Below are 115343 nucleotides of genomic sequence, written 5' to 3' on the forward strand. Positions count from 1 at the left end.
CGCACCGGCAGGCGCCGTAACGGCAGACTCCGCACCGGCTGATGCAGCCGCGTCGTCTCGGGGCTTGCCCGCTGCGGTGCCGCTCTTCTCCGCCTGGGCCCTGCTCGCGGCCGCGGCAGCTGTGGACCCGGCCCGTGTCGACTCGGTACGGCCGGACGCCGCGCCGGCTGACTCCGCGTCGGCTGATGCGGCCACGTCGTCTCGGGGCTTCCCTGCTGCGGTGCCGCTCTTCTCCGCCTCGGCCCTGCTCGCGGCCGCGGCAGCCGTGGGCTCGGCCTCCTCGGTACCGGGCGCCTCGGCCCGCGGCGTACCGCCCGCATTCGCTTCGGCCCGCGCCGCCCGGGTGGGCTTCGGCTCGGCCTCCGCGGTCTTCGCCGTACCGGCGGCCCCCGCCAGGGCGGCGGGAACGACCTCCGTCGCCCCGTCCTCCGGATCCTTGACCGCGGTCCCCTCTGCGGAGCCGCTGGGTTCCACGGCCGTACTGCCTGACTGGCGCGTGCTCGTGTGCTGAGGCACCCGGAGGTCCTTCCGTGCGAGGCCCGTGACGGAGCGGCGGGCCACGCTGGGGAGGCTGGGCAGGGCCGGGAACTCCCCGGCCCGCCTGGCCCGCCGCCTTCCCGTACGGTTCGCCCCCGGTGCCTGTTCAGGGCCCCGGGCAAACACCCGGCAAACGGCTCGTCAACACTCGTGCTAGGCGCCTCCGACGGCCGTGAGCAGCGCCAACGGTGCCGCTGCGGAACGGGACTCCCGGACGCACGCGTGCGGGTAGGGGACCGGCTCCGCATGGGTGTCGCGGCCGTAGCCGGCGAGGACCTCGGGGAGCCGGTGGCCGGTCGCGGTGGCCGCGTCGACCAGGGCGTGGGCGACCGTGCGGGCCTCGTCGTGCAGGCCGTAGCGGGCCAGGCCCAGGGTGATCAGCGCGTTGTCGTGAGGCCAGACCGAACCCCGGTGGTACGAGAGGGGGTGGTACGCCGGCTGACCGGACGCCAGGGTGCGTACCCCCCAGCCCGAGAAGAAGTCCGGTTCCACGAGCCGTCGGCCCACCACCTCGCCGTACTCCTTGTCCAGGAGGCCGGACCACAGCAGATGCCCCGCGTCGGACGCCAGCGCGTCGACCTGGCGGCCCTCCCCGTCCAGCGCGAGCGCCGGGAAGGAGTGCTCCGGCATCCAGAAGTCCCGCTGGAAGCGGTCGCGCAGGTCGGCGGCGGCCTGTTCGAGCAGGGCCGCGTAGGTCTCGTCCTCCCACACGGCGCGCGCCACCGACGCCGTGCGGCGCAGCGCGTCGTACGCGTACCCCTGGGCCCCCGCCGCCATCACCGGGCCGGTTGCGCGGGTGCCGTCGGCCGAGCAGATGGCGCCGGGGGAGTCCTTCCAGTTCTGGTTGGCGAGACCGCCCCGGTCGGCCCGGTAGACCAGATAGCCGCGCGAGGTCAGCCCGCCGTGGTCCAGCATCCAGCCGACCGCCGCGCGGGCGTGCGGCTCCAGCCGGCGGGCCAGGGCCGAGTCACCGGTCCGCTCGACGTACGCGCCGAGCAGGATCAGGAAGAGCGGCGTCGCGTCGACCGAGCCGTAGTAGCGCCGGAACGGCACCTGCCCGAAGTGCGCCAGCTCCCCGTGCCGCACCTCGTGCACGATCTTGCCGGGCTGGGCCACCGAGGACGTCCCCGTCTCCGTCGCCTGGGTGGCGGCGAGCGCGGGGAGCGTGGCGGCGGCCAGCCGGGGTCGGTAGGGGAGGGCGAAGAGGGAGGTGAGCAGGGCGTCCCGGCCGAGGAGGGTCAGGAACCAGGGCGCCCCGGCCGCCGGCACGCGCAGTTCCTCGCCGTCGGGGCCGGTCGCCGGGACCTGGAGCGCGGCCAGGTCGGCGAGGCCGCGGGCACAGGCCGCCGCCAGCTCCGGCCAGCCCGTCGGGAAGGCCACGCCCTCCACGAACTCGCCCTCCAGTGCCAGGAGTTGTTCGTTCACGGCGGCCGGGGAGCGCGGCACGCGCAGCGCGCGCTTCTCGCCGTGCGGGCGGGCGATGACGCGCAGCACCAGCTCCGTCGTGCCGTGCGGTTCGAGGTCCAGGGTCCAGACGAGGCGCCGGGCGCCGGTGCCGGTCTCCTCGACGCCGTCCGGGGCCGGGTCGGACGTGATGGTCGTACAGGAGCGCCACTCACCGCGCCGGTAGGTGAACTCCACGCCGTCGTCGAGGACCTGGCGGGAGCGTACGACCCCGGTCTTGGTGTAGGTGCGGTGGTCGGAGCGGAGCTCGAACTGGTCGGCGAAGTCGGCGTCGGCGGTGATGGCCAGGCGCACCGTGGTCGGCACCGGGCGGTTGCTGGTCACCCGCAGCGACTCGACGAACGACGCGTCGCCGACGGCCTGTTCACGGAAGAGGGTGTGCGCGGGGGGCTCCGTGCGGCCACCGCGCGGTACGAGTACACAGCGCGCCCCGTCCCCGTCCGCGACCGGTGTGAGCGCCTCGGGCACCGCGCCGTCGATCGTCAGCTGCCAGCGGCTGAGGTGCCGGGCGTCGCGCACGAATAACCCGTCCGGGGAGCTGTTGCCCCGTACGCCGCTGATGTCACCGCGGTCGCCGACGGCGGCGAAGGTCTCGCCGTGCACGAGCAGGTGATGCCGGTCCGTCATCCCCGGTCCCCTCCCTTGTCACTCCTGTGGAACGTTCCGGTGCCCGCCCCGGACACGTCGTGCGCCGGGGTTTTGCCAAGTCCTGGTGGCTCCTGCAGCAGATCCAGCGCGAGGGCGGCGGTCCAGCCGAAGCCGGTCGCGCCGCACGCCTCGCCGGTGTACGGGTCGACGTACTCGGCGAAACCGGTCGCGTCGGCCGTCTCCACGACCGCCTCCCGCAGCGCGTCCGCCCGCTCCCGTTCGCCGTGCGTGCGCAGCCCGCGCTCCAGCAGCCAGCCGGTGTTGAACCAGGCCGGACCGCGCCAGTAGCGGTGCGGGTCGAAGGCCTCGCCGAGGAGGTCGTAGCTGGGCACCAGGCGGGTGCTGTCCCCGAGCCCGAAGTGCGGGCCGCCGAGGGTGGCGAGGAGGGCGGTGACGATCTCGCGCGGCAGCTCGGGCAGGAGCAGCGGGACGAGACCGGACACGCCGCGCTCCGGGATCAGAGCGCCGTCACGCACGTCCCGGCACAGGAAGATGCCGGCCGCCGGGTCCCACAGCCGCTCCACCAGCGCCGCCGTCAGCCGCTCCGCGCGCGCGTGCCGGGCGGTGCCGGGCGCCCCCAGTTCCTGCGCGATCCGCGCCAGCGCGTGTTCGGAGGCGATGAGCAGCGCGTTGAACGCCGGGTCCTCGACGGCGAACTCGCCCTTCCCGTCGGCGTATTCGACGTCCCGGTAGTCCGCCGCCAGCCGCACGTACCGCCCGTAGTCCAGATCCGTCGGCCGGTCCTCCGGCGCGCCGTGGTCGAGGTCGGCGCGGCGGAAGGAGCGGGCCGGGGCGGGGGTGACGCGGGACAGCGGGGCGTCCCAGCAGGGGCTGTTGTCCATACCCTGTTCCCAGGGGTGCACGACGGACGCGAGCCCGCCGCCGCCCAGGTCCCGCCGGTGCAGCAGATAGCGGTGCCAGGCGGCCAGCCGCGGGTAGCTGCGGGCCAGGAAGCCGCGGGCCCGCGACAGCCCCGGGTCGGCGCAGTGCACCAGCCAGGCCGCCAGCGCGTGCACCGGTGGCTGCACGATGCCCGAGGTCTGTACGGTGCGCGGGGCGCCCGCAGCGCGCCCCGCGGTCGAGGAGCGCCAGAAGTCGGGGCTCGGGAAGTAGGCGTCGAGCGGTACGGAGGGGTTGAACACGATGTGCGGGACGCGCCCGTCGGCCCACTGGGCGGCCAGCAGCGTCTCCAGCTCCGTCTGGGCCCGCAGGGGCGACAGATGCCGCAGCCCGATCGCGATGAACGCGGAGTCCCACGACCACTGGTGCGGATACAGACCGAGCGAGGGCACTGTGGAGGTGCCGGTCCAGTTGTCCGCCAGCACCCGGGCGGCCCTGACGTGCGGCGCATCCGCCGAAAGTGGCGGATCGTATGCAATGGCACGCTCCGTGGGGCGGGCGGTGAGCTGGGCAGTGCGATCCACTCGGGGCTCCCCGAAAAGACGTCCGGCCGATGAGGTTCGGCTGTGGCTACCGTAGGGTTACGTCTATTTAACACGCAAAACTCAATATGTAATGCAAACTTGAGAAACACAAGGGGGTGCGCATGACCGGACAGCCCGGCAGGACCGGCAGAAGTGGCAGTCAGGCCAGCGCCGGCGATCTGCTCGAACTGGTGCGCAGCGGGCGGGCGATCACACGCGGTGCCCTGCAGCAGGCCACCGGGCTGTCCCGGGCCACCGTCGGACACCGCCTCGACCGGCTGTTCCGGGCCGGTTGGCTGCGCGAGGGAGCCGGCGGTCCGGTCGACTCGCCGCTCGGCGGACGCCCCTCCATCACCCTGGAGTTCGACGACTCCCACGCCGTCGTCCTCGCCGCCGACCTCGACACCCGGCACGCCCGCGCGGCCGTCCTGTCCCTGACCGGCGAGATCCTCGCCGAGCACTCCGGCACGCTGGTCATCGAGGACGGCCCCGAGGTCGTACTGGGCGAACTCGGCCACTGGTTCGCCGAGTTGCTGGAGAAGGCGGGGCACCGGGCCGACGAGGTGTGCGGGATCGGGCTCGCGGTGCCGGGCCCGGTCGACAGCGAGACCGGCCGGGTCGTACAGCCGCCGATCATGCCGGGCTGGGACGGCTACGACATACGCGGCCGCCTCTCCCGCGCCTTCACCGAACACACCGGCGCCGCCGCCGTGCCGGTGCTCGTGGACAACGACGCGAACCTCATGGCGTACGGCGAGCAGCGCACCGGACACCCCGGCTGCTCGGCCTTCGTGCTCATCAAGGTGTCGACCGGTATCGGTGCCGGCGTCGTGGTGGACGGCTCGATCTTCCGGGGCGTCGACGGCGGCGCCGGGGACATCGGGCACATACGGGTGGGTGCGGAGGCGCTGTGCCGGTGCGGTTCGTACGGCTGTCTCGCCGCCGTCGCCAGCGGTGGCGCCGTGGCCCGGCGGCTCGCGGAGGCCGGTGTCCCGGCCGCCTCGGGCTCGGACGTACGGGATCTGCTGGCCTCCGGGCACCCGGAGGCGGCCGCGCTCGCCCGGGAGGCCGGGCGCCGGGTCGGGGACGTCCTGGCGACGGTCGTGACCCTGCTCAACCCCGGCGTGCTGATGATCGCCGGAGATCTGGCCGGAACTCCCTTCCTCACCGGTGTCCGGGAACTGCTGTACCAGCGGGCGCTGCCCCGCTCGACGGCCCATCTGGACGTCGTCACCTCGCGGCTCGGGGAGCGGGCCGGGCTGGTCGGCGCGGGTGCGCTGGTCGTGGAGCACCTGTACGCACCTGAGCGGGTGGAGCAGCGGCTGACGGCACTCGGGGTGTGAGCGCCGTGCTCCGTCCCGCACCCCTGTGACGTCCGCGTTTCCGTCCCGCGTCACGTCCGCATGGTGAAATCCGGCGCGCTGTGACAGCGTGATTCTCGCCACCCTTGATAAGGGTTGCGCTCAGATGAGCGAATCTTGGGCGACTGCACTTCTCCAAGGTGTGGCACTCGGTGCCACCCCTTGATCGTTCATCGATCGAAAACAGACGTGTCAGGAGGCGCTCACCTGAGCGGAAAACCGCGCCTATGGGCATGGATGCGTTCAAGAAGTGAAAACATCAGCGTGTCTTCGCTTGCCAAGCTTTGACTTTCGATCCACTGGCGGACGACTGGTTACAGGCGCATGACGCACAAGTAGACGTACCCAGGCGCCTTCGATCTGGGTATGTTCCTCGCCGTCAGGGCAGCCACCGCGGCCTCAAGGAGTCGAGACCCGTGTCGGAAAACAAAGAACCCCACGTAGCGAAGTTCGTTTACGACTTCACCGAGGGAAACAAGGACCTCAAGGACCTCCTGGGCGGCAAGGGTGCCAACCTCGCCGAGATGACCAACCTGGGTCTCCCGGTCCCTCCCGGCTTCACGATCACCACCGAGGCCTGCAAGGTCTACCTGGACAGTGGCTCGGAGCCGGTGGCACTGCGTGACGAGGTGAGTGCGCACCTCGACGCGCTGGAGCAGCGGATGGGCAAGAAGCTCGGCCAGGCCGACGACCCGCTGCTCGTGTCGGTCCGCTCGGGTGCGAAGTTCTCCATGCCCGGCATGATGGACACCGTCCTGAACATCGGCCTCTCCGACAAGTCGGTGCAGGGCCTGACCAAGCAGGCCGGCGACGACCGCTTCGCCTGGGACTCCTACCGCCGCCTCATCCAGATGTTCGGCAAGACGGTTCTCGGCGTCGACGGCGAGCTCTTCGAGGAGGCCCTCGACGCGGCCAAGGCGGCCAAGAAGGTCACGGTCGACACGGACCTGGAGGCGGCCGACCTCAAGAAGCTCGTCACCAAGTTCAAGAAGATCGTCAAGACCGAGGCCGGCCGGGACTTCCCGCAGGACCCGCGCGAGCAGATGGACCTCGCCATCGAGGCGGTCTTCAACTCGTGGAACACCGACCGCGCCAAGCTGTACCGCCGCCAGGAGCGCATCCCGCACGACCTCGGCACGGCCGTCAACGTCTGCTCGATGGTCTTCGGCAACCTGGGTCCCGACTCCGGCACGGGCGTCGCCTTCACCCGTGACCCCGCCTCCGGCCACCAGGGCGTCTACGGCGACTACCTGCAGAACGCGCAGGGCGAGGACGTGGTCGCGGGCATCCGCAACACGGTCCCGCTCGCGGAGCTGGAGCAGATCGACAAGAAGTCGTACGACCAGCTGATGCAGATCATGGAGACCCTGGAGAACCACTACAAGGATCTCTGCGACATCGAGTTCACCATCGAGCGCGGCCAGCTCTGGATGCTCCAGACCCGCGTCGGCAAGCGCACCGCCGGTGCCGCCTTCCGTATCGCGACCCAGCTGGTGGACCAGGGCCTGATCGACGAGACCGAGGCGCTCCAGCGCGTCACCGGTGCCCAGCTGGCCCAGCTGATGTTCCCGCGCTTCGACGACACCGCCAAGACCGAGCAGGTCGGCCGGGGCATCGCGGCCTCGCCGGGCGCGGCGGTCGGCAAGGCGGTCTTCGACTCGTACACCGCCGTCAAGTGGTCCCGCTCGGGCGAGAAGGTCATCCTGGTCCGCCGCGAGACCAACCCCGACGACCTGGACGGCATGATCGCGGCCGAGGGCATCCTCACCTCCCGCGGCGGCAAGACCTCCCACGCGGCCGTCGTCGCGCGCGGCATGGGCAAGACCTGTGTCTGCGGCGCCGAGGAGCTGGAGGTCGACACCAAGCGCCGTCGGATGACCGTGCCGGGCGGGCATGTGGTGGAGGAAGGCGACATCATCTCGATCGACGGGTCGAGCGGCAAGGTCTACCTGGGCGAGGTCCCGGTGGTCCCCTCCCCGGTCGTCGAGTACTTCGAGGGCCGGATGCACGCGGGCGCCCACGACGCCGACGAACTGGTCGAGGCCGTGCACCGCATCATGGCCTTCGCCGACCGCAAGCGCCGGCTGCGGGTGCGGGCCAACGCGGACAACGCCGAGGACGCGCTGCGTGCCCGTCGCTTCGGCGCGCAGGGCATCGGCCTGTGCCGTACGGAGCACATGTTCCTGGGCGACCGGCGTGAGCTGGTGGAGCGGCTGATCCTGGCCGACACGGAGGAGGAGCGCGAGGAGTCCCTCAAGCAGCTGCTCCCGCTCCAGAAGCAGGACTTCATCGAGCTGTTCTCGGCGATGGACGGGCTGCCGGTGACGGTCCGTCTCCTCGACCCGCCGCTGCACGAGTTCCTGCCCGACATCACGGAGCTGTCGGTCCGCGTCGCCCTCGCCGAGTCCCGCAAGGACTCCAACGAGAACGACCTGCGACTGCTCCAGGCCGTCCACCGCCTGCACGAGCAGAACCCGATGCTGGGCCTGCGCGGCGTACGCCTCGGCCTGGTCATCCCCGGTCTGTTCACCATGCAGGTCCGGGCCATCGCCGAGGCCGCGGCCGAGCGCAAGAACGCCAAGGGCGACCCGCGCGCCGAGATCATGATTCCGCTCGTCGGCACGGTCCAGGAGCTGGAGATCGTCCGCGAGGAGGCCGACCAGGTCATCGCCGAGGTGGAGGCGGCGACGGGCACACAGCTCAAGCTCGCCATCGGCACGATGATCGAACTCCCGCGCGCCGCCCTCACGGCCGGCCAGATCGCGGAGGCGGCCGAGTTCTTCTCCTTCGGCACCAACGACCTGACCCAGACGGTGTGGGGCTTCTCCCGCGACGACGTCGAGGCCTCCTTCTTCACGGCCTACCTGGAGAAGGGCATCTTCGGAGTCTCCCCGTTCGAGACGATCGACAAGGACGGCGTCGGCTCTCTGGTGAAGTCGGCGGCCAAGGCGGGCCGCGAGACCCGCCCCGACCTGAAGCTCGGCGTCTGCGGCGAGCACGGCGGCGACCCCGAGTCGGTCCACTTCTTCCACGAGGTGGGTCTGGACTACGTCTCCTGCTCCCCGTTCCGCATCCCGGTCGCCCGCCTGGAGGCCGGCCGCGCGGCAACCCAGTCGGCGGGCAGCGACCACCGCTAGGGCCCAGGTCCTACGGGGTCTTCGAAGTTGGGCGGTGCGGGGGCCGACGGCCAGCCGGCCGTAGCCGTCACGCCGGTCGTCGATTGGCGGATTCGGGCCAGAACCGACGGCGGCTGCCAGGCCGCACCGGGGCCGCCGGTGGCCTGGAACTGCCACTTGCCGACCATGGACCACCGCCCAAACTTCGAAGACCCGCCCTACGGCCACCAGACCCCGGAGCCGTCGTCGGTCCCCGACCCTCAAGACCGATCGACGACGGCTCCGGCGCACGAAAAAGGAGGGGCGGCACCCTGTGCGGGGGTGCCGCCCCTTCGGGCATCATCTGCGGGGACTGTCAAGCTATGTCGCTGACCAGGCTAAATGGCGTTTGCTGAAGTCGCCCCTGTCTCAGAGGAGGCCCTTGCTCAGAAGGTGCCCTCCCTCAGAAGGTGCCCTCCGTGTTGATCGGGCCGACCTGGAAGAGGTGGGAGCACGTGGTCCAGCGTGTGGGGACGAGGGTGGAGGTGTACGAGCCCGGCGGGTAGATCCGCAGATAGGTGCCGGTGCGCAGGCAGGGTCCGCCGATGGGGCCGTTGGTGGTGCGGACGATTGCCGACGCGGAGTGGCCCGGGGCGAGCGTGACCGTGCCGTAGGGCGAGCCGGAACGGGTGGCGGCAGGGCCGATCTGCCGGTGCGCGGTGTCGAGGACGCTGACGCCCGGGTAGCCGCGCAGGGCGCACTTGCTCGTACTGGTGTTGGTGAACCGGATGGGCTGGTAGAGCGAGCCGGCCGCGCCTTCCGCGCGGCCCATGGACAGGTACAGGTCCTTCACGGCACAGGTGCGCGGACCGGCCGACGCCTGAGCCGTCGTCGTCGCCGTCGCGCTCCCTGCGACACCCGCGGTCGCGAGCGCCGCCGCGACGGCGGTCAGGGCGGCCGTCAGGCCGCGCCGGGAGAGGAGTTGAGTATGCAGAGACATGGCCAATCCGCCTCCATCGGGCGAATGGGTGGATGCAGTCGTCATGTTGGATGCACCTTCGACGGGAAAAGTTGTAGCGCGCGGCCGGGGGGTTCCACCTGGGCACACGGACCGTCCCGAGTGCGGCCGAGCCGTGGCCGCCCCTAGGCTGAAGCCGTACGGCCAGGGGCGAGCCGGTCCCGAGCGGTCGAGGAGGAGCCCCATGACAGGCTGGAACGCGCACGACATCCCCGGCCTCGCCGGCCGCACCGCCGTCGTCACCGGTGCCAACAGCGGGCTCGGGTACGTCACCGCGCGGGAGCTCGCCCGTGAGGGGGCCCGGGTGGTGCTCGCGTGCCGGAGCGAGGCGCGGGGGCGGGCGGCGGTGGACCGGGTCCTGGCGGAGGTGCCCGGGGCCGAGGCCCGGTTCGGGCGACTGGATCTGGGGGACCTGGCGTCGGTGCGGGACTTCGCGGGCGGGCTGCCGTACGACCGTCTCGATCTGCTCGTCAACAACGCCGGGGTGATGGCGCCGCCGTACGGGACGACGGCGGACGGGTTCGAGACGCAGTTCGGGGTCAACCACCTCGGGCACTTCGCCCTCACCGGACTGCTGATGCCCGCGCTGCTCGCCGCGCCCGGCGCCCGCGTGGTGACCCTGTCGAGCGCGATGCACGCGCTCGCCAACATCGACATCCGTGATCTCAACAGCGAGCGCCGGTACCGGCGTTGGATCGCCTACGCCCGCTCCAAGACCGCCAACCTGCTCTTCACGCACGAGCTGGCGCGCAGGCTGGCGGCCACCGGTGCGGACATGGTCGCGGCCGCCGCCCATCCCGGTTACGCCGCCACCAATCTGCAGACCGCCGGGCCGCGCTCCGAGGGGCGGCGGGGTGCCGAGCGGCTCATGGAGCTCGGCAACCGCCTCTTCGCCCAGCCGGCGGAGGCGGGCGCCCTGCCCACGCTGTACGCGGCGACCGCCCCCGACGTCCGGCCCGACTCCTTCTTCGGCCCCTCGTTCGCGATGTGGCGCGGCGCCCCGGAGCCGTCCTGGCGGGCGCCGTGGACGCGCAACGACGAAGCGGGGACGCGGCTCTGGGACGCCTCGGAGCGGCTGACGGGCGTGCACTACGACGCACTCAAGGGGTGACCCCCCCCCGTTGCGTCAGGCCGCGCGCACCTCGTACGTCTCCACCCGCACCGCCTCGTCGTCCAGACACTGCCCGGAGGTCAGGTCGAAGCGCTGCTTGAGCAGCGGTGAGGCGACGAACGGGCGGCCCTGGTGGGTGCCGGTCAGGCCGCGGGAGAGGACCGCCGCGCCGCCGAACGGATCGCGGTTGTCGATCGCGTAGACCCGGCCCTCGCGGTCCAGGAAGATCGCGGCCTGGCGCCCGTCGGGCAGCAGCGCCGCAACCCCGCGGCCCGGCGTCAGCGCGGTCAGATCACAGATGGTCAACCAGTCCTCGTCCAGCCGCAGCCGGATCTTCAGGGCGGTCGTCTCGGGTGCCAGGGTCATCGCTGGGCGCTTCCTTCCAGGGGACGGTGGCCGATGGTCAGCAGGGGGAGGTCGGGCTTCATCTGGTCGCGCTCGGGGACGAAGCCGACGACCGGGTCGGGGGTGTCGGGCGCGTTCACGAAGGACACGAACCGGGCGAGCTTCTCGGGGTCGTTGATGGTGGTCGCCCACTCGTCGGCGTAGTGGGCCACGTGGTCCTTCATCAGGGACTCCAGCTCCTCGCAGATGCCGAGGGAGTCCTCCACGACCACGTCGCGCACATGGTCCAGGCCGCCCGGGATCCGCTCCAGCCAGGTCGAGGTGCGCTCCAGACGGTCCGCGGTGCGGATGTAGAACATCAGGAAACGGTCGATCAGGCGGATCAGTTCGGCGTCCGACAGATCCTGGGCCAGCAGGTCCGCGTGGCGCGGAGTGGCGCCGCCGTTGCCGCCGACGTACAGGTTCCAGCCGTTGGAGGTTGCGATGACGCCGAAGTCCTTCGACTGGGCCTCCGCGCACTCGCGGGCGCAGCCGGAGACCGCCGACTTGAGCTTGTGGGGCGACCTGAGTCCCCGGTAGCGCAGCTCCAGGTCGATCGCCATGCGCACGGAGTCCTGGACGCCGTAGCGGCACCAGGTCTGGCCCACACAGGACTTCACCGTGCGCAGCGCCTTGCCGTACGCGTGCCCGGACTCGAAGCCCGCGTCCACCAACCGCGTCCAGATCAGCGGGAGTTGCTCGACGCGCGCGCCGAACATGTCGATCCGCTGACCGCCCGTGATCTTTGTGTACAGGCCGAAGTCGCGGGCGATCTCCCCGATCACGATGAGCCCCTCCGGGGTGATCTCACCGCCGGGGATGCGCGGGACGACCGAATACGAGCCGTTCTTCTGGAGGTTGGCGAGAAAGTGGTCGTTGCTGTCCTGCAGCGCCGCCTGCTCGCCGTCCAGGACATAGCCGCTCGCGCCGATCGTCGGGGCGAGGGACGCGATGATCGACCCCACCGCCGGCTTGCAGACCTCGCAGCCGTCACCGCCCCGGGCGCCCTCACGGCCGTAGCGGTCCAGGAGGTCCCGGTAGGTGTTGATGCGCAGCGCGAGGACGATCTCGTACAGCTCCTCGCGGGTCTGGGAGAAGCAGCCGCACAGGCCCTTGTCGACCTCGACGCCGCTCGCCTCCAGCTCGGCGGTGACCAGTTGGCCGAGTACCTTGACGCAACTGCCGCAGCCCGTACCGGCCTTGGTGCACTTCTTGACCTCGGGCACGGTGGTGCAGGAGTGCTCGGTCACCGCGCCGCGGATCGTGCCCTTGGACACGTTGTGGCAGGAGCAGATGACCGCCTCGTCGGGCAGGGCGGAGGGGCCGAGCTGCGCCGGGGCGCCCGCGCCGGCGGGCAGCACCAGCGACTCCGGCGAGACCGGCGGGACGGAGCCGGTGAAGGCGCGCAGCGTGCCGTACGCCTCCGCGTCACCGACCAGGATGCCGCCGAGCAGGGTGCCGTCCCGGCCGATGACCAGCTTCTTGTACAGGCCCGCGCGGGAGTCGGAGTAGACGACGTCCAGGCAGTCCTCGGCCGTGCCGTGCGCGTCGCCGAACGACGCCACGTCGACACCGAGGAGCTTGAGCTTGGTGGACAGGTCGGCGCCCGTGAACGCCGCCTCGTCCTTCGCGATGGTCGCCGCGGCCGTCTCCGCCTGCTCGTAACCCGGCGCCACCAGGCCGTACACCCGTCCGTCCGCCGCCAGCGCGCACTCGCCGATCGCGAACACATGCGGGTCGGTGACCGTACGGCACTGCTCGTCGACGGAGATGCCACCGCGCTCGCCGACCGTGAGGCCGCAGTCCCGGGCGAGCTGGTCGCGGGGGCGCACACCGGCGCTGAACACCACCATGTCGGTGGCGAGTTCGGAGCCGTCCGACAGCTTCATGCCGGTGACGGCGCCATCGGGGCCGACGATGACCTCCTGCGTGCCCACGCCGGTGTGCACGGCCAGGCCCATGTCCTCGATCGTGCGCAGCAGCGCCGCGCCCCCGCCCTCGTCCACCTGCACCGGCATGAGGCGCGGCGCGAACTCCACGATGTGGCTGGTCAGTCCGAGGCCCTTCAGCGCGCCGGCGGCCTCCAGACCGAGCAGGCCGCCGCCGACCACCGCACCCGTCGTCGCCCGCGACCCGGCGTACTCCTCGATCGCGAGCAGGTCCTCGATGGTCCGGTAGACGAAGCAGCCCTCGGCGTCCTTGCCCGGGACCGGCGGTACGAAGGGGTAGGAGCCGGTGGCCAGCACGAGGGTGTCGTACTCGACGACCAGACCGGAGCGGGCGGTCACCCTGCGCGCCTCACGGTCGACCGTCTCCGCCGGGTCGCCCACGTGCAGCTCGATGCCGTGGTCCTCGATGAACTGCATGTCGGTCATGGACAGTTCGTCGGGCGTCCGGCCCGAGAAGTACGACGTGAGCTGCACACGGTCGTACGCCGGACGCGGCTCCTCGCACAGCACGACCACGCGGTGCGTGGCGGTCAGGCCGCGCTCGGCCAGCGCTTCCAGGAAGCGCTGGCCGACCATGCCATGGCCGACGAGCACGATCGTGGGGTGGGACCGGTCCCCACCGAGTGCGGTCGTGGACATCAGGAGCCTCCATCGTTGGTGAGCAGGTGGAGCAGGGGGCCGCCGTCGGACGGGAGCGGCTCTGCTCCCTCCCAGGCACGGGCGAGCGCGCCGACAGTGCCGAGTTCGCCGACGAGGACCCCGCCGACCAGGCGGTCGTCGCGGACGACGACCTTGCGGTACGTGCCCCGGGTGGCGTCCGTGAGCTGGACGACGTCGTCGCCGGGGCGGGGCTCGGTCTCACCGAACGCGGCGAGGTCGAAGGGGGAGTCCTGCCCGGTCAGGGTGAGTCGGGTCAGGGAACGGGTGCCGGTGTAGCGGGAGTCGGCCCTCCCGGCCAGCAACTCGGCCAGCACGTCGGCCTGTTCGAGCGCCGGAGCGGCCAGGCCGTAGACCGTGCCGTCGTGCTGGGCGCAGTCGCCGATGGCGTGGATGTACGGGTCCGACGTACGGAGTTCGTCGTCGACGACGATGCCCTTGCGGACGGCGAGTCCCGCGTCCTGGGCCAGGCCGGCGCGCGGGTGGATGCCGCAGGCGAGGACCACCAGGTCGGCGTCGAGCGCGTACCCGTCGGACATCTCCACCGAACGGACCGCGCCGCCCACACAGCGCACGTCCCGCACCCGGCACTCGGTGTGCACCTCGACGCCCAGGTCCTTCAGGTGCCGCAGCACGAGCTTCGAGGCGTTCGGGTCGAGCTGGCGCTCCATGAGCCTCTCGGCCTGCTGGGCGAGGACCACCTGGGCGCCGCGCACGGCGAGCGCGCGGGCCGCGGACACACCGAGCAGCCCGCCGCCGATGACGACCGCCCGCACGCCCGGCCGCACCGCCTTGGACAGGCCCAGACAGTCGTCCATGGTGCGGAACGCGTGCACGCCCTCGGGGAGTTCGTGCCCGCCCGCGCTGAACAGACCGCGCAGGGGCGGAAGTACCGGGTTGGAGCCGGTGGCCAGGACCAGCCGGTCGTATGCGATCACCGAGCCGTCCGCGCACTCGACGGTGCGCCGGGCGCGGTCGATGCCGGTGACCCGGGCGCGGGTCAGCTCCGCGGGTGCCGGGAGGGCGATCACCTCCGGGCTGTACCGGCCGGCCAGCACCTCGGCGAGCAGGACCCGGTTGTACGGGCGGTGCTCCTCCTCGCCGACGAGCAGCGCGGGCGTGCCGAGCTCACCGAGCCGGCGGGCGAGACGTACGCCCGCGAGGCCGGCGCCGATCACCACCACACGCGTATTCGAGGTCATGCAACGCAGCGTGCGGTGCCGACGTTACCCGGCAGCATCACCGTTGTTTCCCGCGAGGAACGCTGCCCTCAGCGGGGGCGGGGAGGGGGTGTGAGGGTACTGGGGGCGGGCCGGTGCGGGCTGTGAGGTGGGTGTGGCCGGGCCGAGCTGCTCAGCGGCTCCCGGTCAGGTGTGCGAACACGACCACGTTCGCCTGGTAGCCGGTGGCCTTCGAGTAGGTGCCGCCGCAGGTGATCACCCGCAGCTCGGGACGCTCGGCCGCGCCGTACACCTTCTCGTCGGGGAAGTTCCGCGCCTGGTAGACCTCGACCGCGTCCACCGTGAACACCGCGACACCGCCGTCGCGCCGGTCCACCTCGATGGTGGCACCCCGCTTCAGGGCGCCGAGGTCGTAGAAGACGGCGGGTCCCTCGGTGTTGTCGACGTGCCCCGCGACGATCGCGGTGCCTCTCTCGCCGGGGGTGGTGCCGGACTCGTACCAGCCGGCGAGGTTCTTCTGGCCGGCGGGCGGGACGTCGAGGCTGCCGGACTTCGTCAGGGCGAGACCCATCAGCGGTGCGTTCACACGGATGGCGGGGATGCGGATGCGGGTGGGCGGGGAGGGCGGCAGCGCCGCGGACGCGAGCCGCTCCTCGGTGGGGTCCGGGCGGCCTTCCGCGACGGACGGCTGGGGCGGGGCGTGCGTGCCGGCGCCGCCTCCCAGCAGGAACACACCGGAGCCCAGGGCGACCACGGTGACGGCGGCTATGGCGGTGTCGCCGATCCTGCGCATGCGAACCCCTCTCCCGGAACTGACCCCCTCCCCCTCCGGGCCGCGAGGGGCGTCGGACCCGGAGGGGGCGGGACTTGCGGTACCGGCGGACGGACAGCGGAGGGTGTCCGTCAGATCCCGTCGCCTCTCGCCCGGCGATGCAGGAGCCAGGTACCGCCCGCGGCGGCGACGGCCAGAGCCGCCACGCCCGCCGCGGTCTGCACGGGGTCGGGGCCCAACGCGCCGCCGACCCCCGTCTTCACACTTCCGCGCGGCTGCGCCCCTTCGCGCGCCGTGCTCAGCGCCACCATGAGGTCGCCCGCCACCTGCCGACCGCCCACGGCGCACCGCGCGACGATCTCGTACGTCCCCGGCTGTGCGCTCGGCGGCACCCGGAACTGGCCGATCGCATCGCCCTCGTGCGCGCTGGGCGCCAGCATGAACGCGCCCGCGCCCACCGCGCTCGCGTCACCCGCCGCCGTCCCCTTGTCGCCGCACGCCTTCGTGTTCACCGTCACCTGACCGCCGGGCACCACCGTGGAGGGGTACACCTCCAGGCTTTCGGCCACCGAGGACACCCGGACGCCACCGTGGGCGGGGGCGGCGGCGAGCCCCGCCGCGGCGACGGCGAGCGCGGTACCGGTCAGCATGCGGGCGGTGCGGCGCATGGTGCTCCCTCGAGTTCACGGGGGCACGCCCGCGGCACCCCCATGTGCCGCCGAGTCGGTCGCGTCCCTGCTCTTCCGAGGTAAGTGGGAGTCGGTCGAGCCCGCTTCCTGACAAGGCGTCAGAAATGGGATGAACGGGTGTCTCCGGTCGGGTGCGCAAGGGCTGCCGGGAGGGCGTTCCGGCAGGTCATGGGCGTGGGCGGGGTCGCCGTGGAAGAGAACACGAACGGCGCGGGCGGCGGGGGTGAACGGGTGACCGGGACGCGCAGGGCCGCCTGGGGCGGCGCGGCTAGTTGGGCAGCTTCATCGCCAGGCCGTCGAGCACGATCTCCAGGGCGTACGCGAACTTGTCGTCGCGGACCGCGGCCGGGTCCGTGGTCGCCGCGACGGCGTCGGTGTAGGCGCCGGAGAGATGGTCGTGGCCGGCTGCGGCCTGCTGGGCGGCGGGCAGCAGTCGGTTGATGAACTCGGCCTCGGTCTCGCCGGAGCGGGCGACCGTGGTGAGCCAGGCGGCCTCCGTGCTGCTCATGCCGATCGTGTACGACAGCACGGCGTCGATCGCCCCGCTGGGCTCGGGGAAGCCGATCGCCGTGAACAGCGCGGCGAGCCGCTCGGAGAAGGCCATCAGGTTGGGGCCGAGATAGGCGAGACCGGCCTGGCCGAGGACCGAGGACAGCCAGGGGTGCCGCAGGGCGGTGGCACGGAAGGAGGCCGCGGCCTCGGTGACCGCGGCCCGCCAGTCCGGGCTGTCGGAGGGCGGTACGTGGATCTCGGCGGCGACCTCGTCCACGGCCAGCTCCATCAGCTCGTCCTTGGTGGCGACGTGCCGGTAGAGGGAGGTCGCGCCCGCGTTCAGGCGGGCGCCGAGCTTGCGCATGCTGAGCGCCTCGATGCCCTCCGCGTCGAGCATGGCGATCGCCTCGCGGACGATCACGGCCCGGCTGAGCGCGGGCTGGTCGGGCTCGGACTGCGGCCGGGCCCAGACGGAGGGGATCGGGTTCGGCTTGGCCTTGGCTGCCATGGCGCTCCTCTGGGTGCTCAGGGGCGGGTGTGCTGTTCCTGCGTACGTCGTTCGCAACCAGCGTACAGCGGATGGGGTTGCGCACACTGTTCCGAGCTGCGTACAGTGTTCGCATCGCTAGGAACAGCGTTCGCAACACAGGAACAGCGTGCGCAGCCGCTCGGTCTGTGCGCAGACGGTGAAGCCCGAAAGGAAGAACCCCGATGGAAACCCGCAACCCACGTCGCTGGTGGATCCTCGTCGTGCTGTGCCTGAGCACGCTGGTCCTGGTGGTCGACAGCATGGCGCTGACCGTCGCGGTGCCCGCGATGACCGAGGACCTCGGCGCGAGCGCCCAGGACGTCCAGTGGATCCTCGACTCCTATGTCCTCGTCTTCGCCGGTCTGCTGCTCACCTCGGGCAGCCTCGGTGACCGCTTCGGCCGCCGCAGGGTGATGCTGATCGGCCTGCTGCTGTTCGGCGCGGCCTCACTGGCCGGCTCGTTCGCCGCCGACCCCGGACAGGTCGTCGCCGTGCGGGTGGCGATGGGGGTCGGCGGGGCGCTGATCATGCCGTCCACCCTCTCCATACTCATCACGGTCTTCGGCGAGGAGGAGCGCGGCAAAGCGATGGCGGCATGGGGCTCGGTGTCGATGCTCGGTCTGGTCGGCAGCCCGGTGCTGGGCGGTGTCCTCGTCGACCACTTCACCTGGCATTCGATCTTCTTCCTCAACGTCCCCGTGGTCGTCCTGGCCGTCCTCGCCGGGGTGACCCTGATGCCGGAGTCGAAGGCGCCCTGGCAGAAGGCCGATCCGCTGGGTGCGGTGCTGTCCGCGGCCGGGATGACCGCGCTGGTCTGGTGGATCATCGAGATCCCGCAGCGCGGCGCGTTCGAGGGCCGTTCCCTGATCAGCCTGACCGTCGCGTTGGTCGCCCTCGCCGCCTTCGTGATCTGGGAGCGCGTGACCTCCTCCCCGATGGTCCCGCTGGTCCTCTTCAAGCACCGCAACTTCAGCGGAGGTTCGCTCTCCCTGGCCCTGGTCCAGATCGGCAACGGCGGTCTGCTGCTGGTCCTCACCCAGTATCTGCAGTTCGTCCTCGGCTACTCGGCCATCAAGGCGGGCCTGGCCTTCCTGCCGCTGGCCGTGACCGCGATCGTCGGCAACACTGCGGGTGTGAAGCTGGCCGCGAAGATCGGCAACCGCTTTGTGATCCTGACCGGCATGCTGATCATGGTGGCCTGCTTCGCCCTGCTCACCACCGTCGACGCCGGCTCCGGCTTCACCGTCCCGGCGATCGCCCTCGGGCTCCTCGGTCTCGGTGCCGGTGCGGCCATGCCGGCGGCGGTCGGCGCGCTGATGGCCACCATCCCGGCGGACAAGGCGGGCGTCGGCTCGGCCCTGAACGACACCGTCCAGCAGGCCGGCACCGCCCTCGGCATCGCGATCCTCGGCTCGCTGCTCTCCAGCGGCTACGCGGACCGGATGCCCGCGGACGCCCCCGACCAGGCCCGCCACTCCATCGCCGGAGCCGTCGCCGCGGCCCACCCCGCCCTGATCCGCTCGGCCCGCGAGGCCTTCACCTCCTCGATGTCCACCACCTTCACCCTGAGCGCCCTCGGCGTCCTCGCCGCGGCGGTCCTGGCGACGGTGGTGATGCGGGACGACAAGCAGGAACAGCCCGCCGAGTCCCCGGACCGGGAGCCGGAACCGGCCGCCTGACCCCACCGCACACAACAAGGCCGGTGCCCGCCAGGGCACCGGCCTTCTTGCCGCTCGTGGCGGTCAGTTCACGTTGACCGCGCTCCACGCCGCCGCCACCGCGTTGTACTCCGTGCTGCCCGCGCCGTAGAGGTCCTTGGCCGCGTTCAGGGTGGCCGTGCGGGCGGCCTTGTAGTTGGTGGAGGACGTCATGTAGACCGTCAGCGCCCGGTACCAGATCTTGCCGAGTTTGTCGCGGCCGATGCCGGTCACCGTCGAGCCGTTGTACGTGGGCGAGTTGTAGCTGACGCCGTTGATGACCTTCGCGCCGCTGCCCTCCGCGAGGAGGTAGGCGAAGTGGTTGGCGACGCCGGACGAGTAGTGGACGTCGAGGTTGCCGACCGAGGAGCTCCAGTAGTCCGCGGAGTTGCCGTCCTTGGACGGCTGGTCCATGAAGCGGAGGGCGGGCTTGCCGAAGCCGGGGCGGACGATCTCCTCGCCGATGAGGTAGTCGCCCTGGTCGGAGGAGTTGTTGGCGTACCACTCGACGAGGGTGCCCATGATGTCCGAGGTGGCCTCGTTCAGGCCGCCGGACTCGCCCGAGTAGGTCAGCGCCGCCGTCTTGGACGTCACGCCGTGCGACATCTCGTGGCCCGCGACGTCCAGCGCCACCAGCGGGCCGAAGACCGAGCCGTCACCGTCGCCGTACGTCATGCAGAAGCAACTGTCGTCCCAGAAGGCGTTGTTGTAGTTGTTGCCGTAGTGGACGCGGTTGTACGAGCCCTTGCCGTCGTTGGCGATGCCGTTGCGGCCGTGGACGTTCTTGTAGTAGTCCCAGGTCTCGTTGGTGCCGTACTGCGCGTCCACCGCCGCCGAGGAGCGGTCGGCGTTCGCCCCCGTGCCCCAGTGGTTGTCGGCGTCCGTGAACAGTGTCGCGGGGGCGCGGACGAAGCAGATGCCGAAGATGCACAGGTCGGTCTTGTTGGCGGCGTCGCCGGTGTACGTGTTGCCGCGGGTGGGGTCCTTGAGCTGGTACGTCGACCCCGACTGCGTCGTCTCCAGCGGCACCGTGCCGCTGTACAGCGACTGGCCGTCGCCCGTCGCCGTCTCGATGCTGTCCCAGGCGTCGATCTGGGCGCCGGTGCGGGCGTCGGTGAGCACCGTGCGGGCCACCGGGTTGCCGAGGGAGTCCTGGCCGACCGCGTTGGTGCGCCAGGCCAGCTTCGGGGCGCCGTGCAGCGCGTCGACGACCAGCTCCGGCTTGGCCTTGACCCGCTTCAGGCTGTCGCCGAGGTTCGCCGCGCGCAGCGCGTTCACCGCGAGGTCGGCGGCCTTGGGGGCGGACAGCTTCGGGGTGATCGAGGACAGGGAAATGTGGCTCTTCGTGGCGCGGTTCGCGTTGCGGAACGTGCCGTTCGGGGTCAGGTGGACCACGAAGTCACCGCCGAGGACCGGCAGTTGGCGGTAGGTGCGGTCGTAGCGGACGTGCTGGGTGCCGTCCTTGTCGACGATCACGTCCCGGACGCTGGTGTCCTGTGTGGAGGTCAGGCCCAGGCTCGTGGCGTGCTGTACGAGCGCCGAGGCCGCGTTCTCGATCGCGGTGGCCCGGGTCGGTCTGCCGTCGGCGTGGGCGGCGGGGGAGAGAGCGGCGGCCAGCAGGGTCGCTGTGGTGGCGGCTATGCCGGCCGTGGCGAGACGGGATCCTCGGATGTGTCGTGTCCGACTCATCGGTCTCCTTGGGAAGGCGCCTCGAAGGCGTGGGGGTGGCGCTGATGTCGACTGAGATTTAAAGGGCCATGACATGTCATGTCCATAGCGCCTACAAGGAGATGTGTGAGGGGTCGGAGAGGATGCAGAATCGTTCCTGTGACCCTTCCGTTCTTCGTCTACGGCACGCTCCGCCCCGGTGAGCCCAACCACGATGTGTTCCTTCGCGGCCGTACGCGCTCCGAGGAGCCCGGCCGGCTCACGGACGCGGTGCTGTACGACGGCCCCGGATATCCCTACGCCGTCGAGGAACCCGGGGGAGTCGTCAGCGGGGAACTCGTCGCCGCGCTGCCCGAGGCGTACCCCGAACTGCTCGCCGAGCTCGACCGGCTGGAGGAGTACGTTCCGGGCGACCCGCGCAGCCTTTACGAACGGGTCGACCGGAATGTCGTACGCGGCGACGGCACCACCGTGCGCGCCTGGGTGTACGTGGCCGCGCCGCATGTCGCCGCCCTCCTGCGCGCACGCGGCACGCGCATCGCGGGCGGCGACTGGCTGAACCGGGTCCACTGAGGGCAAACCCCGTCCCTTGTGCGGGTATCGCCCCTACACTCCAGCCATGACGGGGCTTGACGGGGTCAACCTGGCGATCGCGGTCGCCGGTCTGCTGCTCACGGTGGCGGGCACGTACTTCGGATTCCACGAATACCGCCAACGGCGAGCGGGCGCCCGTGCCGACGACGACGGCGCCGGCAGCGGCGGAGCGTCCGAGCCGCCCGAGCGGCAGGGCCCGTACGACGTCTTCGTGTCGTACGCGGACGGGGACGCACAGGCGGCGGAACTGCTGGCCGGGCGGCTGCGCGCGGCGGATCTGGATGTGTTCCTGGTGTGCTGGGTCGCGCCGGGACTGGTCTCGCTCCTGGAGACCGAACGGGCGCTCACCGAGGCCGGGTTGGGAGTCCTGCTGTTCGGCTCCGGCACGACGGCCGACCCCCGCGCCCGGGACGAGTACGCCGCGCTGCTGCACCGCAAGTACGAGGGCGGCCTGCGGTTCGTACCGGCGCGGATCGCGGACGTCCCGCTGCCCCCGCTCGCCGCCATCCACCAGCCGCTCGACCTCACCCGGCCCGGCACCGCCCACTACGACCGCGAGGTCGCCCGCCTGGTCCGGGTCCTGAGCACACCGCGGCGCACGGCGGGAGCCTGAGATGGTGGTCACCCGGCCGTGGCGACTGCCGCGCTGGACGGAGGTGCGTGAACTGCACACGGGGCGGTGCGGGCGCGTCGTACTGGCGTGGCCCGCCTACGAATCCGGGGACGGCGACGGCGCGTCGGCCGGGTCCCCGGCCGTGCCCCGTGTGACCGGCGCCGGGCACGGGCCCGAGCGCCCGGCCGTGGTGAGGTACGTGCCCGCCCGGCCGCTGATCCACCGGCCGCGCGAGGCCGCGTTCCGGGCGGACGTCCGGCGGCTGGCCGGGCTGCGGATTCCCGAGGCGGCCGTGCCGTACCGGTTCGTGCAGGCCCCGGCGTTCCGGACGGCGTACGAGCGGTCGGCCGTGGCCGCCGGCGGGGCGCTGATCAGCGACGCGGTCGAGGGCGTCACCCTCGCGCGCCTGCTGGAGCGGCACGGAGCGCTGTCCGGGCCCGCCTCGGCGGTGCTCTTCCGGGCAGTCCTGCGCGCGTTGGCGGCCGCGCACGAGCGGGGCACGGCCCATGGCGACCTGCGGCCCGGCAAGGTGCTGGTCGGCGCCGACGGGACGGTCACGGTGACCGGCCTGGGACTCGCGGCGCTCACCACCGGCGCCCCGGAACTGCGCGCCCCCGAACTGTGGCAGGGCACCGGGGACGCGACCCACCAGGCCGACGTGTACGCGGCCGCATGCGTCCTGTACCGCTGCCTGACCGGGCGGCCGCCCTTTCCCGTACCGCAGTTGTTCAGCCTGATGGCCCGGCACACCACGGCACCGGTACCGCTGACGGGGATACCCCGCCCCCTGCGCGAGCTGCTGGCCGCCGGTCTGACGAAGGACCCGGAACCGCGCCCGCGCGCAGCCGCCCTGCTGGCCGAGATGCGGCGGTCGGCGAAGAGCGACTGGGAGGAGACGGGCAGGGCGGAGCTGGGCGCGCTCGCCGCACCAATGGTCGAGCCGCTGCCGCGCACCCCGCCGCGGACGCCCCCGGCACCGCGGCCGCCACTCCGGCCCACCCGGCCCGCCCGGCCCACCCGGCCCACGGCGGCCCTCGGCCCGCCCCCGCGCCGCAAAGTCCCGTACGCAAAGGAATCGGGTTAGTGCGACTTACTCAATGCCTGGGTGGAGGGGGTGGTTCCAGCCCTAGCCTGGTCCCCCTCGCAACCGGCGGCCCGGTCCGGTGGCCGTACGGCCCCGGGCGGCCGTGCCCAGGAGGTCCACGCTGTTGAACGACCGGTCGAGCGACGTGTTCCTCTCCTATGCGGCCGACGACGCCGCCTGGACCGAACGGCTGGCAGAGGAGCTCGCCGCGCACGGACTACGGCCCTTCTTCGCCGAGTGGAGCATCGAGCCGAGCGAGGTCGTCGTCCACCGCCTGGACGCCGAACTGCTGGCCTCCGCCCATGGCATCGCCGTGATCAGCCCTGCGTCCGTGCGCTCCGGCCGCGCCATGGACGAGTACGCGGCGCTGGCCACCGCGTCGGCCGAGCGCGGACTGCGCTTCATCCCGGTGCTGCTCGGCCATGTCGCCGTACCGCCGTTCGCCGCCAACCGCGTCTGGCGGGACTTCAGCGACGTGACCGACGAGGAGTTCGCGGAGAAGGCCGCCGAACTCGCCGCCGTCGTCGCGGGCCGCCCCGCCGCGCCCGGTGCCGCGGCCGCCCGGGACAACGAGGACGTCGCCAACCTTTCCCCGCCCCGCCCGCTCACCGCACCCGACCGCCCGTCCTTCGTCGTCTGCTACGCCCCCGCCGACGCCGCATACGGCCGCGCGCTGGCCGGCCGGCTGCGCGAGGCCGGGCTGCCGGTCTGGTCGATCGGCGATCTGCGGCCCGGGGACGCCCACTTCTGGACGATCCGGCAGCAACTGCGGCACGCCGTCGCCGTCGTCGTCGTGATGACGCCCCGGTCGCAGGACTCCGACGACATCACCCGCATGATCCTCGAAGGCCAGGTGCACGGGCGGCCGTTCGTCCCCGTCCTGCTCGACGGAGAGGTCAACTACCACCTCGCCGCCGCCTGGCACATCGACGCCCGCGACGGCGCGGCGCTCGCCGACGCCCACCTCGACCTGCTGCGCCGGCTGCACGAGGACGCGGCCCGCGGCCGGCCGCCGCGGCTGCCCGAACCGCGCCGGGCACGCGGCGGCCGAGGCCCGTCCCCGGTGCGGCTGACGGCCGCCGCCGGTCTGGAACGGCTGCGCGGCCACCTCACGGAGGACGAGTACGAGCACGCCGACCTGCTCACCACCCGGCTCGTCATGGAGTCGGCGGGCCGGCTCACCGAGGGCTGGCTGAGCGCACGGCACGCCGCCACCGTGCCCCGGGAACTGCTGGCCGGCATCGACGCGTTGTGGGCCCACCGCTCCCACGGCCGGCAGGGCTTCAGGCGCCAGCTCGCGCTCGCCCCCGCCGGGGGACCGCGGGGGCCGCGCTTCCCCGAGCTGGGCGCCGCACTGGGCTGGCGGGACACGGCCGAGGACGCCGTGCCCCGGCGCTACCGCGACTTCGCACGGCGGGTGGGACCCGGCGGACGGGCCGGCTTCTACCCCACGCTGCGTGATCCGGGTCATGAGAACGACCCGGACTGGTACGACCGTTGGAGTTCGACCGTGCTGGCGCTGCACGCGCGGCTACGGGAATGGGGGATCGACCCGTGATCGTTCTGGTGTTCTTAATCCTGATCCTGCTGGCCATCGCCGGGGCCGCGGCGTTGAGGGGGCGGGTCGTCGTGCCCGCCGACCACGTCGGGATCATCACCCGGCGCTATGTGGCCCCGCATCCGGACCGCACGTTCAAGCAGGTCAACCCGGCCGACGCACGCGGAGTCCTGGCCCGCACGCTGCTCCCCGGGACCCACTGGATGTGGCCGGTGGTCAACTCGGTGGACCTCGTGCCCAGGGTGCATGTGCCGACGGACATGATCGGCGTGGTGACGGCCCTGGAGGGGCACAACCGGTCCGACCGCGGCAGGCTCGCCCGGCACGTGGACTGCGACGACTTCCAGGACGGCGAGAAGTTCCTGCTCGGCGACGGCAGGCGCAAGGGCGAACAAGGCGTCCAGGTCACGACCTTGAGCGGCGGTCAGTCGTACTACATCAATCCCCGGCTGTTCCGCGTCGAGATGAGGCCGCGCACCTTTGTGCCGCCGGGCACCATCGGCCTGGTGCAGGCGAAGGAGGGCGCCGTGCGGCCGCCGGACCGCAGGTTCGGCCGGCACATGGAGTGCGACAGCTTCCAGGACGGGGAGGCCTTCCTCGCGGGCGGCGGCGAGCAGGGCAGGCAGTTGGCCATCCTCGGCGGCGGGGCGTACTACGACATCAATCCGGAGCTCTTCGACGTCGTCACGGTCGACAATGTGACCGCGGCCCGTGACGGGCTGACCGAGGCGCATCTCCGGGAGATCTCCATCGGGGAGGACTACACCGGAGTGGTCATCACCCTGGACGGCGCCGAACCCGGCCAGGACGTGGACGGTGCGGTGGCGCCGAGGGTGGCCGGGCACAGCAGCTTCCGGCTGCCCTGGGTCTTCCTGGAGAAGGGCGGACAGCGGGGCGTCCAGGAGGAGACCCTGGGCAAGGGCACGACGTGCGCGCTCAACCCGTGGTTCGTACGGGTGATGGTGATCCCCACCCGGGTACTGATCCTCAAGTGGCACGACAAGCGGGCGTCCGAGGCCGAGAACTACGACGCCGACCTCGGCCGGATCACCGTCAACGTCCAGGGCTTCGACCTGTCCGTGGACCTCTGGCAGAACCTGCAGATCCCGCCGGACGTGGCGCCGAAGCTGGTCAGCCGGTTCGGCGGCGTGAGCACCGCAGGACTGGGCGGGCTGGTCGACGACCCCGCGCCGATGAAGCGGTTCGTGCGGGACGTCCTCGGCGCGGCGGTGGCCGGGTACTTCAACGAGATCGTCATGACCAACTCCGTGCTGGAGTTCCTCGCCAGCTACGAGCACGTCCGCAAGGACCTCACCGACCGGGTCAGGCACGCGCTGGAGAAGTGGGGCGTGGAGACGCTGGACACCAGCCTCGGCCGGTTCACGCCGACCGATCCGGCCCTGCTCGACACGCTCAAGGCCAAGTTCATCGAGGAGGGCCGGGGCGAAAAGCTCGGCGTGGCCGTCGAGAACGCCAAGCTGGACGACCTCATCGACGCCTACCGGGCACGCGCGGAGGCCCGCCGCGCCGGTCTCGAACTCAAGGCCGAGGTGGAGGCGTTGGGCAAGGACAACGTGGCGATGATCCGCATCGTCCGCGAGTTCGCCGGCTTCGACGTCCCGCAGTACATCGGCGGGGGCGGCGACATCTCGGCCTACATCCAGACCCTGCCCCTGCCCGCGATGCAGGACCTCCTGGCCCGCCTGCGCCAACTCCGCACCGACCAGCAGCTCTCCACGGGCCCGGGACGGCAGGAACTGACCATGGAGGGCCAGGGCAGGCGAGAGGACACGGACACCTCGCTCCACCCGGACGACACACTCTCCGGCATCGAAACGGCGGACCTGATCCCGACACAGGACGCAACGGGAACGGAGGCGGTGCCCGGGGACGACGACGGGGTGCCGCGGGCACGCAAGCCGGACGATCTGCGCTGAGCGATTGGACTGGACCGGGCGGCGGTGCGTCCTGTGGCACGGGGCGGGCCGTGGCCGGGCGTCGCGGGGGCGCGGGCCGCGTGGTGCGTTGGCGCGGCCCGCGCCGGGCCAGTGGAACGGCATGGAGACCGGGCCGGGTGGATGGTGGTGGTGACGCGGGCCGGGGCCACCGTGCGGCCCCGGCCCGCGAGACGACGGTCACCGGGTCCCCCTCGGTAGCGCCGAGCCGGGCGCCAGCCGCGGGTGGAGTCCCACGAACGGACCGGGGCGGCCGCGTTCAACTCGTCCACGCGGCAGGGTGCCGGTGGGGCGGATACCGGGGGCACGCGGGCCGGGCGAGCTGGGCTGAGGTTGGACCGGGCGGCGGTGCGTCCCGTGGCACGGGGGATGTGCGACGGGACGACCCCCCGGCAAGATCGGGGAGCGCGACCACCGACCACCCAGCCCGGCGGCGGCGCGGAAGCGGCCCAACGCCGTGGCACGGGGTGGGCCTTGGCCGGGGGCCGGGGGCCGTTCAAGCGAAGGTCACGGCTGCACCGGCTCCACGCGTACCGCGCATGTCTTGAACTCCGGCATGCGGGAGGTGGGGTCGAGGGCCGGGTTGGTGAGGGTGTTTGCGCGGCCCTCGCCCGGCCAGTGGAACGGCATGAAGACCGTGTCGGGGCGGATGGTGGTGGTGACGCGGGCCGGGGCCACCGCGCGGCCCCGGCGTGAGACGACGGCCAGCGGGTCGCCGTCGGCCGCCCCGAGCCGGGCCGCCAGCCGTGGGTGGAGTTCCACGAACGGACCGGGGGCGGCCGCGTTCAGCTCGTCCACGCGGCGGGTCTGGGCGCCCGACTGGTACTGGGACACGACCCTGCCGGTCGTCAGCAGCAGCGGGTACTCGGCGTCCGGTTCCTCGGCCGAGTCGCGGTGCGAGACGGCGACGAAGCGGGCCCGTCCGTCCTCGGTGGCGAAGCCGTCGAGGAAGAGGCGCGGGGTGCCGGGGTGAACGGTGGGGCCCGTGGGGTCGTCCGGTTCCGTGGCTTCTCCGACCGGGTCGGCCTCCGCCGGGTCGAGCGCCGCGTCCAGCGCCGCGTCCTCGCCGTCGTCCGGTTCGCCACCCGGGACCGACGGGCACGGCCAGAACACCCCGTTCTCCTCCGCCAGCCGCCGGTAGGTGATCCCCGAGTAGTCCGCGGGGCCCCCGGCACTGGCCCGGCGCAGCTCGTCGAAGACCTCCTCGGGGTCGGTCGGGAACCCCTTCTCCACGCCCAGGCGGGCCGCGAGCCCGTGCAGGACCTCCAGGTCGCTGCGGATCCCGGCGGGCGGTGTGATCGCCCGCCGGCGCAGCAGCACACGGCCCTCCAGGCTGGTCGTGGTGCCCGTCTCCTCCGCCCACTGGGTGACCGGCAGGACGACGTCGGCCAGCTCCGCCGTCTCCGAGAGCACCACGTCCGCCACCGCCAGGAAGTCCAGCGACCGCAGCCGCTCCTCCACATGCGCCGCGTGCGGCGCCGACACCACCGGGTTGGAACCCATCAGCAGCAGCGCGCGGATGTCGGTGCCCAGCGCGTCCAGCAGTTCGTACGCGCTGCGCCCCGGCCCGGGCAGGCTGTCCGGGTCCACGCCCCACACCTCGGCGACATGCCGCCGCGCGGCCGGGTCGGTCAGCTTGCGGTAGCCGGGCAACTGGTCGGCCTTCTGGCCGTGTTCACGCCCGCCCTGCCCGTTGCCCTGCCCGGTCAGACAGCCGTACCCGGACAGCGGACGGCCCGCCCGGCCCGTCGCCAGGCACAGGTTGATCCACGCCCCGACCGTGTCGGTGCCCTTGGACTGCTGCTCCGGCCCGCGTGCCGTGAGCACCATCGCGGTCTCCGGCTCACAGAACAGCCGTACGACCTCCCGGAGTTGTGGAACGGACACCCCCGTGATCCGCTCCACATACTCCGGCCAGTGCGCCATCGCCGCGGCCCGCGCGTCCTCCCAGCCGGCCGTGCGCTCCTGGATGAACGCCTCGTCCGTCCGGCCCTCCGCCACCACCAGGTGCAACAGCCCCAGCGCCAGCGCGAGATCGGTCCCCGGGCGCGGTGCCAGGTGCAGGTCGGCCTGTTCGGCGGTCTTCGTGCGGCGCGGGTCGACGACGATCAACGTGCCGCCGTTCTCCCGAAGTTCGCCGAAGAACCGCAGCGACGGCGGCATCGTCTCCGCGAGATTGGAGCCGACCAGGATCACGCACCCTGTCCGCGGGATGTCCTCCAGCGGGAAGGGCAGCCCCCGGTCCAGGCCGAAGGCCCTGGTCCCGGCGGCCGCCGCCGAGGACATGCAGAAGCGGCCGTTGTAGTCGATCTGCGAGGTGCCGAGGACCACCCGCGCGAACTTGCCGAGCGAGTACGCCTTCTCGTTCGTGAGCCCGCCCCCGCCGAACACCCCGCAGGCGTCGGGACCGTACCCGGTGCGCGCCGACGACAGTCCCGCGGCGACACGGTCGAGCGCCTCGTCCCAGCTCGCGGGCACGAGCGCGCCGCCGGAGCGCACCAACGGCGAGGTCAGCCGCACCCCGGACGAGAGCACCGCGGGAGCCGTACGCCCCTTGCCGCACAGCGCTCCCCGGTTCACCGGGAAGTCCGCCCGCTCGGTCACCTCGACGCCCCCCTGCGGCAGGGGCGACAGATTCATCCCGCACTGCAGGGCGCAGTACGGGCAGTGGGTGGGCGTCGAGGCGGTCTGCATACCGCTCAGCGTGCTTCGGGCGTGTTACGTCCCATGACGGCCCTTTGTTACACGGAGGCGAACCCGGCCTCCCCGCCGCGCCCCCGCCACCGTGAGGCGCGGCGAGCCCGGCCCCGGCTCAGCGTCCGCTCGCCAGCGCCCGCGCCACTCCCGGTTCCTTCGGGCCCAGGAAGGTCGGATCCGGCTCGAACACCGCGTCCAGGGCCGCCTTGCCCGCCGCGAAGATCTCGCGGGTACCGCCGTAGTACCAGGTGACGTCGTGCTTGGCGTCGACCCCGATGCCGTACGAGTCGACCCCCGCCGCCTCGCACAGGGCCACCGCGCGGCGGATGTGGAAGCCCTGGCTGATCAGCACGGCACGGTCGACGCCGAAGATCTTCTTCGCCCGGACACAGGAGTCCCAGGTGTCGAAGCCGGCGTAGTCGCTGACGATGCGGGCGTCCGGCACCCCGTGCCCGGTGAGGTAGGTCCGCATCGCGTCGGGCTCGTCGTAGTCCTTGCGGCTGTTGTCCCCGGTGACCAGCACGACCTCGATACGGCCCGCGCGGTACAGCTTCGCCGCCGCGTCCAGCCGGTGCGCGAGGTACGGCGACGGCTTGCCGTCCCCCCACAGGCCCGCCCCGAAGACCATGGCGACCTCGGTGCGGGGCGCGTCGGCCGTCGTGCGCAGCCGGTCGGCCGTGGACACGTACAGCCAGGTCGCCGGCAGCAGCGCGAGCACGCATCCCGCCATGACACCCTGCACCAGCCGCCTCCACCCGGCACGGGTGCGCGGCAGGCGTGGTCGACGGATCTTCATGCGGTCCCCTCAGCTCCCCGGTCCCCTTCGACCATGGAGGACGCGTACCGCAGTGATCCGGTTCACCTCACAGCGCCGGGGCCCGTGCCGTGAACCCACGGAAAATACCTGTCACCGCGGCGCAACGGGGGTGCAATCTCCGGCCGCCAGGATCCTTCCATGACGGCGTCGAACCCTCCTCGCGACGAGTCCCGCATCCACCTCGACAGCACGGCGGACATCATGAGCAGCATCGGCAGCGAGCTGGCCGGCCGGCTCAGCCTCGTCTCGCTCCAGGGCAGGCGCCGCCCCGCCCCGCCCGCCCTCGTGCTCGTGGCGCACGGCAGCCGGGACCCGCGCGCGCTGAACACCGTCCGGCTGCTCATGGAACGGGTACGGGAGCTGCGCCCCGGCGTGCCGGTGCACCTCGGGCACATCGAGCTGAACGAGCCCCTGCTCCCCGACACCCTCGCCGCCCTCGGCGACACGCCCGCCGTGCTCGTACCGCTCCTGCTCAGCCGCGGCCACCACGTCAAGCGGGACATCCCCGAGATGGCGGCCGCCGCCGCGGCACGCACGCGCGTGGCCGCCCCGCTCGGCCCGCACCCGCTCCTCGTGGAGACCCTGTACACCCGCCTCGTCGAGGCCGGCTGGCGCACCGGCGCCGACGACCCCGTCCGCCGCAACGGCGCCGTCGTCCTCGCCGCGGCCGGTTCCCGCGACCCCGACTCCGCGGCCGACACCCGCCGCACCGCCCGCCTCCTCGCCGAGCGCCTGGGCGTGCCCGTGGTCCCCGCCTACGCCTCCGCCGCGACACCGACCGTCGAAGCGGCCGTACGCTCCCTGACCGCCCGAGGCCGCCACCGCATAGCTGTGGCCTCCTGCTTCACGGCCCCGGGCCGCTTCGCGACACAGTGCGCCGAAGCAGCCCCGTGGCTGGCCTCGGCCCCCCTGGGCGCCCACGAGGCGATGACCCGCCTGGTACTGCACCGCTACGACCAGACCTTGGCAACCCCGGCCACGACAGCCGCTTGAGGGGCGCGGGGCTGCGTCGATATGCGGCTCCGCCGCGTGGGCGCGGCAAGCCACATGAGACCCGCAGCCGCAAACCGACACAACTCGGCAGCCGAGTAGGCACCCACCAACACCCAATTGTCACTGCCGACGCTTACTGTCGAACCATGGAAGGCACAGGCACCGAACCCGAACCCCTCCCCGGCTACGACCCGGCGTCAGCCGACCGCTGGGCGCCAGAGCCGGACAAACGCCCAGGCCGCACCGCCTTCCAGCGAGACCGCGCACGCGTCCTGCACTCCGCGGCCCTGCGCCGCCTCGCGGGCAAGACACAGGTGGTCACCCCGGGAACCAGCAGCCAGGCGTGGGACGCCAGTCCCAGAACCCGGCTGACCCACTCCCTGGAGTGCGCCCAGGTCGGCCGCGAGCTGGGCGCGGCCCTCGGCTGCGACCCCGACCTCGTCGAGGCCGCCTGCCTCTCCCACGACCTCGGCCACCCACCCTTCGGTCACAACGGCGAACAGGCGCTCAACGAGTTCGCCGAGGACTGCGGCGGCTTCGAGGGCAACGCCCAGTCCCTCAGGCTCCTCACCCGCATCGAGCCCAAGCGCTTCACCGCGCAGGGCTCCGTCGGCCTCAACCTCACCCGCGCCGCGCTGGACGCCGCCACCAAGTACCCCTGGCCGCGCGGCGCCCACCCCACCGACCCCAAGTCCCGCAAGTTCGGGGTCTACGAGGACGACCGGCCCGTCTTCGACTGGGTCCGCAAGGAGGCCCCCGGCACGCGCACGTGCTTCGAGGCCCAGGTGATGGACTGGGCCGACGACGTGGCGTACTCGGTGCACGACGTCGAGGACGGCCTGCACGCCGGCCACATCGACCCCAACTGCCTGCACGCCGAGCCCGAGCGGCAGGCGGTCTTCGCGGTCGCCGTCGGCCGGTACGTCCCGGCGGACACCGACCCGGCCGAACTCGCCGAGGCCCTCGACCGGCTCCAGGACCAGGAGTGGTGGCCGCACGGGTACGACGGCACGGCGGTGGCCCAGGCCCGCCTCAAGGACGCCACCAGCCAGCTCATCGGCCGCTTCTGTCTGGCCGCCGAGGGCGCCACGCGCGCCGCGTACGGCAGCGGCGGCCTCACCCGCTACGGCGCCGAACTCGTCGTACCGAGACCGGCCCGCATGGAGTGCGCGGTCCTCAAGGCGGTCGCCGACCGGTATGTCATGCAGCGCGCCGAACAGGAGCGGCTCCGTGCCGACCAGCGGGTCGTCGTCGCCGAACTTGCCGAGGCGCTGACCGCCCGCGCGCCGGACGGACTGGATCCGCAGTTTCGCGCGCTGTTCGACGGGGCACCCGACGATCACGCCCGCAAACGCGTGATCGTCGACCAGATCGCCTCCCTCACCGACGCCTCGGCCCGCTCGCTCCACGCGCGCCTGACGGGGCGCGTGTGACCGACACGTGAGACTGACGAGGTACGTGTGACAGGGAAGTGACCCTCCGTGGCCTGATCGGGGCACTCCCTCTTCCCGCATCACGCTGCGTGCGGGACGCTCGCATGTGGCGGCACCCTTACGAGGAGGCATCAAGTGGTCGACGCGGATCAGACATTCGTCATCGTCGGAGGAGGTCTGGCCGGCGCGAAGGCGGCCGAGACGCTGCGTGCTGAGGGCTTCACCGGCCGGGTGATACTGATCAGCGACGAACGCGACCACCCGTACGAACGCCCGCCCCTGTCCAAGGGTTATCTGCTCGGCAAGGAGGAGCGCGACAGCGTCTTCGTGCACGAGCCCGCCTGGTACGCGCAGAACGACATCGAGCTGCACCTCGGCCAGACCGTCGACGCGATCGACCGCACCGCGAAGACCGTGCGCTTCGGCGACGACGGCACCCTCGTCCACTACGACAAGCTGCTCCTCACCACGGGCGCCGAGCCCCGCCGCCTCGACATCCCCGGCACCGACCTGGTGGGCGTCCACCATCTGCGGCGTCTCGCGCACGCCGAGCGCCTCAAGGGCGTCCTCACCGCCCTCGGCCGGGACAACGGCCATCTGGTGATCGCGGGCGCCGGCTGGATCGGCCTGGAGGTCGCGGCGGCGGCCCGCGAATACGGCGCGGAGGTGACCGTCATCGAGCCGCTGCCGACCCCGCTGCACAGCGTCCTCGGCCCCGAGCTCGGCAACCTCTTCGAGGAACTGCACCGCGAGCGTGGTGTCCGCTTCCACTTCGGTGTCCGGCTGACGGAGATCGTCGGCCAGGACGGCATGGTGCTGGCCGCGCGGACCGACGACGGCGAGGAGTACCCGGCGCACGACGTGCTGGCGGCCATCGGCGCGGCGCCGCGCATCGGTCTGGCGGAGGCCGCGGGGCTGGAGATCGCCGGCCGTGCCCACGGCGGTGGCGTCGCGGTCGACGAGCGGCTGCGCACCTCCGACCCCGACATCCACGCGGCCGGCGACGTGGCGTCCTTCCCGCACGCCCTGTTCGACACCCGGCTGCGGGTGGAGCACTGGGCCAACGCGCTCAACGGCGGCCCGGCGGCGGCCCGCGCGATGCTGGGCAAGGACGTCCTCTACGACCGCGTGCCCTACTTCTTCTCCGACCAGTACGACCTGGGGATGGAGTACAGCGGGTGGGCGCCCCCGGGGTCGTACGACGAGGTCGTGATCCGGGGCGACGCGGGCAAGCGCGAGTTCATCGCGTTCTGGGTGAAGGAGGGGAGGGTGCTGGCCGGGATGAATGTGAATGTGTGGGACGTCACAGAGCCGATCCAGCGGCTGATCCGCTCCACGACCCGGGTGAACACGGAGGCCCTGGCGGACCCGCACGTTCCGCTCGAAAGCCTTGTGCCGTGAGTGCCGGTCCGTGAGACGTCACGCCCCAGGAGTGTCAGTTCTGCCCCGTAGAATCACCACGTGGCAGGACGGATCAACGACGAGGACGTGAAGGCGGTTCGGGACGCGGTCCCGATCGACGCCGTGGTGTCCGAGTACCTCCAGCTGCGCAACGCGGGCGGCGGCAACCTCAAGGGCCTCTGCCCGTTCCATGACGAGAAGTCGCCGTCCTTCCAGGTCAGCCCGAGCAAGGGACTCTTCCACTGCTTCGGCTGCCAGGAGGGCGGCGACACCATCACGTTCGTGATGAAGGTCGACCACCTCTCCTTCTCGGAGGCGGTCGAGCGCCTCGCGGCCCAGGCCGGCATCACCCTGCGCTACGAGGAGGGCGGATACAACCCGGCCCACCAGCGAGGCGAGCGCATCCGCCTGGTCGAGGCGCACAAGATCGCCGCGCAGTGGTACGCCGAACAGCTCGCCACCGGCCCGGAGGCCGAGACCGGCCGGGTCTTCCTCGCCGAGCGCGGCTTCGACCAGGCCGCCGCCGTCCACTTCGGCGTCGGCTACAGCCCCCAGGGCTGGGACCACCTCACCCGCTATCTGCGCGGCAAGGGCTTCACCGACAAGGAACTGCTCCTGTCCGGCCTCTCCCAGGAGGGCCGCCGCGGCCCCATCGACCGCTTCCGCGGCCGCCTGATGTGGCCGATCCGCGACATCGGCGGCGAGGTGGTGGGCTTCGGCGCCCGCAAGCTGTACGAGGCGGACAACGGGCCCAAGTACCTCAACACGCCCGAGACCGCGATCTACAAGAAGTCCCAGGTCCTGTACGGCATCGACCTCGCGAAGAAGGACATCGCGAAGGCCAGCCGCGCGGTCGTCGTCGAGGGCTACACGGACGTCATGGCGTGCCACCTCGCCGGAGTGACGACCGCGATCGCCACGTGCGGCACGGCGTTCGGCGGCGACCACATCAAGATCCTCCGCCGGCTGCTGATGGACAACGGCAGCGCCCGGGTGATCTTCACCTTCGACGGCGACGCGGCCGGCCAGAAGGCGGCCCTGCGCGCCTTCGAGGACGACCAGAAGTTCGCCGCCGAGACGTACATCGCGATCGCGCCCGACGGCATGGACCCCTGCGAGCTGCGCCTGGCCAAGGGCGACGAGGCGGTCGCCGACCTGGTCGAACCGCGTACCCCGCTCTTCGAGTTCGCCCTCCGCCAGATCGTGAACCGCTACGACCTGGACACCCCGGCGGCCCGGGCGGCCGCCCTGGACGAGGCGGCCCCGATCGTCGCCCGCATCAAGAACAGCGGCGCGCAGCACGAGGTCGCGGTGGAGCTGGCCGGGATGCTGGGCATCCTGGACACCCAGTTCGTGGTCAAGCGGGTCGCCCAGCTGGCCCGCTGGGCCCGTGAGCGGGGCGGCGGCAGGGGCCAGGCCCCGGCCTCCCGCGCCCCCCAGCAGTACGAGGCGGCGGCCTCCGCCCGCCCCGCAGGACCCGGCCCGGCCCTGAACCTCCGCAACCCGGTGTACGCCACCGAACGCGAGCTGCTCAAACTGGCCCTCCAGCGCCCGGAGTTGGTCTCCCCGGCGTTCGACGCGTACGGCGTGGACGAGTTCACCGCCCCGCCCTACGCCGCCGTACGCCAGGCCGTCCTGGACGCGGGCGGCGCCGAGTACGGCGTACAGGACCCGCAGGAGTATCTGGTCCGGGTCCGTGAGGCGGCCCCCGACGACACGGTCCGCGCGATGGTCACCGAGCTGGCGGTCGAGGCGATCATGCGCCGCACGGTCGACGAGGCGTACGCGGGCGACCAGCTCGTGACGGTCCGCCGCCGAGCCGTGGACCGCCGCATCCACGACATCCAGATCACCCTCACCCGCCTCGGCAGCAACGCCGACCCGGCCCATCTGGCCGCCGTACAGAACGAGTTGTGGGTGTTGCAGCAGTACGGCCAGGCGCTTCAGGAGCAGGGTGCGGCCGCTCTCTGAGCGGTTCGCATACGCCAGGGTTACCACGCGGTCACGACTCGGACGCAAAAAGTCACCGCACGCCCCTCGTGGCGGCGATGTGTCTTACCCCACACTGGGTTCCGGTGCCTGAGTCCTCGGAGCGCGGCCGATCCGTCCCCCACGGGTCCCACACCCCCGCGGTTCCTCTCATCGCGTACGGGACGGACAGCGGCGAGGCCGTCGACTCCGTCCCCGAAGTACCGCTGCCGTACTCCTTGGCAGCGATCATCCTGGAGGTCGCCCCCGTGCAGACCCAGACCCTCACACAGACCGGCGTCGGCACGACCGAGGAGCCGGACGCGGAGACCGACGTCTTCGCGGCCGTGCCCCCGCAGGGCCGTGTCGCGCTGCACCCCGAGACGGAGCCGGAGGCCCCGTCCGAACCGGCGGAGCCACCCGCCGAGGCACTGGCCGCACAGGCCCCCGAGCCCGCCGAACCGCCCGCTCCCCGCCCCGACACCAGCGGCCCCTCCTCGGACCTGTTCCGCCAGTACCTGCGCGAGATCGGCCGTATCCCGCTGCTCACCGCGGCCGAGGAGGTCGAGCTCGCCCGCCGGGTCGAGGCCGGGCTGTTCGCCGAGGAGAAGCTCGGCAGCACCCCCGACCTGGACGACCGGCTCGCCCTCGACCTGGACAAACTGGTCGTCATGGGGCGGATGGCCAAGCGCCGGCTCATCGAGGCCAACCTCCGGCTCGTGGTCTCCGTCGCCAAGCGGTACATCGGGCGCGGGCTGACCATGCTGGACCTGGTCCAGGAGGGGAACCTCGGGCTCATCCGGGCCGTCGAGAAGTTCGACTACGCCCGCGGCTACAAGTTCTCCACCTACGCCACCTGGTGGATCCGGCAGGCCATGTCCCGCGCCCTCGCCGACCAGGCCCGCACCATCCGCGTGCCCGTGCACGTCGTCGAGCTCATCAACCGGGTCGTGCGGGTGCAGCGCCGGATGCTCCAGGAGCGCGGCTACGAGCCCACCCCCGACGAGGTCGCCGCCCACCTCGACCTGCCGCCCGAGCGGGTCAGCGAGGTGCTGCGGCTCGCCCAGGAGCCCGTCTCGCTGCACGCGCCCGTGGGCGAGGAGGACGACGTCGCCCTCGGTGACCTCATCGAGGACGGCGACGCCACCAGCCCCGTGGAGTCGGCCGCCTTCTTGCTGCTCAGGGAGCATCTGGAGGCCGTGCTGTCGACCCTGGGGGAGCGCGAGCGCAAGGTCGTACAACTGCGCTACGGACTCGCCGACGGCCGCCCCCGCACCCTGGAGGAGATCGGACGCATCTTCGGCGTCACCCGGGAGCGGATCCGCCAGATCGAGTCGAAGACCCTCAACAAGCTCCGCGACCACGCATTCGCCGACCAACTGCGGGGCTACCTGGACTGAAAGGGGCCGCTCACCCCACGGCGAGCGGCCCCCGGCGGTACGAACCCGTTCAGTCCACCTCGGCGACCGCCTGCGCGAACTGCGCCTTGTACAGCCGCGCATAGGCACCGTCCGCGGCCAGCAGCTCCGCGTGCGCGCCCTGTTCGACGATCGAGCCGTTCTCCATCACCAGGATCGTGTCGGCGTCCCGGATCGTGGACAGCCGGTGCGCGATGACGAACGACGTCCGCCCGTGCGCCAGCTTGGCCATCGCCTTCTGGATCAGCACCTCGGTACGGGTGTCGACGGAGCTGGTCGCCTCGTCGAGCACCAGGATCACCGGGTCGGACAGGAACGCCCGCGCGATGGTGATGAGCTGCTTCTCGCCGGCGCTGACGCCCGTACCCTCGTCGTCGATCACGGTGTCGTAGCCGTCGGGCAGGGTACGGATGAAACGGTCGGCGTGGGCCGCCCGCGCCGCCTCCTCGATCTCGCCCCGGGTGACCTCGCGGGAGGCGCCGTACGCGATGTTCTCCGCGATCGTGCCGCCGAACAGCCAGGTGTCCTGCAGCACCATGCCGATCCCGGCCCGGAGTTCGTCCCGGGACATCCTGCGGATGTCGACGCCGTCGAGGGTGATCCGCCCGCCGGACACGTCGTAGAACCGCATCAGCAGATTGACCAGCGTGGTCTTGCCCGCGCCCGTCGGGCCGACGATCGCGACCGTGTGCCCCGGCTCCACCTTCAGCGACAGATCCTCGATCAGCGGCCTCTCGGGCTCGTACCGGAACGACACATGCTCCAGCGCCACGCGCCCGGCCGATTCCGCCGGCCGCTCGCCCTGCACCGGGTCCGCCTCCTGCTCCTCCGCGTCCAGGAGTTCGAAGATCCGCTCCGCCGAAGCGACGCCCGACTGCACCAGGTTGGCCATCGAGGCGACCTGGGTCAGCGGCATCGAGAACTGCCGCGAGTACTGGATGAAGGCCTGCACGTCACCGATCGACAGCGTGCCGGACGCCACCCGCAGACCACCGACCACGGCGACGAGCACATAGTTCAGGTTCGACACGAACATCATCAGCGGCTGCATCACACCGCTGTTGAACTGCGCCTTGAACCCGGCCTCGTACAGCGCGTCGTTCTGCTCGGCGAACTGCTGCGCCGACTCCTGCTGCCGGCCGAACACCTTCACCAGGGTGTGCCCGGTGTACATCTCCTCGATGTGCGCGTTCAGCTTGCCGGTGGAGCGCCACTGCTGCACGAAGTGCGGCTGCGAGCGCTTGCCGACACGCGTCGCCACGACGAACGACAGCGGCACGGTGACCAGCGCGACCAGGGCCAGCAGCCACGACACCCAGAACATCATCACCAGCACACCGATGATGGTGAGCACCGAGTTGATGAGCTGGCCCATCGACTGCTGGAGCGTCTGGCCGATGTTGTCGATGTCGTTGGTGGCCCGGGAGAGCACCTCGCCGCGCTGGCGCTTGTCGAAGTACGACAGCGGCAGCCGCGACAGCTTCCCCTGCACGTCCTCGCGCATCCGGTACATCGTGCGGTTCACGGCCCGGTTGACCAGCCGTGTCGCCACCGCCATCAGCAGACCGGCGACGAGGAAGGTGCCGAGCGCGAACAGCAGCACGTTCCCGACGGCGTCGAAGTCGATGCCCTTGCCGGGGGTGAAGTCGGTGCTCTGCAGCATGTCCGCGACGGAGCCCTGGCCCCGCTCGCGCATGGAGTCGAGGACCTGCTCCTTGGTGGCCCCGGCCGGCATCTGCCGGCCGATGATGCCCGCGAAGACCAGGTCGGTGGCCTTGCCGAGGATCTTCGGCCCGATGACGCTCAGGGTCACGCTGACGACGACGCACAGCAGCAGCGCGTAGATGGTCAGCCGTTCGGGCTTGAACCGGGCGATGAGCCGTTTGCCCGACTCCTTGAAGTCCATCGAGCGCTGGTCGGGGCCGCCCCCGGCCATCATGCGTCCCATGGGCCCTGCCATCAGGCGGCCTCCGCTTCCGTCAGCTGGGAGAGCACGATCTCCCGGTAGGTCTCGTTGTCGGCCATCAGCTCGTGGTGCCGGCCGGTGCCGACGACCAGCCCTTCGTCGAGGACCACGATCCGGTCGGCGTCCCGGATGGTCGCCACGCGCTGGGCCACGATCACCACGGTCGCCTCGGCGGTCTCCCGGGCGAGCGCGGCGCGCAGGGCCGCGTCGGTGGCGTAGTCGAGCGCGGAGAAGGAGTCGTCGAACAGATAGATCTCCGGGCGCTGCACGAGGGTGCGGGCGATGGCCAGGCGCTGGCGCTGACCGCCGGAGACATTGGTGCCGCCCTGGGAGACGGGGGCGTTCAGACCGCCCTCCAGCTTCCGCACGAAGTCCTTGGCCTGCGCGACCTCCAGCGCGTGCCAGAGCTCCTCGTCGGTGGCGTCCGGATTGCCGTAGCGCAGATTGGTGGCCACCGTGCCCGCGAACAGGTACGGCTTCTGCGGGACGAGCCCGACGGTCTTGGCGAGCAGCACCGGGTCGAGGCCCGACACGTCGACGCCGTCGACGAGCACCTCGCCGTCGGTGGCGTCGAACAGCCGCGGGACCAGCCCGAGCAGGGTCGACTTGCCGCTGCCGGTGGAGCCGATCACGGCGGTCGTCTCACCCGGCCGGGCCACCAGGTCGACGGACTTCAGCACCGGCTCCTCGGCACCCGGGTAGCGGAACCCGGCCCCGCGGATCTCCAGATGGCCGTGCCGGCGCAGCTCGCCGACCGGAGCGAGTGGCGGCACCACGCTGGACTCGGTCTCCAGGACCTCCTGGATGCGCTCGGCGCACACCTCCGCGCGCGGCACCATCATGAACATGAAGGTGGCCATCATCACGGACATCACGATCTGCATCAGATAGGCGAGGAACGCGGTCAGATCGCCGATCGCCATCCCGCCGCTGTCGATGCGGTGCGCGCCGAACCACACGACCGCGATCGACGACAGGTTCACCACCGTCATCACGATCGGGAACATCAGCGCGAGCATCCGGCCGGTCGCCAGCTGCATGTCGGTGAGCTCGCCGTTCGCCTTCCCGAAGCGGCCCTGCTCGTACTCGTCGCGGACGAAGGCGCGGATCACCCGGTTGCCGGTGATCTGCTCGCGCAGCACCCGGTTCACCGTGTCCAGGCGTACCTGCATGGACCGGAACAGCGGGCGCAGCCGGCGCACGATCAGCGTCACACAGATGCCCAGCACCGGTACGACCGCCACCAGGACCCCGGACAGCGGTACGTCCAGGCCGAGGGCCAGGACGATGCCGCCCACGCACATGATGGGCGCCGACACCATCAGCGTGAACGTCATCAGGGCCAGCATCTGGACCTGCTGGACGTCATTGGTCGTACGGGTGATGAGGGAGGGGGCGCCGAAGTGACCGACCTCACGTGCGGAGAAGGACTGCACCTTGTCGAAGACGGCGGCCCGGACGTCCCGGCCGAGCGCCGACGCGGTCTTCGCGCCGTAGTACACGGCGCCGATGTTGCACACGACCTGCGCCAGCGAGATGCCGATCATCAGGACACCGAAGGACAGAATGTAACCGGTGTCACCCTTCACGACACCGTTGTCGATGATGTCCGCGTTCAGGGTGGGCAGATAGAGGGTGGCGCAGGTCTGCAGGAACTGCAGCAGCACCAGGATGGAGATGGGTTTCCTGTAGGGCCTGAGATAGGTCCGCAGAAGTCGTATGAGCACGCTACGTCTCTCGGAGTCGGCGGTGGGGGGCGAGGTGGTTGCCCGTGGCCCCTATCGTCGGACACTCCACCCGCGTTACCTCAACCGATTAATCCGACAGCCGTGCTCCAGCGGGCCTCTTGCGACTCCTTTGCGGACCTTACGACCGAAACGCCCCGGGGTGGGTCTGCTCGCGCACCGACATGAACTGCTGCCGCACCGCCTGCCCCACGGCCAGCTGGTCACCGGGGTCCAGGACCTGCGCCGCCGCGCCCTGCCAGGCCGGCGGGGTGCGCGGATCGAGCGCGCCCTGGGAGACGCCGAGCGCCCAGGCCGCCTGGCGGGCGGCGCCGATCGCCGCGTAGTCGGCGGGCTGCGGTACGACGACCTGCGCAGCGAACAGCGAGGGCGCGGCGGACTGCACCGCCGACAGCTCGGCGGCCTGCCCCAGCAGGAAGACCCGTCGCACGTCGACGCCCCGCCCGCGCAGCACGTCGAGCGCGTCCGCGAGCCCGCAGAGCATGCCCTCGAAGGCGGCCCGCGCCAGGTGCTCGGGCCTCATGGACTCGCGTCTGAGGCCCGCCAGGGTGCCCGCCGTGTGCGGCAGGTTCGGCGTCCGCTCGCCCTCCAGATAGGGCAGCAGGACCAGTCCGTGCGACCCGGGCGTGGACTTCATCGCCAGGTCGGACAGGCTCTCCAGGTCGGGCATCCCGAGGAGTTCGGCGGTGCCGCGCAGGGTCCGTACGGCGTTCAGGGTGGTCACGACCGGCAGGTGCATGCCGGTGGCGTCGGCCAGCGAGGTGATCATGCCGGTCTGGTCGACGAGAGCCTCGGGGTGCACCGCCATCACGGACCCGGAAGCGCCGAGCGACACCACCGCGTCGCCGAGCCCGAGGCCGAGCCCGAACGCGGCGGCCATCGTCTCGCCGGTCCCCGCGGAGATCAGCAGCCCCTCCGGTGTCGTACCGGCCGCGTCGGAGGGACCGATCACCTCCGGCAGCATGGCCTGGTGACCGAGCGCCAGCTCGACCAGTTCGGGCCGGTAGCCACCGATGGCCGCCGACCAGTACCCGGTGGCGGAGGCCCCGCCGCGGTCGGTGGTCCTTCGCACCGGCCGCCCGAGCAGTTGCCAGACGAGCCAGTCGTGCGCCTGGAGCAGGATCGCCGTCCGCCGGGCGTTTTCGGGCTCGCTCTTGGCGAGCCAGCGCAGCTTGGTCACCGACTGCGCCGCCTGCGGCACCGAGCCCACCGCCTGCGCCCACGCCTCGCGGCCGCCGAGCGCGTCGACCAGGTCGGCCGCCGCGACCTGCGCCCGCTTGTCGCCGCCGACCATGGCGGGCCGCACGGTGTTGCCCTGTGCGTCCAGCGGTACGAGTGCGTTCTGCTGGGCGGAGACCCCGATGGCTTGCACACCCTCCAGGAGCCCGCCGCCGGCGGCCTCGCCGAGGGAGAGCAGCCAGGCCTGCGGATCGATGTCGGAGGGCCGGCCGCTCTCGGGGTTGTCCACCGGGTGCGGCGCATAGCCCTGCCGCAGCACGGCTCCGGTGTCCGTGTCGCAGACGACGATGCGAGTGAAATCGGGCGAACTGTCCAACCCGGCGACTATCCCCATGGGAAAATTCTGCCGTACCGCGCCGCCGGGTTTCGCCGCTGGGCGCCGTTGGGGTGACGTCGTATCTCGGGTGAGGGCCGTCCTGGGCCGGTCGCGCCCCGCGGCGGAGCCGCAAATGTCACGGCCCCGCGCCCCCAGGGATATGGGGGTGTCCGGTGCCGAGAGGGCCCGCTACGTGTTGCTCGTGCCCCAGTCGTCCGTGCCTGCGCCGTTCGGGTGGTGGGCTCGCATGGCGCGCATGCGCTGGGTCACCGCGTCGGGTACGTGATCGCTGACCTTCTCGCCGACCGCGTGGGCCGCCCGGCCCGCCAGGACGCGCCCCTGCTGGGCGGCCGACTCCGCGGTGTTGCGGACCGCCGGGTTCTGCGCGACCTGCCATGCGGACTTCTTCAGCTGCTCGTAGCGCTCGCGCCCGGCCCTCGTGCCGAGGACGTAACCCAGGGCGAGTCCGGCGATGAACGTGAGCCGGTAGCGCATGGCGGCCACCCTTCCCTTGCGTAGGTCTGCGGTGCGGCGTTGGCGCGGGGGGAACCGATTGGCGGAGCACCCCCCTGCTTGCGCTAATGTATGTGTCGCAGCGAGCGCGCGCCCCCTGGCGAATACCCAGGTAGGTACGTTCGATGCAACGAGGCATTCCTCCGTAGCTCAATTGGCAGAGCAGCCGGCTGTTAACCGGCAGGTTACTGGTTCGAGTCCAGTCGGGGGAGCTCGGTCCTCCGTAGCTCAATTGGCAGAGCAGCCGGCTGTTAACCGGCAGGTTACTGGTTCGAGTCCAGTCGGGGGAGCATGCTGAACGAGGACCCCGCCGGGGTCCTTTTTCATGTCCGAGGGAACCACCCGGCCCGGGGCGGAGTCCTCAAGGTCATGTGAAGCCGACCATGCGAAGCAGGAGATCGTATGAGCGGCTATGCTGCGGCAGACGGCGCGCACACATGTACGCGACACGCCGCTATGGGGCGGTAGCTCAGCCGGTTAGAGCAGCGGACTCATAATCCGTCGGCCGTGGGTTCGAGTCCCACCCGCCCCACCAGAAACGTTCCCTGACATGCGGAAACGTTCCTCCTGTGTGCTGGAGCATCAACTCCGCCCCAACGGACCGAATCCGCTGCTCGCGAGTACAACGAGGCCCCGACGGGCAGTGGTCGCACTGCACTGACCTGCGTAAACGGGTCAGACGGGAGCCGTAGCAGCGGACTGAACCAGCGTCCGAGGGAGAAATTGGGGACGCTGTGAGGACGCAGGGATCGCGACGGGCTGCCTGCGAGACCGCCCCTACCGAGACGACTGCAAGAGGCGCGGCGGGCGCTGCTTCTCCGACAGCATCGCCTCAGTGGAGGCCGTGGAACGACGGGGCCCGTCCCGGTCAAGCCGGGGCGGGCCCTGGGTGCGTGCCGAGCCCGGTGCTCAGTCGAGCTGGGCGACCTTGGGGCTGTCGCCGGTGGCCGAGGCGTCGGCGGGGGGCAGGGCGGTGGGGTAGACGCGGATGTTGCTGATCGACGCGTTGGCGTATTCGCCGTAGGTGCCGGAGGAGAGTTTGCGGCCGATCTGGACGGGGCCGGTGGCGTTCCAGGGGGTGTACGTCCAGTCCCTGGTGGCCGACAGTTTGCCGTCGACGTAGAGGCGGATCTCCTTGGCGGAGGCGTCGTAGATTCCGACCAGGTGGGTCCAGCGGCCGGCGACCGGCTTGCCGCCGTAGGTCGCCCTCCAGACGGCGCTGCTGTCGTCCGCGCTGTGCCGGCCGAACGCCCAGGCTTGGGCGCCGGAGGAGTAGTACAGCTGGAAGCCGTTGTTGGTGGTGCCGTTCTGGGAGAGGAAGGTGCTGTTGGCGGTCATTGAGTTGAGCTTGACCCAGGCGGAGACGGTGAAGCTCTTGGAGGTGTCCACGGCCGGGCCGGTCGTGCCGGCGTATCCAGTGGTGCCGTTCAGGGTCACGGCGTTTCCGCGGGTGGTGTCGGTGGTCCAGGAGTAGCCGCCGGACAGGGTGGCGTTCAGCGTGCCGGTGCTGTCGGCGGTGGTGGTACCGCTGCCTTCGGCGAGCTTCCACCAGTGGGTGGCGGTGTCGGTGACCGAGCCCAGCGAGACCGGCGGGGCGAAGCCGTAGGTGGGCGGGGAGGTCAGGACCGGGCTCTGGCGGTAGTTGTATTCGACGAGCTGGCCGAAGGGGCCGACGGCGTACAGGTCGGGGTTGCCGTCCGGGGCGCCCGGGTTGGTGTCACCGGTCTGGACCGGGCTGTTGACGTCACCGGGGGAGGCGACCACGGGGTAGAGGGCCGGCGACAGGGTGAGCCCCAGGCTGGTGTGCGTGCCCGGGTGGAGGAGCGTCGGGACCAGGGTGGTCGGGTCAATGGTGATCGGATAGCTGTACAGCTGGCCGGTGGCGTTGTCGCGGGACCAGAGGACCGGCTTGTTGTTGAAGGTGCCCGCGGCGATGAGGGTCTGGGTCGTCCAGTCGCCGTCGCCGAGCAGGATCGGGTTTTTCAGGTGGTAGCCGCCGTCGGACTGGTAGATCCAGAGTTCCTTGTTCTCGACGGTGATGACGGCGGGGTAGTCGTTGGTGTTGCCGAAGACGTTGCCCGGAGCGATGAGCTGGCTGACGTTCCAGCTCTTGCTGTCGTAGTCGGTGCTGCGGCAGCGGGTGTCGTCCGCGACGACGTCAGGCAGTGCGCAGGTGTCCTTGACGACGAGGTCGAACCGCTTGCCTGCGAAGCCGCCGAAGGTGGACCAGGGCGATGCCGGGAAGGACGCGTCGTCGATGGGGTCCAGGTCGTTCTTGACGATGTAGAGGTTCTTGCTGGTCTTGTTGTACGCCCACAGGTCGTCGCCGTTTGCTCCGTGCAGGTTGCCGCGGTGGGCGATGACGTAATTGTTCCAGCCTGTGCCGTCGGGGGAGTCCTCCTTGGTGGACACGGTGACCGGGCCGGTGACGGCCGGCGGGGTGCCGGTGACGGGGTCGCTGTGGACCGGAGCGGTGGCCTGGGCTGGGTCCTGGTTGCCGGGGATGAGGTCGAGGTCGCCGGTCTTGGTGGTGGCGAGCAGGTCGGGGACGCCGTCGCCGGAGATGTCACCCGGTTTGATCTTGGTCGCCGGATCCCACGGCACCGTGAAGGTGTAGCCGGCGGGACTGGTGGAGATGTTCCCGGCCTTGTCGACGCCGGCGACGTAGAGGGTGTGCACGCCCCAGTCGCGGATCGGGACGGGGATGGTGGCGGTGGAGCGTCCCTGGCTGTCGGTGCCGGAGACCGCAGCGGTCTGGCCGTCGGCGTCGGTGGGCGGCGAGTCGAGCTGCCACAGGAAGGACTTCATGCCGCTGGACTTGCAGGCGCCGGGGTCGCAGGTGTCGTCGCTGGAGGGGGCGTCGGTGCCGGCCACGGTGAAGTCGGTGGTCTTGCCGGGGCCCGCGTAGACGGGGTCGCCCTCACGCGCGGTTCCGACCTGCGGGAAGGCGGGGTTGCCGGAGATGTCCGGGGTGGGCGGCGCGGTGAAGTCGGTGTTGAACCAGCAGTGGTCGGACTTGCCCGAGGTCAGGTTCTGGTCGGGCGAGTCGTCCTCGGCGTAGACGTCCCAGCCGTACTGGTGGCCGTCCTTCAGGGTGGCGCCGATCTTCATCGCCGCGTCGGTGCCGGATGCCAGCCACCCGCTGTCCGGGGTCGAGACGGAGGCACCGTTGCCGTCGCCGTCGGGGTCGACCGTGCGGTCCCAGACGTAGTAGTGCGCCCTGACGTTCTCGCCGGAGATTTGGCTGGTGACGGTGGAGTGCAGGGTGATGTTGCTGCCGGCGTCCGAGTAGGTGGTGGCGCCGATCCAGCCGACGCCGCTGGTGGTGCAGGCGGCCGAGGCGCCGGTTGCCGCCGGGGTCATGTGCAGGTTGCTCGGTATGCCCGGCGGAATGTCGAACTTGGTAGTGAGGGTCAGCGTGGTCGACATGCGCAGGTAGTCGTCGTTGCCCGAGGTCTGCGACTCGTTGCCGTACAGGCCGATGGTCCAGGTGTTGGTGCCGTCACCGAAGGTGCCGCTCGCGTCGTAGCCGTTGCCGTCCTGGTCTGCAATCTTCTGTGCCTGGTCCTTGACGTGGAAGGTGGCGGTGCTGTTGCTGCAGGAGCTGCCGGAGTTGGCGCCGCTTGGCACCGTGTCCGTCACCGGCGGGAAGGCCGTGTCGTGGACGCCGGGCCGGGACAGCCAGTCGGTGCTGGAGCTGATCGCGTTGGTGGTGTGGAGCGTGAGCGGCTGGTTCTGGCTGCAGTTGTAGCTCGCCGCGAACGTGGTGGAGATCTTCACGTAGGCGTCGTAGACCACGAACGACGAGTGCAGTCCGCCGGTGTTGATCGCCCAGTAGGAACGCTCCAGACCGACCCCGCAGGCGCCGCCCCACCGCTGGTAGCCCACGCCCTGCCCGTTGGTCTGCGCCTTGTCGTACTGCGGCGAGTTGTCGCAGGCCGAGCTGGAGTAGACCTCGGTGTAGTGGCCGGCGGTGGAAGAGACCGGGTTGGTGTACGGGTCGATGTACACCGGATAGGTGGTGTCCGGGTCGGTGAGCATGCCCGCGTCCGGGGTCAGCGTCACGGCCTTGCTCGTGGCGGTCATGGCGACCGGCTCGGTGTCGGCTCCGGGGCCCGGGCCGTCCACGGAGGAGGCCGTGCCGGCGGCCGGACCGTCGGTCTTCGTGGGTGTGGTGCCGGAGTCCCACATCACCGGCTGCGGGCTGGTGTAGGTCAGATCGCCGTCGGCTGAGGTGGCGGTCATGGTGTCGCCGTCAGCGGTGGCGAGAGAGAGGCCCTGCGTGTCGGCGGCCAGCGTGAGCTTCTTCAGCTGAGGGTTCGCCGCCGCGTCCGCGTCGTGCACGACCAGGACGTCGCTGAAGCCGCCCTGGTCGGTGACGGACACCGACAGATCGACGCCGGGCAGCACCGATGGGTACACCGCGGTGTCACCGCTGACGTCCGGTTTCGGCAGCGTGAACGGCAGGGTCAGAGCCATGCTGGGGCCGTCGGCGTGGGTGAGGGTGACCAGCGGGCCGTCGCCGCCACCGGAGAGGGTGACGCCGTTCGGGGTGGATTTGGGCGCGTAGCCGCCGTGGCCGTCGGAGACCAGGGTGGCGTCCAGCGGGGTCCACTCGCCGTCCTTGAACACCCGGGTCGGCAGCGCGCTGGTGGTGTTGGTGAAGGTGCCGTCAGGCAGTGCCTCGGTGGTGGAGACCTCGGTGGTCAGCGCGTCCACCGGGACGGACTTGCCGGTGGACTCGGCCTGCGCCTGGGCTGCAAGGAGCGGATCGGCCGGGCTGGCACTGAAGTCGTCGGCCACGGCGGGCAGTGCCGGAAGGACCGTCAACAGGCCGACAGCGGCGGTGAATAGGGCCAGTCTGCGCCCCGGAGCGGCGCGTCTGTGGCCGGTGCGTATCGGTGGTCTGGGCACGTAGGCGGGCTTCCTTCGGGTCGCGGGCAGCGGGGTGGGGGAAGCCCGGTTGCCACAGAGATCTGAGAAGTGATCAATTTCGGCACAGAACCTACACAGCATCTGTCATGAACACGCATGGTCTTCTTCTGGAAATGGCAAAGGGTCTTGAGTAGTGATCACGGCCCTACCTAGCCTCCGGTCGATCACTCACCTGTGATCTGACTGTGTGACGGCCCCTCAAGTGGGCCGTTTTGTGGGGGGTTACACGTGAGTGGCAGACGGCGCTGGTTCGCGGGCACGTGGCACCGGAGATTCTTCGGCGTACTGGGGCTGTGGACCATTCCGGTTGCTCTGCTCGCGCTGCTGCTGCCGGTGGCGATCGCCTCGGGCTTCGGCATGCCGGGCTTCCTCGCCGGCCACGACGGCGGTGACGGCTTCGGCCACCACGGCGGCTTCACGTTCGACGGCGAGGTGTGGCGGCCCAAGAAACTGCCCGCCACCAAGGCCGTAGGGGCGCATCTCCTGCAGCCGAAGGCACAACGACACCCCAAGGGCTACAAGCCGCTGGGCACGTACCGGGCGACGACGGCCCGGTGGCCCAAGGCCGGCACCGCCGTCGTCGACCTCGGCCCGCAGAGCATGGCCAAGCCGGTCAAGGCAGGTTCACTGCCCGTCTGGGTGGCGCCCGCCGGCACCAAGCACGGCGTCGACGCCGTGCGGGTGCAGGCCGCGTCCCACGCCCAGACGCTGCGCACCGGAGCCAACGGCATGCTCCTGGGCATCACCCCCTCCGGCACGACGTCCGCCCACGGCCGGGTCAAGGTGGTCATCGACTACTCGGCGATCGCCCGCGCTTACGGCGGCGGTTACGGCTCTCGGCTGCGGCTGGTTCAGCTGCCCGGGTGCGCGCTGACCACCCCGCAGAAGGCGGAGTGCCAGAAGGCCACGCCGCTGAAGTTCACCAACCGGGCCTCTGCCGAGCAGCTGACGGCGACCGTCACCATGAGCTCTGCCTCCGTCGATGACGCGGGCGACGCCAAGTCGGCTGATGGAAAGGCCAGTTCCAAGCCGACGGCGAGCGCCTCCCCCTCCCAGTCCCCGGACGGCACCGCCACCGCCACGCCGACTCCGAGTGCGCAGTCTCCCGAGCCGGCCCAGAGCAGCGGATCCCCGAAGCCGTCCGAGAGCGCGAACGGGCCGAAGGCGATGTCGGCCCGCACCGCGCCGCTGAGCGCGGCCAATGCCACCGGCACCACGGCGCTCGCCGTGACCTCCGGCACCTCTGGCTCCCAGGGTGACTACGGGGCGACGGAGTTGTCGGCCGCCGGCACCTGGCAGGCCTCCGCCACCGGCTCGTTCACCTACTCCTACCCGATCTCGGTGCCGGCCGGGATCGGTGGCAACGCGCCGTCCGTCGGCCTGAGTTACGACTCGCAGACCGTCGACGGCGAGACCACCGCCCGCAACTCCCAGACCTCGTGGGTTGGGGACGGCTGGAGCTATCAGGTCGGTTCCGTGGAACGGGCCTACCGCAGGTGCGGCTCCCTCCTCGATGCCAACGACAACAAGATCCTCAAGGGCTCCGGCGACGAGTGCTGGGGCGGGGACAACGCCACGCTGTCCTTCGGCTCGCACTCCGGCGTGCTGGTGCCCGACGGGGTGGACTCGAACGTGCCCGGGGAGATCAAGCAGTGGCGGCTCCAGGGTGACGACGGCACCCTCGTGCAGGAGCTGTCCGGCGCCGACAACGGCCTGCACGACGGTGTCTACTACCGGGTCCTGACCACGGACGGCACCGCTGCCTACTTCGGCGCCGACCACTCCCCGAGCGGTGCGGGCACCGGTGCCACCATGCCCGCGAACCCCGCCGACTCCTCCACGCACTCCGCCTGGGGCGTCCCCGTCCTGCACCCGCGCTCGACGGACCCCTGCCACGACGACACCAAGGGCAAGGCGTCCCAGTGCGACAAGCCGGAGGGCTGGCGCTGGAACCTCGACTTCGTGGTGTCGCCGGCCGGATTCGTGCAGCGTTACGACTACACCACCGAATCCAACTACTACGACCTCGGCGGCGGCCAGACGGCGGCCACCGACGACCCCGACGACACCGGCACCCTCACCTCGTACACCCGGGGTGGCGCGCTGACGCTGATCTCGTACGGATACACGCTGGCGGACGAGCAGGCCGGGCGGACCCCGGCGGCCCAGGTGGACTTCGGCCTCGCCCAGCGGTGCCAGACGACCGACACGTTCACCGACTGCTCGGCGTCGAACCTGAAGGACAGCACCGCCACGCACTGGCCGGACGTGCCGTGGGACCTGCACTGCGACGCCACGGACAAGACCAAACTGCCGGACGGCGCCACCACCGTCCCCGACGACGTGTGCATCACCTCCGGGCCCAGCTTCTGGACCACCACCCGGCTGGACTCCATCACCACCAAGGTCCATGTGAAGGCGACCGACCAGCTCACCGCGGTCGACTCCTACAAGCTGGGCCAGATCTACTCGGACGCGGGCGGCACCGTCGACCCGGTCACCGGCACCACGGTGGACCCGAAGGACGCCGGGATGCTGCAGGCCGTCATGTGGCTGCAGTCCATCAAGCACACCGGCAAGGACACCTACGACAACGGCAACAGCGACATCACGCTGAACCAGGTGTCGTTCACCGGCACCGAGATCGACAACCGGGTCAACGACGACTCCCCGTCCGCCCCGCCGCTGTACCGGCCGCGCATCTCCAGCGTGCAGACCGAGACCGGCGAGTCGATCGCGGTCGAGTACAACCCGGCCCCGTGCGCGGGCAAGACCCTCTCGATCTCCCAGGCGGACGGCAACACCAACTCCTGCTATCCCGTCTACTGGACCGTCCCCGGTGCCTCCAAGCCGATCGCGGACTGGTTCAACAAGGTCACCGTCAACAGCGTGGCCGTGTCCGACCTGACGATCGCCGGGCAGTACAAGCCGGACGCCCAGAACAACCCGGCCGGCTCCGAGACCCAGATCTCCCGCTACAGCTACGCGGGTCCGGCCTGGCACCGCGACGACTCGGCCCTGACCGACGACCAGTACCGCACCTGGGACCAGTTCCGCGGCTTCCGCACCGTCACCGTGCAGACCGGCCAGGCTCCGGAACCGGTCACCCAGCGGACCACCACCTATCTGCAGGGCATGGACGGCGACTACAAGGCCGACGGCACCCGCCGCTCCGTCACCGTCGACGCCAAGGTCGGCGGCAACACCGTGCTGAGCGTCACCGACTCGGACCAGTTGTCCGGCACCGCGCTCCAGGACGCCACCTACACCCAGGCCGGCGGCACAGCCGACGCCGTCAACATCAACGGCCCGTTCGCCTTCACCACCACCGCCTCCGCCAACCGGACGCCCTGGACGGACTGGACCCAGGAGGACAACCCCGGCGAGACCGAGCCGGCCCTGTCCACCCTGCCCGACCTCACCGCGCGCCGGATCAAGTCCAGCAGCTCCCTGAAGTACACACTCCTGTCCGACGGGACCTGGCGGCACACCAAGACCGATACCGCGTACGACAGCCAGGGCCGCCTGTCCACCGTCAACGAGCACGGCGACGGCGTCGACCCGAACCAGGAGAAGTGCACCACCACGACCTACGCGGCGCCGGCGTCCGGCAACGCGATGACCCTCGGCTACCCGGACCAGGTCACCAGCGTCAACGGCCCGTGCGGCACCGCGCCGAGCGCGAGCACGCTCCTGGCCGACCGGAAGTTCTACTACGACGGCGACGGCAGCCTCACCGACCTGGGCACCTTCGGGCAGCTCGACCAGACCGGCAGCACGGCGATCGGCCGGGTCACCGCCGTGCGCACGGCCACCGGCTACACCGGCACCACGGAGAACTGGAAGACCAGTTCGGCGATGAAGTACGACGGCGCCGGGCGCGTCACCGACACGCTGGACGTCACCGGGCAGAACACCCACACGGCCTTCACCCCGCCCTGGACCTCGGCAGGCGGCAACACCAATCCCACCGGCACCACCACCACCAACTCCCAGAACTGGACGGTCACGTCCACCCTCGAACCGCTGCGCGGACTGCCCACCGAGAACGTCGACGCCAACGGCCGCACGACCGACATGACGTACGACGCGCTCGGCAGGCGCACCGCGGTGTGGCTGCCCGGCCGGGACAAGGCGGCGGGCCAGAGCGCGGACCGCGTCTTCGAGTACTCCATCAACCCCGGCGCCGTACCCGCGCCCGGCGGCACGATCACCCAGCCCGGCGCGCCGACGTCGGTCACCTCGAAGACACTGCGCGAGGACGGCACGTACGCCACCTCGATCACGATCTACGACGGCATGCTGCAGCCGCGGCAGACCCAGTCCACCGCGATGGGCGACTCAAACTCCGGCCGCGTCATCTCGGACACCTTCTACGACTCGCACGGCTGGCAGGTCGCGTCCTACGCGCCGTACTCCGAGCCGAACAACTTCCCCTCGACCACGCTGTACGCGGCCAACGAGAACCAGATCCCCTCGGAGACCACCACCACGTACGACGGCCAGGGCCGGCCCCTCAAGGGGACCCTCTGGCACCAGGCCGTCGAGCAGTGGCACACCTCCGTCAGCTACCCGGGAGCCGACGAGGTCGACACCACGGCACCGGTCGGCGGCCGTTCCACCGCCTCCTTCACCAACGCCATCGGCCAGACCACCAGCACCGTGGTGAAGAACACCGGCTCCACGGTCACCCTGCCCGGCGGCTCGGTGATCCCCTCGGGAACCTCGCTGACCTCCAACAGCGTGCGTCTGACGATGCAGGCGGACGGCAACCTCGTGCTCTCCGCCCTGGCGACCGGCGCGACCATCTGGTCCTCAGGAACCAGCGGCAACCCCGGGGCCTGGGCCAAGTTCGGCACCGACGGCAACCTGGTCATCTACAGCACGGCCGCTGCCCAGCTGTGGACCACAGGCCTGACAGCGACCACCGGTTCCACCTTCCGGGTCCGCAACGACTCCACCGCGGTCGTCGTCGCCTCCAACGGTTCCACCGTGCTGTGGCGGCAGGGCACCGCGAATGCAGTCCCGGCCGCCGACGCCACCACCCGCTACGCCTACACCCCCGCGGGCCAGGTCGAGTCGATCAAGGACAACGCGGGCAACACCTGGTCGTACACCTACAACCTGCTCGGCCAGAAGACCTCCCAGACCGACCCCAACGCCGGCAGGACCACGTACGACAAGTACGACGTGGCCGGCAACCTGCTGCAGACCACCGACCCGCGCGGCCAGGCGCTGTCCTACACCTACGACTGGGACAACCGCCCCACCGCCGAGTACACCGCGGCCTGGTCCGCCACCCCGGACCCGTCCAAGCTGGTGGCGTCCCATGAGTACGACACGCTGGAGAAGGGCTACGAGACCTCGGCCACCCGTTACGTCGGGGGCGCCTCGGGGTCCGTGTACACCCAGGCCGTCACCGGCTACAACACGGCCTACCAGCCGCTGGGCACCACACTGACGATCCCGGCCGCGGACGGCTTCGCCGCCGCCGGACAGAGCAGCGCGCCCACGAGCGGCACCGTCACCTACACCTCCACGGCCCGCTACACCCCGAACGTCGGCCTGCTCTCCACCACGCACTACCAGGCGGACGGCAACCTCCCGGCCGAGGACATCGACTACGGCTACACCCAGCAGGGCAACCTCGACGGCATCGGCGGCTTCATCAACTCCGCCAACACGCCCGCCTACCTGGACACCGCCGTCCACGACGCGTTCGGCCGCGTGCTGCAAGCCAACTACGGCCCCACCGGCAAGGAGTTGGCGACCTTCGCCCAGTACGACACCACCACCGGACGCGTCACCCAGACCAGCAGCATGGTGCAGACCTCGGCCACGGCCCTGGACGTCGTCAGCATGCGCTACAACCAGGCCGGCGAACTCACCGCGACCGACGACCTGCAGAACAACACCACGCACGACACCCAGTGCTTCACCTACGACTCCTTCCAACGGCTGACCGCCGCCTGGACGGACACCGCGGGCATCACCGACCCCACGGCGGCCACGGTCGGCGCCGTCGGCGGCTGCACCACCGCGCGGGTACAGACCACCACCACGGCCCCCATCACGGCCGGCACCATCGGCGGTCCGGCCCCGTACTGGCAGACCTACACCTACGACCAGCTCGGCGACCGCACCGGCATGGTGGGCCACGACACCACCGGCAACGCGCTCAACGACACCACCCAGAGCATCGCCTACCCCGGCGTCAACGGCACGGCGAGCGCGACGCTGCCCGATCAGGCGGGGAAGGCCACCCTCACCAACCCGGCCGGTACCGAGACCATCACGTCGACGTACACCGACCCCGCCCACGGCAACGTGAACGCGGGCGACACCATGAGCCGGAAGGTGACGACCACCGGCCCGCTGTCCACCGCCTTCACGATCTCCGGCGGCGGGAAGCGGTGCGTCGACGACGCGGGCGGGTCGACCACCGCCGGCACAAAGGTGCAGATCTACACCTGCAACGGGTCCACCAGCCAGAAGTGGACGATCGGCACCGACGGCACGGTGAAGGTCCTCGGCATGTGCCTGGACACCTCCGCCAACGCGACCGCCTCGGGCACCCTCGTGGTGATCGACACCTGCAGCAGCACCACCGCCACCCAGAAATGGAAGGTCACCACCACCGGCACCCTGGTCAGCAATGCCAACAGCGCGGTGTGCCTGACCGATCCGGGCGCCTCCGCAACGAACGGCACCCAGCTGACCATCGCCACTTGCGGCGGCAGCGGCCAGACCTGGACCAACGCCGCTACCGGTCCCGTACCGGCCGGCCAGACCCAGACCTTCACCTATGACGCCGAGGGCCGCACGGCCACCGTGGCCACGACCTCCGGCACCCACACCAACACCAGCAAGTACCTGTACGACGCCAAGGGCGGTCTGCTGGAGCAGACCGCCGCGGTGGACGGCGTGGACAAGACCCGCGTCCTCTACCTCTTCGGCGGCACCGAGCAGATCACCCTCAACGTCGCCGCCAAGACCTGGACCGGCCTGCGCAAGATCACCGGCCCGGACGGCACCACCGTGACCCGCTCCAGCAGCGGCACGGTCACCTACCAGGTCGCCAACGGCCAGGGCACCGCCCTGACCGCCGTCAACGCCGCCACGCTGGTCGCCACCCGCCGCTCCTTCGACCCCTGGGGCAACACGCGTGGCACCAAGCCCAGCTCCTGGGTGGCACCGGACGAGAACCACGGCTTCCTCGGCCAGCCCGCCGATCCCGTCACCGGTCTCAACCTGCTCGGCGCCCGCAACTACGACCCCGTCATCGGCCGCTTCCTCACCCCGGACCCGATCTTCCAGGCCGGTGACCCCAACCAGATGGGCGGCTACACCTACGCCGCCGACAACCCCGCCAGCAGCAGCGACCCCACGGGTTACGACGACTGGTACAACGACCCGTCGATGAACAAGTGCGCCATCGACTGCGATCCGGAGCCTTCCCCGTCACCGGCGCCCGCGCCCACCAGCACCTCCAGCGGCAGCGGCAACTCCACCCCGCAGCCCTCTCCCGGGGTCACGCCGCCCGCGACACCGCCCGACCCGAACGCCGGCGGCGACTCCATCTACAGCATCTTCTTGGATTTCGGTGTGGCGATCCGCTCCCTATCCGTCTGCGAGTTCTGGCTCACGGGAGGGGGAGCGGACCACGAGCAGGCCTGCAAGATAGCCGGCGGCGTCTACTCCGGAGGCATGGACAGTGGCGGCGTCGGAGCTCTCGAGCGCGGTGCCGTGGGCGAAGGGGAAAGCGCGCTGGTCAACACGGCCAGAGCCGGAGCGGACGCCGACGCGGCGGCAGCAGCCGGCGCGAGCGCCAAGGCCGTTGACGAAGCGGCGACTGACGCGGCGGACCTGGCGGCACTGAAGCGGGCGAACGCGCAGGCGCGGGCAGAGGAAGCCGAGGCTGTGGCGGCCGAGCCCAGCAAGCCGGCGACCGGAGCGGCGGGCATGGCGAAATCCGGAGCGAAGCAGGAATCGAAATTCTTTGCCCCGGACGACAAGTTGAACAAGATGGTTCCCAAGACGAGGAAGCTGCCCGGATACCATGACGCGTGGATCCACGGGTCGCCCAACGGAGTTTCCCCCAGCATGGAGGAAGCAGAGTCGGGAGGCGCCAGTCTGGTGAATCACCGGGTCTTCGCCCAGATGTTGAAGAACGACCCGAACTACACGGGCGGTCCGATCCGGCTCTGCTCGTGCCAGACCGGTGCTCCCACGGGCAGCTTCGCGCAGGACCTCGCCAACAAGCTCGGCGTCGAGGTCATGGCACCGAACGGTTATCTGTGGGTGTGGACGAACGGGAGAATGACCGTCGGCAAACCAGGAGCACTGCTCGAGAACAGGGTGTACACGGGCGGTCGGTGGCTGACCTTCCGGCCGGGCGGCTCCGGCGTGAGTGGCGGTTGAGAAGGGAGCACTCCGTGCTGAAGAGGGTTGGATTCTATGCAACGGCCGAAGAAGTCCTCGAGCTGAAGAGGCCCGTCGCGGTGTCCGCCGAGGACACAATCGTGCGTTACCTGGAGGAGGGGGAACTGCTCGTCGCGACGGGGTCCTGGGTCGACGATCTGGTCAATCCGGACAACAAGAGAATCCGCCAGTACTCGATCCTTACCGACGGAGTGTGGGTCTGGCCGAGCAGCCTCGCCTACTACCTCGACAGATATCACACGGAGCTTCCGGACGAGTTCCTGCGGCACATGGGTGCTTCGGGCTGGACGGTACCGACGCTGGACGAGGTCGCCCTCGATGCCGTCATGGATCAGTTCATGCTGGAGGAGTCCGTGGACCCGGAGGAGCCGGATGCCTGAAGGGTGGGCGGGCAGGCGGCCGGGTCCGGTAACAGGGCTGCCGTGCGGCTGATGGACGTGGAGATCGGCCGGCACGACTGGTCGGCCTTCGAGTGCGGTGCACGTAGTCGGCCGCACATCTGGCCGATGACCTGCAGCTGCTGGTCGAGGCGCAGTGAAGGCACCGAGGGTCGGGCATGACTGTCAGGCCGTCCTTGATCCAGGCCGAGCGCGTGGACTGGGCTTCCCTGCGCTGCGGGTGCGGCAAGACGGGAGCCCACATTCCCGAGAAATTTGCTAATTTGCTCGAGGCTAGCAATTCCCAAGAGATGACCGAGGCGTCCCTGGAGGGACACGTATACATTCAGTCCCTCCTTTTCGAGGTGGCGGTACCCGTGACCTCCATGATTGTGGCTGCCCTGAACGAGGAGACATCCGAAGCGGTACACCTCCGTTTGCTCGACGAGCTCATTTCCTGTGTCGGTGGGGAGTCTCACTGGACCGAAGTCGAGGCTGGCGCCCCAGAACTCGAGATTGACTGCCAGATCGCGGCGCGTGAGGGCATTTGGACCCTCTACACGGAGTATGCGACTGGTCGTGCCTCGATGGCCCGGATGGTTCTGGACGTGGTGGACGCCGACCGCGAACGGTTCGAGTATTTCGATGCCAAGCTGATCGACCGGGTCAGAAAGCGGGCGAAGCGCCACTGACTGGCAGACAGCTCGCGGAACTTACTCGAAAGCTTGGAGGGTTGACGTCATGTCGTATCTGATCGTCGGATTCCTCGGTGTGTTCGCCGGTATCCGGGCGCTCGGGCTCCGCCGCCGACAGTTGAGCGCGGTCGCCGAGCCGTCCCTCCGCGCTGATCCTCCGGCCGGCGGTCCTCGCCGTGGTCCAGGGCTGAGAACCCCGTCTCAGACAGCGCGGCAGCAGTCGTACCGGTTCGTTGGCCAGTGCTTGTCGGTAGGGACACAGGCGGTCCCGGCTGAGTGAAAATCACTGCTGGGCTCACCCCGGCGCACCGGGGTGAGCCCAGGCGCGTTGGAATCCGCTGTGAACGAGTCCCAACCCGTTCCCGGGCTGGCAGGACTACTGTTCAGCGCCTCTGACCCGGCCCTGTGGAGGCTCGTTGAGGACATGTTGGGGACGCAAGGAGTGGCACAGAGTGACAAGGGCTGAGAAGCACTGGCAGGGCCGGGCCTGTCTGACCTGCAAAAACGTCATGAGTCAGCGTTGATCGGCAAGAGCCGCCAAGATCCTCAAAGGACTCATAATCCGTCGGCCGTGGGTTCGAGTCCCACCCGCCCCACCACACACTGGTGACGCAGAAACGTTCTGACCAGCAGCTTTGCTGGTCAGGGCGGCCGTAGGAGCAGCTTGGTGGCCTGCCGTGATCATGTTTTCATGATCGTGGGGACAGAATTGGGGACGCCGATTTCGGGCTAAACCGAACATCTTGCGTGGGTGTCGTGAGACCCGGCGCAATAGTCGCTACCGCGTGGACGTCGGCTTCTCGATCATGGATCGCTTCTGGAACCTGTGGATCGCGATCCGGGTGGGACGCGGGCATCGGGTCGAGGTGGGGAGCAGCGTTGACCGGGCCTGCCGGGGCCAGCCCCCAAACTGCCCAGAGGGAACACGGTCCGGTATCACGGTCCCAGCGAGGTGGGGGTACCGGTGCACCGCACCATCGGCGTCGCGGCTGGCTGCCGCGACCGTCCGGACCTTGTCGGGCGCGAGCTTCACCGCGAACCCAATGAACACGAGTACTGCGCGGACAGCACCGATCACGTGTTCCCGATGCTGTCGTCGAGCAGGAGCGGTGACGGGTGGCGTGGATGACGTTGACGCGTTGCCGAGCGAGCGCGAGCACCGCCGGCTGTGTCGCTTCCCCGTCGGCGCATGGTGTCGCGAGGTCAGGGTTGGATGCCGACGTACTCCCGCCGACGGTGCAGCCGCCTAATCCACGGCGACGGATGAGCCATCAGCTTCCGCCTTCATCTTCGGCGGAGCCACCGTCCAACTGTGGATCACCGGCAACGCCGCGCCCGCACTGCCGGGCGGAGCCACACCTGCCGAACTGGCCGCCCACGAAGCACACATAGCCGCACGGCTCCCTGAAGGCCACCGCTACAACAAAGCGACAACCCTCGTCACCGACGAAGACGAAGACCCCGCCGTCATCATCCTGCGCACCCTCGAAGACCACCTCCTTCCGGCCTTCGAATACGAGCCCCGGTACGTCGGCCACCGACCGTGGGTCGACCTCTTCGGCAACGCCCCGGCCGCCGTCACCGCCGAGCGCGGCGACGAAGCAGCCCGAAGCTACTGTCCAGCCGGAGCCGGAGCCGGAGCCGGAGCCGGAGCCGGAGCCGGAGCCGGAGCCGGATGCCGAGGCCGCACAGGAGCGTGAACCCGAGGTGGGCCCCGAGACCGAACAGAGCCCACAGCCGCAAGGTCCAGCGGGCGAAGACCACCCGGACGGCGCGTCCGCCCCCGCCACCGAACCCCAACACGAGGACGTCCAGCCCGGAGGCGACGCCCAGTCCGAATCAGCCTCCGTCGACAACGCCAACGGTCAAGCCGAAGAGCAGCCCGAAGCGGCGAACCGGCCACCCCGCAAGCGCGCACCCAAGCGGCGCTCGAAGGCCACCACCAACTGACCCGTACGACTCAACAAGGGGCGCGGCGCCGTCGCGCCCCTCCCGGAGAGCCATGAGCAACAACATCGGAGCCATAGCCAGTCACGGCCAGCCCATGCCCGGCTTCCACCGCGCGTGGCTGGATGCAGCAGCATTCACTACCGCCCACAACAGCGGGACGTGATCACGCGCACGACTGCGGATCTAGCGTCATCAGCATCGAGCACATGACGTAGACGCATGCATCGGGGTGCCTGCCCGGAACTAGTTCATTGGCGTATACGGCACAGAAGTCATTGACAGCCACATTGGGGGTGATCAGTCTCTGAACATGACAATGGAGGAAGAAGCATTATCGGCCAAGGTCAAAACGCTCGAGTCACTGGTCCGTGACCTGGCCGAGAGCGTGGCGTCAGAGGAAATAGCCTACTTTGACCAGGTGACGAGGCTGTGCGTCATCAACCCTGCTTCCATGGACCTCCGTCCGGGGCGCGGCAAGGAAACGAACGGCTTCGGCGTGGGAGGTGCGAGCGTGGTCGTCACCGCGCTGGCATACGCGGTGCTGTTCGACCTGGCCAAGGACGCTGCCAAGACGTCGGCTGGCAATGTGCTGAGCCGCGTGCGCTCACGCCTCGCGCGCCGGGGCAAGCCCGCCGTTGGACCCTCGTCGCCGGCACCCGCATACAGCGCGGAGGAAGTCCTGTGGGCCAAGACCGAACTGGCCCGGCGCCTCATCGTCAACGGCAGGACAGCCGAGGAAGCGGAGGCTGCTGCTGATCGCCTGGCTTGTCTGATGAAGGACCTGTGACCTTGAGCCAGTCGGCAGAACAGAGCCGTCCCCCCATCTCCGACACCATCCTTGTGGGAACCACCTCCCGGTTCGTGCTCTTCTTCGGCACCCTCGTGATCTCCGCGGTTCCCTATTACCAGTGGTTCGCGGAGTACGTACTCAGCGTTATGCCCACCACTCGTGACTGCGTCACCCGGAGCCCGGTGCTGCCCGATCCCGCTGCCTACACGGCGGTCCTGGGCAACTGCGACAAGTCGGTCGGCCGACTCGCCATCCTTTGGGAACTGGCGGCCGTTGGCCTGCTGATCCTGGCTTCGCTGGGGCTGTATCTCCTGCATCCAGTTTGGCTCCGGATACGTAGGCCAGTGCTCCCGCCCAGTGACGTAGACCATGAGACGATCGCGGCTGAGCTGCCAGACCTTGCGCAGCAGATGAGGGTTCCGGTCCCTGAACTGCGCATTCGGGCCGTGAACGAACAGCACGCAGTGGCTCGTGGCCGTATCGGCCGCTACGAGATTTATCTCGACGCGGGACTGGCCTGGGAGCTTCCCCACAGGCCGCAGATGGTTCGGGCGAAGATCCGCCACGAACTGGCTCATCTGCGCAGCGGCGACGTCGACCTCACACGGGTGGCGATCTCGGCCTGGTGGGTCTTCCTGGCATTGGTGGTGGCACCCCTGGCGCTCCACGTGGCCGGCAAGGTGTCGGTCGGGGGTGCAGGATCGCTGTGGTTCGGCTCGAAGCAGCTGCTGTTCAGTGGGGCGCTTCTGCTCGTCGTCCATCTGGCTCTGCGCGCTGTCATCCATGCACGCGAACACCAGGCCGACATCGCCTCCGCCTTACACGACCGCGAGGGGCTTCTCGAGGCGCTCCGACCGGTGCCGTCCCGTGGGGGCCCCGAACCCACGGTCTTCCAGCGGTGTCGGGCCAGGCTTCGTACGGCAAAGGACACGCATCCGTCGGAGGCGGCCCGTGAGGAGATCGTGCGAGACCCTTCGCTGCTGTCGCGCTACGACAAGTCCGATGCTTTCATCGCCGCCTTGGCGGTCGGTCTGGCCTTCGCCGGGCTGGAATCAACCGCGCGCCGCCTGACCGGCAACGGCTTCTGGTCGGTCGCTCTCGCCGCGATGGTTCTGGGCATGCTCTTCGGCGGAGTACTGGCCTCGTGGGCTGTACGCGCCGCTGTTCAGGCTTCACGGCTCGGCGCACGGATGCCGTGGGGGACACCGCTGGCGCTGGCGGCGACCGCGGGCCTGTTGGCCGGTCAGGCATTGGCTTGGGATCTGCCCACGCTGAACGTGTCATGGGATGACGTACTCGCGGTTTCGCCGCAGCATGGGTTGCTCCTGATCTGCGTCCTGACCGCAGGGCTGGTCTGCCTGGTGCGGGTGACCGCCGCTACGGCGATGCTGTGGCATATCAGCCAGCCCTCCGCGGGCAGGGCGGGGGCTGTCTTGCTGGCGCTCGTGACCGCAATGATGTTCGCGGTTCTGTTCACCTTCTGGCGCGGGCTGCATTCCTCTGAGCTGTCCCTGCCGCGGACCCTGCGCTTCTCCTACAACCAGATGGACCTCAGCACTCCTGGCCTGGTCGCGGTATCCGTGCTGCTTCTGGCCGCGTTCGGGCTGGTGAGCCTCCTGGCACCGGCTGCTCCAGGCGCGGCGGACAACATGATGGTGGTGCGGCGCTTGGTCCTGATGGCCGGTGCGGCAGCGGGAGTTGTGGCCCTTGCGCAGGTGTCTCCCTTCAGCGTTTGGTGGGACTTCTCGGTTTCTGTGCCGGGGGCGAGTGGCGTCAGGGAGCTGGATCTGCAGCTCGTGTCGATCGCCGTTGCAGTACAGGCTGTTGTCGCCGTGATGGCGTCGTGGTCCAGCGGATTCCGGGGAGCCACAGTGGCCTGCGTGGTGGGCGTCAGCGCGGCCGGTCTCGCCGGAGCGGCGATGGTGACGGTTGTCTGGGTCAGGTACCTGGCCGTTGCTCCCTTCCGGGACCAACCGGTCGACTGGAGCTGGTTTCAGGACGTTGCCATCCGGTTGCTCGGGCAGGGCTTGGTGGCTGTCGTCCCGTTCGCCGTGGCGGGTGCGCTGACCGGACGGTTGATCGGTCTGTACGCAGCGTGGGCCGCGCGGACGACGGACACGGAAGGCGCCAGCCCCCCTCGCGTGCCGACTCCATGCCGCGGCAGGCGGCGCACGTGGGTGGTCGCCGTACTGGCGCTGTCGGTCGCCGCCACCGGGGTGGTGCAGCTCGGGGGTGCCTCTCCCCTGCCTCAGATGCAGCAGGCCGGTCAGTCTCAGGACGAGAAGCCGCCGGACGTGCAACGTGCCGCCTTCTACGATCCGAAGTTCACCTTCGGCATTCCCACGTCCCTGGACGCGGAGAACATGTGTGCCTGGCTGCCGCATGACTACGGCGCCCAGCTCGTGCTTTTTCCCGATGACGCCCGGTGGATCGGACGCGTACTCGCCCGCTCCACCGACAGGCGGGTAGCCAAGATCGGTAAGGCCGTGGTCGCCGGTGCGACCGACCAGGATTCGACTGCCATGCTCGACGCCTTCAACGCCCTGACCACCCTCTGCATAGTTGTCGACGACCCTGAGGCACGTGCCCCCGGTGCGGGCATGGTGGCCCATGACGAGTGCCTGCTCGGTACGTGGCGCCTGACGGCGGCGGCCGAGCTGGCAGATCTGACGGCGAGCGGTCATGGCTTCGTGGCCTTCACCAATGCCGGCCGCTACACCACCACGTACCGTCGCGATGGCACCGCGACCGATGCGACAGTCGGCTATTCGCTGCGCGCAGTCAGCGACACCGCAACCGTCACCTTGTCTTACGGCGCGGACAGGCGGTACGACTGGTCGGCCGGGAACGGGCTCTACCTGCAGCACCACGTGGCCTCGGACGGAAAGCCCTCACTGACGTCAGGAGGCACCGTTCTCCACCAGTACGGTCCGGGCTCCGAACACGCGGTTTTGACCTCCTATACCTGCGATGCCCGGCATCTGCGCTTCCATGACGACGGCTACTCGGAGACCTTCGAGCGCATTTCCTGATTGTGATCCTCAGTGATCGGAACCCGGCCCGCCAGTGCGTTCGAAATGGAAAGCCTCAGCCGTTGCCGACATCGGCTGGTTTGACGCCAGCGGGCTGCTTCGGCCCTACGTCGAACCGCCCTTCGATCGACATGAGACGGGAGCGGCCCCCGAGGTGGATTCATCCTCCACGCAGCGCGCCGAAAACCGCAGCCGCTCGGTACCGTGCAACTCATGCTGGAGTAGGCAGGGTCGACCGGGTAGGGTGGCGACACGACGTCTGACCTGTATGAATGGTCATTGAGGCTCCGCTCCGGTTCCCGGGGCGGAGCCTCTACGCGTTGGAAGGGTAATCCGTTGCGGGGGAGTTCGACTTCCAGCTCCGAGCTGCTGCGATGGTCCCGTGGCACTCCGCTTGGCCCCCCGTGGGGACTCGGTGGGGACACGTTGGGGACGCAAGGACAGGAACAGACTGGCAAAGGTTCCAGAGCACCAGCAGACGGCATGCACTCTGAGCTGCGAAAACGCCAAGGATCAGCGCAGAACAGCAAGGGTCACCAAGATCCTCAAAGGACTCATAATCCGTCGGCCGTGGGTTCGAGTCCCACCCGCCCCACCATGCAGGGTTCTGAACTGCGGAAACGTCTCAGCAGGCATGCGGATTCAGGACTTTGGGTCAGCGGACTGAATCCGCTGCTCGTGAGTTCAACGGCGGTTGGGGCTGCGGGGGTTCACGATGCGTTGACCCGGGCGGATGCATGGGTTCAGGGTCGAGAAGAGCCGTAATCGTCGACCTGTACGGGGTCTGGACGCACAAGTTGGGACGCTGGTGGGACACAGGGAATGGGAAGGGGCGTCCGTAGACCCTCTTGCCACCTTCCTCCGGCGGTGAAGGCTCGGTCGACGGCCAGCAAGATCACACGGCGACGTCGGCGCGGTCCAGGGCTGTGAAGCTGCTCTTCGCCAAGCCGCCCACCATGCCCTCGAACAGAATGGCGTCCACCCGTGACGCATGCCTGGGTGCGGGCGACGCCAGCTCGGTGCATCAGCGGAGATTCATGCACCAGGCCAACAACAAGATCAACGCGGCTCGCGAGGAACCTCTGGCGGCCTAGAGGTTGACTCAAGGAACTCATTGGCCCTCCCCATCGTCACAGCGGGGCCGCTTCGGCACGCCGACCGCTGGGTGCCTTCATCCTGCCTGGCGGGGCGGATGGCGGTCATGCCTCTGCCATCGAGTCTGGCTCGCCGCGCCTCGCCCGGCCATGGGCCGCGTGTCCCTCCCGGGACCGTTGGGCCCTCGTCGCTGCCCTGGGTGGCCCTTGGACACGTAGTGCCCGAGCTCGACATGTATCCGCTGCCGGCGGTGTCCTCGTCGAGCCGGTCGACGAGGATCATCGCCACGTCGTCCGTCAAGCGGCCTCCGGTATGGCGGATCAACGCCTGGTGTAGTTCCTCCAGGAACTCCCGCGGGGTGGTGCTCGCCCGTATCCCCTCCATGGTCTCCGGCAGAGGGAAGAAGTCGTTGTCGCGATTGCGGGCTTCGATCACGCCGTCGGTGTACAGGAGCAGACGGTCGCCGCGTACGAAGGGAAAGCTCTCGGCCTTGGCGGTAAGGCCGTCCACGAGGTCTTCCAGACCCAGCGGAGGCAGTGGCGTGTCGGGCATCAGGGCCTGAACGCTGCCCCGGTGCAGCACCAGCGGAGGCGGATGGCCACGGTTGACCACGAGCACTACCTGTTCGTCCGGCACCTGGGCCATGAGGGCGGTGATGAATCCCTCCGTCAGAACTTCCTGAGAGTACGTACCGGGCACGGCCGTCTCCCGTCGCAGCGTGGCCTCACAGCAAGACATGACCTCCGTCAGCTCGACCTCGTAGTGCACGGACACCCGGAACGCGCCCAGGGTCACCGCGACCGCGCGCATGGCAGTCAGCCCCTTGCCCCTCACGTCCCCCACGATCAACCGGACGCCGTACGGCGTCTGCACGGCCTCGTACAGATCACCGCCGACCAGCGCCCCTGTCCCCGCGGCGAGGCTCAGGCTGGCGGCCCGGACCGGGCCCAGCCGCTCGGGGACGGGCCGCAGGACGACCTCCTGCGCCGCCACAGCGATCCGGCGGACCTGGTCGAGCTCGCCCTGCCTGCGCGTACGCATGGCGTTGCTCAGGATGACACTGGCCACGGACACCACGAACAGCCCCAGGAAGTTCCCGATGATCAGCTGGGTCAGCGTCCCCCACGACTGGTTGTAGGTCGCGGAGGCCGCGTTCACACCCGCGGCGAGGACTGCCGTGGACAGCGTGCCCATCGGCCCCATCGTCAGCGCGGCCAGCGCCGGCGTCGTGGTGAGCACGGGGCCGGTGACCAGATAGTGCGCGGGCGAGAGCTCGATGCCCAGCACGGCCAGCACGATCGCGAAGGGCACACACTGCCCCAGCCTGAACGGAACCCCGCCGCCCGCTCCTGGCCGATCGGGCGCTCCGAGCCGCAGGGAGAGGCGGAGGCTCGAACACATAGGTACAGCCTGCCTCGCCGGAAGGGAGCATTCCACCCCTTGCCCGTGCCAGGCTCCCGGCTCAGCGGACCGGGAGACCGGTGAACGCGTCCGCGCGCGCAGTACCGTCCCAGCCACCCTTGGGCCTGCCCAGCCCGTAGAACGCGGCGATCGTCGGGGTCACGTCCACCGTGCGGGCCGGGGCGTCGCTCACCGTCCGCGTCCGCAAGACGCCCGCGCCGTCCCCGACGAAGAACGGGATGACGAGGGTGGCCGGGTGCCCGTGGTTGCCCGGAATCGAGTTCGAGTACACGCTCGGGTCCGAGATTCGGTAGCCGGGGCCCACCTACGCCACCAGGTCGTCGGCGGCGCAGGAGTACCCCGATCCTGGCCTGGCAAGCCCCCCACCGCCGTCAAAACGACTGGTAAATGGAGCCACGGAGACCCCGGCTTCACCAGCCAGTTCGCCAGCCCACCCGAACCCACCAGCCGACAGGTCAGGGCTGCGGCCCGGGTGGCGAATCGGCGGGCTTGCGCCACGTCATCGACTCCGACACCGACCAGCTGTCCGCCGAGGAGCTCGCGTGTGCCGATGTGGTGGAGCAGCCCGGCAGTGAAGGAGTCCCCGGCGCCGACCGCGTCGACGACCGGTGTGGTCACCGCGGGCACGCGCACCCGCTCTCCGTCCGGGCAGGCAAGAGCAGTCCCAGACCGTCTCGCTGAGCGGCAGAATGTCGGCGACGTCGCGACTCGGGCCGGAAACCCCTGCTCCGGCCGTACGGAGGCGAATCCATTGCTCGTGGCATCCGCAGGCTGTGTGTCCCGTCTGGGGCGGCAGGCCTCGCGGGCTCCGATCTGCGCTGACCTGACCAGCGGCGTCATGCCTGGGCGCGGGCTCGGCTGCTTTCCGGCGATGTTGGTGACATACAATCATTGCATACATAGTGAACATGGAGGCGTGTCGTGTCCGTGACCCAGATCGATCTTGACGATGAGGCGCTGGCCGAGGCGATGCGGCTGATGGGTGCCACGACGAAGAAGGAGACGGTCAACGCCGCACTGCGGGACTACGTGGCCCGGGTCAAGCGGCTGGAGGCCGCTGAAAGGCTGGTCGGGCGGGGGGCTCGGGGGGAGTTCGACCAGGCGGCGACTGCGCATGACGCGGCCAAGCGTGCTCGCCGGGCGGCCTTCGAATGATCACGTATCTGCTCGACACCTCGGCGCTGTGGTACCTGTTCCGCACGCCGGGGGCGTTGAGTCCCTGGGAAGGGCACATCGCCGCCGGTGTGTTCCACATCTGCGAGCCGACCCGCACCGAGTTCCTCTACTCGGCCACCGGACCGGCCCACCGGGACGAGATGGCCGAAGAGCTGGATACCTTGTGCCATATGGCACCAGTACCGAAGAACGCCTGGCGCTGGGTGGACACCGCCCAGTACAAGCTCACCCAGCACGGACAGCACCGCGCGGCCGGCCCTATCGATCTCCTTGTCTGCGCGACGGCGGTCCACCACGGCCACACCGTGCTCCATGTGGACAACGACTTCGTCGCGGTGGCGGACGTTGTGAAGGAGGTCCAGCAACGGGATGTCCGCGGTTGATCGCCTTCGTCCGTCCTCGGAGCGCCTTTCGTGGGGTGGCGGGGACGGCATGAGGTGTCCCCTGCGGCGGGGGCACTCCTCCGGCGGAGTTTCTTTGGGTTGCCGACCGCGAGTTCGCCTTCCAGAAGCCGGGTGCGCGTCCACGCGAGCCGGTCAACGGTGGCGAGGGTGAGCTCGGCGTCGAGCCACGGGTGAAGACGGCCCGGCGCCGGCCGGGCGCAGCGCCGAGAGCGTCAGGGACGCACCGCCGGAACAATCATCACGCTGCCCGGGAAACTCCGCCGCGCACTGACCTGGGACCGCGGCAAGGAGCCGGCTCAGCATGCCCAACTCCGCATCGACACCTGGCTGCAGGTCTACTTCGCCGGCCCGCACAGCCCCTGGCAACGGGGGCATGAACGAAAAAACCAACGGACCGCTGCCCCCGACGCCGGAGCCAACTCCTGGATCAGGTCGCGCTCTTACACCATCTCCGTGGCCGCGACCGAGGGGCAGGGGAGCGGTCAGCGGCGCGCTTGCTTTGGTTTCGGCCTTGGCGGCCGGACGCCACCATCTGCGCAAGAGACGCCGGAGCCCGTGACGCGGCAAGCTCAGGGCGATTTCCCCGTCCCGCCGCCCTGGCGGTCCACGCTCGTGGCGACAGCGAGCGCGATGGCCCCGACGGCCATCATGATCAGTCCGACGAGCGGCCGGTCGGCGCTGCGCCATTGCCAGTCCACGGCGAAGGTGAGGATGGCGCCGAAACCGATCGAAGTGATGGCGCCGATGGCAAGCAACCCCGCCATGGCACACCCCCTTTGTCTGTCGTCCACGAGGCTCCGTTTCCCGTGCCTCCTTCACTGTTCCGAAGTCTCCGGGGTGCTCCCAGGAGCCTGTTGACCCCTGTGCGCGCCAAACGGCCCTCGCCGGCGGCAAGGCGAACTGCACGGGCTGTGCCCCCTTGCCGCTGTTCCCGGGAACGGATCGGATATGAACAGCCCGGTCCCCATGCCGCCGCCGGACCGATGGCCGAGGCATCCCGCGACGCCCGGCTGGTCGTGGTGGGACGCCGGAACCGCCGCGCACGATCGGCACCCATATCGGCGCCGTCACCCATGGGGTTCTGCACCGCTCGGTGGCCCCCGTCGCGGTCGTACCGCACGACTGATACGAACGGCTGCGGGTGCGGCCGGAAAAAGCTGCGTCGCGGGGAGATGGCACCCACGGATGAGACGGGCAACCTGCAATGAGCACCCATGTGCACGACTCCTCCGAGGGCGGCCGGGACATGGCCGAGCTGCTCGGAGGAAAAGGCGCGAACCTCGCGGAAATGGCCCGCATGGGCTTGCCGGTCTTGCCGGGCTTCACCGTCACCACCGAAGCGTGCCGTGTCCTTCTGGCCACGCGGGAGCCGCCGGCGGGTGCAGCCAGAACGACGCTCACAACGCCAAACACGACTGCTGCGTGGGCACTCACCAGGGCCGCGGACAAGTCGAAAGCGTACCGATGTCATCACTCCACGTGATCTGCTTTCGAAGCTATCAGGCGAAACGCGGCCATGCGGGGCCACCGGTCTCCCGAGGGGGCAGGCCCGGAGGGGCGGAAGTTTGACGACAGGGCTCGCTAGCCCTGTCGGGTGGCGGCGAGGTGGGCGTCCACGGCGACGACGCCGTCGACGCCCTGGCAGAGGCCCACGACCACTGGGACGAGACGCGGTTCCGGAACGTGGCCCCGCAGGGTGACGACCCCGTCGTGGACCTCGACCGCGACGGTGCCTTCGTCCAGGCCGAGGATGCGTCCCAGGACGTCTTGCTCGACCTCGCTGCGGATCTCGACGTCGGAGCGGATGAAGGCGTCGAGCAGGTCGCTGCGGCTGACGATGCCGGTGAGGAGCCCGTCGTCGCCGACCACCGGCAGTTGCTTGACGTGCCGCCTGCGGAGTTCCCGCGCGGCCCGGGGGATCGTCCAGTCGGCGCGGGCGGTGAAGACGGGGCTGCTCATGAGCGCGCCCGCGGTCCGGGCCCGGGCCTTGCCCCAGGCGCGCTCGTCGTTCCCGTGCTGCCCCTGCGGATCGGGCATGCCGGTCTCGTGCCGCAGTACGTCGGACGCGGACACGACGCCGATGGGGGCGCCGTCGTCGTCGACGACCGGGGCCGCGACGATGTCGTTCGCGTCCAGCAGGGTGGCGACCTCCTGGATCGGTGTGTCGGGGCGGAGGGTGACGACCTCCTCGGTCATCACGTCGTCGACCGTGCGGCGATGCAGCATGGCATCGGCCTCCTCCGCTTTGCGACGGGGCAGCCGCGGTCGGACCGCCCGGGCGGGCGACGCGGCGCGTCAGCCTCCGCGGCCCTGCCATCCTCGTCCACGCCGTCTTCCCCACCCATGACAGCACCGCGCCGCTCCGGCGACCAGTGACGTTCGGCCTGGCGGGGAGGGCCGGCGGTCCCTCGGCCGGAACCGGCCGACGGGCGGCCTTGCACGAGCCGGTCGAGGACCGGCACATCGTTGTCGAGCACTGATCGGACCATCGCCTTCACTCCGTCGGGGTCGGCCATGTCGAAGGCCTCGGTCACCGGTCGGCCGGGCAGTTGCTCGACAGGAGCGCCGCGCATGCCTTCGGAGGCGGTGTTGACGCGCAGGTCCGCGCCCACGACCACAAGACCCACAGGTGACTGGGTGAACAGAGCGTCCAGGATCGCCGGGCCCACCTCGTCAGTTTCTGTGCCGCGCCGACGGGCTGCCCAGACGCCCCAGGCCACCGGTCCGTCCGCGCGCAGCACCGGCTCCACGCGCAGGTCCAGGCCTGCCGCCCCGCTGGACACCCGAGCGCCGCGCCGCCCGCACCCCACGGACTCTCCGGCATGAGGTGGGCCTTCGACCAAGATCGTGGCAGGCCGCCCCACCGCGTCGGCAGCGGTGTGCCCTAGAAGGCGTTTGGCGTCCTTGCTCCACTCCGCCACCACACTGTCCGCGTCCACGATCAACAAGGGATCCCGCTGCACCATAGGCCCGATCACCTCCGCCGCACGATCCGGCCTCCCTATCCGAAGGTGGCTCTCGTCGTTGTTGCTCACAGCCCCTGCCGTTGGGCGCGGAGCCAGCACTTCCAGCCTGCCCCTGCCCGTCGTCGCGCGCCAACGCGTTGCCGGGGCCGGCTGCACCCGATGACTGTGCTCGTCGCGGCTTACGCGTGCCCGAGGCGCGGCGTGTGGAGGTCGTACAACTTCCGCTGGTGTCGTCATCCGCCGGTCGACACTCTCTTCGCAGGCGTCCGGCCCGCGACAACGGCCATGTGGCTCCGCCCGGAGTGAGAGGGGCGGAGCCTCCGTGCGTTGGAAGGTCAATCCGCTGCGCGCGGGTTCGAGACCCAATCCTGAGCTGGCGCGATCGCCCGAAAGTCCTGTGTCCCCCGTCCGTTTGGGACGGTGTCGGGACGCAGTCGGGACACAAGGATAGGAACAGACCGACAAAGACAGTTGCGCGTCCACGCGAGGCACCCCGTCTGACCAGCAAAAACGTCACGGATGGGCGCTGATCGGCAAGAGCCGCCAAGATCCTCAAAGGACTCATAATCCGTCGGCCGTGGGTTTGAGTCCCACCCGCCCCACCATGCAGGGTTCTGAACTGCGGAAACGTCTCAGCAGGCGTGCGGATTCAGGACTTTGGGTCAGCGGACTGAATCCGCTGCTCGTGAGTTCAACGGCGAGGCGGTGATCCGCAGTTGGGTGCTTCGTTGACCTGCGGTTGTGCCTCGTGCGGTTGCTCTCGCGGGCTGGAGCGGACGGTCTGATCGGCGGGCGAGGGCGGTATTCGGGACGCTGATGGGACGCAGGGAATCGGAAGTGGAAGGGGAACATCCTCTTCGGTGTTCATTTCCTCCCGCGCTTCCCCCATGTCTGCCCGGGGTGCGAAGCCACCGTGAAGGGCGGGGTCGGCCCACGAGCGCGGCAAAGATCCGCGCCGCCTGGACGGCGGATGCGGCCAGCACGAGGCCGCTGATCAGGACGCGCAGAGCCGCGCAGGGTCCCGGGGATGCGCGCAGGCCCTCGTACAGGACGCCCGACGCGCATACCGCCACGGTGGTGAGGGCCCAGAACCAGCGTTGGGCACGCCTTGGGGCGGCGGTGCTCATCAGTGGCCCTTCGGGTTTGCGATCCAGACCTTGACGGTGATCGCGGCGAGCGCCAGCAGCAGGACGGTGGCCGCGCCCAGGGCGAGTTTGCGCTCGCGCCATCTCCGTCTCGGGCTGCGGTCCAGGAATGGCACGAGGAAGATCAGTCCGAAGACGCCCGCGATGACCCATGCGATGGAGGCGACTCCGAACCATTCCTCCATCGGGAAGAACCACCAGAACATCCACAGCGGGCGGGTGATCTCGATGCCCTCGACGGGGGTCGGCCCGACCACGGGCGGCAGCAGCACGCCCAGCATCGACAGCACCCCGAGCAGGACGAGCCCGAAGGCGGCCACACGCCTGAGGTGGGTGGTGAACGGCTCGGACGGCTCTAGCGCGGATGCCGGGATCTCGGGATGCGATGAGATCCTGTGCCGCTTGATCAGCAGGGCGTGCCACACGAAGAGCAGCAGGATCAGGCCGGGGACGATCACCACATGGGCGTTGAACAGGCGCAGCAGGATGGACACCCGGTTCGTCAGTTCGTCGGTGAACCAGATGCCGGCCCCGCCGAGGAGTTCGGCCACCTCAAGATTGTGGACCATGGCCTCGTACCCCTCCTGGTCCCATTTCAGGACCGTGCCGGTGAACACCGCGAGGAACGTGAGCAGGAGCATCGCCGCACCGACGACCCAGTTGCCCTCGCGGGGTTTCTTGTACGAGGCGTGGAAGAACACGCGCAGCAGGTGGAGCAGGGCGAGGACGAACATGGCCTGCGCCGCCCAGAAGTGCAGGCCACGGGCGAAGCTGCCCAGCCACACATCGGTCACCAGGCCGCGTACGGACTGGTTCGCGTCCTCCGGGATCGGTGTGTAGAACTGCGTGATGTAGATCCCGGTGACCAGAAGGATCACGAAGGCCACCGCTGTGATGCCGCCCAGGCTCCACGCCAGGTTGTTCGCGTGCTCGGGCACCGGATAGGTCAGCGCCTTGATGCCCATGCGTTCGTCGACCGCGTCGACGGCGCGATGGAACCACCGGCGGCGGCCCGGTTCCGCCCCGGCCGGGGGTGCTGGGGTCGGTGAGGTGGAGGTCATCGTTTCCTGCCCTCCCCGTTTTCCTCCGCGGCAGTACGGTGCTTCAGTTCCCGGATGCTGTAGCGGGGGCGCAGCCGCACGGACAGCCACAGCCCGACCACGATGGCGAGGAGGGACAGCGCGAACAGGGCGGCGTCGCCCGAATCGGCGATGCCGCGGGCCGGCCGGAACTCATCCAGCACCACGCTCGTCCCGGTCTCGGTACCCGTGACCAGGTGCCCGCCTTTCGGAGCGGACGGCAGCTTGCCGCCCAGCGCACGCAGCAGAAGCCCGTCGGCGTCCCGGAGGGAGGCTTTCTCGGGGCCCGGACGCTCGATCACGTCGAGGGCCTGGCGGAGGAGGCTCAGGTCGACGCCCTCCTTGTGCGGGGCCTCCAGGGCGTCTTCGACGCGCTCGGCCACCTGCTCCTTGTGGGCGTCGTTGGCGATCAGCGCGATGGCCTGCTCGACCAGCACCGCCGACTCATCGCTCTCCCCGTCATGCGCTTGGGCCACGCCCGGAAGGAGCGGCGGGACGAGGGCCGCGGCCGGAAGTGCCGCAGGAGTCCGGGCAGCGACGCGTGCCAGTACCCGCGGGCAGGAGGAGTACCTGCGCAGGGCGATCGCCCTCCATGGCTCCTGAGGACGTGGCACCGCTTTGACCAACACGTGCCCAGTATGAGAAGACCCGCGAGTATTCCCGGTCACTGACCCCCGCGCCCACAGCTTGGTTCACCCTCATGGAGGGCGGCCGCAGCCTCGGCTACCGGGATGGGAGGACGACCTCTTGGGCCTGCGCCGGACGCGCAGACGGTGACGGCTTTCGCGTGGGGACTGCGGGGCGGTCACCTGTCCTCGTTCACGCGATGTCGAGCACTTCTTCCACCCGTCGGCGAGGGGTCCCACGGACTGGGGGGCCGTATCCGAGGCGCAGCACCATCTGCACGCAACCCATGGCCGTGGTGGGGTCGCGCGCGAGCCAGCGCAGATCGGTCCACTCCAGGGCGTGGGAGGTGAGGGAGGTGGATATCCCGTGCACGGTGGCAAGGAGCAGGACGCGCTCCATCGCCTGCCCCGCGCGCAGCCAGTCCTCCGTCCCGTCGCCCGCCGTGCTCAGCAGGGCCAGCTGAGGGGTCCGTTCGAACGTGGCCGCCCTGCGTCCGGGCACGGGGTGGCGGCCTGCGAAATCGCGTACCGGAGCCTCGCCGTCCCGTTTGCGGGGCCCGAATGCGTACTCCGGGATCCCGTCCGTGGCCGCACCGGCTTCCTCGGCTCCGATGCGGGTCCAGCGGGCCAGTTCCTCAGTGCGTCCGGCGTCGACGGCATCGTGCCCCTCGGCGTCGTGGACCAGTTCCAGCAGCATCTGCACATGCCAGGGCCCCGGGAAGACCAGGTGGGCACCTTCCAGCTCCGCGCCGTGGCGGAGAGCGGCCTGCACCTCGGGGGGTATCTCCGTCTCGGTGAACGGCTCACGGTTGGTGTGGCGGCGGTGGACGGCGGGGTACAGCTCGGCCAGACCGCTGTCGGCGCGGACCGGGTCCGTCAGCCGCACCGTTGCGAGCAGACGCGGATCTTTGGGATCCGGCAGCAGTTCGACGATCGGCTGCCAGCCTGCGTGTACGGCGGCGACCCGCAGGTTGAACAGGGCAGCGCCACAGCCCATACACAGTGCGCGGTTGTCCGGATCGGAGCGCGGCATCGTACGCGTGAGATCCGCATACAGATGGAACACGCCGCTGTCACGAAGGAACCGGAACCGCCACGGCTGCGCGTTGTACATGGACGGAGCGGCTGTGGCGTCCTTCACGAGCGCCGTCACGGCCTCGGTGTCGAGCCGTTGCACCAGCACCGAAGACCTCCCTCAGCAGGCCCTTCTTCCCTCCCACTATTCCACTGCCCGGGGGAACGTGCCGGAGGTGATGGCTCCGTCCTGCGTGCGGCCACGCATCGACCTGTCGCAGTCACGCCCCCAGGGGCAATTCTGGTTGTGTCGGCAGCCTTTACCGGCGCAGTCTGCGGCGCAAGGCGTGGGTGAGCTCGGCGGGCTTCTCGTCGGCCTGGGCGGGGTCGGTGCGGGCGGCGTCGAACGTGGCGGCGCAGTGGGCGGAGCAGAAGCAGTAGGTGCCGTTTTCGGTTTGCCGGTGCTCGATGGTGGTCGTCCGTCGTGGTCGCCTCCCGCCCTCCGGCCGACACCGCCGACCTGCTCGGTGGCCCCGGCGGACCTGTGGTGCAGACCGCCACTGCAGGTTGGGCTGCCGGGTTCATCGCCGCCATTGCGCCCTGATCGGCGCCCGCCGCCACGCACATCCTCGGCACAGCTCAGCGCGAACCTGCGGGCACATCATGATCACGCTGCCCGCGCTCCGGCTCGGGTGTGATGCTGGAGATGAGACTCGGAAGAGGTGATCGGTCATGCCACCGCATTGTGACTCCCTCGACGGTCCCGTTGTTAAGGCTGCACGTGTGGCCTTGCAGAAGGGAGATGTCACCTACGTCCTCCCCTACGTCTCTGAGGAAGGGGAGCGGGAAGTGCGCGAGGCATTCGGCCTCGCCGGCGAGGCGCGGGCGCTCGGCCCGACGGCCGAGGAAGTGGCCGACCGCTGGTTCTTCGAGACGGTTGTCCGCGTGCACCGTGCCGGGGAAGGCGCGCCCTTTACCGGGCTGAAACCGGCCGGGCTGGACGTCGGGCCGGTGATCCCGGCTGCCGAACGCGCTCTCGATGCCGGCTCCGCGGACGAGCTGACCCAACTGCTGTGCGGGATGGTCCGTGAGCAGGTGGATGCACGGCACGGACACGCCATGGCGCTCAAGGAACATGCCAGTGACGGTGTGGCCGCCGCACGTGAGTACATCGAGGCATCGCTCGGCCTGCAGGTATGGGCCCACGGCCTCTACAAGCAGGCGATCGCCGACCCGCATGCCCATGCCGCGCATCCCCGCCCGAGGGCCTGATCGCAACCGGCTCCAGAAGACGGACCACGGCGTGTCTACGCGACCGCGGCCTCACGGCGGTGCGCTGCTCGCCGGAGCCGTCGTCCGAGCGACCCACAGGCGGGACCGAACGGCCCTTGTTCCGTAGATGGGTCCGGATCAGTGTGGACACATACGGGACTCCCCAGAGTACGAGCCCTTTGGAGGTGGGGAGAATGATGTACTGGAATGGCGGCGGCTGGGCCTGGATGATGTTCATGCCGCTTCTGTGGATCGTCCTGATCGGTCTCGTCGTATGGGCGGTCATACGCCTCACCCACCACCCGGCCGGCCACGGGGACGGCCCCGAGCGCATGTGGCCGCAGCGGGAGACCCCGGAGGAGATCCTCGACCGCCGCTTCGCCTCCGGCGAGATTGACGCGGACACCTATGCCGAGGCGCGGCAGCGGCTGGCGGCTCACCGTGAGAGGCCGCGGTGACCTGGCTGCGGGGGCGCTGGGTGCCGCTGACGGTGCTGGTGGGCGCGCTCGCTGCCCTCATCGCCTCCCTCGTGTGGGTCTCGGGCGCCTCCGGCGGGCCGTCCCGCCACGGACCGATGACGGGAATCGCGTCCCGTGACGGTCCGGTGCGCAGCCTGGCGGACGCCGGCCGCGCGGCAGACCGCTTCGGGAACCGATGGGGCCTGCACGTCGGTGAGGTGATGCGGTTCACCAACGGCTACTACGCCGAACTCCTCGACCCCCGCGGCAAGGGCGCCACCGAGGTGCTCATCGACCCCCGCAGTGGCACTGTCAATCTGGAGTTCGGTCCCGCCATGATGTGGAACACCGCCTACGGCATGATGCCGGGCCGCACCGGCAGCAGGGCGGCGACGATCGGCCCGGAGCAGGCGTCGCGGATCGCCGACCGCTGGCTCGAAGAACACCGGCCGGGCCTGCGCGCCGCCGAGCCTGAGGACTTCCCCGGCTACTACACCCTGCACACCCAGCGCAACGGGAAGACCGTCGGCATGCTCTCGGTCAACGACCGGACCGGGGATGTCTGGTACCACACCTGGCACGGCCGCTTCATCGAGATGCGAGAACCAGCCGACAGCCAGTAATCCGCAAGCGCTGAGCCGACAGCCGTCGACCGGGGGCGTCGATCGTGACCTGCGTCCGCCTTGCGCAGCCCGCCGGAGTTCACGCCGGCGCGATGGTACGGAGCCACGCCGTCCGGGAAGCCGGGAGAAGACCACGCTGCGGATCGTCGCCGTCTCCTTCTTCGCGCTCGCCGCCTACGTCACCGTGGCCGCCGTCCGCGCCCTGACCGGCACCGGCGAGGCCGAACGCTCCGTCCCCGGCATCGTGCTGGCCGCCCTCTCTCTCGCGGTGATGCCCTTCCTGTCCGCCGCCCAGCGCCGCGCGGGCCGCGAACTCGGCTCCGCCTCCGCGGTCGCCGACTCCAAGCAGACCCTGCTGTGCACCTACCTCTCGGCCGTGCTGCTGGTGGGCCTGGTCCTCACTGCCACCCTCGGCTGGTCCTGGGCCGACCCCTTCGCCGCCCTCGTCATCGCCGCGCTCGCCGTCAAGGAAGGCCAAGACGCCTGGCAGGGCAAGGGCTGCTGCGCGGCCCCGGCCGCCGGCGCAGAGACGGACGCATGCGGCTGCCGCCCCGGCTGCGCGTGCTGCAACTGACCGTCCACCAGCACGAAGCGCGCCCCCGGCCGCACGCCGGGGCCCGCTTCGCGTTCAAGACGTCGCACTGCAACCGCCGGCCAACTCGATCGCCACCGTCTTCGGCGCCCGTGTCGTCAGCGCGCTGCTCGGCCCGGTCCCCGGCGTCCACTTCAACCCGGCTCAGATCGTCGGCGCGCCGCGTGGCCGCCAAGCAGCCGGCCTGACACAGGGGGCCATGTGTATCTTCCCGCCGAACTGGTCGGAGGTGAGCTTTGCTGTTGCCCCGGCCCTGTGGCCGGAGCATCATCGCAGCCTCACAGCGTCGAGCGGGAGCGGCAAACCATGGCGAGCGCACATCCGATGGACCGGCACGCCGTGTACGACGACTACGAGCGTGCCCGGCAGACCTTCCATCGTCTGCTGGAGACGGCCGGTGAAGCGGACCTGGGCAGACCGACTCGCGGAACCCGGTGGACCAACGAGCAGCTGCTCTGGCACATGCTCTTCGGCTACATGCTGGTCCGCGTACTGCTGGTCCTGGTACGCGTCTTCGGATGGCTTCCCAGCGGCGTTGGCAGGGCGTTCGCTCACCTGCTGGATGCCGCCACCGTGCCGTTCCACTTCATCAACTACCTGGGTCCGGTAGGAGCGGTGAAGGTCTGCGGGCCTCGCTGGATGGCTGCCATGTTCGACCGAGTCGTCCGTTCCCTCAGCCGCCGACTCGCCGCGGAATCCGAGGCCGACCTGGCCCGCGGCATGCACTATCCCGTCCGGTGGGATCCGTTCTTCCGTGACTTCATGACGCTCGCGGACATCTACCGCTATCCGACCCAGCACTTCGACTTTCACCACCGACAGCTGACTTTCGAAGAAGGTGACTGACACTCCGTGTACCAGGGGTGCGACAAGGACCGTTGCGCGTCCACCCGGCGCCCCTCGCCTGACCGGCGAAAACGTCAGAGATGGACGTTGATCGGCAAGGACCGCCAAGACCCCGGAAGGACTCATGACCAGCGTGGCGGCCCCGCTTCACTCAGTCAGACCAGGGCCTCGCCTCTCACTCCCGCAGACCGGAGCATCTACGCTGGCCTTGCCTGTGACGGAGGGGGAGCGCAGTGCTGAACATGCGGCTGCACCGGCAATTCCGCTACATCCACGAGCCCCTGCCCGTCGACGACGACGCGATTCCCGTCCTCGGGCATGAAGAACTCGTCGCGACGCTGCGAGAGCGGCTGGTCTACTCACACGGCGGCACCTTCCTGGTCAGCGGATTCCGGGGAGTCGGCAAGTCGACGCTCGTACTGCAGGCGCTCTCCGCCGCGGCATCCCACTATCGACGGACCGGCAAGCACGAGCTGTTGAGCGTGCACCTGAACATCGCGCGGAAGATGGAGGGCGACCAACTGCTGTTCGCCGTCGTCCGGCGCATCTTCGAGACGCTGGACGACAAGGGCCTGCTCAAGCAGCTGCCGCACGATGTCCAGGAAGCCCTGCTGCTCGCCTACACCCGTACCTCGCTGTCCTTCAAACAGACGCAGTCGGAGGGCAACGAGCACGGCGGCACCATGGGCTTCGGCCTCCAGAAGGGCCCGCTCGCGTCCGTGTCACCCACGCTGAGCCTGACGGGCAGGCGGACGAGTGCCCGTGCGACGGAGGCCTCGTTCCTGGCCTACTCCGAGACGGACGTCGAGCACGACCTCGTGCGGATCATCCAGCTGCTCGGCGGCGTCCAGGGCCGTACGACCACGCGGCGGCGACGCCTCCGCCGCCGAGAGCGGCGCCGGCTGCTGGTGCACCCCGTGATCGTGCTCGACGAGGTCGACAAACTGACCGACAACTCCGAGGAGGCACTCGGTCACCTTGAGACACTCCTCGGCACGCTCAAAAACGTACTGACCGCTCGCGGCGCCCACTTCATCCTGGTGGCCGGCCCCGATCTGCACGACCAGGCACTCAGGGACGCGGACCGGGGCAACGGCGTGTACGAGAGTGTCTTCAGCTGGCGGATGTACGTGCCCTGCCTGTGGACGGCACCCGAGCGGCTGGTACAAGGGCTCGTCGCGGCCCGGCGAGCGGAGCTCGTGCGTACACACGGACCGGCGCGCCCCATGCCGAGGAACTGGCCGATGGGCGTGACCTGGCCCGGGAACATCTCCTCGGACGAACTGCACCACGAGCCGGAGGGACTCGGCACGCTGATCGAGTACCTGCGGTTCAAGTCGAGGGGCGTACCGCGCAGACTCCTGCAGGAGCTCAACGCCCTGGTCGAATGGGACAGTTCGGGCGACCCCATGCTCCAGGTGCCGGACGAGGACTGGCAGCGGATGCTGTTCTACGGCCACCTGGAGTCGGTCGTGTCCGGGGCGGTGTCCACGGACCCGACGAACGCACTGGCCCCCTTGCCGATCGACAACGACCGGTGGCGTCTTTGCGGTTATCACGTGGTGGACTGGGCCCTGCGCAGCCGGGGCCGGGTGTTCACGGTGGCGGAGATCACCAGCGACGGGCAACTGGACCCGTTACTGCGGGTGGACGGCCCGACGGTGACGCGGCTGCTGCGACACCTGGTGCGCAGCGGAGTCCTCGAAGTGGCGAGCGAGGGCGACCGGCCCGACGCCACCGAGTACGGCAATCCGGCGGATACCCGCGTCACGTACTACCGGCTCACCGACGCCTACTGCCGGCGGCTGGCCGGCTTCGCGTGGCACAGCGAGAGCGAGCGCGCGGACCTGCGGCTGCCGGCACCGCCACTGACCACCCCCTGGGACACCACGGCCGCAAACCTGCGCACTCCCGCGGCCGCGGACCCGACGGGAGAGGCCGGCTCACCACTCGTGCCGAGCGCCGCGGTGCCGCCGGTCATGCGGCTGGGTGACCGCTACGAGGCGCTCGTTCCGATCGGGTCGGGCGGGATGGGCGTCGTCTACCGGGGGCGCGATCTGCGGACCGGCGAGGCCGTGGCGGTCAAGCTGCTGCGCCGCGAACTGGCGGTGGACGAGACCATGCTGGCCAGGTTCCACCGCGAGGCCCGGATCGGGATGCGGATGCGGCACCCCAACATCATGCACACGATCGAGATCGTCGAATCTCCGGAGCACGCACTGATCATGGAGCTGATCGAGGGGCCCGTACTTGCCGACGCCCTCGCCGAGCAGGGTGCGCTGCCTCCCGAGGAGGCTGCCCGGATCGGAAAGGACCTCGGTGAGGCTCTGCGGTACATGGATTCCATGAGCCTGTACCGCATCGACATCAAACCGTCGAACGTCGTCCGTCACGCGACCCGCGGTGCTGTGATCGTCGATCTCGGTCTCGCCCGGGCCCTGGAGGAAGCGGGCAGGCAGTTGACGCAGACCGGCGTTCTGATCGGGACACCGAGCTTCATGGCGCCCGAGCAGATCCTCGGCCGTGAGGCGGACATCAGATCGGACCTGTTCGCCCTCGGCGCACTGCTCTACCGGTGCGTGTCCGGGCGGCTGCCCCACGACAACATCAGCAACGCCGCCAGCGTTCTCTACTCCGTCGTGCACGAGGACATCTCGGTGGACGGTCTCCCGGTCTCGCCTGCCCTGCGCAACGTCCTGCGCACCTGCCTGGCCCGCGACCCCGATCTGCGCTACCAGAAGCCGCAGGACTTCCTCGCGGAGCTGGCGACGACACCGGAGTTGCGGGGTGAGACGGGGCCGCAGGCAATGCCGGACGCGGGGTGACCCGGGCGCACGCACCGACGGCCTCCCCGGCGTCCTCGTACGGCAGTTGTGACGGGCCGGTCCAACAACCAAGCCCGGCCCATGACTTGATCTGTGACTGTCATGGTGCGGTCAAATCTTCAATCAAGCCTTCCTGGGTCCGGCAAAGGGGTCTACCCGCATAGAACAGCCGGTGCTGTCATGCGCACGACCGCCCGGAAATCGTGCCGGGCATCGCACCGGGAGACCCCCACATGTCCCGAATACCGCAGCGCCCCCTCGTGACCACCCTGTCCGCCCTCGCCCTCGCCGCCGCGGGCCTCACCGTCACCACCGGCAGCGCCCACGCCGCCGGCTGCAGCCAGGACTACCTCCCCCTGCCCGACCCCGACTGCCAGCCCGGCGCGTTCAACCCCGACGTCACCCAGGACACCATCGACTCCACGATCTGCGTCTCCGGCTGGACCGCGACCGTACGGCCGTCCAGCTCCTACACCACCGCGCTGAAGAAGAAGCAGATCGTCGAGTACGGCTACACCGACACCAGCACCTCCGACTACGAGGAGGACCACTTCGTCCCGCTCGAACTCGGCGGCGCCCCCAAGAGCGAGCTCAACCTCTGGCCGGAGCCCGAGTACGGCACCAGGACCGCCGCCAACAAGGACACCGTCGAGAACAAGCTCAAGAAGGCCGTCTGCGCCGGTCAGGTCAGCCTGGCCGATGCCCAGGACGCGATCGTCACCGACTGGACCACCGCGCTCTCCAGCCTCGGCCTCGGCTGACGCGGCTCAGGGGTCCGCCTCCTCCCCCGGGAGTAGACGGACCCCTTTGTCTCCTGCCGCGGAGGCATGGGAGGTCTCTGCGTGGGCACGATGTGCCAGACCGGGTCGCGGGCGAGGCTTGGGCGTATCAACTGCGGGGCACTGACCTCGTACCGAATGAGCGGTACCGACCAGTGCCAGGAAGACCCGACAGTACGAGGCCTGAGGAGGCGTCATGGACCGCCGGATCCGTGTTCGTGTCAGCCGTCGGCCCGCCGCACCCCGCGGGCAGGAGATCGACCGCAGGACGCCCTCGGGGCGGATCCTGCCCTACTGACGTAAGTCACTGGGGGCTCAGGCCGCCAGTGGATCCAGCAGCATCGGCTCGATCCTGCCCTCCAGCATGGCGCCGATGCCCTGTACGGCACACACGTCGGGCCGCTCGGCGATGTGCACCGGCATGCCGGTGGCCCGTCTGAGCATCTCGTCGAACCCGGGGATCAGCGCGGACCCCCCGACCATCATCATCCCGACGTCGGCAAGGTCGGCCACCAGATCGGGCGGGCAGACCCGCAGCACCTTGCCGATGCCGTCCAGCACGGCCGTCAACGGCGTGTGGATGGCGTCCCGTACGGACGCGGTGTCGACCCGCACGGACCGGGCGAGGCCGGTGGCCACGTCCCGCCCGTGGATCTCCGTGGTCGTCGGCCCCTGCGTGTTGAGACCGTTGCCGGACAGGGCGAGCTGCAACGGCCGCACGGACTGGCTCGGCAGCACCAGTTCGTGCTCGTGCCGCAGGAGTTGCACGATCGCGTGATCGACGGCCTCCCCGCCCACGTTGATCCGCTCGGCGGTGACGATCGAGCCGAGCGAGAGGACCGCGACCTGGGTGGCGGCGGCCCCGCACACAACGATCATCATGCCCTGGGGCTGTTCCACCGGGAGCCCGCAGCCCACGGCGGCGGCGATGAGGGTGTCGACGAGCTCGACACGCCGGGCGCCCAGGCCGACCAGGGTCTCGATGGTCGCCCGCTGGGCCAGCGGATCGGCGTCGTGCGGGGTGCAGGCGGCGGCCCGGAGGCGGGTCTTGCGGCGCAGAGTGCGGCGGACCTTGTCGCCGAGCAGATGGCGCAGCATGCGCTGGGCCATCTCGATGTCGACGACCGTGCCGCCGGAGACCGGCCGCACCACACGGATGTAGCTCGGCGTCCGCCCCGTCATCCGCTCCGCGAACTCGCCCACCGCGATGAGCGCGCCGGTCCGGATGTTCACGGCAGCGACGGAGGGCTGGTCGACGACCAGACCGGCGCCCTTCACATACACCCGGGTGCGGGCCGCCCCCAGGTCGACGGCGAAGTGGCAGCGGCGCAACTGCTCCAGACTGACGGTCACGGCAGATCCTCCCGGGTGCGCAGGCCATGGGGGTGCCGCCGGGTGGCGGGCCTCTTCCTGCATCCTGCGCGGGCGGGGGGAAGGCGCGCCTTCTGGAGGGGGCCGGGCGGGGTGCCGCTGAATGGGGGGTTCAAAGGGGCCGGGCGGGGGGCACGGACGGCGCGCCGCTCAGGATCCGGTGGTGGGACCGGCCGCGGGCGGGACGGCCGGCGTCCGCGTCGGCTCCTGGCGTGGCGTGCTCGACGGGGCCGCTGCCCCCTGTCCCGACGACCAGCTGAGCCGGACGACCAGTTGCCCCTCGGCCGCACCCTTGGCGATCACCGCCCCGGCCTCCGCGCTCAGCTTCACCCCGAACTCCAGCTCCACGGAGTCGGGCCGCAGCGCGCCCTCCCGGAAGACCCGCAGCGCGGACTGCGCCGCCGAGCGGACCGAGTCCAGCGCGCCCTCGAACGTACGGGCGGTCCGGTCCGCCGCCCCGTTGCCGGGTCCTTCGCCGCGTGAGACGAGGCGGGTCCCGGTCGCGGCATCCGCGGTCTCCACGACCACGATCGCGCCGTCCTCGGTCTTGAACTCCACCAGCTTGCCCATGGCTCCGCACGCTCCCCCGCGTTCTTGATCCACTACCGGCTCCATTGTTCCCGAAGGCGACCGGCGGTGTCCCCCGTTCCGCCGGTCGCGCCCGCCCGCACTGGCGGGAACCCGCCGGGGCACCTTTCCGCCAGTTCCGCTCAACACCCTTGCCGCACAAGCCCCGTGACACTCTTCGCAGCACTCGACGCACCCGACGCACTCGACACGAGAAGAGGCGTGGATGACCAGAGGACCAGTCGGACGTGGGGCGACCCTCCTGTCGGCCGGGCTCGTGATCGCCCTGCTGCCGGCGGCCCCGGCGGCCGCACGACAACCCGTCGGCGCGGGCCCCCGCCCCACCGGCGCCGGCACCACCGTCACCCTCGTCACCGGCGACAAGGTGACCGTCACCGACCTCGGGCAGGGGAAGCGGACGGTGACCGTCGCACGGCCGCCCGGCGCCACCGGGGCCGTCCGCACCCAGACCGCCGACGGCGACATCACCGTCGTACCGGACGAGGCACTTCCGTATCTGCGGGCCGGCACCCTGGACCGGCGGCTGTTCGACGTCAGCGGGCTGATACGGCAGGGGCTCGCCGACGGGAAGACGGACGAGCTGCCCCTGATCGTGACGTACGGCAAGGGCGCGCGGGCCGTCACCCCGCGCGGTGCCGAGCGGACACGGACGCTGGCCAGCCTGCGCGGGGCCGCCCTGGCCGCCGACAAGGGGCGGACCTTCTGGCGGTCGTTCACCGGGCACGGCGGCCTCGACAAGGTCTGGCTGGACGGGCGCGTCAAGGCCGACATGGCCGAGAGCAACGCACAGATCGGCACATCGGCCGCCTGGGACGCCGGGCTGACCGGCAAGGGTGTCACCGTCGCCGTCCTCGACACCGGGGTGGACGCGAGCCATCCCGACCTCGCGGGCCGGGTCGGCGCCACCAGGAGCTTCGTCGACGGGCAGGAGGTCGCCGACCGCAACGGCCACGGCACGCACGTCACCTCCACCGTCGGCGGCAGCGGCGCCGCCTCGGACGGCAAGGAGAAGGGCGTCGCGCCCGGGGCCACGCTCGCGGTCGGGAAGGTGCTCAGCGACCAGGGGTCGGGCAGCGAGTCCCAGATCATCGCCGGCATGGAGTGGGCCGCGCGGGACGTACACGCCCGGATCGTCTCGATGAGCCTCGGCTCCACCGAGGCCAGTGACGGCACCGATCCCATGGCCCAGGCGGTGAACACCCTCTCCCGGGAGACCGGCGCCCTCTTCGTCGTCGCCGCCGGGAACACCGGCGCCCCCTCCTCCATCGGCTCGCCCGGCGCCGCCGACGCGGCCCTCACCGTCGGCGCCGTGGACGCGGACGACCGGGCCGCCTACTTCACCAGCGCCGGACCCCGGTACGGCGACAACGCCCTGAAGCCCGACATCTCCGCCCCCGGCGTCGACATCCTCGCCGCCCGCTCCCAACTCGCCGCAGGCAGCGGCTACTACACCTCCATGAGCGGTACGTCGATGGCGACCCCGCACATCGCCGGGGTGGCCGCCCTGCTCGCCGAGGAACACCCCGACTGGACCGGCGCCCGCCTCAAGGACGCGCTGATGTCGACGTCGAAGCGGCTCGACGAGTCCGCCTATGTGCTGGGGGCGGGCCGGGTCAGCGTGCCGGACGCGGTCGAGGCGGACGTCACCGCCACCGGAAGCGCCGACCTCGGCTTCTACAGCTGGCCGTACGACGCGAACAAGCCGGTCACCAGGACCGTCACCTACGCCAACTCATCCGACGCGCAGGTCGAGTTGTCGCTCTCCGTGCAGGGCGTCCCCGACGGAGTCGCCGCGCTCGCCGACACCACCCTCACCGTCCCCGCGCACGGCACCGCGGCGACGACCGTCACCGGCGACGGATCCAAGGCGCCGGTCGGCACCACCAGTGGGCAGATCGTGGCTGCCGTCGCCGGAACGCCGGTCGCCCACACCGTCTTCGGGCTGGTCAAGGAGGAGGAGCGGTACACGCTCACCGTCCACGTCAAGGACCGCGACGGCACGCCCGCCCCCGCCGACCTCACCGTGCAGCGGCTCGCCGAGGGCGACGACCCCTTCCCCGCCCGCGTCGGCGACTCCGGCACCCTGAAACTGCGGCTCCGGCCGGGCACCTACACCCTCGCCTCCTTCCTCGACGTGCGCGGCAGCCACGGCGCGGACTCGCTCGGCCTCGGCTTCCTCGCGGCACCCGAGACCACCCTCGACCGCGACCGCGAAGTCACCCTGGACGGACGCACGTTGCGCGAGGTGAAGGCCGCGGTGAAGCGGCGCACCGAGACCCGGCAACTGATCATGGAGTACGACCGGAAGGCGAACGGCGCCGATCTGTTCGGCGCGGTCATGGTGCCGATGACCTACGACAGCGTCTTCGCCGCCCCCACCGAGAAGGTCACCCGGGGCAGCTTCGAGTACCGGACCGTGTGGCGGCTGGGCAAGCCGCTCCTGGAGGTCGAGGGCATCGGCGAGGCGGTCGTCCAGCCCGGTGGCACGCTGATCGAGGGGCGCAGGCGACTGCCGCTGGTGGACGTCGGGGACGGACCCTTCACCAAAGTCGCGGGCAAGGCCGTGCTCGCCCACCTCGCCGACGGCGCCGACCCGGCCGCCCTCGCCCGGGCCGCGCAGGACGCGGGCGCCGAGGCACTGTTCGTGACGGACGACGCGCCCGGACGGCTCATGGCCTGGTGGGGCACGGACGACAACGCCGACCGCCCGCTCCAGATCGCCACGGTGAACGCGGCCGACGCGGCACGGCTGCGGGCCGCCGGGACGGTGGACATGACCGGGACGCGCAACTCGCCCTACATGTACGACCTTTCCGAGGGCCACCGGGGTGCCGTCCCGGACCGGGACCTCACCTACCGGCCCTCCGGGCGCCAACTTGCCGCCCTGGACGTCAAGTTCCATGCGGTACGGCCGGTGAGCGGAGGCGAGTTCCGCTACTCGATCACCGACTCCTTCCCCATCGGACTCGGCTTCCAGGAGCGCGTCGACTACCCGGCCGAGCGCACCGACTACGTCTCCACCGGCCGCGGCCAGCTGTGGCACGAGTCCGTGGCGGTCGGCGACGGCACGCTGGAGGAACGCAGCGGGCTGGTGCGCTACACCGGCGGGTCACATCCCACGCTCAACTGGTTCCGGCCGGTCTGGCACCCGTGGCTGGGCACCGGGCTCGGCTGGGGGCAGCAGCGCGCCGGGAACCAGATCCAGCTCAACACCCCGGGCTGGGGCGACTCGGGGCCCGACCACACCGGGTTCGGCGACGTGTGGAGCGACGACACCGGGATGACCCAGTACACGGAGGTGTACCTGGACGGCACGCTGGTCGACCGGCGCCAAAGCTCCGGGGCGTACGTGTGGGACGCGCCCGCCGACGAGCACACCTACAAGGCCGTCACCGACACCACGCTGGACGCGGACCGCTGGGGCCTCGCCACCCGGGGCCACGCCGAGTGGACCTTCAGGTCGGCCGCCACCCCGCAGGACCGCTGGACCTACCTCCCGCTCATCAACCTCGCCTTCGACGTCGACACCGACCTCGCGGGCGACGTACGGGGCGGGAGCCGGGTCCCGATCGGACTGTCCGCGCAGTACGTGGCGAACGCGTCCGGCACCGGGACCCTCGGCGGCGGGCGGCTCGAAGTGTCGTACGACGACGGCACGACATGGCAGACCGTACGGCTCACCGGCGGGGCGGCCTGCTGGCACGGGACGCTGACCGTGCCGCGCGCCGCCGAGCATGTGTCCCTGCGCGCCTCGGCCAGCGACGACCGGGGCGGCAAAGTGACGCAGGAGGTGATCCGGGCGGTGGGAGTGAGGTAGCTCAAGGCCCGGATGGCCCAGGGCAGGGTGGGTGGCCGGCTCAAGGCTGGGGATGGTCCACGATGCCGCGGATGACCCCCAGCTCCACCAGGTCCTGCGGCCGGATCCGGAGCTGGTCGGCCGTCGCCTCCGTCTCCTCCGGGGGGCGCTTCAGGATGGCGGCCGCCAGTTCCGGGGCGATGACCGAGAAGTAACTGTCCGGTGTGGCCCAGGTGTTGCCGGGCGCCGCCAGGGCCAGCGCGCCGCCCGAGCCGCCCTCGCCGATGACGAGCGTGGTGACCGGGGTACGGGCGGCGGCCACGGCCCCGAACACGTCCGCGATCGCCGCACCCGCGCCCTCCCGCTCCGCCTCGGCGTCGTTCGCCGCGCCCGGCGTGTCCACCAGGGTCAGCACCGGTATCCCGAGCCGGTCCGCGAGCCGGATCAGCCGGGCGGCGGTGCGGTATCCGGCGGGGCGGGTCTTCGTCCCCGTCTGGGCGGCGTAGGCGACGGTACGTCCGTCCCGCTCGCCGAAGCCGCACAGCATCCCGTCCGGGTCGGCGCCCCCGCAGCGATCGCCGACGAGCGCGGCACGGCGGGTGAAGTACGCGTCCAAGTAGGCCTGCGCCCGCGGGCGTTCGGGGGAGCGGGCGCGGAGGACGGCTTCCCAGCCGGTGGCCGGGAGGGTCGTGGAGCCGAGGGCGGACGGGGGCGGGGCCTCGGCCGCCGGTGTGGTCAGCAGCCGCAGCCACAGCCCCAGCGTCTCCCGCAGTTCCTCCAGCCGTACCACCGCGTCCGCCGAACCCGCCGCCACCTGCGCCTGAGCCGTGTAGGCGGCGGGGTCGGCGTCCGGCGGGCGGACCCGGGAGCCCGCGAAGCCGACCTGGGCGCCGGGGAGGGCGAGGGTGATGTCGGCACCGGCGCCCAGGGTGGCCCAGCCGCCGCCCGTCGTAGGGTCGCGCAGCACGGCGATCTGGGGCAGGCCCGCCTCCCGGGTGAGCGCCGACTGGCGGGCCACACGCTGGAGTTGGGTCAGCGCGAGCATGCCCTCCTGCATCCGGCTGCCGCCGGTGGCGACCAGCGGGACGACCGGGAGGCGGTGGGCGCGGGCGTGGGTGTACGCCGCCTCCAGTCGGTCGCCGGTGCGCCGGCCCAGGGAGCCGCCGAGGAAGCCGAACTCGAAGGCGATCAGCACGGCGGGCGTGCCCTCGACGCGCGCGGTGCCGCACACGACGGACTCCTCCTCGCCGGTGCGGCGGGAGGCGCGGGCGCGCGAGGCGTCGTACCCCTGCCAGGAGATCGGCCCGTCCGGCGCGGACCTCCCTTCCCGGTAGGGGAGTTCGGTGAAGGTGGAGGCGTCGCAGACCAGCGCGAGGACGTCGCGCGCCGACAGCCGCTCAGGCATCGCGCAGCTCCCGCTTCATGATCTTCCCCATGTCGTTGCGGGGGAGGACGTCCAGGTGCCGGACGACACGCGGGCGCTTGTGCGGCGCCAGGCGGCGGGCCACATGGTCGGCCAACTCCTGGTCCGACGGCGGGGACTGGGGATCCGCCGGGACGATCCACGCCACGATCCGCTCGCCCAGATCCGCGTCCGGCTCCCCGGTGACGGCCGCCTCCCGCACCCCCGGATGCTCCAGGAGGGCGTTCTCGATCTCCCCGGCCCCGATCTTGTAACCGCCGCTCTTGATCAGGTCGGTGGCCTTGCGTCCGACGATGCGCACATAGCCGTCCGGCTCGCGCACCGCCATGTCCCCCGTCCGGAACCAGCCGTCCCCGGTGAAGGCGGCGGCGGTCGCGTCGGGCCGGTTGAGGTACTCGGTGAACAGGTTCGGGCCGCGCACCTGGATCTCGCCGACGGTCTCCCCGTCGTACGCCGCGACCGGCGTCCCGTCCTCCTCCACCAGCCGCAACTCCACGCCCGGCAGCGGCACCCCGACCGTGCCCGCGCGCGGCTCGCCGTCGGCCCGCACGCTGGTGTTCATGAGCGTCTCCGTCATGCCGTACCGCTCGATCACCCGCTGCCCGGTCGCCGCCGTGATCCGCTCGTGGTCGTGCACGGGCAGCGCGGCCGAGCCGGAGACGAGCAGCCGGGCCCGGCCGAGCGCCTTGGCCAGCTCCGGGTCACCGGGCAGGGCCTCGGCGATGCGGTGGTACATCGTCGGCACCCCGAACAGCATGGTGGCGCCGTCGTTCAGCTCCCGGGTCACCCCCTCGGTGCTGAAGCGCCCGAGGTGCCGCACGGATCCGCCGCGCCGGAGCGGGCCGAGCACGCCGAGCACCAGCCCATGCACATGGAACAGCGGCAGCCCGTGCACCAGGACGTCGTCGCCGGTCCACTGCCAGGCGTCGGCGAGCGCGTCCAGGGTCGTGGCGAGCGCCCGGCGGGGGATGACGGCGCCCTTGGGCGGGCCGGTGGTGCCGGAGGTGTAGACGATCAGTGCGGGGTCGCTCTCGGACGTACGGTCATCGGGGACGGTGCCGGTGCCGTACGCGTCGACGTCGACACGCTCCAGGTCACCGAGGGCGGCGGGGAGTTCGGCACCCGGCGCCGCCAGCACCAGCGACGGCGCGCTGTCGGAGAGGATGTGCGCGAGTTCCTTCTCCCCCGACTTCGGGTTGAGCGGCACCGCTGCCGCCCCGGCGAGCAGCACGCCCACCACCCCGACGGCCGTCTCCAGCTCCGGGGTCGCCCACACGGCCACCCGGCCCACGCCATGAATCCGGGCGGCCAGGGCCCCCGCGGCGGCGCCCAGTTGCGCGTACGTCAGCGACCGATCGCCGAACCGCAGGGCGACTCGCTCGCCAGAACCGCCCACCAGGGCCGGAAAGAGGGAGGACACGCGGAGCACTCCTTGCCTGTCGGGACGCTGCAGGGAACGACAGCACCCTTCCTACACCAGGCAACGCGTCCCCACGACCGCGCTCAGATCCGAAGCGAGTCGCAGCTCCGCCGAGCACAGCGCCGGGTGCTCCAGCCAGTGCAGCCGGGCCCGGTCGGGGAGACCGTCGTGGAGCGGCGGCCAGGTGGTGGCGGGCGTGAAGTCGTCCACGACGACCGTGCCGCCGGGCACGAGCAGCCGCGCCACGTCGGCGGGGGTGTCCCCGGGCGCCTTTCCCTGCCCGCCCCCGTCGAGCACGAGCAGGTCGTACGGCGCGTGCTCCTCGATCCGCCGCCAGTTGCCGGTCAGTACCTCGACCCCCGGCCGGCCGGCGAAGATCCCGGCCGCGGCCCGCGCCCGCTCCGGCTCGCGCTCGATGCTGTACAGCCGCACGTCCGCGCCCGCGCCGGCGGCCAGCCACGCCAGCCCCACCCCGAGCCCCGTGCCCGTCTCGCCGATCCGGGCCCGTGCGCCGCCCGCCAGGGCGTACAGCAGACGACCTTGCTCGGGGCGGCAGGAGTACGGGAAGCCGTGGTCGCGGGCGGCGGTCACCGCGCGCCGGACGAGCGGAGGCAGGTCGTCCACAGCGGTGTACGCGTCGGTCCCCGAGAGCGCCATGGCCCCGATCCTGCCCGACGCCCGGCTGCCGCCTCCACGACTTCGGAAACGAAGCGGTGGCGCCGTAGGGGGCGGGTTCGACGCGGTCCATCGGTTGTGTGTGGCTGGTCGCGCAGTTCCCCGCGCCCCTTGGGGCGGGTGGCTGGGCCTGTGGCGAAAAGGCCGGCCTCCGCCTGTGTCAGGCCGTTGTCTCCACCACGTCCGCCACCACGCAGCTCACGTTGTCCGGGCCGCCGGCCGTGTTTGCTTCGGTGATCAGGGTGTGTACCGCGGTGTCCGGGGTCGGGGCGGTGGACAGGAGGTGGGTGATCCGGGCGTCGGGTACTACGCCGGACAGGCCGTCGGAGCAGAGGAGGTATCGGTCGCCGGGTAGGGCGTCGTGCAGTTTCAGGTCCGGGATCGCGGGGGTGCCGCCCGAGAGTGCCTTGAGGAGCAGGGCGGGATGTGGATGGGTGGTGGCCTCCTCCGGGGTGAGTCGGCCCTCGTCGATCATCGACTGGACGACCGTGTGGTCGTGGGTGATCCGGAACAGGCCGCCGTCGCGGAGTAGATACGCGCGGGAGTCGCCGATGTGGACCAGGGCCAGCCGGGACCCCGTCCACAGCAGCGCGGTCAGTGTGGTGCCGACGGTGTCGCTGCCGCCGGCCACGTCCCGGACCGCCTCGGTCGCGCCTCGTACGGCCTCCTCCAGCAGGTTCAGCACGCTGCCCGCGGGCAGCTCCTCGTTCTCCAGGAACTTCAGCGCCTCCACGGCGGCGCTGCTGGCGAGCGCTCCGGCGGGACCGCACCCGTCGGCCACGGCGAGCAGCCGTGTGCCCGCGTAGGCGGTGTCCTGGTTGGTGGGCCGTACGCGCCCGGTGTCGGAGTGGGCGCAATAGCGCAGTTCCAGCATCGCGGTGTCCTTCCTCGGCTCTGCGGTCAGGTGGTCGACGAGGAACTCGGCCAGATCGCGGCGCACGGCCGTCTCCCGCTCGATCCGCGCCCAGTAGGCACGGATCTCCCGGGCGGCCGCCGCGGGCGGCAGCGCGCACACCTGCCGGATCGAGGCCAGCGGCATCCCCAGCCGCCGCAGCCACGCCACCAGCCGCGCCCGCTCCAGCTGCTCCACCGCGTAGTAGCGGTACCCGGTGTCCGGGTCGACCCGCGTGGGCCGCAGCAGCTCCAGCTCGTCGTACAGCCTGAGCGCCTTCGGCGACAGCCGGCACGCCTTCGAGAAGGCCCCGATCGTCAGCAGCTCCATGCGCCGCCACCCCCCGTACGTCCGCTCGTCGTTCCGCCACCGATGCTGGGGCCTGACCAAAGGTGAAGGTCAAACCCGTTGGATCGGTTGCGGCAGCCGTTGTTAGCCTGCGGCGCATGCCCCGTATCGCACTCGCCACCTACGACCCGGGCGACGAGCCCCACCACGACCGTGACCTGCCCCTGCTGGTGGCGGCCCTCACGGATGCCGGGGTCGGAGCCGAGGCCGTCGCCGTGCACTGGGACGATCCCGGCGTCGACTGGGGCGGGTTCGATCTCGTCGTCATCCGGTCGACCTGGGACTACAGCTGGCGCGCGCGTGAGTTCGTGGCGTGGGCGGAGCGGGTCGGGAAGGTGACGCGCCTTGCCAATCCGGCGCCCGTCGTGCGCTGGAACACGGACAAGCGGTACCTCGGCGACCTCGCGGCGGCCGGTGTGCCCGTCGTGCCGACCAGCTACCTCGCCCCCGGTGACGCCCCCGACCTGCCGGACGACCGCGAGTTCGTGGTCAAGCCCACCTTCGGCGCGGGCGCCCGGTTCGCCGCGCGCTACACCCCGGGCGAGCGGGACCGGGCCGTGGGGCATCTGGCGCGGATGCATGACGAAGGGCTCACCGCGATGGTGCAGCCGTACGTCGAGGGCATAGACGTCAGCGGCGAGCGCGCCCTGCAGTTCTTCGGCGGCCGTCTGCTGCACGCCAGCCGCAAGCGCGCCGTCCTGTCACCAGGCGCGGCCTACGACGCGGACAAGGTGGCCCATCCCGACCTGGAGCCCTGGACCCCGATCCCGGCCGAACTCGCCGTCGCCGAGCGCGCCCTGGCCGCCGTACCGGACGCCCCCGAGCTGCTGTACGCGCGCGTGGACCTCGTCGACGGGGAGGACGGGGAACCCTGGGTCATGGAGCTGGAGCTCGTCGAGCCGAACCTGTTCCTCTTCCTGCACCCCGGCTCGGTGGACGAGGTTGCCGCCGGGATCCTCGCGGCGGCCGCTACTCGCTGACCGCCGTCCGCTGCAGCAGCCCCCACGTGAACTCGGCGGCCACCTCCCGCCGTACGCCCTGCGCGTCGGGCGCCGTGAACGCCAGGCCCCAGCGGGTCGGCGCCGTGCCCTCCAGGGGGCGGGCGGGGGCGAAGGCACGGGCCACCTCGTCGACCGTGCAGCACCAGGGGGTGAGGTCTTCGAGGGTGCGCAGGTCCGGGGCGGGGGCGCCGGGGGCGCGGACCAGCCATTCGTTCCAGACCGCGCCGTCGGGACCGACCAGCGCTTCGAAGCGCAGCGCGGGCCAGAGCGGGAGCGGCCACTGCCAGGCCCGGCACTCCAGGTCGCCGACGGTGCGCTTGGTCTCGTACTCGGGCGGGCCGAGAACCGAGCGGTAGCGCGCGGCGGACGTGCGGGCGCGCGGGGAGCGGACCATCGCCTGCCAACGCTTGTTGGCCTCCCGCATGTCCGCGATCGAGACCCCCAGCTCATGGCGGGCGTCCTCGACCAGACCGGGGTTGTGATCGGACATGCGGCGCAGCAGCACCAACTGGAAGTCGAGCGCGGTGAAGGGGCTAGCGGGGCGCTTTCCGGAGGGCGGCATGGGGACCATCGTCGCCCATCGCGGTCGTACCCGGGCGGCGGCCGTCCGGGAGGAACAGCACCGAGTTGACGTAGCGCGGACCCCTGACGGCGCGGAAGGGCAGGACGCGGCGCAGCAGGCCCCGCGAGACGACGTGCGCGGTCCCGGCCTGGTGGGCCTCCAGCGGGAAGGAGGCCAGCGGGATCCAGCTCGTCCCCGGCAGCACCCAGCCCTCGTAGCCCAGCAGCCGCAGATACGTCAGCACCGGCCCGATCGGCTGGATCCGTGATTCCAGCTCCACGAACAGCGCCGGGCGGTCGCGCGCGAGCAGCGCCGTGGCGCCGCGCAGCACCGCCAGCTCGCTGCCGTCCACGTCGATCTTGATGAAGCCGACGTCCCGCAGCCCCAGGTCGTCCAGCGTCACACAGGGCACCTCCAGGGCCCGGCCGTGGATGTCCCGGCGCACCAGGGACGACACGCCCCGGTCGCCCGCGTCGTCCGGCGGCAGCCAGAGCCGGGCGACGCCGGGGCGGTCCGCGGCGGCGGCCTGGATCACCCGTACGTTCGCCGGGAACGCCGCCGAGGCCAGCAGCCGGGCCAGATGGGGGACTGGTTCGACGGTGACCACCTGACGTGCGCGCGTCGACAGACGGCGGGTCCACGGGCCGTACCAGCCGCCCACGTCCACCGCCGTGCCGCAGCCGGCCGGGCAGAGTTCGCCGAGGCGCGCCAGCTCGGGTTCGAAGCGCGGGTAGAGCGCGCGGGCGGTGGCGGCGACGAGCCTGGTGGGGAGGCAGGGGGCCAGCCGGGCGGCCAGGGTCGGTCCGCTCACGGTGTCATCCGCCTCAGCAGCTCCTCGTGCTCGTCGTCCGACACCTGCTCCCCGGACGACGGCAGCAGTTGCGGGATGCCGTCCACGATCGGATAGCGGCGGCGCAGCCGCGGGTTGTACAGGGCCTCCTCGGGCAGCAGGTGCAGCGGCCCCTTGTCCAGCGGGCACGCCAGGATCCTCAGCAGCGGGTCGTCGGGTTTCATGGGGGTGTCAACTCCTTGGCGCCGAGGGAGGGTTCGGGGGCTCGGTCGTGCTTCGGCATGGCCAGCAGCACGGTGACCGCGAGCGCCGTGCCCGCCAGCCGCAGGGCGAGCCGCAGCGGGTCGTGCGGCAGCGCCTCGCCGAAGGACAGCGTGCCGAGCACCGCGGTGAACAGGCAGGTCACCGTCGTGCACACCGGAACGATCAGGGAGGCCCGGCAGCGTTGCAGCGCCGCCTGGGACATGACGAGGCCGAACGCTCCCGTGAAGAGGAGGAGGTACGGGTAGGGGGAGCGCAGCAGTCCGGCCGGGCCGCTGGTCACATAGCCCGACACGCCCTTGATGGCGAGCGAGCTGACCCCGTACAGCAGGCCCACCGCGACCCCGTACTCCACCCCTGTCGTGGGCAGCCGGTGCCGGTGGCGGGCGCGGCGCTCGGTGGCCCGGTACAGCCATACGCCCGCGGCGAGCGAGGGCACGCACACCAGCAGCACCAGCGGGTACGGAGCGGTCCGGCTGACCTTGTCCGCGCCCTCCCGCAGGGACAGTACGACCATGAGCAGCGCGGCCAGGATCGCGCCGAGCGCATACCGCTCCCGGCCGCTGGTCTCCTCGCCCAGCAGCCGTGCCGACAGCAGCACGAGCAGCACCAGCCCGGACACGAAGATGCCCTGCGCCGCGGCGATCGGCAGCGTGCGGTAGACGACGAGCTGCGCGCCGAACCCGGCCGCCAGCGCCAGCGACCCGCCGATCCACAGCGGGCTGCCGAGCACCAGCCGCAGCAGCCGGGCGGGCCTGCGCACGGTCACTTCGGGCAGCGCGGACAGGGCCCGTTTCTCCAGCACGAACCCGGTGCTGTACAGGACGTTCGCCAGCAGGGCCGCGACCACTCCCCACCACATGGCCGCCCCTACGTCCGTCGCGCATGCAGCAGCAGGATCGAGGCGAGCGAGGGTCTGGCACAGGCCAGCCGGTCCAGCGGACGCAGCGGACGCGGTACGCCGTGGAAGGGCGCGCCGTGCACGCGGACGACCTCGAAGCCGGCCGCGGTCACGAACTCCCGCAGCGCGCGGGCCGTGTACAGCCGCAGGTGTCCGACGACCTCCTTGCCGGGGCGGCCGTGGATCGCGCGCAGGCTGACCTCGGAGAACACGGGCTGTACGCCGGCCAGCAGCAGGGCGCGGTTGTACCAGGCGGCCAGGTTCGGCGTGGAGAGCATGAGGTGGCCTCCCGGGCGCAGCACGCGGCGGATCTCGTCCAGGGCCGCGTCGGGGTCGACGAGGTGCTCGATCACCTCGCTGAACAGCACGGCATCGGCGCAGCCGGTCCGCAACGGCAGCCCGCCACCGGTGAGTTCGCCCCGGACGGCATACGGCAGCCGGGCGTGGGCGCGGCGCAGGGCGTCCTGGGACCAGTCGACGCCGACGATGCGGTGACCGGCGAGGAACGGTGCGGCGGTGGCGGCCGCGGTGCCGTCGCCGCAGCCGATGTCGAGGACCGTGCGCGCCCCCGCGCCGGCCGGTCCGAGGGCGGCGGCCAGCAGCCGGGCCTGGCGGATGCTGCGCGCGGCGCCGGAGGCGACCGGCACGGCCGGGTCCTCGTAGAAGTCGCGGAGCTCCCCGGGCAAGGTGGCGGTGGTCGTCACGGGGCGGTCACCTCCGTGCTGTGCAGATAGTGCTCGAACAGATCGCGCAGTTGGGCCCCGTCGGCGGGGCCGAGCAGGGAGCGGGACCAGCGCACGGAGAGATGGAGGCGGCCCGCGGTGGACGCGGTGGTGAAGGTGAGGCCGCGCGGCATGCGCGCCGGTGCGGAGAACCAGACGGCGTCCGCGCGGCCCGCCTCCTCGCCGAAGTCCAGTGGGTAGGGGATGCGGCCGATGTTGCTGAGCAGGGTGGTCGACGTCCAGGGCGCGACGGCCCTGCGCAGCCCCCGGGTGAGCGCGGCGCGCACGGCCACCGGGGCCCAGGGGGCGGTCAGCAGGGCGGCGCCGTGGCCGAGTTGGGGCCGGGGCAGGGACTTGAGGAACCGGGTGCGGACGGCCGTGCGGCGCAGCAGCCCGGCCATGTCCGTCGCGTCCAGCTCCTCGGGCGCGAAGGGGACTTCGACGAGCCGGGTGCCGTTTCCGATGGGCATGCCCGCGTCCCTGGGACGGTCGTCGACGGGCATGGTGATGCGGATCGGGCGGGGTCGGGCACCGTGGTCCCGGTTCCAGTGGGCGATCAGCAGCGCGGTGGTGACCATGAGCTGGTCGTTCACCGTGTACGGGGAGCCCCCCGGGCGGTGCGGGAGGGGCAGTTCGGTGACGATCACGCCGTTGCCCGGGGAGGGGGAGGGGCCGGGGCTGCCGGGGGCCACACGGGCGGGCGGGGTCCAGTTGGACGGTACGGCCACGGACTCCCGCTCGGCGTCCGGCGTGCGGACGGGGGGCGCGGCGGGGGAGTTGTCCCGGCCGCCGTACAGCTCCGCCGCCGTGGCCACGACGCGCAGGCAGGCCGGGCCGTCCAGGGCGGCGTGGTTGACGGTGAGGATCAGCACGGTGCCCGCGCCCTCGGGCACGGCCTCCAGACGGATCGGCGGGGCGGCGGAGAGCGGGGGAGCGCAGTCCAGGGCGCGCTGCCGTGCGTGCCCTCGGGCGTCCGGGCCCGGCGGCGGGAAACGGGTCACCTCCACGTCCGGTTCCGCCGTCAGTTCCCACTCGTACCGGGCCCGGTACCAGGGCCGGGGAGCCTCCCGCATCAGGCTGCGCGGATGCCGGCGCAGCGCCTCCCCGAAGGCCTTGCGCAGCCGCGCGGGATCCAGCCGGCCGGGCAGCTGGACCTCGATGTGCACGGTCTCCGGTTCCGCGTCCTGAAGGCAGTGCCGGGCGACCTCGTCGACGACCGGGAACGGGATTCGGGACGGGGGCCGCGCCGGACCGTCCGGCCGGTGCTGGAGCGCGGTCATGCGGGGGCACCTCCGTCGGGCTGTCCGGGGCCACGGGCGGAGACGGTCGGCCCGGCGGCGCTCGGCGGGGACTTCCCCTCCGGGGGCGGCGACTTCTCCTCCGGTGTCGCGGGGGCGGGCCCCGGCGGCTGCGTGCCCAGGGGACTGGATCCGCGTATCCGATGCGGCAGCGGCGCGGTCGGTGCCTCCGCGTCCGGGGGTGTGCCGCCCTCCTCCCCGGGCGGGATCTCCCGGACGCTCACCAGCCCCGCGAACAGTCCGATCAGCGCGAGCAGTTGGGCCGGGTGGCCGAAGGCGCCGTGCCCGGCGGCCACCGGTTCCCCGGCGCCGGTCGCCGCCGCGATCCCGGCCCCGGCGAGCGCCACGAGGGCGAGGGGCACCAGCAGTGCGTGCCGTCGGTGGGCGAGCAGCGCCAGGGGCGGCACCAGCAGGGCGAACCAGCCCGCGATCACCACGGCGACCAGCGTCAGCGCCACCGTGCCCAGCCATACGCCGGGCGCCGGAGGCACCGGCTGCGGCTCATTCGGGTTGGGTGCGCGGCGCCGCCACACCACCAGGCCCAGCAGGGCCGCGAGCCCCACCGCGCCGCCGATCAGACCGGCCTCGTAGGTCGTCGCCGGTGTGTACGACAGCTTGACCGTGCCGCCCGCCCCGGCCGGGACACGCCAGCCCTGCTGCCAGCCGTCGAGCCGGACGGGGGTCAGCTCCTTGCCGTTCAGGGTGGCCCGCCAGCCGTCGTTGTAGTTCTCGTACGTCGTCAGGTAGGTGGCCGCCCCCGAGCCGACCGTCACCTCGCGGCGGTCGCCCAGCCAGTCCCGTATCCGCAGCTCACGCCCCGGACCGACGGCCTCGTTCAGCGCCCCGCGGGTCAGCGTCACGTCCGTCAGGACCAGGGGACCGGTGTCCCCCGCCTCGACCCGGTGGCTGCCCGCGGTCAGCTCCAGCGCCGCGTCCGTGGTGCCTTCCTGGCAGGGCGTCACCTCCACCCGCCGGCGCTCCACCAGGTCCCGTACGGTCCCCTTCACGCTCGTCGGGTACAGCTCGCCGTCCACCGCCAGCACCGGGCCCTGCCCGCACGGCAGGGAGAACGTCCGGGTGGGGGCCGGCTGCCGGGTGCGGTAGCCGTCGAGCGCCGGGAGGTACGCCTCGGTGAGACCGACGGGGAGTTGCAGGTCCTCGTCGGCGACGGGGTTGTGCAGGGTCAGCGGCGCCGTCTTCGTGATCGTGATGTCGAGCCGGTCCGTGGTGATCGGGTCGAAGCGGACCATGCCGTTCTCGTCGACGCCCGCGGTCGTCGCACCGTCCGGGGAGCTGATGTCCACCTCGGTCGGGCGGGTCGACAGGCCGCCCGCGGGGGCGAGCACGATCTCGCCCACGGGCTGTTTGCCCTTCCAGCTCAGATGGATCGTGGGACGGTCGCCCGCGATCCACGCCGTCGTCAGGTCGCCGTCGGTGAGATTGCGCGCGGACAGGCCCGCGCCCAGGGCCGCGGTGGAGTCCGCGGTCGCCGTGATCCGGTTCTTCTGGTCCGGCGCGACCCGGTACAGCAGCTTGTCGAGCGCCTCGCCCGGCACCGGCACCGCACTCGCCGCCACCTGGTACGACCCCGCCGTCCCCGTGGCGAAGGCGCGGTGCAGCCCCGCCTCGGTGCCGGTCGCCGACAGCCCGGTCGGATCGGCCGCGCGGTGCAGGGAGACGACCTCGGCCGCCGCGTCGGAGCCGTCGGCGTCGGTGGGCAGCCGCAGCATCCGGGTCACCTGGACGTGGGGCAGGGCGATCTCGGCGAAGCCCGCGCCGGTCAGGCCGGAGCGCCGGGCCACCGAGTCGACGATCGTCAGCTTCATCCAACGCGTCGCGCCGGCCGGGGCCTTGACGGTCTGCGTCATGCCGTCGGGCCGCAGGAAGCTGGTCACCGAGCCCTTCTGCGTCGTCACCCGCACCCGGGTCGCGGCCGCCCGCACGCTCTGCTGCGGCAACGGCGTCACCTTCACGGACGACGGCATGTCGTACGACCCGTCGAAGCCGATGCGCAGCCACTGCCCCTTCGCCGAGCCGGGCGCGCCCTCCGCCCACGCGGTGGCCGGGTCGCCGTCGAAGGCGTTCACCGGGTCGTACTGCGGGAGGTGGAAGAGCCAGTTGCCGTACGACGACGCCGTCACCGTGCTGGCGCCGCGGAGCTGGGCCACGGTCTGGTGGCCGATGCCGTCGGTGGGCAGGATCTGGCGCGGCTTGTCACCCGCGTCCTGCACGGCGTCCGGCGCGTTGCGCTCGTCGCGGGTGTACGTGTACGAGGTGTTGGCGTCGACCAGCCCGAACCGGGTGTCCGCCCGGCGCAGTCCGTCGCCGACCAGCTGGAGGCCGGGGGAGCCGACCCCCGGGTGGTTGTCGCCGGTGAGCACGGTGGCCCGGTCGCGCAGCCGGGCGGCGAGCGGCAGCAGCGCCTCGGGACCGCCGGAGACGACGGCCGTGTCCGCGGCCGACAGCAGCCGGGCCTGGCCGGGCCGCGGCACGTCCTGGTCCACCGGCTCGTAGATCTCCACCGCCCGCTGCCTCGGGTACAGCCCCTCCACCTGGAGCGGGGTGCCGTGGGCGATCCGGCCGCCGGTCATCACCGGCCCGTAGCCGGTCACCCGCCGGTAGCCGGACTGCTCCAGGGTGCGCTTGACGGTCGTGGTCGGGACGTAGCCGATCTGGTCGGGGTCCAGGTCGTTGCGGACGACCACGTAGTAGATCCCGGCGCGGCTCAAGTAGTCGGCCAGGCCCGGGACTTCGCCGCCGCTCAGCAGTGCCTGCTCGACCGCGTCCATCGCCCGCCGGTTGCCCGGGGTGCCGAAGGGCACGAAGTCCCGCTGCGCCCAGCGGCTGTCGGCCAGCACGTCCAGGGGGTGGTCGATGGGGGAGCCCCAGGTGTAGAGGCCGTGCGCGGTGGCCGGGACGACCAGGGCGCGGGAGTCGGGGGAGTACTTCTTCAGCCAGTCGGCCGTGGTCTGCCAGTACTTGGGCAGTTGCTGGAACGAACCGGGGTTCAGGATCGATCCGTTGAGGTACGGCCACAGCAGCCCCGGCAGCACCAGTACCGCCGCGACCAGCGGGGCGAAGCGGCGGCCGCGCACCGGGCGGGCCCCGCGCGGCTCGGCGGCCACGCCCACCAGATGGGCCAGCCCGAGCACGAGCGCCAGCGCCATGCCCGCCTGGAACTTGTAGATGTTGCGGAACGGCACCAGCCATCCGTTCAGCCAGTCCTGTACGACCCCGTGGAAGGGCGCCCCGAACGCGCCGCCGTACCCGGCGAGCGTGATCAGCGCGGTGCTGAGCACCGTCAGCACCAGCCAGCGCCGCTCCGGCAGGTCGCGCCGGGCCAGCCCGGCCAGCCCGAGGCCGGCGGCGAGCGCCGAGCAGACGATCACGACGACCGCGGAGGCCACGGCCCAGCCCGCGGGCAGCCAGGCCTCGCCGAGATGCAGATAGGCGACCCAGTTCCCGCCGCCGCGCAGCGCCTCCGTGGCCGACATGGTCGCCGTCGTCGTCTGCGAAGTCTCCACATAGGGAAGGAAGTTCTCCCCGTAGACGCCGAGCAGCAGCAGCGGGATCCACCACCATGCCGTCGCCACGAGCACTCCGGGCACCCACCAGGAGATCAGCTTGCGCTGCCGTGGTCCGGGCGGGCGGGAGAGCAGATACAGCCCGGCCGGCAGCAGACAGGCCAGGGTCGCGGCCGCGTTGACGCCGCCCATGAACGGCACGACCAGTGCCGAGCGCAGGGCCGCGACCCGGGCGGTGTACCGCTCGTCGGCCAGCGGCAGCAGCACCCAGGGCAGGAAGGCGCCGGGCAGCGCGGCCGCCGAGGTGGAGCCGACGACCACGGTGAACACCGGCCACAGCGCATAGGCCAGCGCCCCGAGCAGCCGGGACGCGGGGGTTCCGACCCGCAGCCGCTCGGCCAGCCGCAGCGCACCCCAGAACGCCACCGACACGATCAGCGACAGCCACAGCCGCTCCGCGAGCCACACCGGCAGGGACACGGCGTGGCACAGCCAGTAGAAGGGCAGCATCGGCCACAGATAGCCGGCGTACTGGTCCTGGATCCCGCCGAAGGATCCCTGGTCGTGCCACAACTGCCCGAGGTCAGAGAGGAACCGGCCCGGGTCGACGGTGACGCCCAGTTTGGTGTCGAAGGTCTGCCGCCCCGGGTGCACCGCGAGAAGCAGCACCAACACCACGGCCCAGAACCCCAGCAGCCAGCGCCGCGACCGCGGGCCCTCCGGCGGGCCCGAGGTGGCCGCGGTGGTGGGGACGGCTGCCGGGGGAGGAGCCTGGACCGTGGTTGTCATGGGGGACACCGCCGGAGGATGAGGAGGAGGTTCCAGGTGGCCAGCTCGCGGATGCCGGGCGCCTTCACGACGGTTTCCGCGAGGAACGGCCAGTAGCGGGAGCGCGCCGAGACGACCGTGACGTCGTCGCGGGCGCGCACCTGCCGCAGGGTGGCTCCGATGTGCACGGCGAACAGGTTCTCGCCCAGGGTGTGCTTGGCCGGCCGTCCGGTACGGCGGCGGTAGCGGGCGCGGGCCCGTTCGGCGCCGAGATAGTGCCAGGGCGCCCACTCGTGACCGCCCCACGGGGAGAGCCAGTTGGTGAAGGACACATAGATCAGCCCGCCGGGCCGGGTGACCCGCGCCAGTTCGCTGAGGAACGTCTGCGGATCCGCCACGTGTTCGAGGACGTTGGACGAGAACGTCACGTCGGCGACCCCGTCGGACAGCGGCAGCAGATAGCCGTCGGCGATCACCGTCCCGGCGGGCGGCCGCTCGCCCAGCTCGGTCACGTCCGGCTCGAACAGATGGGCCTGGGCGCCCCGGCGCCGGAACTCCTCGGTGAAGTACCCGCCGCCCCCGCCGACGTCCACGACGATCCGCCCGGCCACCGGCCCGTCGTAGGCCTCGACCTGGTCGGCGGCGTCCCGGGCGAGCAGGGAGTAGCACGACTGCGGGTCGTCCTGCTCGTGCAGGAAGGCACGAAGGAGGGCGAGGGAACGCCGCAGGGAGGGATCCTTCGAACTCCGGCGCCCTGCAGCGCCCCGATAGGGGCGCGGGGCTGTGACATGTGCGGCTTCGCCGCGATGGGGGTGCCTCCCTGCTCGAACGAAGCTGAGAGCTTGGGGGAGCGACCAGCCACGACGGATCCGCAGTCGCGCGACGGCCTCACCGACACGGCGCAAAGGCGTCATCGTTCCCAGCCCCGCACCGCCTCCGCGCCAACCGCAAGGAACTGTCTCACGGTCCGTTCCCAGCGGTAGCCGGCGGCGCGATCGCGGGCCGCCTTGCCCATCGCCTCCCGCCGATGCGCGGACAGCGCAAGCGTGCACCAGGCCGCCGCGAACGACGACTCGCCGCGGGCCAGCACTCCGGTCTCGCCGTCCACCACGGAGTCCCTGAGGCCGGGTACGTCGAAGGCGACCGCCGGTGTCTCGCGTGCCGCCGCCTCGGTCACCACCAGGCCCCAGCCCTCGACGGCCGAGGGGTGCACCAGCAGCCAGGCCGCGCACAGCAGCCGGTGTTTCTCGGCCTCCGAGACATGCCCGGTGAACTCCACGCCGGGCCCGCCGAGCCGCTCCAGCCGTTCGCGCTCCGGACCGTCGCCGACGATCAGCAGCCGGCCGCCGGTGACCGGCCGCACCCGCTCCCAGAGTCTGAGCAGCAGATCGATCCGCTTGTACTCGACCAGCCGTCCCACCGCCACGAACAGCGGTTCGGCAGAGCGGTCGGCCCGCGGACCGGGCTCCTCCACGCCGTTGTGGACGATCCGGATGCGGTCCCGTTGCACCCCGATCGCGCGCAGGGCGTGCGCGGTCGACGGGGAGACGGCGACCATCAGACTGCGCTGCTGCGCACCGGTCAGTGCCCAGTGCTCCAGTCTTCGGCCGATCCGCGCGGCGGGCGCCAGCGGTCCGCTCAGCCGCATCCGCCACAGGTCGGTGTGGACGTGGTTGACCAGGCACAGGGTGGGGCCGCTGTGCCACAGGGGCGCGAAGTAGGGCATGCCGTTGCACACCTCGACGAGCAGGTCGCAGTCGCCGACCTGGCGGGCGAAGGCCGAGCGGGCGCGCAGGTAGTGGGCGTAGGTGCCGCCCGCGGACACGACCCGGTAGTCCCGGAATGCGGCGGGGCCGCCGCACAGGAGGGTGACCTGGTGGCCGAGACGGGTCAGTCCGTCCGCGAGCCGGTCGACGAGCAGTTCGGAGCCGCCGGCGGAGGGGTTGCCGAGGTCCCGGTGGGCGAGGAAGACGATCCGGCGCGGATGTGGGGGGAGCGCCGGGAGGTGCCGCGTGCCCTGGGGGAACGCGGCGCGCATCGAGGACGGCACGTGCTGGGGCATGGGTGCTCCAACTCGTCTCAGGGTGCGGAACTCACGGTGGGGGGCGATTCTGTGGATGGACTGTGCTCGGGGTGGGGTGGACAGTTTTCGCCCAGCCGTTCCCCCACGGCTACTCACCGGGATGACAATTTCGGGGCTTATTAGAGCTGACGTCACGTCACATCGTGAGCGGCGGCCGGGATATGGAGTCCGTTTCAGGACGTTTCCGCCCTCGTACCACCAAAACAGTCCCTGCTGTCGCGAGGACGAATCCGGCCACACCCGCACCGACCGGCAGGGTTTGCCCCACCATGCGCAGTTGGCCGCTCTCCTTCTTCGCCAGGCTCACCTGTTCCTTCTGCGTCCCGGTGGTGAACCCGATCTTCCGGCTGTCCAGCAGCACCACCGCGTCCTTCTTCGACCCCGGGGCGCGCAGCGTCCGCCGCGGCCCGACCTGGGCGTAGATCACCCGGCCGGTGCGCCGGTCGGCGATCAGCTCGATGCCGTGGTTGGCGTACCACTCCTCGGCCTGCACCTGAGGACGTTTCGGCAGGCCGACGATGCTGCCGGGCACCAGCCGGGTGCCGATCTTCGTGGGGGCCACCGTCCCGGTGAACCGGTAACCGCGGTAGCCCTGCACCTTCTTGGTGCCCGCGTAGTGCAGGGTCACCGTGGAGCCGAGGGAGTTGTCCCACCACTGGTAGGAGTGTTTGCGCAGGTCGAAGGGGAACTTCAGATAGGCCTCGCCCTCGAAGTAGGGGTTCTCCTTGCAGCAGTGCACGGGCTTGTTGGTGGAGCGGTCGGTGACCCAGCGGTTCAGGAAGAACTCCAGCGCGTCGTGAGGATCGGCGGCCGGCAGGGTCTGGTCCGTGTCGACGGTCGTCGTCACGTCCCACACCGCCCGCCCGCTGCGCTCGCTGTCCTCGACGTCCCCGCGCACCACCTGGGTGATCGTGATCCGCCGGTCGGCCACGGTCCTGACCTGCCCGGTGTCGAAATAGCTGCCCTTGCCGGTGTAGACGGCGGTGGTGTCGATGTCGATCGGATTCACGGCGGCACGCGGCTCGACGTACCACGCCAGCAGGGGCGCCAGCACCAGCAGGAACGTGCCGAGACCCAGGGTGATCAGGGAAAAGGGTGAGGCTGTACGGCGCATCCGGCACTCCAGGTCCGAGAAGGAACAGTGCGCGTGCGAGTTGACCCACCCCTCTGGGCCGGGAACCGTAGGCGCCCCTTGACTCGGTGTCAATGACTGTCGACACTGGGCCGGACAGGCAGGGGTGGGACGCCGGATGGGGACCGACTCCGGGAAATGCTCCCGGGGCCGACTCGGACAGAGAGGCTGACCCTGCGATGTCCAGACTGCTCGCCGCCGCGCTCACCGTCGTGGCCGCCGCCGCCCTCGCCGTGGGTGCCGCGCTCGGTGTCGTCGCGCTGCTCGACGCCCGGCCCGACCAGCCGAACACCCCCTTGATCACCTACGAGCAAGCCGGTCAGGGGAGCTGACCCCGTGACCCGGAGCGGCGCGCCGGAGACGAACCGGAGAATGCCGCCCGCCCGCCCGGCCGCCGTGTCCGCCCGCTCGGCCTGGCACGACGTGCCCCGCCTCCAGGTCCGGCAGTTCGCCGCGCTCGCCATGGCCGAGGCGCCCGCGCTGGCCGAGGAGATCCTGGGCGAGATCCGTCGCGAGTACCCCGGCCTGCCCGTCGTGCTCGACGAGAGCGGTGAGCCGATGGCGCTGATCGGCATCCGTCGGGCCATCGAGGTCTTCGTCCAGCACCTGGAGAGCTCCGAGGGCCGCCCGACCGTACCGCCCGGCGTGTTCCAGGAGTTCGGCCGGGGCGAGGGCCTGGGCGGCCGCAGCCTCGACTCCCTCCAGGCGATCTACCGCCTGGGAGTACGGCTGGCCTGGCGCCGCTTCGCCGAGATCGGCCAGCGCCTCGACATCCCGCCACCGGCCATGTACGAACTGGTCGACGCGGGTTACGAGTATCTGGACGGCCTGGTCGACCAGTCGGTGCGCGGCTATGCCGAGGCCGCCGCCCGCCAGGCCGGGGAACGGCTGCGCCTGCAGCGCCGGCTGATGGAACTGCTCCTCGCCGAGCGCCACCGCGGCGACCCGGCCGACGCGCTGGCCGAACGGGCCGCCCGGATCGGCTGGCCGCTGCCCGGGAAGGTCGCGGTGGGGGTGCTGCTGCGCCCGGCGCGGGAGGCGATGGCCCCGGCGGTGGGGCAGGGGGTGCTGCTCGACATGGAGTACGAGCAGCCGCGGATGGTCGTCCCCGACCCCGACGCCGGGGGCCGCCCCGAGCTGCTGCACCGGGCGCTGACCGGCTGGGCCGGGGCGATCGGCCCGCCGGTGCCGCTGCCCGACGCCGGCAAGTCGCTGCGCTGGGCCGAGGCCGCCGTACACCTGATGGAGCGGGGGCTGCTTCCGGCCGGAGAGGTACTGCACTGCACCGAGCACACGGAGGCCCTGGTGCTGCTGCAGCCCGAGGAACTGATCGACGACCTGGCCCTGCGCTGCCTGGCACCGCTGGCGCACTGCGGGCCGACGCACGGGAGAAGGCTTGCGGAAACGTTACTGGCGTGGCTGGAGACGCGGGGAGGTGCCCCGGAGGTGGCCGCGCGTCTCGGTGTCCATCCACAGACCGTCCGCTACCGTCTGCGGCAGATCCGCGAGCTGTGGGGCGACGGGATCGACGACCCGGACCGCCGCTTCGAGCTGGAGCTGGTGCTGCGCGCCCAGCGGTTGCGAGGAGAGCTGGGTGATCCGAGGGCGCACCGGTAGTGGCGCGGGGCCGTGGTCGAACGCACAATCATCACCCGCGTACAGAACCATTGCCCGTACAACCCACCATGACTAGCCTGTGTTCGTTCGTCATGCCGATCGTCTGTTGAAATTTCGAACACAGACGCTTAGACCCAAGGGAGGGGGCCGGACGTGGGACGCCTCGTACCTGCCGTGACCCGGGCTCTCGACATTCTTGAGCTCTTCCTCGACGGGGACGGGACGCTCTCCGCCCCCGACATCGTGCGCAAGCTACAGCTGCCGCGCACCACCGTGCACGAACTGGTCACCACGCTCGCCGCCCGGTCGTACATCGTGCCCGTGCCGGGCCAACCCGGACGGTACCGGCTCGGTGTGCGCCCGTACCAGCTCGGCAGCCGCTACGCCGAGCAGCTCGACCTCGCCGCCGAGGGCCAGCAGGTGGCCCGGTCCGTCGCCGAGACCTGCGACGAGACGGTCCATGTGGCGATCCTGGAGGGCACCGACGTCATCTACATCGCCAAGGTCGACTCCACGCACGCCGTGCGCATGGTGTCGGCGGCCGGCCGCCGGCTGCCCGCCCACTGCACCTCGGTCGGCAAGATGCTGCTGGCCTCGCTGCCCGAGCCGGAGCTGGCCTCGCGCATCCCGGACGACGCCGAGCTGGCCGCGATGACCCCCAACAGCATCACCGACCCGGGAGTCCTGCGCGAGGCCCTGGCGGAGATCCGGCAGCGCGGCATCGCGGTCGAGAGCCGCGAGTCCAACCCGGACGTGAGCTGCGTGGCCGCGCCGGTGCGGGACCGCACGGGCCAGGTGGTCGCCGCCCTGTCCATCTCCGTCCCCATGATCCGCTGGAGCGACGAACGCCGCGGCGAGCTGGAGCAGCTCGCCGCCAAGGGCGCGGCCGAGCTGTCGGAGCGCCTCGGCCACCGGGGCGCCGCATGACGGCGTACGAGGTGGCGGTGGCCGCGCACGCGACGCTCGGCGAGGGCCCGACCTGGGACCCGGCGGCGGGCCGGCTGCTCTGGGTGGACGTCCTGGGCTCGCGGGTCCACACCTACGACCCGTCCACCGGCCGCCGTACGGTCCGCACGACGCACCAGCACGTCGGCGCCGCCAAGCCCAGGGCGGGCGGCGGCCTGGTCCTGAACCTCAGGGACGGCGTGGGCCTCCTGGACCCGGACGACACCTTCCGCTGGCTGCACCACGAGCCCGTCCCCGGCCGTCGCGCGAACGACGCCGCGGTCGCCCCGGACGGCTCGCTGTGGGCGGGCACGATGCGCTACGACGAGGCGCCCGGGGGCGGCACGCTCTTCCGGATCACCGGCGACGGCTCGGCCGGGACGGTCCTCGACGACGTGGCGGTGAGCAACGGCACCGGGTGGAGCCCCGACGGCCGCCTGATGTACTACGTCGACTCGCCGACGCGGCGGATCGACGTCTTCCACCACGAGGACGGACGGGCCGTGGACCGGCGCCGGCTGGCGGAGATCGAGGACGGCGTGGGCTTCCCCGACGGGCTGACGGTCGACGCCGACGGCTGTGTGTGGGTGGCGCTGTGGGACGGCGGCGCGGTGCGCCGGTACACCCCGGACGGCGAGCTGGACCGCGTGATCGAACTGCCGACCCCACGGGTCACGTCGTGCGCCTTCGGGGGCCCGGAACTGACGGACCTGTACATCACCACGGCACGGGTGGGACTGACGGCACCGCACCCGGTGGCCGGCTCGCTCCTGGTGGTCCCGGGGGCGGGCAAGGGCCTGCCCCAGCCGGCGTTCGCGGGCTGACCGCCCCCGGACTCACAACAGCCCGCCCGCCTTCCGCTCCTCGGCGGTCAGCGGCGGCCCGCTCAGCTGCGGCTTGAGCGGGCCGATCGCCGCCGCCAGGAGCACGTCGGGAGCGAGCAGCACCTCGGCGCCGCGCTCCAGGGACGTCACGTCGGTGACTCGGCGGGCGACCCGGCCGTTGCCCGTGGCCGTGAGCATCAGCCGGTCGACGTACGCGGCCACGAGCCGGTCCCTGAGCGTGGGGCCGTTCTCCGTCGCCCCCGGGTAGAACACGTCCTGGCCTATCGCCAGGTCCCAGGCGGCCCGGACCGGTCGGGCCACCGCCTTCTGGACACGGCGCGACAGCCCCGGCACGGCCCACCCCTGACGCCGTATCACGTCCCGCATGATCCGCACGCTCTGGGCGGCCGCCGCCAGGCCCTGCCCGTAGATCGGGTTGAACGCGGCGAGCGCGTCGCCGACGACGGCGAAGTTCTCGGGCCAGGCCGGCATCCGCTCGTAGAAGTGACGGCGGTTGACGGTGGCGCGGGTGACCGACACGTCGGACAGCGGTTCCGCGTTGCCGAGCAGATCGCCGATCACCGGGTGCGGCAGCGCGCGGGCGAAGGGCAGGAAGTCGTCGTTCTCCGCGGACGGTTCGCCTCCGCGGGTGCCGGACAAGGTGGCGATCCACCGGCCGTTCTCGATGGGCACGAGCCAGCCCGACCGGCCCGGGACCCCGGCGCGTGGGTCGGCCTGCACATTGACGACCGGGAAGCCGTCCCGGGCCTGGTCGGGGGCGAGGAAGAGGCGGCTCGCGTACACCAGCCCGGAGTCCACCTCGCGCCGCTCCGGAGCGGGCAGCCCGAGCGCGGCCAGCCACCGGGGTGTCCCGGAGCCGCGCCCGGTGGCGTCGACGACCAGGGCGGCGGTGAGGGTGCGCTCCTCGTCGTCCGGCGTCCGGATCCGTACGCCGGTGACCTCCAGGTCCGTCCCGGTGAGCCCCAGCACCTCGGCTCCGCCGAGGAGTTCGATCCGCTCGTCGGCGAGGACCTTCGCGCGGATCGTGGCGTCCAGCAGGTCGCGGCCGGCCAGGATCACATGGTGGGACTCCGGCCAGCGGCGGAACCAGCCCTGCGAGGACAGGGCGACCACGTCCGTGGTGACCGGCAGCCGGTGGGCGCCCGCGCTCCGCAGCGCCTCGGTGATGCCCGGCAGCAGGTCCTCCACGGCCCGTACGCCGCCCGACCACAGCATGTGGGCGTGCCGCGCCTGCGGCAGCCCGCGGCGTGGCTCGGGCCCCTCGGGCAGGACGTCGCGGTCGACGACCACGACACGGTCGGCGAAGCCGGCCAGGGCCCGCGCCGCGAGCATGCCGGTATGGGATCCCCCCAGCACGACGGCGGTTCTGGCGGCGGGGGTGGAGCGTTCACTCATGCGCGGGCACTCTCTGCCGGGGCGGTCGCCCGGGCGCGCACCGCCTCGATGTCGTCGGGGTGACTCAGGGCCCGGGACACGGCCTGGATCTTCTGGAGCAGATAGGTGGTGTCCGGGCCGGACGAGGCGGCGGTGCCGTCGGTCTCCGGCGACCGCCTGCGGGTCTCGACGGCGTCCAGGATCGTCACGGCGGCGGCGAGTGCCTCCGCCCGGCCGGGCTCGGCGCCGAGGGCGCGGGCGGCCTCGTACGACCGGGTGCGCAGGCCCTCGTCGAGGTGCCGGGAGAGCTGGAGGAGCGCGTCGCGGATGAACGTCTCGCGGCGGATGAGGCGCAGTTCCCCGGTGGCGCGGGGAGTGAAGGGCTCGCGGTTGCCGGTGACGGTCCGCATCAGCTGGTAGAGGGGCCGCAGTTGCCAGTGGCTGAGGCGCACGTGCCAGCGCTCGGCCAGGTACTGCCCCGCGTGCGGGATGATGAAGCCCACGGCGACCAGGGTGGCGGAGACACAGGCGGCCGACGGTGCCAGATACGTGCTCAGCCAGTCCAGGTCGTGGCCGGTCCAGCGGGCGACGACGGCGGTGAGCTTGGACGCGTCGAAGAGCAGGTTCGTCGCGTAGCCGATGCCCAGGAATCTGAGCCCCCAGCGCAGCCAGGCGTCGAGGCCGTCGGTGCGGATCCAGTTCCAGATCAGCCGGGCGGTGATCGTGCAGGCCACGGTGTGCGCGATCAGATAGAGGAGGATCTCCTCGCGCATGAACGGCGTGTTGGCGTAGTAGGTGTCCAGGTCCTGAAGGCGTTCCACGGGGACGTCCGCGAGCGCGAACAGCACCCACAGGGCGACCACCACACCGGCGTAGAGGGAGACGACCCACCGGGTCGCGCGACGGGTCGCGGCCGAGCGGTCGGAGATGCCGTTGCGCCAGGCGATGATCAGCAGCAGCCAGGACGCGCAGAGCGCGGTCAGCAGCGAGTACACCCAGGGTGCCGAGATGTTCGGCACCCCGGTGACCCGGTTCGTCCAGGAGATGGTCTTCGGGGCCGCGAACACGAACACCGCGCAGGCGAACAGCAGCAGTCCGCCGACGGCCCGCAGCAGCGGGTCGCGCCACATCTTGATGATGCTGGGCAGTTTGATGGCCAGCGCGACGGTGAGGACCACCGTCGGCAGCCAGAAGGAGATGTACAGACCGCGGGACAGGTCGGGCCCCGGCAGGCCGAAGGCGTTCGTCACCGCGCCGCACCTCCGCGGTAGCCCATGGAGCGCTGGACCGGGTCGAGGCGCGCGTGGGCCCCCCGCCCGGACAGCAGGGGCCGGAAGGCCGCGGCGAGCCGGTGTCCGAAGTCGTCGGCGGCGGCCTCGTCGGCCTCGCGCGAGCCGTTGCGGGCGGCGACCGTCAGGGCGACGTCGTCCAGGCCCGCCAGCGCGTGGACGGTGGCGGCGCCGACGCCGTGATGGTGCCGGTGCCCCGCGTGCAGGTGCCACAACTCATGTCCGAGTATGACCAGTTGCTGCAGGGCCTCGGCCCGTTCCTCCACGATGACCAGGTCGAAGTCCTGGAACTCCACCCACAGACCGGTGACTTCGATCTCGTCGGGGAAGCGTTCGAAGCGCAGCTCGACCGGCCGCCCGGCTCGCCGCTCGCCCATGGCCTCGCACAGCGCCCGGCACAACTCGCGTACATCGGCGGGGGGACGGGGTCTCGCACGCACCGCACGGGCGAGGTCGGCGGCGAGTCCGCGCTTGCCCGATGCGGGACGGGTGCGCCGCACCCTCGCGGCGATCCGGGCAGCCCGCTGCCGCGCGCCCGCGATGTCCATCGCTCCCCCTTCTCACCGCCGGTCGACGGCTTGTCCGAGATTACGCGCCCGGACGTGTTCGCGTCATGCGATCCGACGACCGTGGTTCAACCAGGAATGATCACTTCGGTGGCGGGAGCCGCCCGAAAGTCACGCCGGCCCCATTGACGCGCCGACGCCCGGATCTTACGGTCCGGTTCGAAGCTGCGAGCACAATTCGAGATGTCGAACAACAGGGCAGGGAAACGGACTCCATGAGCAAGCGCAGCACCGCCCGCTTCACCCTCGACCCGGCCTTCACGGTCGGTGAGGTCGACCCCCGTCTCTTCGGATCCTTCGTCGAACACCTCGGCCGCTGTGTCTACACCGGCATCTTCGAACCCGGCCACCCCCGCGCCGACGCCGCCGGCCTGCGCACGGACGTGCTGGAGCTGATCCGCGAACTCGGTGTCACCACCGTCCGCTACCCCGGCGGCAACTTCGTCTCCGGCTACAAGTGGGAGGACTCCGTCGGCCCCGTCGAGGACCGCCCCCGCCGGCTCGACCTCGCCTGGCACTCCACGGAGACCAACCGCTTCGGCCTGTCCGAGTACATCGCCTTCCTCCAAAAGATCGGCCCCGGGGCCGAGCCCATGCTGGCCCTCAACCTCGGCACCCGCGGCGTGGCGGAGGCGCTGGAGCTCCAGGAGTACGCCAACCATCCTTCCGGCACCGCCCTGTCCGATCTGCGCGCCGCCCACGGCGACAAGGACCCCTTCGGCATCCGGCTGTGGTGCCTGGGCAACGAGATGGACGGCCCCTGGCAGACCGGCCACAAGACCGCCCGGGAGTACGGCCGTCTCGCCGCCGAGACCGCCCGCGCCATGCGGCAGTTCGACCCGGACGTCGAACTCGTCGCCTGCGGCTCCTCCAACCAGTCCATGCCCACCTTCGCCGAGTGGGAGGCAACCGTCCTGGCGGAGGCCTACGACGTGGTCGACCACATCTCCCTGCACGCCTACTACGAGCCCGTCGACGGCGACCTCGACTCCTTCCTCGCCTCCGCCGTCGACATGGAGTCCTTCATCGAGAACGTCGTCGCCACCTGCGACCACGTCGGCGCCCGGCTCAAGTCCCGCAAGAGGATCAGCCTTTCCTTCGACGAGTGGAACGTCTGGTACCTGTCCCGCTGGGAGGCGCACGCGAAGGCACAGGACCCAGCGGACTGGCCGGAGGCCCCCCGCCTGCTGGAGGACAACTACAGCGTCCTGGACGCCGTGGTCTTCGGCTCGCTGCTCGTCGCCCTGCTCCGGCACGCCGACCGTGTCGCCGTCGCCTGCCTCGCGCAGCTGGTCAACGTCATCGCGCCGATCCTGACCGAGCCCGGCGGACCGGCCTGGCGGCAGACGACCTTCTTCCCGTTCGCGCAGGCTTCCCGGTACGGGCGCGGCACGGTCCTCGACGTCCGGGTGGACTCGCCGACCTACGAGACGCAGAGGTACGGCGAGGCCGACCTGCTGCACGCCACGGCGGTCCGTGCCGACGACGGCACGGTCACCGTGTTCGCCGTCAACCGCGGCCGCACCGAACCGCTCCCGCTGGAGATCGCCCTGAACGGGCTCGGCCTGACCTCCGTCGTCGAGCACAGCGCCCTCGCGGACGCCGACCCGGACGCCCGCAACACCCTCGACGACCCGGAGCGGGTCGCCCCGCACCCGGCCGAGGGCACCACCCTCACGGACGGCAGGCTCACCGCCGTACTGGAGCCGCTGTCCTGGAACGTGATCCGGCTGGCCTAGGGGGTGTCGTTCGGACGCCGGGATGATCCGAACGACACCCCCCAGGCCCCGGGCCTCAGCGGCCGGGGGAGGCCACCGGTGTCACCGGCACTCCTCCGGCCGCGCTGCCCAGCAGCGTCAGCCGCACCCGGCCCGGGCCCGACTGCGTGGTCAGCTCGGACAGCACCGCCAGGGCCAGGGTGTTGGTGCCCCGGGTACGCAGGATGCCGTTCGGCAGGACGAAGGTGTGCTGCGGGCCGACGTCGTTGATGTACTGGCCCATGTTCCAGCCGTTGAGGAAGATCTGCGCCCGGTAGGAGCGGTATGGGTCGTCCTCCAGAACGAGCCCGACCGAGGCGTCGATGCCGGCGGGCACGGCCAGTTTGAACTCGGTCCGGTACCAGGTCACGCCCTGCCGCCGCTCGGCGCGCGGGAAGGCCACGGCCTGCCAGTCCCGGTCCGAAAGACCCGGCAGGTGCCAGCCCTCCCGTTCGCCGTACAGCCCGCCGTTGTTGTGCGGCCCGCGCACGGGATCGACGGCCGCCTCGCCCTGCAGACGCCAACCGACCTTCGGCGCGGCCCCCTTGAAGGAAACCTCCGTCAGCCCGCGGGCCACCTTGTGCGTGTCGAGCGCCTTGCCGTCCTGGTCGTGCTGCATGCGCCGGACCAGCACGGACAGCACATGCCGGCCGGGACCACGCAGCTGCTCGCGCACCGGGAAGGCGGCCGTGGCCGCCCAACTGCCCTTGCGGACCGTGCTGTTGTCCGGAACCGGCATCCGGTGCGTGCCCAGCGGCTCCCCGTCCAGCCATGCCATCAGCAGACCCTGGGTACCGGTGCTGTAGCCGAGCGAGACCTCCTCGATGCCGGTCGAGTCCGTGAACGTGCCGCGGTACCACACGTCGCCGTAGTGGAAGCCGTAGTCGTCGGCGAACAGCACCGGTTGTCCCTTCGGCACCGGTGTGGTGCTGTACGACGACGTCCGGTCGGCGGCCCGCCACGCGGAGTCGTCGAAGTTCGGCCAGGCCTCCGGGTTCTCGGTGCGCATGCGCCAGCCGCCCAGCTCGGGCAGCCGCACCTCGGGCACGCCCGGCACCAGCGTCTCGGCGTACAGGCTCTTGGAGGTGGTGAGCCGAGTGGGCACCGGGCGGCCGTTCCACGTCACGCTCTCGATCCCGCGCGGCCCCCACACCTCCAGACCGGTCTCCTCGATCGTGTCGCCGGTGAGCTCGACCGTGGAGCCGTTCAGCGCGACGTGGCGCAACAACGCCGGGCCGTAGACGAACACCGTGCCGGACGGGGTGTCGTACGGCCACAGGCGCACGGCGGTCGCGTCGTCGGCGAACAGCAGCAGCAGCGGTGTCTCGCTCTCGCCGCGCTCGACCAGCACGCGGGTGAGCCCGCCCTGGCCGAGGGGCACGTTCACATACAGGGCGTTGCGGTCGTACACCCAGCCGGCCTCGGGGTCCAGCCGGTTGACGACGGGCTCGACCGGGCACTCCAGGACGAGGCGCGCCATCTCGCCGTACCGCCCGGTGAACAGCGCGATGTCCTGGCGTCCCGCGTTGATGACCATCATGGGCTGCGCGGTGCAGTACCTCAGTTTGCGCTTGCCGAGGGAGAGCCCGGTCGTCAGCAGCTTGGCGTCCCGGGCCGGGACGGTGACCGGGACGTCGCCCTCGGCGGTCGGCAGACTGGAGGTGACCTCCTTCGTCCCGTCGTTGCGCACGACGTACACATGAGCCTCGGTGTCCGGGTTGGTGAGGTGGTACACCTTGAGCCCGTCGGCCCGCACGTCCTCGGCCCGGTCCAGCTTGGCGAAGTCGGGCACACGTTGCAGCAGATGCCCGAGCTGGTGCATCGGGGCGATCTTCTCGGTGACGTTGCGCGCCTCGTCGATGGCCG

The 115343-nt window shown here is 71.1% G+C and carries 81 protein-coding genes, 3 tRNA genes and 4 pseudogenes (1 of these 88 running past the window's edge); 40 read left to right on the forward strand and 48 right to left on the reverse strand.

What is annotated here, in order from left to right; translation table 11 throughout:
• The 3 genes and pseudogenes from ACFY1J_RS02770 to ACFY1J_RS02780 form a co-directional block, all read right to left on the reverse strand.
• Positions 1-474 (reverse strand): annotated as a pseudogene (locus ACFY1J_RS02770) (hypothetical protein); the annotation flags it as partial.
• Positions 475-690: 216 nt separating this feature from the next.
• On the reverse strand, positions 691-2628 hold the full coding sequence (locus tag ACFY1J_RS02775; RefSeq protein WP_390706469.1) for a glycogen debranching N-terminal domain-containing protein: 1938 nt from the start codon (positions 2626-2628) through the stop codon (positions 691-693).
• The gene (locus tag ACFY1J_RS02780) at positions 2625-4073 is read right to left on the reverse strand and encodes a hypothetical protein (protein WP_390730462.1); all 1449 of its coding nucleotides are present in this window, start codon (positions 4071-4073) and stop codon (positions 2625-2627) included. The genes ACFY1J_RS02775 and ACFY1J_RS02780 overlap by 4 nt, the downstream gene beginning before the upstream one ends.
• A gap of 122 nt (positions 4074-4195) precedes the next feature.
• On the opposite strand from ACFY1J_RS02780, the gene ACFY1J_RS02785 reads away from it, so the two are divergent.
• Positions 4196-5416, forward strand: coding sequence for an ROK family protein (locus tag ACFY1J_RS02785; RefSeq protein ID WP_390706467.1), 1221 nt, complete (start codon positions 4196-4198; stop codon positions 5414-5416).
• Positions 5417-5850: 434 nt separating this feature from the next.
• Positions 5851-8571 carry a pyruvate, phosphate dikinase gene (ppdK, locus tag ACFY1J_RS02790; RefSeq protein WP_390706466.1) on the forward strand — a complete coding sequence of 907 codons (2721 nt, stop codon included), beginning with the start codon at positions 5851-5853 and terminating at the stop codon, positions 8569-8571.
• A 421-nt stretch (positions 8572-8992) separates the two neighbouring features.
• Here the strand turns inward: ppdK and ACFY1J_RS02795 are convergent, their stop codons facing one another.
• The gene (locus ACFY1J_RS02795; protein WP_390730463.1) at positions 8993-9529 is read right to left on the reverse strand and encodes a DUF4232 domain-containing protein; all 537 of its coding nucleotides are present in this window, start codon (positions 9527-9529) and stop codon (positions 8993-8995) included.
• A gap of 202 nt (positions 9530-9731) precedes the next feature.
• Between ACFY1J_RS02795 and ACFY1J_RS02800 the strand changes: the two genes are divergently transcribed.
• Positions 9732-10658 (forward strand): oxidoreductase, encoded by a 927-nt coding sequence (locus ACFY1J_RS02800; protein WP_390730464.1) that lies wholly within the window; start codon positions 9732-9734, stop codon positions 10656-10658.
• 15 nt (positions 10659-10673) lie between these two features.
• Here ACFY1J_RS02800 and nirD read toward each other — a convergent pair whose 3' ends face one another.
• The 6 genes from nirD to ACFY1J_RS02830 all read right to left on the reverse strand — a co-directional run bounded on the left by nirD (position 10674) and on the right by ACFY1J_RS02830 (position 17290).
• Positions 10674-11024, reverse strand: coding sequence for a nitrite reductase small subunit NirD (gene nirD, locus ACFY1J_RS02805; protein ID WP_390706463.1), 351 nt, complete (start codon positions 11022-11024; stop codon positions 10674-10676).
• Positions 11021-13630 (reverse strand): nitrite reductase large subunit NirB, encoded by a 2610-nt coding sequence (gene nirB, locus ACFY1J_RS02810; RefSeq protein WP_390730465.1) that lies wholly within the window; start codon positions 13628-13630, stop codon positions 11021-11023. Before nirB ends, nirD begins: the two co-directional genes overlap by 4 nt.
• Complete coding sequence (locus ACFY1J_RS02815) at positions 13630-14850, reverse strand: NAD(P)/FAD-dependent oxidoreductase (protein WP_390730466.1); 1221 nt, start codon at positions 14848-14850, stop codon at positions 13630-13632. The genes nirB and ACFY1J_RS02815 overlap by 1 nt, the downstream gene beginning before the upstream one ends.
• Before the next feature lie 151 nt (positions 14851-15001).
• The gene (locus tag ACFY1J_RS02820) at positions 15002-15622 is read right to left on the reverse strand and encodes a class F sortase (protein WP_390730467.1); all 621 of its coding nucleotides are present in this window, start codon (positions 15620-15622) and stop codon (positions 15002-15004) included.
• 110 nt (positions 15623-15732) lie between these two features.
• The gene (locus tag ACFY1J_RS02825; RefSeq protein ID WP_363295024.1) at positions 15733-16269 is read right to left on the reverse strand and encodes a hypothetical protein; all 537 of its coding nucleotides are present in this window, start codon (positions 16267-16269) and stop codon (positions 15733-15735) included.
• A gap of 289 nt (positions 16270-16558) precedes the next feature.
• On the reverse strand, positions 16559-17290 hold the full coding sequence (locus ACFY1J_RS02830) for a TetR/AcrR family transcriptional regulator (protein ID WP_390706460.1): 732 nt from the start codon (positions 17288-17290) through the stop codon (positions 16559-16561).
• Between the two features lie 203 nt (positions 17291-17493).
• Here ACFY1J_RS02830 and ACFY1J_RS02835 point away from each other — a divergent pair, with 203 nt between their 5' ends.
• On the forward strand, positions 17494-18990 hold the full coding sequence (locus tag ACFY1J_RS02835; RefSeq protein ID WP_390730468.1) for an MFS transporter: 1497 nt from the start codon (positions 17494-17496) through the stop codon (positions 18988-18990).
• Positions 18991-19053: 63 nt separating this feature from the next.
• Here ACFY1J_RS02835 and ACFY1J_RS02840 read toward each other — a convergent pair whose 3' ends face one another.
• A complete protein-coding gene (locus tag ACFY1J_RS02840) occupies positions 19054-20697 on the reverse strand; it encodes a M4 family metallopeptidase (protein ID WP_390706458.1) in 1644 nt (547 codons plus the stop codon).
• 138 nt (positions 20698-20835) lie between these two features.
• Here ACFY1J_RS02840 and ACFY1J_RS02845 point away from each other — a divergent pair, with 138 nt between their 5' ends.
• From ACFY1J_RS02845 to ACFY1J_RS02865, 5 genes are all read left to right on the forward strand, one after another.
• Entirely contained in the window at positions 20836-21249 is a 414-nt protein-coding gene (locus ACFY1J_RS02845) for a gamma-glutamylcyclotransferase family protein (protein WP_390706457.1), read from the forward strand.
• A 46-nt stretch (positions 21250-21295) separates the two neighbouring features.
• Positions 21296-21883: a toll/interleukin-1 receptor domain-containing protein gene (locus ACFY1J_RS02850; RefSeq protein WP_390706456.1), complete on the forward strand. Its 588-nt coding sequence runs from the start codon at positions 21296-21298 to the stop codon at positions 21881-21883.
• A gap of 1 nt (position 21884) precedes the next feature.
• Positions 21885-22967 carry a hypothetical protein gene (locus ACFY1J_RS02855; RefSeq protein ID WP_390730469.1) on the forward strand — a complete coding sequence of 361 codons (1083 nt, stop codon included), beginning with the start codon at positions 21885-21887 and terminating at the stop codon, positions 22965-22967.
• A gap of 124 nt (positions 22968-23091) precedes the next feature.
• A complete protein-coding gene (locus tag ACFY1J_RS02860; protein WP_390706454.1) occupies positions 23092-24525 on the forward strand; it encodes a TIR domain-containing protein in 1434 nt (477 codons plus the stop codon).
• Positions 24522-26462, forward strand: a complete 1941-nt coding sequence (locus tag ACFY1J_RS02865; RefSeq protein WP_390730470.1) for an SPFH domain-containing protein — start codon at positions 24522-24524, stop codon at positions 26460-26462. The genes ACFY1J_RS02860 and ACFY1J_RS02865 overlap by 4 nt, the downstream gene beginning before the upstream one ends.
• 525 nt (positions 26463-26987) lie before the next feature.
• On the opposite strand, the gene ACFY1J_RS02870 is transcribed toward ACFY1J_RS02865, so the two are convergent.
• Together ACFY1J_RS02870 and ACFY1J_RS02875 are read right to left on the reverse strand one after the other, a co-directional pair.
• A complete protein-coding gene (locus tag ACFY1J_RS02870; RefSeq protein WP_390730471.1) occupies positions 26988-29174 on the reverse strand; it encodes a molybdopterin oxidoreductase family protein in 2187 nt (728 codons plus the stop codon).
• A gap of 118 nt (positions 29175-29292) precedes the next feature.
• Positions 29293-29973 (reverse strand): vancomycin high temperature exclusion protein, encoded by a 681-nt coding sequence (locus tag ACFY1J_RS02875; RefSeq protein WP_390706451.1) that lies wholly within the window; start codon positions 29971-29973, stop codon positions 29293-29295.
• 159 nt (positions 29974-30132) lie between these two features.
• Here ACFY1J_RS02875 and ACFY1J_RS02880 point away from each other — a divergent pair, with 159 nt between their 5' ends.
• The 5 genes from ACFY1J_RS02880 to ACFY1J_RS02900 all read left to right on the forward strand — a co-directional run bounded on the left by ACFY1J_RS02880 (position 30133) and on the right by ACFY1J_RS02900 (position 37189).
• Complete coding sequence (locus tag ACFY1J_RS02880; RefSeq protein WP_390706450.1) at positions 30133-30987, forward strand: sirohydrochlorin chelatase; 855 nt, start codon at positions 30133-30135, stop codon at positions 30985-30987.
• Positions 30988-31133: 146 nt separating this feature from the next.
• Positions 31134-32420, forward strand: a complete 1287-nt coding sequence (locus ACFY1J_RS02885) for a deoxyguanosinetriphosphate triphosphohydrolase (protein ID WP_390706449.1) — start codon at positions 31134-31136, stop codon at positions 32418-32420.
• A gap of 135 nt (positions 32421-32555) precedes the next feature.
• Entirely contained in the window at positions 32556-33821 is a 1266-nt protein-coding gene (locus ACFY1J_RS02890; protein ID WP_390706448.1) for an NAD(P)/FAD-dependent oxidoreductase, read from the forward strand.
• A 60-nt stretch (positions 33822-33881) separates the two neighbouring features.
• The gene (gene dnaG / locus ACFY1J_RS02895) at positions 33882-35792 is read left to right on the forward strand and encodes a DNA primase (protein ID WP_390706447.1); all 1911 of its coding nucleotides are present in this window, start codon (positions 33882-33884) and stop codon (positions 35790-35792) included.
• A gap of 104 nt (positions 35793-35896) precedes the next feature.
• A complete protein-coding gene (locus tag ACFY1J_RS02900; RefSeq protein WP_390730472.1) occupies positions 35897-37189 on the forward strand; it encodes an RNA polymerase sigma factor in 1293 nt (430 codons plus the stop codon).
• A 49-nt stretch (positions 37190-37238) separates the two neighbouring features.
• Here the strand turns inward: ACFY1J_RS02900 and ACFY1J_RS02905 are convergent, their stop codons facing one another.
• The 4 genes from ACFY1J_RS02905 to ACFY1J_RS02920 all read right to left on the reverse strand — a co-directional run bounded on the left by ACFY1J_RS02905 (position 37239) and on the right by ACFY1J_RS02920 (position 42968).
• Positions 37239-39167, reverse strand: coding sequence for an ABC transporter ATP-binding protein (locus ACFY1J_RS02905; RefSeq protein WP_390730473.1), 1929 nt, complete (start codon positions 39165-39167; stop codon positions 37239-37241).
• Entirely contained in the window at positions 39167-40900 is a 1734-nt protein-coding gene (locus ACFY1J_RS02910; RefSeq protein WP_390706444.1) for an ABC transporter ATP-binding protein, read from the reverse strand. The genes ACFY1J_RS02905 and ACFY1J_RS02910 overlap by 1 nt, the downstream gene beginning before the upstream one ends.
• A gap of 139 nt (positions 40901-41039) precedes the next feature.
• Positions 41040-42491, reverse strand: a complete 1452-nt coding sequence (locus tag ACFY1J_RS02915) for an FGGY family carbohydrate kinase (RefSeq protein WP_390706443.1) — start codon at positions 42489-42491, stop codon at positions 41040-41042.
• A 171-nt stretch (positions 42492-42662) separates the two neighbouring features.
• A complete protein-coding gene (locus tag ACFY1J_RS02920) occupies positions 42663-42968 on the reverse strand; it encodes a YtxH domain-containing protein (protein ID WP_390706442.1) in 306 nt (101 codons plus the stop codon).
• A 157-nt stretch (positions 42969-43125) separates the two neighbouring features.
• On the opposite strand from ACFY1J_RS02920, the gene ACFY1J_RS02925 reads away from it, so the two are divergent.
• The 3 genes from ACFY1J_RS02925 (at position 43126) to ACFY1J_RS02935 (ending at position 43521) form a co-directional block, all read left to right on the forward strand.
• Positions 43126-43198, forward strand: a tRNA-Asn gene (locus ACFY1J_RS02925).
• Positions 43199-43203: 5 nt separating this feature from the next.
• A tRNA-Asn gene (locus ACFY1J_RS02930) sits at positions 43204-43276 on the forward strand.
• Positions 43277-43444: 168 nt separating this feature from the next.
• Positions 43445-43521, forward strand: a tRNA-Ile gene (locus tag ACFY1J_RS02935).
• Between the two features lie 374 nt (positions 43522-43895).
• Here ACFY1J_RS02935 and ACFY1J_RS02940 read toward each other — a convergent pair.
• On the reverse strand, positions 43896-47900 hold the full coding sequence (locus ACFY1J_RS02940; protein WP_390706441.1) for a LamG domain-containing protein: 4005 nt from the start codon (positions 47898-47900) through the stop codon (positions 43896-43898).
• Between the two features lie 249 nt (positions 47901-48149).
• On the opposite strand from ACFY1J_RS02940, the gene ACFY1J_RS02945 reads away from it, so the two are divergent.
• From ACFY1J_RS02945 to ACFY1J_RS02955, 3 genes are all read left to right on the forward strand, one after another.
• Positions 48150-56342 carry a ricin-type beta-trefoil lectin domain protein gene (locus ACFY1J_RS02945; RefSeq protein WP_390706440.1) on the forward strand — a complete coding sequence of 2731 codons (8193 nt, stop codon included), beginning with the start codon at positions 48150-48152 and terminating at the stop codon, positions 56340-56342.
• Positions 56343-56356: 14 nt separating this feature from the next.
• On the forward strand, positions 56357-56743 hold the full coding sequence (locus tag ACFY1J_RS02950) for a hypothetical protein (RefSeq protein ID WP_390706439.1): 387 nt from the start codon (positions 56357-56359) through the stop codon (positions 56741-56743).
• 308 nt (positions 56744-57051) lie between these two features.
• Entirely contained in the window at positions 57052-57432 is a 381-nt protein-coding gene (locus ACFY1J_RS02955) for a hypothetical protein (protein ID WP_390730474.1), read from the forward strand.
• A gap of 1274 nt (positions 57433-58706) precedes the next feature.
• Here ACFY1J_RS02955 and ACFY1J_RS02960 read toward each other — a convergent pair.
• Positions 58707-58973 carry a hypothetical protein gene (locus tag ACFY1J_RS02960; RefSeq protein ID WP_390706437.1) on the reverse strand — a complete coding sequence of 89 codons (267 nt, stop codon included), beginning with the start codon at positions 58971-58973 and terminating at the stop codon, positions 58707-58709.
• A gap of 722 nt (positions 58974-59695) precedes the next feature.
• Here ACFY1J_RS02960 and ACFY1J_RS02965 point away from each other — a divergent pair.
• Together ACFY1J_RS02965 and ACFY1J_RS02970 are read left to right on the forward strand one after the other, a co-directional pair.
• Positions 59696-60172, forward strand: a complete 477-nt coding sequence (locus ACFY1J_RS02965; RefSeq protein ID WP_390706436.1) for a hypothetical protein — start codon at positions 59696-59698, stop codon at positions 60170-60172.
• 2 nt (positions 60173-60174) lie between these two features.
• Positions 60175-63207, forward strand: coding sequence for a hypothetical protein (locus tag ACFY1J_RS02970; RefSeq protein WP_390730475.1), 3033 nt, complete (start codon positions 60175-60177; stop codon positions 63205-63207).
• A 1059-nt stretch (positions 63208-64266) separates the two neighbouring features.
• Here ACFY1J_RS02970 and ACFY1J_RS02975 read toward each other — a convergent pair.
• The 3 genes from ACFY1J_RS02975 to ACFY1J_RS02985 form a co-directional block, all read right to left on the reverse strand.
• Complete coding sequence (locus ACFY1J_RS02975; protein ID WP_390706434.1) at positions 64267-65613, reverse strand: PP2C family protein-serine/threonine phosphatase; 1347 nt, start codon at positions 65611-65613, stop codon at positions 64267-64269.
• Between the two features lie 151 nt (positions 65614-65764).
• On the reverse strand, positions 65765-65995 hold the full coding sequence (locus tag ACFY1J_RS02980) for a hypothetical protein (RefSeq protein WP_390706987.1): 231 nt from the start codon (positions 65993-65995) through the stop codon (positions 65765-65767).
• The gene (locus tag ACFY1J_RS02985; protein WP_390706961.1) at positions 65893-66564 is read right to left on the reverse strand and encodes a PfkB family carbohydrate kinase; all 672 of its coding nucleotides are present in this window, start codon (positions 66562-66564) and stop codon (positions 65893-65895) included. Before ACFY1J_RS02985 ends, ACFY1J_RS02980 begins: the two co-directional genes overlap by 103 nt.
• Before the next feature lie 81 nt (positions 66565-66645).
• Here ACFY1J_RS02985 and ACFY1J_RS02990 point away from each other — a divergent pair, with 81 nt between their 5' ends.
• The 3 genes and pseudogenes from ACFY1J_RS02990 to ACFY1J_RS03000 all read left to right on the forward strand — a co-directional run.
• Positions 66646-66879, forward strand: coding sequence for a type II toxin-antitoxin system VapB family antitoxin (locus tag ACFY1J_RS02990; RefSeq protein WP_386572073.1), 234 nt, complete (start codon positions 66646-66648; stop codon positions 66877-66879).
• Positions 66876-67283 (forward strand): PIN domain nuclease, encoded by a 408-nt coding sequence (locus ACFY1J_RS02995; protein ID WP_390706433.1) that lies wholly within the window; start codon positions 66876-66878, stop codon positions 67281-67283. Before ACFY1J_RS02990 ends, ACFY1J_RS02995 begins: the two co-directional genes overlap by 4 nt.
• A 176-nt stretch (positions 67284-67459) precedes the next feature.
• A pseudogene (locus ACFY1J_RS03000) lies at positions 67460-67704 on the forward strand (transposase); the annotation flags it as partial.
• Between the two features lie 169 nt (positions 67705-67873).
• On the opposite strand, the gene ACFY1J_RS03005 reads toward ACFY1J_RS03000, so the two are convergent.
• Positions 67874-68068, reverse strand: coding sequence for a hypothetical protein (locus tag ACFY1J_RS03005; protein ID WP_390706432.1), 195 nt, complete (start codon positions 68066-68068; stop codon positions 67874-67876).
• 440 nt (positions 68069-68508) lie between these two features.
• Here ACFY1J_RS03005 and ACFY1J_RS03010 point away from each other — a divergent pair.
• Positions 68509-68685 (forward strand): annotated as a pseudogene (locus ACFY1J_RS03010) (PEP/pyruvate-binding domain-containing protein); the annotation flags it as partial.
• A 200-nt stretch (positions 68686-68885) separates the two neighbouring features.
• On the opposite strand, the gene ACFY1J_RS03015 reads toward ACFY1J_RS03010, so the two are convergent.
• The 5 genes from ACFY1J_RS03015 to ACFY1J_RS03035 all read right to left on the reverse strand — a co-directional run bounded on the left by ACFY1J_RS03015 (position 68886) and on the right by ACFY1J_RS03035 (position 74303).
• The gene (locus ACFY1J_RS03015) at positions 68886-69530 is read right to left on the reverse strand and encodes a CBS domain-containing protein (RefSeq protein WP_390706431.1); all 645 of its coding nucleotides are present in this window, start codon (positions 69528-69530) and stop codon (positions 68886-68888) included.
• Positions 69500-70339, reverse strand: coding sequence for a hypothetical protein (locus ACFY1J_RS03020; RefSeq protein ID WP_390730476.1), 840 nt, complete (start codon positions 70337-70339; stop codon positions 69500-69502). The genes ACFY1J_RS03015 and ACFY1J_RS03020 overlap by 31 nt, the downstream gene beginning before the upstream one ends.
• 1057 nt (positions 70340-71396) lie before the next feature.
• Entirely contained in the window at positions 71397-72476 is a 1080-nt protein-coding gene (locus tag ACFY1J_RS03025) for a cytochrome b N-terminal domain-containing protein (RefSeq protein ID WP_390706429.1), read from the reverse strand.
• Positions 72473-72970: a hypothetical protein gene (locus ACFY1J_RS03030; RefSeq protein ID WP_390706428.1), complete on the reverse strand. Its 498-nt coding sequence runs from the start codon at positions 72968-72970 to the stop codon at positions 72473-72475. The genes ACFY1J_RS03025 and ACFY1J_RS03030 overlap by 4 nt, the downstream gene beginning before the upstream one ends.
• Before the next feature lie 343 nt (positions 72971-73313).
• Entirely contained in the window at positions 73314-74303 is a 990-nt protein-coding gene (locus ACFY1J_RS03035) for an Acg family FMN-binding oxidoreductase (RefSeq protein WP_390706427.1), read from the reverse strand.
• 563 nt (positions 74304-74866) lie between these two features.
• Between ACFY1J_RS03035 and ACFY1J_RS03040 the strand changes: the two genes are divergently transcribed.
• The 7 genes and pseudogenes from ACFY1J_RS03040 to ACFY1J_RS03070 all read left to right on the forward strand — a co-directional run bounded on the left by ACFY1J_RS03040 (position 74867) and on the right by ACFY1J_RS03070 (position 81511).
• Positions 74867-75406: a DUF6448 family protein gene (locus ACFY1J_RS03040; RefSeq protein WP_390706426.1), complete on the forward strand. Its 540-nt coding sequence runs from the start codon at positions 74867-74869 to the stop codon at positions 75404-75406.
• A 194-nt stretch (positions 75407-75600) separates the two neighbouring features.
• Positions 75601-75864, forward strand: coding sequence for an SHOCT domain-containing protein (locus tag ACFY1J_RS03045; RefSeq protein WP_390706425.1), 264 nt, complete (start codon positions 75601-75603; stop codon positions 75862-75864).
• On the forward strand, positions 75861-76487 hold the full coding sequence (locus ACFY1J_RS03050; protein ID WP_390706424.1) for a hypothetical protein: 627 nt from the start codon (positions 75861-75863) through the stop codon (positions 76485-76487). The genes ACFY1J_RS03045 and ACFY1J_RS03050 overlap by 4 nt, the downstream gene beginning before the upstream one ends.
• A gap of 98 nt (positions 76488-76585) precedes the next feature.
• Positions 76586-77061 (forward strand): annotated as a pseudogene (locus ACFY1J_RS03055) (cation transporter); the annotation flags it as partial.
• Between the two features lie 324 nt (positions 77062-77385).
• Positions 77386-77925, forward strand: coding sequence for a DinB family protein (locus tag ACFY1J_RS03060; RefSeq protein ID WP_390706423.1), 540 nt, complete (start codon positions 77386-77388; stop codon positions 77923-77925).
• A gap of 242 nt (positions 77926-78167) precedes the next feature.
• Positions 78168-80750 carry a serine/threonine-protein kinase gene (locus tag ACFY1J_RS03065; RefSeq protein ID WP_390706960.1) on the forward strand — a complete coding sequence of 861 codons (2583 nt, stop codon included), beginning with the start codon at positions 78168-78170 and terminating at the stop codon, positions 80748-80750.
• A gap of 233 nt (positions 80751-80983) precedes the next feature.
• Positions 80984-81511, forward strand: a complete 528-nt coding sequence (locus tag ACFY1J_RS03070; protein WP_390730477.1) for a hypothetical protein — start codon at positions 80984-80986, stop codon at positions 81509-81511.
• A gap of 333 nt (positions 81512-81844) precedes the next feature.
• Here the strand turns inward: ACFY1J_RS03070 and ACFY1J_RS03075 are convergent, their stop codons facing one another.
• Both ACFY1J_RS03075 and ACFY1J_RS03080 read right to left on the reverse strand, forming a co-directional pair.
• A complete protein-coding gene (locus ACFY1J_RS03075) occupies positions 81845-82882 on the reverse strand; it encodes a rod shape-determining protein (RefSeq protein ID WP_390706421.1) in 1038 nt (345 codons plus the stop codon).
• 168 nt (positions 82883-83050) lie between these two features.
• The gene (locus ACFY1J_RS03080) at positions 83051-83470 is read right to left on the reverse strand and encodes a CU044_2847 family protein (protein ID WP_390706420.1); all 420 of its coding nucleotides are present in this window, start codon (positions 83468-83470) and stop codon (positions 83051-83053) included.
• A gap of 223 nt (positions 83471-83693) precedes the next feature.
• Here ACFY1J_RS03080 and ACFY1J_RS03085 point away from each other — a divergent pair, with 223 nt between their 5' ends.
• Positions 83694-87305 (forward strand): S8 family serine peptidase, encoded by a 3612-nt coding sequence (locus tag ACFY1J_RS03085; RefSeq protein WP_390730478.1) that lies wholly within the window; start codon positions 83694-83696, stop codon positions 87303-87305.
• 40 nt (positions 87306-87345) lie between these two features.
• On the opposite strand, the gene ACFY1J_RS03090 is transcribed toward ACFY1J_RS03085, so the two are convergent.
• The 4 genes from ACFY1J_RS03090 to ACFY1J_RS03105 all read right to left on the reverse strand — a co-directional run bounded on the left by ACFY1J_RS03090 (position 87346) and on the right by ACFY1J_RS03105 (position 92024).
• The gene (locus ACFY1J_RS03090; RefSeq protein ID WP_390706418.1) at positions 87346-88689 is read right to left on the reverse strand and encodes a carboxyl transferase domain-containing protein; all 1344 of its coding nucleotides are present in this window, start codon (positions 88687-88689) and stop codon (positions 87346-87348) included.
• Positions 88682-90127, reverse strand: a complete 1446-nt coding sequence (locus ACFY1J_RS03095) for an acyl-CoA synthetase (protein WP_390730479.1) — start codon at positions 90125-90127, stop codon at positions 88682-88684. Before ACFY1J_RS03095 ends, ACFY1J_RS03090 begins: the two co-directional genes overlap by 8 nt.
• Positions 90128-90178: 51 nt before the next feature.
• On the reverse strand, positions 90179-90784 hold the full coding sequence (locus ACFY1J_RS03100; protein ID WP_390730480.1) for an O-methyltransferase: 606 nt from the start codon (positions 90782-90784) through the stop codon (positions 90179-90181).
• A gap of 178 nt (positions 90785-90962) precedes the next feature.
• Positions 90963-92024 carry a MerR family transcriptional regulator gene (locus ACFY1J_RS03105; RefSeq protein ID WP_390730481.1) on the reverse strand — a complete coding sequence of 354 codons (1062 nt, stop codon included), beginning with the start codon at positions 92022-92024 and terminating at the stop codon, positions 90963-90965.
• Between the two features lie 116 nt (positions 92025-92140).
• Here ACFY1J_RS03105 and ACFY1J_RS03110 point away from each other — a divergent pair, with 116 nt between their 5' ends.
• A complete protein-coding gene (locus ACFY1J_RS03110) occupies positions 92141-93022 on the forward strand; it encodes a RimK family alpha-L-glutamate ligase (RefSeq protein WP_390730482.1) in 882 nt (293 codons plus the stop codon).
• Here the strand turns inward: ACFY1J_RS03110 and ACFY1J_RS03115 are convergent.
• The 10 genes from ACFY1J_RS03115 to ACFY1J_RS03160 form a co-directional block, all read right to left on the reverse strand.
• Positions 93012-93614, reverse strand: coding sequence for a hypothetical protein (locus ACFY1J_RS03115; RefSeq protein WP_390730483.1), 603 nt, complete (start codon positions 93612-93614; stop codon positions 93012-93014). The two genes, ACFY1J_RS03110 and ACFY1J_RS03115, sit on opposite strands and share 11 nt — an antisense overlap.
• Positions 93577-94416, reverse strand: a complete 840-nt coding sequence (locus tag ACFY1J_RS03120) for an FkbM family methyltransferase (RefSeq protein ID WP_390706412.1) — start codon at positions 94414-94416, stop codon at positions 93577-93579. The genes ACFY1J_RS03115 and ACFY1J_RS03120 overlap by 38 nt, the downstream gene beginning before the upstream one ends.
• Complete coding sequence (locus ACFY1J_RS03125) at positions 94413-94619, reverse strand: Trm112 family protein (protein ID WP_263208405.1); 207 nt, start codon at positions 94617-94619, stop codon at positions 94413-94415. Before ACFY1J_RS03125 ends, ACFY1J_RS03120 begins: the two co-directional genes overlap by 4 nt.
• Positions 94616-95506, reverse strand: coding sequence for a hypothetical protein (locus ACFY1J_RS03130; protein ID WP_390730561.1), 891 nt, complete (start codon positions 95504-95506; stop codon positions 94616-94618). The genes ACFY1J_RS03125 and ACFY1J_RS03130 overlap by 4 nt, the downstream gene beginning before the upstream one ends.
• A 20-nt stretch (positions 95507-95526) precedes the next feature.
• Positions 95527-96261: a methyltransferase domain-containing protein gene (locus ACFY1J_RS03135; protein ID WP_390730484.1), complete on the reverse strand. Its 735-nt coding sequence runs from the start codon at positions 96259-96261 to the stop codon at positions 95527-95529.
• Positions 96258-97559: a condensation protein gene (locus ACFY1J_RS03140; RefSeq protein ID WP_390730485.1), complete on the reverse strand. Its 1302-nt coding sequence runs from the start codon at positions 97557-97559 to the stop codon at positions 96258-96260. The genes ACFY1J_RS03135 and ACFY1J_RS03140 overlap by 4 nt, the downstream gene beginning before the upstream one ends.
• Positions 97556-101890, reverse strand: a complete 4335-nt coding sequence (locus tag ACFY1J_RS03145) for an alpha-(1->3)-arabinofuranosyltransferase family protein (RefSeq protein WP_390730486.1) — start codon at positions 101888-101890, stop codon at positions 97556-97558. Before ACFY1J_RS03145 ends, ACFY1J_RS03140 begins: the two co-directional genes overlap by 4 nt.
• Entirely contained in the window at positions 101887-102597 is a 711-nt protein-coding gene (locus ACFY1J_RS03150) for a class I SAM-dependent methyltransferase (RefSeq protein ID WP_390706958.1), read from the reverse strand. Before ACFY1J_RS03150 ends, ACFY1J_RS03145 begins: the two co-directional genes overlap by 4 nt.
• Positions 102598-102779: 182 nt before the next feature.
• Positions 102780-103931, reverse strand: coding sequence for a glycosyltransferase family 4 protein (locus ACFY1J_RS03155; RefSeq protein WP_390706408.1), 1152 nt, complete (start codon positions 103929-103931; stop codon positions 102780-102782).
• Between the two features lie 157 nt (positions 103932-104088).
• Positions 104089-105066 carry a DUF3068 domain-containing protein gene (locus ACFY1J_RS03160; RefSeq protein WP_390706407.1) on the reverse strand — a complete coding sequence of 326 codons (978 nt, stop codon included), beginning with the start codon at positions 105064-105066 and terminating at the stop codon, positions 104089-104091.
• Positions 105067-105263: 197 nt separating this feature from the next.
• Between ACFY1J_RS03160 and ACFY1J_RS03165 the strand changes: the two genes are divergently transcribed.
• The 4 genes from ACFY1J_RS03165 to ACFY1J_RS03180 all read left to right on the forward strand — a co-directional run bounded on the left by ACFY1J_RS03165 (position 105264) and on the right by ACFY1J_RS03180 (position 108470).
• On the forward strand, positions 105264-105416 hold the full coding sequence (locus ACFY1J_RS03165; protein ID WP_263208396.1) for a hypothetical protein: 153 nt from the start codon (positions 105264-105266) through the stop codon (positions 105414-105416).
• Between the two features lie 40 nt (positions 105417-105456).
• Positions 105457-106701, forward strand: a complete 1245-nt coding sequence (locus ACFY1J_RS03170; protein ID WP_390706957.1) for a PucR family transcriptional regulator — start codon at positions 105457-105459, stop codon at positions 106699-106701.
• Positions 106702-106854: 153 nt separating this feature from the next.
• Entirely contained in the window at positions 106855-107628 is a 774-nt protein-coding gene (locus ACFY1J_RS03175) for an IclR family transcriptional regulator (protein ID WP_390706406.1), read from the forward strand.
• On the forward strand, positions 107625-108470 hold the full coding sequence (locus ACFY1J_RS03180; protein ID WP_390706405.1) for an SMP-30/gluconolactonase/LRE family protein: 846 nt from the start codon (positions 107625-107627) through the stop codon (positions 108468-108470). Before ACFY1J_RS03175 ends, ACFY1J_RS03180 begins: the two co-directional genes overlap by 4 nt.
• A 12-nt stretch (positions 108471-108482) precedes the next feature.
• Here the strand turns inward: ACFY1J_RS03180 and ACFY1J_RS03185 are convergent, their stop codons facing one another.
• Genes ACFY1J_RS03185 through ACFY1J_RS03195 form a run of 3 tightly spaced genes read right to left on the reverse strand, consistent with a single transcriptional unit; the run spans position 108483 to position 111702 of the window.
• On the reverse strand, positions 108483-109886 hold the full coding sequence (locus ACFY1J_RS03185) for an NAD(P)/FAD-dependent oxidoreductase (protein WP_390706404.1): 1404 nt from the start codon (positions 109884-109886) through the stop codon (positions 108483-108485).
• A complete protein-coding gene (locus ACFY1J_RS03190; protein ID WP_390706403.1) occupies positions 109883-111115 on the reverse strand; it encodes an MAB_1171c family putative transporter in 1233 nt (410 codons plus the stop codon). The genes ACFY1J_RS03185 and ACFY1J_RS03190 overlap by 4 nt, the downstream gene beginning before the upstream one ends.
• A complete protein-coding gene (locus tag ACFY1J_RS03195) occupies positions 111112-111702 on the reverse strand; it encodes a toxin-antitoxin system, toxin component family protein (protein ID WP_390706402.1) in 591 nt (196 codons plus the stop codon). Before ACFY1J_RS03195 ends, ACFY1J_RS03190 begins: the two co-directional genes overlap by 4 nt.
• Positions 111703-111935: 233 nt before the next feature.
• Between ACFY1J_RS03195 and ACFY1J_RS03200 the strand changes: the two genes are divergently transcribed.
• A complete protein-coding gene (locus ACFY1J_RS03200) occupies positions 111936-113459 on the forward strand; it encodes an alpha-N-arabinofuranosidase (RefSeq protein WP_390706401.1) in 1524 nt (507 codons plus the stop codon).
• Positions 113460-113514: 55 nt separating this feature from the next.
• Here ACFY1J_RS03200 and ACFY1J_RS03205 read toward each other — a convergent pair whose 3' ends face one another.
• Positions 113515-115343: the 3' portion of a beta-galactosidase gene (locus ACFY1J_RS03205; protein ID WP_390730562.1), read on the reverse strand. It continues 1138 nt past the right edge of the window; 1829 of the gene's 2967 nt are visible here — the last part of the coding sequence; its start codon lies beyond the right edge, outside the window; it ends in the stop codon at positions 113515-113517.

Origin of the sequence: Streptomyces sp. NPDC001406 (assembly GCF_042895285.1) — a bacterium.
Taxonomy (GTDB): domain Bacteria; phylum Actinomycetota; class Actinomycetes; order Streptomycetales; family Streptomycetaceae; genus Streptomyces.

Excerpts from the sequence above, each read along its gene's own strand:
- ACFY1J_RS02905 (WP_390730473.1), bottom strand. The coding sequence starts at position 39,167 with ATGGCAGGGCCCATGGGACGCATGATGGCCGGGGGCGGCCCCGACCAG.
- ACFY1J_RS03005 (WP_390706432.1), bottom strand. The coding sequence starts at position 68,068 with ATGGCGGGGTTGCTTGCCATCGGCGCCATCACTTCGATCGGTTTCGGC.
- ACFY1J_RS03115 (WP_390730483.1), bottom strand. The coding sequence starts at position 93,614 with ATGGTCCCCATGCCGCCCTCCGGAAAGCGCCCCGCTAGCCCCTTCACC.
- ACFY1J_RS02820 (WP_390730467.1), bottom strand. The coding sequence starts at position 15,622 with ATGCGCAGGATCGGCGACACCGCCATAGCCGCCGTCACCGTGGTCGCC.
- ACFY1J_RS02875 (WP_390706451.1), bottom strand. The coding sequence starts at position 29,973 with ATGAAGATCCGTCGACCACGCCTGCCGCGCACCCGTGCCGGGTGGAGG.
- ACFY1J_RS03165 (WP_263208396.1), top strand. The coding sequence starts at position 105,264 with ATGTCCAGACTGCTCGCCGCCGCGCTCACCGTCGTGGCCGCCGCCGCC.
- ACFY1J_RS02955 (WP_390730474.1), top strand. The coding sequence starts at position 57,052 with ATGACCGAGGCGTCCCTGGAGGGACACGTATACATTCAGTCCCTCCTT.
- ACFY1J_RS02795 (WP_390730463.1), bottom strand. The coding sequence starts at position 9,529 with ATGTCTCTGCATACTCAACTCCTCTCCCGGCGCGGCCTGACGGCCGCC.
- ACFY1J_RS03145 (WP_390730486.1), bottom strand. The coding sequence starts at position 101,890 with ATGACAACCACGGTCCAGGCTCCTCCCCCGGCAGCCGTCCCCACCACC.
- ACFY1J_RS02840 (WP_390706458.1), bottom strand. The coding sequence starts at position 20,697 with ATGAGTCGGACACGACACATCCGAGGATCCCGTCTCGCCACGGCCGGC.
- ACFY1J_RS03025 (WP_390706429.1), bottom strand. The coding sequence starts at position 72,476 with ATGACCTCCACCTCACCGACCCCAGCACCCCCGGCCGGGGCGGAACCG.
- ACFY1J_RS02880 (WP_390706450.1), top strand. The coding sequence starts at position 30,133 with ATGACGGCGTCGAACCCTCCTCGCGACGAGTCCCGCATCCACCTCGAC.
- ACFY1J_RS02800 (WP_390730464.1), top strand. The coding sequence starts at position 9,732 with ATGACAGGCTGGAACGCGCACGACATCCCCGGCCTCGCCGGCCGCACC.
- ACFY1J_RS03080 (WP_390706420.1), bottom strand. The coding sequence starts at position 83,470 with ATGGGCAAGCTGGTGGAGTTCAAGACCGAGGACGGCGCGATCGTGGTC.
- ACFY1J_RS02920 (WP_390706442.1), bottom strand. The coding sequence starts at position 42,968 with ATGCGCTACCGGCTCACGTTCATCGCCGGACTCGCCCTGGGTTACGTC.
- nirD (WP_390706463.1), bottom strand. The coding sequence starts at position 11,024 with ATGACCCTGGCACCCGAGACGACCGCCCTGAAGATCCGGCTGCGGCTG.
- ACFY1J_RS02885 (WP_390706449.1), top strand. The coding sequence starts at position 31,134 with ATGGAAGGCACAGGCACCGAACCCGAACCCCTCCCCGGCTACGACCCG.
- ACFY1J_RS03105 (WP_390730481.1), bottom strand. The coding sequence starts at position 92,024 with ATGGAGCTGCTGACGATCGGGGCCTTCTCGAAGGCGTGCCGGCTGTCG.
- ACFY1J_RS03015 (WP_390706431.1), bottom strand. The coding sequence starts at position 69,530 with ATGCTGCATCGCCGCACGGTCGACGACGTGATGACCGAGGAGGTCGTC.
- ACFY1J_RS02775 (WP_390706469.1), bottom strand. The coding sequence starts at position 2,628 with ATGACGGACCGGCATCACCTGCTCGTGCACGGCGAGACCTTCGCCGCC.
- ACFY1J_RS03200 (WP_390706401.1), top strand. The coding sequence starts at position 111,936 with ATGAGCAAGCGCAGCACCGCCCGCTTCACCCTCGACCCGGCCTTCACG.
- ACFY1J_RS03065 (WP_390706960.1), top strand. The coding sequence starts at position 78,168 with ATGCGGCTGCACCGGCAATTCCGCTACATCCACGAGCCCCTGCCCGTC.
- ACFY1J_RS03090 (WP_390706418.1), bottom strand. The coding sequence starts at position 88,689 with ATGCCTGAGCGGCTGTCGGCGCGCGACGTCCTCGCGCTGGTCTGCGAC.
- nirB (WP_390730465.1), bottom strand. The coding sequence starts at position 13,630 with ATGTCCACGACCGCACTCGGTGGGGACCGGTCCCACCCCACGATCGTG.
- ACFY1J_RS03125 (WP_263208405.1), bottom strand. The coding sequence starts at position 94,619 with ATGAAACCCGACGACCCGCTGCTGAGGATCCTGGCGTGCCCGCTGGAC.
- ACFY1J_RS02830 (WP_390706460.1), bottom strand. The coding sequence starts at position 17,290 with ATGGCAGCCAAGGCCAAGCCGAACCCGATCCCCTCCGTCTGGGCCCGG.
- ACFY1J_RS03170 (WP_390706957.1), top strand. The coding sequence starts at position 105,457 with ATGCCGCCCGCCCGCCCGGCCGCCGTGTCCGCCCGCTCGGCCTGGCAC.
- ACFY1J_RS03060 (WP_390706423.1), top strand. The coding sequence starts at position 77,386 with ATGGCGAGCGCACATCCGATGGACCGGCACGCCGTGTACGACGACTAC.
- ACFY1J_RS03140 (WP_390730485.1), bottom strand. The coding sequence starts at position 97,559 with ATGACCGCGCTCCAGCACCGGCCGGACGGTCCGGCGCGGCCCCCGTCC.
- ACFY1J_RS02835 (WP_390730468.1), top strand. The coding sequence starts at position 17,494 with ATGGAAACCCGCAACCCACGTCGCTGGTGGATCCTCGTCGTGCTGTGC.
- ACFY1J_RS02965 (WP_390706436.1), top strand. The coding sequence starts at position 59,696 with ATGACAATGGAGGAAGAAGCATTATCGGCCAAGGTCAAAACGCTCGAG.
- ACFY1J_RS02825 (WP_363295024.1), bottom strand. The coding sequence starts at position 16,269 with ATGCGCCGCACCGCCCGCATGCTGACCGGTACCGCGCTCGCCGTCGCC.
- ACFY1J_RS03180 (WP_390706405.1), top strand. The coding sequence starts at position 107,625 with ATGACGGCGTACGAGGTGGCGGTGGCCGCGCACGCGACGCTCGGCGAG.
- ACFY1J_RS03110 (WP_390730482.1), top strand. The coding sequence starts at position 92,141 with ATGCCCCGTATCGCACTCGCCACCTACGACCCGGGCGACGAGCCCCAC.
- ACFY1J_RS02850 (WP_390706456.1), top strand. The coding sequence starts at position 21,296 with ATGACGGGGCTTGACGGGGTCAACCTGGCGATCGCGGTCGCCGGTCTG.
- ACFY1J_RS02870 (WP_390730471.1), bottom strand. The coding sequence starts at position 29,174 with ATGCAGACCGCCTCGACGCCCACCCACTGCCCGTACTGCGCCCTGCAG.
- ACFY1J_RS02815 (WP_390730466.1), bottom strand. The coding sequence starts at position 14,850 with ATGACCTCGAATACGCGTGTGGTGGTGATCGGCGCCGGCCTCGCGGGC.
- ACFY1J_RS03045 (WP_390706425.1), top strand. The coding sequence starts at position 75,601 with ATGATGTACTGGAATGGCGGCGGCTGGGCCTGGATGATGTTCATGCCG.
- ACFY1J_RS03155 (WP_390706408.1), bottom strand. The coding sequence starts at position 103,931 with ATGCCCCAGCACGTGCCGTCCTCGATGCGCGCCGCGTTCCCCCAGGGC.
- ACFY1J_RS03160 (WP_390706407.1), bottom strand. The coding sequence starts at position 105,066 with ATGCGCCGTACAGCCTCACCCTTTTCCCTGATCACCCTGGGTCTCGGC.
- ACFY1J_RS02915 (WP_390706443.1), bottom strand. The coding sequence starts at position 42,491 with ATGGGGATAGTCGCCGGGTTGGACAGTTCGCCCGATTTCACTCGCATC.
- ACFY1J_RS03070 (WP_390730477.1), top strand. The coding sequence starts at position 80,984 with ATGTCCCGAATACCGCAGCGCCCCCTCGTGACCACCCTGTCCGCCCTC.
- ACFY1J_RS02855 (WP_390730469.1), top strand. The coding sequence starts at position 21,885 with ATGGTGGTCACCCGGCCGTGGCGACTGCCGCGCTGGACGGAGGTGCGT.
- ACFY1J_RS02785 (WP_390706467.1), top strand. The coding sequence starts at position 4,196 with ATGACCGGACAGCCCGGCAGGACCGGCAGAAGTGGCAGTCAGGCCAGC.
- ACFY1J_RS03195 (WP_390706402.1), bottom strand. The coding sequence starts at position 111,702 with ATGGACATCGCGGGCGCGCGGCAGCGGGCTGCCCGGATCGCCGCGAGG.
- ACFY1J_RS03040 (WP_390706426.1), top strand. The coding sequence starts at position 74,867 with ATGCCACCGCATTGTGACTCCCTCGACGGTCCCGTTGTTAAGGCTGCA.
- ACFY1J_RS03185 (WP_390706404.1), bottom strand. The coding sequence starts at position 109,886 with ATGAGTGAACGCTCCACCCCCGCCGCCAGAACCGCCGTCGTGCTGGGG.
- ACFY1J_RS03100 (WP_390730480.1), bottom strand. The coding sequence starts at position 90,784 with ATGGCGCTCTCGGGGACCGACGCGTACACCGCTGTGGACGACCTGCCT.
- ACFY1J_RS03085 (WP_390730478.1), top strand. The coding sequence starts at position 83,694 with ATGACCAGAGGACCAGTCGGACGTGGGGCGACCCTCCTGTCGGCCGGG.
- ACFY1J_RS02985 (WP_390706961.1), bottom strand. The coding sequence starts at position 66,564 with ATGACGCCGCTGGTCAGGTCAGCGCAGATCGGAGCCCGCGAGGCCTGC.
- ACFY1J_RS02995 (WP_390706433.1), top strand. The coding sequence starts at position 66,876 with ATGATCACGTATCTGCTCGACACCTCGGCGCTGTGGTACCTGTTCCGC.